This is a genomic window from Streptomyces sp. NPDC008150 (assembly GCF_042956945.1).
Taxonomy (GTDB): Bacteria; Actinomycetota; Actinomycetes; order Streptomycetales; family Streptomycetaceae; genus Streptomyces.
Genome location: NZ_JBIBHJ010000001.1, coordinates 1078504 through 1191674, shown reverse-complemented (window position 1 = coordinate 1191674; position 113171 = coordinate 1078504). Strand labels below are relative to the sequence as shown.

Genomic DNA, 113171 nt, shown 5'->3' with positions numbered 1-113171 from the left:
ACAGGAAGTGGTTCCAGGCGTGCACGAAGGCGAAGGAGCCCACCGCGATCAGGCCGGGCCGCAGCAGCGGCAGCACCACGATCCGGAAGGAGGCCAGCCGTCCGCAGCCGTCGACCCAGGCGGCCTCCTCCAGCGAGTAGGGGACGTTCCGGATGAAGCCGCTGATGAGGATCATCGACAGCGGCAGCTGGAACACCGTCTCGGCGAGGACCACGCTGGCAAGGGAGTTGATCATCCGCAGGTTGGCGAAGATCTGGAACAGCGGCACGAGCAGCAGCGCGCCCGGCACGAACTGCGAGCACAGCAGGGCGAGCAGGAAGCTCCGCTTGAACCGGAAGTCGAAGCGGGCGAGCGCGTAGCCGCCGGCGAGGGCGACGACGGTGGTCAGGACCAGGGTGCAGACGCCGATGAGCACGCTGTTCTGGAAGTAGACGCCGAAGCTGCGTTCGGTCCACACCTTCTCGAAGTGGTCGAAGGTGACGGGCCAGGGCACCAGGGACGTCGATCCGGCCGGGCGCAGGGCGAACAGCAGGATCCAGTAGAACGGGACGAGGGTGAAGACCAGGTACAGGCCGAGCGGCAGGTAGATGTGCCAGCGCGGCACCTCGTCCCAGGCCCGGCGGCGGGCGGGTCGGGCTCCGGGCGGCGCGGGTGTGCGCGGGGCCGGTGCGGGGGCGAGACCGGGGGCGGCCTCCTTGGTGATCACTTGTTCTCGCCTCCGAACTTGCTGATGCGCAGATAGGCGATCGAGCAGAAGAGCAGGATCACGAACGCGACCGTCGTCAGCGCCGAGGCGTAGCCGAAGTTGTGCGCGTCGACGCTGGTGCGGGCGACGTACAGCGGCAGGGTCGTGGTCTCGCCCGCCGGGCCGCCGCCGGTGAGGGTGTAGAGGAGGTCGACGTTGTTGAACTCCCAGACCGCGCGCAGCAGCGTCGACAGGACGATGGCGTCCTTGAGGTGGGGCAGCGTGATGTGCCAGAACTGCTGGAGGCGGCGCGCCCCGTCCATCTCGGCGGCCTCGTACAGGTCCTTGGACACGGACTGGAGGTCGGCGAGGATGAGGATCGCGAAGAAGGGGACGCCGCGCCAGAGGTCGGCGACGATCGCCGCGGGGAAGACGGTCGAGGTGTCCGAGAGCCAGCTCGTGCCGTAGCTGCCGATCCCGAGGTCGGCGAGGTAACGGGTCACGCCCGTCTGGGAGTTGTAGAGCAGCACCCAGATCGCGGACGTCAGGACGCCGGAGACGGCCCAGGGCGAGAAGACCAGCGCCCGGCCGAACCCCCGCCCCACGAACGACTGGTTGACGATGAGGGCGAGCGCCAGGCCGAGCAGCAGTTGCAGCCCGACCTCGACGACGACCCACTTGGCGCTGAAGGTGAGGGTGTCCCAGAACTGCGGGTCGTCGGTGAAGGCGTGCCGGAAGTTGTCGAGGCCCGCGAAGCCGTTGCGCCACGGCTTGGTGGGGTTGAAGTTCTGGAGGCTGTAGTAGAAGACGCTGATCACCGGGTACGCGATGAAGCCCAGCATCAGCAGGGCCGCCGGGGCGATCAGCAGGTACGGCAGCCTGCGCGGCGTCGCGGAGGCACGGCGCCGCCGGGGCGACCCGGGCGGTTTCGCCACGACTGCGGCTTGGGCCATGACTGGATCTCCGTTCTCACCTTGATAGGAAGCGCTTGCTACGTGCACGTGGTGCTGCTCTTCCGGCGGGGCCGGGAGGGTGTCCGGGAGGTGCGGGCGAGCTGGGCGGTGCCGTGCGGTGCGGTGCTGTGCCGTGCGGTGCGGTGCTGTGCCGTGCGGTGCTGTGCCGTGCGGGTGCGCGGGCGCCGTCGGCGGGGCGCCGGGTGCGGGGGCGGGCGTCCGGGTGGGGCGCCGGGGTTATCCCGCGTACGGATCGGGGACTTCGCCCGGCCGGGCCAGGAACGCGAAGTCGCAGCCGGTGTCCGCCTGGGTGATCTGTTCGTCGTAGAGCGCCCCGTAGCCGCGCCCGAAGCGGGCGGAGGGCGGGGTCCAGCCGGCCCGTCGCCGCGCGAGTTCCTCGTCGTCCACGTGCAGGGTGAGCGCACGGCCCGCGACGTCGAGGGTGATCAGGTCGCCGTCGCGCACCAGGGCGAGCGGGCCGCCCACGTACGACTCGGGCGCCACGTGCAGCACGCACGCGCCGTAACTCGTGCCGCTCATACGGGCGTCGGAGATGCGGACCATGTCGCGCACGCCCTGCTTGAGCAGGTGGTCGGGGATGGGCAGCATCCCGTACTCGGGCATCCCCGGCCCGCCGCGGGGCCCGGAGTTGCGCAGGACGAGCACGCTGTCGGCGGTGATGCCGAGGTCCGGGTCGTTCACGGTGCGCTGCATGGTGCGGTAGTCGTCGAACACCACGGCGGGGCCCGTGTGCTGGAGCAGGTGGGGCTCGGCGGCGATGTGCTTGACGACCGCGCCGTCCGGGCACAGGTTGCCGCGCAGCACGGCGACCCCGCCCTCGGCGGCGACGGGGTTGTCGCGCGGGCGGATGACGTCGTCGTCGTGGACCCGCGCGCCCGCGAGCTGCTCCCGGAGGGTGTCGTGGCGGACGGTCGGCCGGTCCAGGTGGAGCAGGTCGGGGATGCGGGACAGGAAGCCGGGCAGTCCGCCCGCGAAGTGGAAGTCCTCCATGAGGTAACGGCGGCCCCCGGGGCGGACGTTGGCGAGGACGGGCACGGTGCGGGCGATCCGGTCGAAGTCGTCCAGGGTGAGCCGCACGCCCGCACGGCCCGCCATCGCGATCAGGTGGATCACCGCGTTGGTCGAGCCGCCGAGGCCGAGCACGGTGGTGACCGCGTCCTCGAAGGCGTCGGCGGTGAGCAGATCGCTCAACTTCCGGTCCTTGTGCACGAGTTCGACGACGGCGAGACCGGCCGCCGCGGCCATCCGCTCGTGCCCGGAGTCGACGGCCGGGATGCTGGAGGCGCCGGGCACGGTGACGCCCAGCGCCTCGGCGGCGGCGGTCAGCGTCGAGGCGGTGCCCATGGTCATGCAGTGGCCGGGCGAGCGGGCCAACCCGCTTTCCAGTTCCGTGAGTTCGCAGTCGCCGATGAGCCCGGCGCGGTGGTCGTCCCAGTACTTCCACATGTCGGTGCCCGAGCCGAGGACCTCGTTGCGCCAGTGCCCCGGGAGCATCGGCCCGGCCGGCACGAACACCGCGGGCAGGTCGACGGAGGCGGCGCCCATCAGCAGCGCGGGCGTGGACTTGTCGCAGCCGCCCATCAGCACGGCCCCGTCGACCGGGTAGGAGCGCAGCAGTTCCTCCGTCTCCATCGCGAGGAGGTTGCGGTAGAGCATGGGGGTGGGCTTCTGGAAGGTCTCGCTGAGCGTGGAGACCGGGAACTCCAGCGGGAAACCGCCCGCCTGCCACACCCCGCGCTTCACGGCCTGGGCGCGGTCGCGCAGGTGGACGTGGCACGGGTTGATGTCCGACCAGGTGTTGAGGATCGCTATGACCGGCTTGCCGAGGTGTTCCTCCGGCAGGTAGCCGAGCTGGCGGGTGCGGGCGCGGTGGCTGAAGGACCGCAGCCCCCCGGCGCCGTACCACTGGTGGCTCCTCAGCTCCTCGGGCCGTTTCACAGCGACCACCCGGCGGCTATCGCGGCGACCTCGGCCCGGCCGCCCGCGGGCAGCGGCCGGCTCGGCGGGCGGACGTCGCGGCGGCACAGCCCGAGCGAGGCGAGGGCCTCCTTGACGACGGTGACGTTGTTGGCGGAGCCGCCCTCGGCGCGCAGTTCCTCGAACCGCCGGATCTGCTCCCACACCTTCATCGCGGCCGGGTAGTCGCCCGCGCGCAGCGCCTCCAGCATGTTCAGGGAGACGGCCGGGGCGACGTTGACGAGCCCCGACGTGAAGCCGGTGGCGCCCGCCGAGAAGTACGCGGGGGCGTACGGTTCCGCGAGGCCGGCCACCCACACGAACCGGTCGAGGCCCGCGTCGCGTGCGAAGGCGGCGAAGCGGACGGCGTCCGGCACGGCGTACTTGACGCCGACGACGTTGGGGCAGGCGTCGGCGAGTTCGGCGAGCCGGGCACCGGGGAGCTGCGCGTTGCGCAGGTAGGGCACGACGCCGAGTTCGGGCACGGCCTCGGCGACCGCCCGGTGGTAGTCGACCCAGCCGCCCTGCGCGACGTACGGGTGGACGGGCTGGTGGACCATCACCATCCGCGCGCCGTGGTCGCGGGCGTGCCGCGCGGAGGCGACGGCGGTGGGCAGGTCGTGTCCGACCCCGACCAGGACGGTGGCCCGGTCCCCCGCCTCGGCGAGGGTGGTCTCGGTGACGAGCCGGCGCTCCTCGGGAGCGAGCGCGTAGAACTCGCCGGTGTTGCCGTTGGGGGTGAGGGTGCGGATGCCCGCGTCGAGCATGCGGTGCAGCAGCGCGCGGTGGGCGGCGCCGTCGATGGTCCCGTCCGCCGTGAACGGGGTCACGGGGATCGCCACCACGTCGGCGAGGGCCGCGCGCTGGGCCTCGAACGTCGGGCTCATGACAGGCCGTCCTCTCCGCCGGCCCCGGTGCCGGGGAAGGCGCGCCGTACGAACGAGGCGATGTGGGCGTGCAGTTCGCGTGCCGCGGCGTCCGCGTCGCCGGCCAGCGCGAGCCGCAGGATCTCCCGGTGCTCGGCGGCCTCGCGCTCCCAGCTGGGGTCGGCGGCCCAGGCGACGGCGGAGACGAGGGCGGCCTGGTCACGGACCTCGTCCAGCATCCGGCCGAGCAGCGGGTTGCCGCAGGGCAGGTACAGGGAGCGGTGGAACTCCCGGTTGGCCAGGGAGCGTTCGGCGGTGTCGGCGGCCTGGTCGGCGCGGGCGAGGGCGTCGCGGGCGGCGTCCAGGGAGGCGCCGAGGCGGACCGCGCGGCGCAGCGCCTCGGGTTCGAGGAGCAGTCGCACGTCGTAGACCTCGCGCGCCATGTCCGCGTCCACGGTGCGCACCGTCACGCCCTTGTACTGGTTCATGACCACCAGGCCGGTGCCGGCCAGCGTCTTGAGCGCCTCGCGGACGGGGGTCTTCGACACCCCGAACTGCGCGGCGAGTTCGGTCTCGACCAGGGCCTGACCGGGCGTCAGGCCACCCGTCAGGATGCGGTGCTTGATGCCCTCCAGCACGTACTGCGTACGGGAGGGAACAGGCATGGGCACAGAGGTCATGAACGCCTCTCGGTGTCGCGTCCGGGAGCTCGCGGATCGGATCTCGCCGCGAAGTCCCAGGGGGGACCCCGCGTTTCGCGTCTCATGTATCGCGTCTCATATATGGCGTACGAAGTACGACGCGTCGAAGGTAGGAGCGTCCCCGTGTTTCGTCAATGCTTCCGGCAGAGGAAGCGGGGATTGCCGTGCGGACGCCCCGCACACGCGGACGACGCCGCCCTCCGCGCGTGGCGGAGGACGGCGTCGTCCGGGTGGGAGCGGGGTCGACCGCGCCCGCGGCGTGTGCCGTTGCAATCGCGCGAAGCCGCCGGGCGGTCGCGGGAGCGGTCGTCAGCCGCGGGTCCAGCCGGGGTCGCGGCCGCTGAGGCCGACCGTGCGGTCGAGCGGGGCGGAGCCCTCCGGCACGGCGACGACCGGGCCGAAGATGCCGCCCCCGCGGGTCGGGTCGGCCGCCGCCATGGCCAGGAACTCCTGCGCGGCGCCGAGCGCGGCGGGGTCGGGCTCGTAGCCCTGGCCGGTGGAGCGGGCCAGGTCCCAGCCGTGCACGACCAGTTCGTCGGCGAGCACCGCGGCGGTGACGGACGCCGGCATGGTGACGCCCCCGGCGCGGGTCTCGCCGGTCCAGGCGGCCGGGTCGCGCCACGCGGCGGCCAGTTCGTCGAGCAGCTTGGGCAGTTCGGCCCGCCAGCCGGGCCCGAGGTCGGGGAGCGCGCTGTCCGGCGGGACGTCCGTGGTGGCGCCCAGGTCCTTGCGCGCGGCGTCCCGGAAGGCGACGGTCAGGCCCAGCACGTGACCCAGCAGGTTGCGTACCGCGTAGTCCGGACACGGGGTCCGCGCCGCGAGGTGTTCGTCCGTCACCCCCTCCGCGAGGCGTGCCACGACCAAGGTCTGCGGGCCGAAGTCCAGCAGGGGCCCGGCGCCCGCCGTCGCGTCCGTCGTTCGAGTCATCGCGTTCTCCTTGGCCGTCCGTCTTGGCAGGCCGGCGTCGGTGACGACCCCGGCAGAGGGTGGACCGGCGGGGGGCGCGAAACTCATCGGCGCGGGGCGCGGAGGGGCGGGGCCGCCCGCTCCCCGGGCCCTCTCAGAGCACGGCCAGTGCCTCCCGTACCGCGGCCAGGTCCGCGTCGGAGGCGAGGCCCGCGTGGTAGAGCCGCAGCTCGGTCGCCCCGAGGTCGCGGGCGCGGGACGCGTCGGCGGCCAGCGTCGCCGGGCTGCCGCCCATGCCGGAGACGACGGTGAGGTTGGCGGCGACCACGTGCGCGGGCGTGGCGGCGCGGGCGAACGGCGCGAGGAGGCCGGGGCCGCCGGCGCAGGGCACGACCACGCCGTCGGCGACGGACAGGATGTGCGCGGGGTCCACGCCCGCGTTGGCACCGCAGTGGTACGGGACCGGGTCGGCGTGCAGCAGGACCTGGAAGCCCTCGGGCGCCGCCGCGCGGACCGCCGCGACGGCGGCCTCCTGGAGGGAGCGCGCGGTGGCGTCGCGCCACGCGCGCGTGGCGGCGGCCGGTTCCGCGCCGAGCAGCTTCTCGACCGCGCCCCAGTCGCCCGCCGGCCCGGTGTCGCCGGGCGCCCCGCCGCGCCACACGGGTTCCAGCGCGGCCCGTACGCGGGCGGCGAGCGCGTCGGCGTCCTGTCCGGCCTCCGCGTAGCCGGTGCGGCAGACCGGGCAGAAGCAGAGCGACATCAGGTACTGCGCCGCGTCCCCGAGCGGGACCCCGCCGGTCTTGTCGTGGGCGTGCAGATGGGCGAGCCCGTACCAGCCCAGGGACTCCAGTTCGGTGCCCGCGGCGCCGGGCCGCACCGCGGCCTCCGCGGCGAGGTCGACGAGGTACGCACGCGTGGCGGGCTGCGCGACGCACGGTGCCCAGGGGTACCGGTCGCCGTAGGCGTTGACCACGCTGGTGCCGGGGTGTTCGGCGCCGAGCCGGGAGTTGTGCGCGAGCACCACCCAGGTGTGCACCTCCAGGCCGGCGGACGCGAGCGCCGCGGACGCCTCGCCGTGGGCGTCGCCGGGTGCCCAGTCGCCCGCCGGGTGGGGGCGCGGGACACGGCCGGCCCACCGGTCGCCGGGCGGGTAGAGCACGGCGGCGTGCTCGGCGGTGACGACGCGGTGGCGCGGGTGGCGCGGGGTGAGGGCCCGCGTCGAGTGGTAGGCGGACGCGAGCGTCACCTGCCGCACGCCGAGGCCGGCGATCCGGGCCGGGGCGTCCGGGTCGCCGTTGACGTCCCAGGGGTAGACGAAGGCGGACGTCCTCACCGGCTCTCCTCGACGAGCGCGAGACCCCGGTCGATCAGCTCGGCGAGCTGCTTGACGTGCTCCCCGGCCGGTTCGGCGAGCGGCGGGCGCACCTCGCCGACGTCGAGCCCGCGCAGCCGCACGCCGGCCTTCACCAGCGAGACCGCGTAGCCGCGGCCCTGGTCGCGCAGTTCGACGAACGGCCGGTAGAACCCGTCCAGGAGCCGCCGGGCGGTGGCGTCGTCGCCGGTGGCGAGCGCGCGGTGGAAGGCGACGGCGATCTCGGGCGCGAAGCAGAACACGGCGGAGGAGTACAGGGAGATGCCGATCGCGCGGTAGGCGAGCTGCGTCTGCTCGGCGGTCGGCAGGCCGTTGAAGTAGAGGAAGTCGCCGGGCGCGTCGGTGCGCACGGCGCTCACGATGCGCTGCATCAGGTCGAGGTCGCCGATGCCGTCCTTGAGGCCGACGACGCCCTCGGTGCGGGCCAGTTCGACGACGGTGCGCGGGGTGAGGACGGCGTTGTCGCGCTGGTAGACGATCACGGGCAGGGCCGTGGCGGCCGCGATCTCCTGGTAGTGCCGCAGCAGCCCCTCCTGCGGGGCGACGACGAGGTAGGGCGGCATGACGAGCAGCCCGTCGGCGCCCGCCCCCTGCGCCAGCCGCGCGTAGCGGACCGCGAGCGCGGTTCCGTAGCCGACGCCGGCGACGACCGGGACACGCCCCGCGGTCTCCTCGACGGCGGCCTGCACGCACGCCTCGAACTCCTCGGGGGCGAGCGCGTGGAACTCGCCGGTGCCGCAGCACACGAAGACGGCGGCGGCGCCCGCGTCGACGCCGCGGCGCACGTGCTCACGGAGGACGCCGGGGTCCACCGAGCCGTTCGGGCCGTACGCGGTGACGGGGAAGAACAGCGGCCCGCCGGGGGCGCGGAGACGGTCGGTGAGGGGGGCAGGCGTCACGGACTCTCCCGGAAGCGAGGGGTGCGCAAGGTGGTGCACACTTCTGACTGACGTCCATATGCATGAACAGTCGTACGCTACGACCCACCCCGGACCGGGGTCAAGGCGACTATCTGCCCCCGCACGGCGGATTCCGGTCCACGTGGACCGGCGGTCACGCCACTTGACGCTGCGCGCGGCCACTCCGTACCGTGTTTACGGATGTGAATTCAGTACACGGATACGGTTGCGGTTACCGCCAGGTCGTCGCACAGGCAGGCAAGGAGACCCGAGGATGCCCGTCCCCCGCACCGTCCTGCTCACCGGCGCCGCCGGCGGACTCGGCACCCTGATGCGGAAGCTGCTCCCCGCCCACGGCCACCGGCTGCGCCTGCTGGACGTGCGCCCGGTCCCGGACGAGCCGGACGCGATCACCGCCGACCTCGCCGACCGCGACGCGCTGCGCGAGGCCGTCCGAGGCGTCGACGCCGTGCTGCACCTGGCGGGGATCTCCCTGGAGGCCCCGTTCGACAAGATCCTGCGGTCCAACATCGAGGGCACCCACAACCTGTACGAGGCCGCCCGCGAGGAGGGCGTGCGCCGGATCGTCTTCGCCTCCTCCAACCACGCGCTCGGGTTCACCCCCAGCCCCGGCGAGGGCGACCCGCTGATCCCGGACGACGCGCCCCTGCGCCCCGACACCTTCTACGGGCTGTCCAAGGCGTTCGGCGAGAACCTGGCGCAGTTCTACTGGGACAAGCACGGCCTGGAGACCGTGTCCGTGCGCATCGGCGCCTGCTTCCCCGAACCCACCGACGTGCGGATGCTGTCCGTGTGGATGAGCCCGGAGGACGGCGCCCGGCTCTTCCACGCCGCGCTCACGGCCGAGGGCGTCGGCCACCGCACGGTCTACGGCTCGTCCGCCAACACCCGTCTGTGGTGGGACCTCTCGGGCGCCCGCTCGCTGGGGTACGAGCCGCAGGACGACTCCGAGAAGTACGCCGCCGCCCTCCTCGCCGAGCAGGGCGCACCGGACCCGGCGAACCCGGCCCACACGCACCTCGGCGGGCGCTTCGTCGTCGACCCGCCCCTCTGGCCCCACTGACCGCCCCCGGCGCACCGCCGCCCCCGCTCCGACCACGCGCAGCCCCCGCGGGCGCGCCCGGCCGCCCCGTACGGGCAGCGATCGGGCGCGCCCGCGGGGGCGTTCGGGCACCGGGGCCGCCCGGTTCCGCCCGCAGGAGTGCCCCCGCGCAGGTCCGCGGCGGGCGGACGGCGGGCCGAACGGGCGCACCCGGGCAGCATCGGGCGCGGGACAGACCTGGTGAGCGCCGCACGCCCGCTGTACAACTTCCCCCGAGGACCCCACCGGGCCCGAACGGGCAGGAAGGACAAGGGTGTTGGCCATGGGCACGCTCTCGGCGGAGGAACGGCAGCGGGAGATCGTACGGGTCGCCCGGCGTTCCGGATCGGTCGACGTGAGCGCGCTCGCCGTCGAACTGGGCGTGGCCAGGGAGACGGTACGGCGCGACCTGCGGGCCCTGGAGGACCACGGGCTCGTGCGCCGCACGCACGGCGGCGCCTACCCGGTGGAGAGCGCGGGCTTCGAGACGACCCTCGCCTTCCGCGCGACCAGCCACGTGCCGGAGAAGCGCCGGGTCGCCGCCGCCGCCGCCGAACTGGTCGGGGACGCGGAGACGGTCTTCGTCGACGAGGGCTTCACCCCGCAGCTCATCGCCGAAGCCCTGCCCGGGAACCGGCAGTTGACCGTGGTGACGGCGTCCCTGCCGGTCGCCGGGGCCCTCGCGCAGACGGACAACGTCACGGTGCTGCTGCTCGGCGGGCGGGTCCGCGCCGGGACGCTGGCGACCGTGGACCACTGGACGACGAGGATGCTGGCCGGCTTCGTCCTCGACCTCGCCTACATCGGCGCCAACGGCATCTCCCGCGAACACGGCCTGACCACGCCCGACCCGGCGGTCGGCGAGGTCAAGGCGCAGGCGGTGCGGGCCGCGCGGCGCACCGTCTTCGCGGGCGTGCACACCAAGTTCGGCGCGGCGAGCTTCTGCCGCTTCGCCGAGATCACCTCCCTGGAGGCGATCGTGACGAGCACGCTGCTGCCCGCCGCGGAGGCCCACCGCTACTCGCTGCTCGGCCCGCAGGTCGTCCGCGTCTGAACGCCCGGCGACAACTCCCCCTTTCCGCACCGCCGTTGAACGCACCACTGCCGTACCTCCCGCACGTTCCGCAACACCCCCGACTCCAGGAGCGATTCATGCGAACCCAGAGCCGACGGAGGCCGCGCGCGCTGCTCGCCGCGGCCGCCGCAGGGACGCTGCTCGCCCCGCTGCTGTCCGGCTGCTGGGCCGGCGCGGGCGGGGCGGGGTCGGGCGGCGACTCCGTCAACGTCCTCATGGTCAACAACCCCCAGATGACCGAGCTGCAGAAGCTGACCGCCGCCCACTTCACCAAGGAGACCGGCATCAGGGTGAACTTCACCGTGCTGCCGGAGAACGACGTACGCGACAAGATCAGCCAGGACTTCGCCAACCAGGCGGGCCAGTACGACGTGGCGACGCTGTCCAACTACGAGATACCGATCTACGCCCGCAACGGCTGGCTGCACGAGATGGACAGCTACGTCGCGAAGGACCCGTCCTACGACGAGCGGGACATCCTCAAGCCGATGCGCCAGTCGCTCACCGCCGACGACGGCAGGCTCTACGGCCAGCCCTTCTACGGCGAGTCGTCCTTCCTGATGTACCGCAAGGACGTGTTCGCGAAGAAGGGCCTGACGATGCCCGCGCACCCGACCTGGGAGCAGGTCGCCGACCTCGCGGCGAAGGCGGACGGCGCCGAGCCCGGCATGAAGGGCATCTGCCTGCGCGGGCTCCCGGGCTGGGGCGAGATGCTGGCTCCGCTGACGACCGTCGTGAACACCTTCGGCGGCACCTGGTTCGACAAGGACTGGAAGGCCCGGCTGGACTCCCCCGCCTTCGAGAGGGCCACCCGGTTCTACGTGGACCTGGTGCGCGAGCACGGCGAGGCGGGCGCCGCCCAGTCCGGGTTCGCCGAGTGCCTCAACGACATGACGCAGGGCAAGGTCGCCATGTGGTACGACGCGACGTCCGCGGCGGGCCTGCTGGAGGCGTCCGACTCGCCGGTCAAGGGCCGACTCGGGTACGCCGCCGCCCCGGTGGAGAGGACGGAGTCCTCCGGCTGGCTCTACACCTGGGCCTGGGGCATCCAGAAGGCGTCCCACAACACGGACAAGGCCTGGAAGTTCGTCTCCTGGGCGTCGAGCAAGGAGTACGAGCAGCTCGTCGGCGACACGAGCGGCTGGTCCGACGTGCCCGCCGGCAAGCGCGCCTCCACGTACGCGAACGCCGACTACCGCCAGGAGGCCGCCGCCTTCCAGGAGATGACGAAGGAGGCCATCGAGAACGCGCGGCCCGACGACCCGGGCGTGCAGCCGCGTCCCGCACCCGGCATCCAGTTCGTCGGCATCCCCGAGTTCACCGATCTCGGCACCAAGGTCTCGCAGGAGATCAGCGCGGCCGTCGCCGGACGCCAGTCCGTCGACGCGGCCCTCAGGAAGGCCCAGCAGCTCGCCGAGCAGATCTCCGAGGAGTACGAGGGACGATGACCGCAGCGACGACAGTTCCCACGGCGACGGCCCCCGCGCGCACCGCGCGGCCCGCCTCCCCCCGCCTGCGCGCCTGGGCCACCCGGGCGCCGCTCCTGCCCGCGCTCGTCTTCATGATCGCGGTGACCCAGCTCCCGTTCGTGGCGACGCTGGTGATCTCGCTCTTCGACTGGAACGCGCTCTACCCGAAGGCACGTCGCTTCACCGGCCTCGACAACTACCGGCAGGTGCTCACCGACGCGGACCTGCGCCACTCGGTGTGGACGACCGTGCTGCTGACGGTGGCGGTGGTCCTGGTCAGCCTCGTCCTCGGGCTGGTCCTGGCCCTCCTGCTGGACCGCAGGTTCCGCGGCCGGGGCGTGGTGCGCACCCTGCTGATCGCCCCGTTCCTGGTGGTCCCGGTGGCCGCCGCGCTGCTGTGGAAGCACGTGCTCTACAACCCCGAGTACGGCCTGCTGAACGGCCTGTTGCACTACGTGGGCGGCCCGCAGCCCGACTGGATCTCCAACACCCCGCTGCTCGCGGTGGAGGCGTCGCTGGTGTGGCAGTGGACGCCGTTCATGATGCTGATCCTGCTGGCCGGGCTCCAGAGCCGCGACCCCCAGCAGATCGAGGCGGCCCGCGTGGACGGTGCCAACGACTGGCAGGTCTTCCGCCACCTGACGCTGCCGCACCTGCGCCGCTACCTCGAACTCGGCGCCCTGCTCGGCTCGATCTACATCGTGCAGAACTTCGACGCCGTCTTCACCATCACGTCCGGCGGCCTCGGCACCGCCAACCTGCCCTACACGGTCTACCAGAGCTTCTACCAGGCCCACGAGAACGGCCTCGCCTCGGCGGCCGGCGTCCTGGTGGTCATCGGCTCGATCGTCATCGCGACCTTCGCCCTGCGCGTCGTGTCGTCGCTGTTCCGCGAGGAGGGGTCGCGCGCATGAGTGACATCGCCGCAGCTGAGAGCGGGCACGGCACGGGACCCGGCGGCGGCCCGCGCCGGGGGCGCGGCCGACGGGGCACGGGACTCGGGCTGGTGGCGTGGCTCGCCGGGATCGTCTTCTTCCTGCCCGTCGCGTGGATGGCGCTGACGTCGCTCCACTCGGAGAGCGACGCCGCGAAGAACCCGCCGTCCTTCGCCGCCTCCCTGACGCTGGACGGCTACCGGGAGTTCTTCGGCTCCGGCGGCGGCGCGAGCCCGTGGCCCGCGCTGGCCAACTCGGCCGTCGCGTCGGTGGCTTCGACGGCGCTGGTGCTGGTGCTCGCGCTGCCGGCCGCGTACGCGCTGTCGATCCGCCGGGTGCGCAAGTGGACGGACGTCCTGTTCTTCTTCCTGTCGACGAAGATGCTCCCGGTGGTGGCGGGCCTGCTGCCCGTCTACCTGTTCGCGAAGAACACCGGGATGCTCGACAACATCTGGCTGCTGGTCATCCTCTACACGTCGATGAACCTGCCGATCGCGGTCTGGATGATGCAGTCCTTCCTGGCCGAGGTCCCGGTCGCGGTGATCGAGGCCGCGCGCGTCGACGGCGCCCGGCTGCCGACCGTGCTGACCCGGGTGGTCGCCCCGATCTCCCTGCCCGGCATCGCCGCGACCGCCCTGATCTGCTTCATCTTCAGCTGGAACGAGCTGCTGTTCGCGCGGGTCCTGACGGGCGTGGTCGCGGAGACCGCCCCCGTCTTCCTCACCGGCTTCATCACCAGCCAGGGCCTGTTCCTGGCGAAGGTGTGCGCCGCGTCGCTCGTGGTCTCCCTGCCGGTGCTCGCCGCGGGGTTCGCCGCCCAGGACAAACTGGTCCAGGGCCTGTCGTTGGGAGCCGTGAAATGAAGGCCGCCGTCATCGAGTCCGTGGGCCGCGCCGTCGTCACCGAGGTCCCCGACCCGACGCCGGGCCCCCGCGAGGTCGTCGTCGAGGTCGCCGCGTGCGGGCTGTGCGGAACCGATCTGCACATCCTCCAGGGCGAGTTCGCGCCCAAGCTGCCCATCGTGCCCGGCCACGAGTTCGCCGGCACGGTCGTCGCGACGGGCAGGGACGTGCGGGAGGTGGCGGCGGGCGACCGGGTCGCGGTCGACCCCTCCCTGTACTGCCACGAGTGCCGCTACTGCCGCACCGGCCACAACAACCTGTGCGAGCGCTGGGCGGCGATCGGGGTCACGACGGCGGGCGGCGCCGCGACGTACGCGGTGGCGCCGGTCGCGAACTGCGTGGTGCTGCCCGACCACGTCCGCACCGAGGACGCGGCACTGGTGGAGCCGCTGTCGTGCGCGGTGCGCGGCTACGACGTGCTGCGCGCCCGGCTCGGCGCCCACGTGCTGATCTACGGCTCCGGGACGATGGGCCTGATGATGCTGGAGCTGGCCAAGCTCACCGGCGCCGCGAGCGTCGACGTCGTCGACCTCAACCCGGCCCGCCTGGAGACGGCCCGCACCCTGGGCGTCACGGGGGCGGCGGCGGGCCCGGACGAGCTGGACCGGCCGCAGGGCTGGGACCTGGTGATCGACGCGACCGGCAACGCGGCGGCCATCCAGGACGGCCTGGACCGGGTCGCGAAGGCCGGCACGTTCCTCCAGTTCGGCGTCGCGGACTACGCGGCCCGGGTCACGATCGACCCGTACCGCATCTACAACCAGGAGATCACCGTCACCGGCTCGATGGCCGTCCTGCACAGCTACGAGCGGGCGGCGGAGCTCTTCGCGAACGGCGTCCTCGACCCGGACGTCTTCATCAGCGACCGGGTGCCGCTGGACCGCTACCCCGAGGCGCTGGAGCAGTTCGCGGCGGGGGTGGGACGCAAGATCGTCGTCGTGCCCTGACCCCGCGGAGCGGGCCGAACGGGCGGGTTCGCGCGGCTCCGCCCGTTCGGCCGCGAGTAAGGGAACGGTAAAACGGCCTCGCTCGTTCTCGGGGCATGACAGCTATGACGCCTGGCTCGAACATCCCGCTCTCCAGCGCCCGGGTGACGGTTGACGTCGCCGCGCCGGTGCGGCTGGACGTATCGGGCCTGCTGCTCACCGCCGACGGCAAGGTGCGCTCCGACGACGACTTCATCTTCTACAACCAGCCCGCCGGGCCGGGCGTGACGTACACCTCGGGCGGCGGCACCGCGCCCGACGCGATCACCGTCGACACCTCCGTGGTCCCGCCGGGCATCGAGAAGATCGTCGTCACCGCGTCGCCGGACGCCGCGGGCCAGACCTTCCAGGGCATCGAGCCGACGGCCACGGTCCGCGACGCGGGCGGCTCCGTCCTCGCCACGTTCACGCCGCCGCAGCTCGGCACCGAGACCGCGCTGGTCGTCGTCGAGGTCTACCTGCGCAACGGCGCGTGGAAGGTCCGCGCGGTCGGCCAGGGCTACGCCGACGGCCTGGCCGGCATCGCCACGGACTTCGGGGTCTCCGTCGAGGAGCCCGCCGCCGCGAGCGCCCCGGCCGCCCAGCGGCCCGCGCAGCCGCCGGCGGCGCCGCCCTCCCCCGCGGCCACCGCCGTTCCGCCGCCGCCCGCCGCGCCGCCGGCCCCGCCCGCGGCGGCCCCCGGCGCCGGCAAGGTGAACCTCGACAAGGGCCGCGTCAGCCTCCGCAAGAACGAGACGGTGTCCCTGGTCAAGGGCGGCCGGCCACTTCTCTCGCAGGTCAAGATGGGCCTCGGCTGGGAGCCCGCGTACCGGGGCGGTGACATCGACCTGGACGCGTCGGTCATGGCCTACGGCCCGCAGCGCAACCACATCGACAGCTGCTACTTCGGCAAGCTGTCGATCCTGAACGGCGCGGTCAAGCACTCCGGCGACAACCTCACGGGCGAGGGCGCGGGCGACGACGAGGTGATCGTGGTCGACCTCGGGCGGCTGCCGCAGGAGGTCACCGGACTGGTCTTCACGGTCAACTCCTTCTCCGGGCAGAAGTTCACCGACGTCGCCAAGGCGTACTGCCGGCTCCTGGACGCCGCGTCCGGCGAGGAGCTGGTCCGCTTCGACCTCACCAACGCCGAGGCCCAGACCGGTGTCCTGATGGCCAAGCTGGTGCGGCAGTTCTCCGGCGAGTGGGACATGACGGCCCTGGGCGACTTCGTGAAGTCCCGCACGGTCAGGGGGATGGTGAAGCCGGGGGCCGGGGCGCTGTAGCGTCCGCGCCCCGCGCCGCTTCCCCGTGGGCGTCCGGCCGTCGGCCGGGCGCCCACAGCCCTTCCGTCAGCAGGGACAGATAGCGGCCGATGTACCGGCCCCCGCCGTCGGCCAGTTCCGACGCGGTCGCGACGCCGTGCGCCAGCCGCAGCACCTCGACCGGTTCGAGGTCGGGGCGCAGCGTGCCCTCCCGCTGCGCCGCCGTGACCAGCCGTTCCGCCGCGCCCTTCACGGACTTCCCGCAGGCGGTGACCACGTACGAACTGCCGTCCGTGACGGCGGAACCGAGCAGCGACTTGAGGCCCCGGACCTGGATCATGCCCTCGCTGAGTTCGCGCAGCCACTCCACCAGGGCCTGGCCGGGCGGCAGTTGGGCGGCGATCTCGTCGGCGCGCGCGGCGATCGCGTCGATGCGGTCGACGTAGGCGGCCTCCAACAGGTCCTGGCGGGTGGGGAAATGACGGTAGAGCGTGCCGGAACCGACCCCGGCGCGCTTGGCGATGTCGTCGAGCGACGCGCCCTCCCCGTGCTCCGCGAAGGCCTCCGCCGCGGCCTTGAGCAGCCGCTCGTAGTTGCGCCGGGCGTCCGCGCGCATGGGCCTGACCTGCGTCATCCAGCAACTCCTTGCGAACCGGGGACTGTCTCCGTATCTTGGCGGGCATTAAACGGAGACGATCCCCGCTTAACTCTCCGGGCGGTCCGTACTGCCCGCATGTTCCACCACCGCGCGCGGGGACGTCCAGACAGGGAGTCTTCCGTGTCCTCACCGTCCGTCCCGCCCTCCCCCGCCGTACGGCCCCCGGCCCCCGGCCGGTTACCCGCGCCGGAGACCGCCTCCCAGGATCCCGCGGTGGCCCGGCAGCGCGCGGTCCTGTTCGTGATCGTCGCCGCCTACCTCATGGTCGGCGTCGACTCCACCGTCGTGAACGTGGCGCTGCCCGACATCCAGCGCGACCTCGGCTTCGGCGCCACCGGCCTGTCCTGGGTGCTCAACTCCTACACCCTCGCCTTCGGCGGTCTGCTGCTGCTCGGCGGCCGGGTGGGCGACATCGTGGGCCGCCGCCGCACGCTCGTGGCCGGGGTCCTGCTGTTCGCCGTCTCGTCCCTGCTGGGCGGACTCGCGGGCGAGGGCGGCCTGCTGCTCGCCGCGCGGGCGTGCCAGGGGGTGGGGGCCGCGCTGGTCACGCCCAACACGCTCGCGCTGCTGACCACCCACTTCCCGGAGGGCCCGCGCCGCCACCACGCGCTGGGGGTCTACTCGTCCATGGCGGGCATCGGGGCCTCGGTGGGCCTGGTGCTCGGCGGCATGCTGACGTCCTGGGCGTCCTGGCGCTGGGCCCTGCTGATCAACGTGCCGATCGGCGCCGGTGTCGCCGCGCTGCTGCCCCGCTTCGTGTCCGAGACCCCGCGCCACGCGGGCCGGTTCGACCTGCCGGGCGCGCTGACCGGGACTGCCGGAACGACCGCGCTGGTGTACGGGTTCCTGCGGGCGGCGCAACAGGGCTGGGGCGACACCCTGACGCTGCTCGGTTTCAGCGCCGCGGCGTCGCTCCTGATCGGCTTCGTCCTCGTCGAGTCCCGGGCCGCCGCCCCGGTCGTGCCGCCGCGCCTGCTCGCCGACCGCGACCGCGCGGGCGGCTACGCCATCGTCCTGCTGCTGCCCGCGGGGATGTTCGGCGCGTTCTACTTCCTGACCCTGTTCACCCAACAGGTCCTGGACTACAGCCCGTTGCGGGCGGGCTTCGCGTTCCTGCCGATGACGCTCGCCATGTTCACCGTGCTGCGGTTCGTGCCCCGGCTGCTGGGACGCCTCGGTCCGCGACCGGTGCTGCTCTGCGGCACGGCCCTGCTGGTGGGCGCCGCCACCTGGCTGTGGCGGCTGCGTGCCGACGACGGGTACGCCGCCGGCCTGCTGGGTCCGCTGCTGCTGATCGGGCTCGGCATGGGGCTGAGCTTCGTGCCGCTGAACGTGACGGTCCTCGCCCGGATCGGCGCACGCGAGGCGGGCTCGGCCTCCGGCCTGCTCCAGACCCTCCAGTGGCTCGGCGGCACCCTCGGGCTCGCCGTCCTGGTCACGGTGTACGGCACGTCCGCCCGGCACGCGACGGGGTCCCCGGAGCAGATCCTGGCCACCGGCGCGGCCCACGCGTTCGGCATCGGCGCACTGGTGTCGCTGGCCGCGCTGCTGGTGGCGGCGCTGGTGCTCACGGGCGGACGGCCGACAGCGGGCGCGGGGCGCGTGACGGGGACGGCGGCGGCCGCGTCGGCGACCGGGTCCGGCCCCGACGCGGGCGGCGGCGCACCGGCGGGTCGTGCGCCCGGCACCGGACCGGCGGACAGCGGACCCGGCTCCGGTGCGGCGGCCGGTCCGGAGCCGGGTCCGTCACCGGCGGCCGCCGGTCCCGACGCCTCCTAGAAGAGCGCGCTGTACGCGTTCAGGGCCGGCTGGCCGCCGAGGTGCGCGTAGAGGACGGTGGAGTCACGGCCGATCTCCCCGCGCCGGACCAGGTCGGCCATCCCCGCCATCGACTTCCCCTCGTACACGGGGTCGGTGACCATGCCCTCGGTACGGGCGGCCAGCCGCATCGCCTCCAGCGTGGCCTCGTCCGGTATCCCGTACGTACCGGCGTGGTAGCGCTCGTCGAGCTCCACGTCCGCCTCCGTCAACTCCCCCTTCACCCCGATGAGTTGCCCGGTACGACGGGCGATGCGGGCGATCTGCGCGCGGGTGCGGGCGGGGGCGGCGGAGGCGTCGACGCCCAGGACCCGGCGGGGCCTGCCGCCCGCCTCCTCGATCGCGCGGAACCCGGCGACCATCCCGGCCTGGGTCGACCCGGTCACCGAGCACACCACCACGGTGTCGAAGAAGACGCCCGCCTCCCGTTCCTGCTCGGCGACCTCGTGGGCCCAGCCGGCGAAGCCGAGACCGCCGAGCGGGTGGTCGGAGGCACCGGCCGGGACGGCGTAGGGCCTGCCCCCGGCGTCCTCGACCTCCTTGAGCGCCTGCTCCCAGCTCTCCTTGAACCCGATCCCGAACCCGGCCCGCACCAGCCGCACGTCGGCACCGGCGAGCCGGCTGATCAGGATGTTGCCGACCCGGTCGTACACCGAGTCCGGCCAATCCACCCAACTCTCCTGCACCAGAACGCACTTGAGCCCGGCGCGGGCGGCGACGGCGGCGACCTGGCGGGTGTGGTTGGACTGCACCCCGCCGATCGACACGAGCGTGTCGCAGCCCTGCGCGAGGGCGTCCGCGACCAGGTACTCCAGCTTGCGGGTCTTGTTGCCGCCGTACGCGACACCGGAGTTGCAGTCCTCCCGCTTGGCCCACAGGGCGGCACCGCCGAGGTGCGCGGTCAGCCGCTCCAGCGGATGCACGGGCGACGGGCCGAACAGCAGGGGGTAGCGCGCGTACCCGGCGATCCCCGGCACCGACGCGATCGAGGCGACCGGGGAGGTGTCCGCCCCGGTCGCGGCGGAGGCGGACACGGAGGCCGGGGCCGAGCCGGGGTCCGGTGACGACGGGGAGGAGGACGGGGACGGGGTCATGGTTGCTCCCGGGGTCGGGGTCGGTCGGGGTCGGCGAGGTCCACGAGGCCGCGCCAGATCTCGGCGGTGACGCGGACCGCCCCGGTCACGTCGCCGTCGGCGCAGGCCGCGATCAGCCGCTCGTGCAGCCCGGCGGAACGGCAGTTGCCGCCCTCGCCGAAACGGCGCCGCTCCAGGCGGCGGATGAGCGGGGTGTAGCGGGCGACGGTCGCGGCGGCGGCGCGGTTGCCCCCGACGCGGACCAGCACGTCGTGCAGGGCGTCGTCGGCCCGCAGCGCGGCGTCCACGTCACCGGCGCCGACCGCCTCGGCGAAGCGTTCGTTCGCGGCGCGCATCCCGTCGAGGTCCGCGGCGGACAGGCGCGGCACGGCGGTGCGCACCGCCAGTTCGTGCATCGCGCCGACCACGGCGGCGGCGTCGCGGACGTCGGCGGCCACGACGGGGGTCACCCGGGTGTAGCTCTGCGGCTTGCTCTCCAGCAGCCCCTCGTCGACGAGCCGGGCGAAGGCGTCGCGGACGGGTGCCCTGGACAGGCCGAGCCGGGCGGCGAGTTCGCCGTCGCGGACCACGGCGCCGGCCTCGATCTCGCCGGAGACGATGGCGTCCCGGATCGCCAGGTAGGCACGGTCGCGCAGCAGGGTCCGGGGCACGGGGCGGAGGGCGTCCATGAACTGAAATGTTAGATGTCAACCAGTCGATGTCAACCGGTCGATGTCAACGGGTGGACGAACCCGTCGCGGGCCGACCGCCGCTCGCCGCACGCCCGACGACGCGAGCGGGCGGGACGCGTCGTCGACACGCCCCGCCCGCACCGCTGTTCGTGTCCCGGCGGTCACACGGCCCAGGGCCAGTCCGCGTCCTGCGCGGCCTCCAGGAGCGGGACCATCCGGAAGGCCGCGTCGGACAGCCCGCCGAAGGTGTGCCGGTTCCCCGAGCCGGACGGACCGTGCCCCGCCGGGTAGCCGGCCAGGTTCCACGTGTAGACCGGGACGCGCGCCGGGACCTGCGCGGTCGGGTCGCCGTTCCGCCCGTCCGCGTACTGCTCGTCCGTGACGATCAGCACCCGGTCGTGGCGCCGGAAGTGGCGGCGGACCGCGGCGGCGGTGTTGGTGCCGCCGAGGTCCCCGAACCGGCCGAGCACCCGCAGCACCGACTCCCCCTTGCGGAACGGAACGGCCTGGCTGTCGGTACCGAACTCGACCAGGTCCGCGGACTCCGCCCGCAGCGCGAGGCCCGCGCCGAAGACCGCCGCCGCGTCGGCCCACGTCAGCTCCGAACGCTCGGACAGCCGGGACCAGAACATCGAACCCGAGCGGTCCACCAGCACGAGCGTGCGGCCGGGCAGCGCGGGCACGTTGCCCAGGGCGTGCCCGAGCGCCCGCTCCAGCGGGTGTCCCCAGCGCAGGGAGGGCGCGTTGCGGTACGCGGCCAGGTAGCGGAAGGGAAGCTGCCGCGAACGGGCCACCTCCGCCGGGTCGCCGATGCGTGCCGCGACCCGCGCGGCGACCTCGTCCGAGACGCCGGCCTCGTCGAAGTTGCGCAGGTTGCGCACCAGCGCCATGGTCCCCATGGACGGGATCACGGCCTCCCACGCCGCCCGGTCCATCGGCCCCTGGAGCCAGCCGGCGAGTGCCTCCCAGGTGATCCCCGCGGCGGCGAGGCGCTCGGCCCCGCCCGGCCCGGTGACGACGGCGCGCCGCTCCCCGACCGGTACCTCCATCAACTCCCGGTGCGCGACGAGCGTCCGGTGCGACGCGGGCGGCACGGCGGTGTCGGGGTTGTGGCGGCGGTCCAGGGCGTGGCGGAACAGCTCGCCCTGCCACGCCTTGTCCGGGTCGGGCGAGGCGTGCACCAGGTTGAGGATGTCGCCGAAGCGGTAACCCCGGCTCGCGGTGTCGTACTTGAGCAGCGCCTTCTCCCCGTACAGCCGGCGCACGGCGTCGGCGACGCCCCGCTTCACGGGCTTGGGCAGCGCGCGGCCGTACGTCGAGGTCCAGTACGCGAGGAGTTCGCCGGGCTCGTCGGGACGGCGCAGCACGGACGCGACGACCTCGCGGTTGGACGGGCCGCCGGTGGCCCCCGCGGCCAGGCGCGCCTTCACGTACTCGGCGGCGCCGACCAGCGAGGCGGTACGGAGGTTGCCCTCGGAGCGCAGCCAGCCGAGCAGACCCGCGGTGAACTCCGGGTCGGAGACGGCCAGTTCACGCACCAGTGCGGCGAACCGGTCGTCGCGGTCGCCGCCGCCCTCGTAGAAGGTCCGCTGCGAGACGAGGTGGGAGACGGCGAGCAGGAACAGCTCGGAGCGCCGGTCGCGGGCACGGCCTCGGCCGCCCTCGTGGGTGCGCAGGACCCGGCCCGTGGACGTCACCCGGGAGACGGGCTGCGCCTTCGCCGTCTTCTTGTTGAATCGCGCCATGGTGAATTCCCCCCGAAATTCGTTTCGGTGGAAGGCGCGAGGAAAGGTGTGGGCCCGAGTTCGAAAGCGGCGGCGGCACATGTCGGATGCTCCTCCGACGGAGCTGCGCCGGCCCTTGGCCGACGACGGGATTCGAACCCGCACATGTCCGATCCGGAAGTATCCGCTGCCTGCGCACCGGGCACACACCTCTGTCCACGCCTCCCGAGATCAGGTCCGGCGGCGGAACGGGATTCCTGGAAAGGGAAGTATCCGCAGCCTGCGCACCGGGAGGTGCGACGAGATATTGGGTGTCCAGAGTTCTGGTCGGCGGAACCACGGTTGGTGCTCTGACCCCTGAGCTACACCGGCACGTCGGTACCGGTGGCGGGACTCGAACCCGCGGCCTCCCCATGATGAGTGGAAGTAGGTCCTGCCTTCGCACCTGGACGTTGTCCACTGTAAGGAGGGGCCGCGGGCCCGGCCAACTGTTTAATTCCGTTGCCCGGCAGGGGGGTTCAGCCGCGCTTCTGCCGCTTCCACGGTCCGGTGATCGCGAGCATGATGCCGGGCTCCTGGATGTTGGCGTAGAGGGTCTTCCCGTCGGGCGAGAAGGTGACGCCGGTGAACTCGCTGTAGGAGGGCGCCTCGGCGGTGCCGATGTTCAGTTCGTTGCGCGCGACGGGATAGGTGCGCCCGCTGTCGGTGGCGCCGAACAGGTGCTGGACGCCGGAGCCGTCCTCGGCGATGACCAGGCCGCCGTAGGGGGAGACCGTGATGTTGTCGGGGCTGTCGAAGGCCCCGTCCACGGACGGGTCGGGGTTGATGCCGATGAGCACCTTGAGGGTCAGGGTGCGGCGGCCCGGGTCGTAGAACCAGACCTGGCCGTCGTGGCGCCCCGGGCTCTCCTCGCGGGCGTACGAGGAGACGATGTAGGTGCCGCCGTCGCCCCACCACATGCCCTCCAGCTTGCGGGCGCGGGTGACCTGGCCGTCGGCGAACTGCTTGCGCACGGAAAGGGACTTGGCGTCCCGGTCGGGCACGTCCACCCAGTCGACGCCGTACACCGTGCCGGTCCTCGTCGCGCGCGAGAGGTCGTCCACGAACCGGCCGCCGGAGTCGAAGCACTTGAACGCCTGGAGCACGCCCGCGTCGTCGGCGAGGGTGCGCAGCTTCCCGCGCCCGTGCCGGAACCCGTGCGGCGGGGTCCACCGGTAGAGCGAGCCGTTGGGGCCCGCCGCGTCCTCGGTCAGGTACAGGTGGCCGCGCCGGGGGTCGACGACGACGGCCTCGTGGGCGTAACGCCCCAGCGCCTTCACGGGTTTGGGGGCGCGGTTGGCGCGCCGGTCGGAGGGGTCGACCTCGAAGACGTAGCCGTGGTCCTTGGTCATGCCGTTGACGCCGGCCTTGTCCTCGGTCTCCTCGCACGTGAGCCAGGTGCCCCAAGGGGTGTGTCCGCCCGCGCAGTTGGTGGCGGTGCCCGCGATGCCGACCCACTCCGCGACGTGCTCGCCGCGCACCTCGACGACGGTGCAGCCGCCGGAGGCCGCCGGGTCGTAGACGAGGCCCTCGGTGAGCGGGACGGGGTGGGGCCAGTTGGCGCGGGGGCCGGCCAGCTCGTGGTTGTTGACGAGCAGGGTCGCGCCGCGGGGCCCGTCGAAGGTGGCCGTGCCGTCGTGGTTGGAGGGGGTGAACTCCCCGGACTCCAGCTTGGTCCGGCCGCTGTACGTGACGATCCGGTAGGAGAAGCCGGCCGGCAGCGCGAGGATGCCGTCGGGGTCGGGGAGCAGCGGCCCGTAGCCGACCCCGCCGTGCGAGTGCGCCGGCCCGTCGTGCCCGTTCCCGTGGCCGTCCTTCGCCCCGTCCTCGCTCTCGGTGGACGCGAGCGCGTTGGGCGCGGTGGCGAGGGCACCTACGGTGCCCGCCAGCGCGACGCCCGCGCCGGTGATCGCGGATTGTCTGGCGAAGTCCCTGCGGGTGAGCGACATGGAGTCTCCTGTGACGGTCGGTGCCGCGGAAGGTGGACGGTCGTCGGTTCGGCGACACCGTCCCGCCCATGCCTGAACGGAACCTGAACACCCGGCGACCGGGGCGCACTCGGTTCCATGAATCCGTATGCGGACCCCCACGAACGATCAAAGAGAACGCCACCCGGACAGCACGGAGGCGGGCGACCGCGGCGTCACGCACCGCGGTCGCCCGCCCCGGGCCCGGTACCGGCCGGTCGGCCCGGCCCCCGGGCTCAACTCCCCTGTTGCGAGCGCGCCTTGAAGGCCGCCTTGCGCGCCTCCTTGGCGATCCTCTTGTCCGGGTGCAGCCTGCCCATCGCCTCCAGGACGTCGGGGGTCGCCGGGTGCTCGACCCGCCACGCGGTGTCGAAGAAACCGCTGTGCTGCCGGGCCAACCCCTCGACCAGGGCCTGGAGTTCGTCGGAGTTGCCCTCGGCGGCGAGCTGCGCGGCGAGGGTGTCGACCGTCAGCCAGAACACCATCTCCTGCGACGGCGGCGGCACGTCGGCCGCGCCGTGCTCGCTGAGCCACACCCGGGCGAGACCGCCGAGTTCGGGGTCGTCCAGCACGGCGCGCAGCGCGGGCTGCGCCTCGTCGCCGACCAGCGACAGGGCCTGCTGGCAGGTCAGCCGGCGCAGCGGGGCACCCGGGTCGTCCCCGCGCGCCGCGGCCAGCAACTCCTCGGCGGCGGGCCGCGGTTCGCGGCGCGACAGCCACAGTTCCGTCTCGGTCAGCGCGGCCTCGGGGCCGAAGAACGACGTCGCGTCGAGCAGGGCCGCGGCGTCGCCGTCCGCGAGGTCGCCGACCACGGGCGCCTCCACGCCGGCCTCCAGCAGCCGGGCCCTGATCCCGTACAGGCCCAGCGGGGTCAGCTTCACCATGCCGTACCGGGTGACGTCGGTGTCGTCGACAGGCGCGGCCGGTTCCTGGTCGGCGTCGGCCATCAGTGCCTCGTCGACGGGCTGGTACTCGACGAGCCCGACCGGCTCCAGCATCCGGAACTGGTCGTCGAGGAGCATCATCGCGTCGGAGACCTGCTCCAGGACGTCGTTGGTGGGCTCCCCCATGTCGTCGGGGACGATCATCGACGCGGCCAGCGCGGGCAGCGGGACGGGGCCGTCGCCGGGGCCGTCCTCGCTGACCGTGAGCAGGTACAGGTTGCCGAGCACACCGTCGAGGAAGGCGGCGTCCTCCTCCGGGTCCCAGTCGAGGTCGGAGAAGTCGATCTCGCCGTTCTCGTCGACCGCGCCCACCAGGTCGTCCAGGTCGGGGGCGCTCGCGTCCGCCAGCGCGGTCTCCAGGGCGGCGAGCCAGACGCCCAGCACCTCCTGCGGGGCACCGCCGGTGAGCACCGAGAGTTCCTCGCCGGCCGCGACGGTGCCCTCCTCCTCGTCGACGATCTCGACCAGGCCGGTGTCCACGGCGGTGCGCCACGCCTCGCTCGCGAACGCGGCGGCGTCCTCGTCGGTGAGCCCGAGCACCTCGGCGGCGGCGGGCAGCTGCTCCTCGACGAGGCTGCCGCCGGGCTCCACCCGGGTGTCCGGGCCGGCCCAGCGGGCGAGACGGGCGGCCCGGGAGAGGGTGGGCGTGGACAGGGCGTCGCGCGCCAGTTCCGCCTCGGGACGCAACCGCACCGGCGGCAGGGGGGGACTGTCTGACATGTGCTGCTTCTCCTAGGCGCCTCGAAGGCCGTACGACCGCGAGCGGCACGGCCACCGGGGCGCCGTACAACTCAACGGCTCAGCCTAGACGGATTTGGACCCATGCCGCCCGGTTCATCTCCCCACCGGCCTCCGCACCCGCCCGAAACCACGACAACTCGCCCGCAGCCGCGTGGGGTTCGGGCCCGGCCCGGTCCCGCGTGCCCGCACACGGCGGAACGGCGCGGGAACCGTCACCGGTTCCCGCGCCGTTCCGTTCGGGTTCGAGCGGGTCCGCGCCGCCCGTGCCGGGTGTGCGCCCCGCCCGGGTGCGACATCGCCCCGGGCCCTCGGGCGCCTCCCCGGAAGCTCAGTCGCGTGCGCGGCGGCCGAGGACGACGGCCGTCACCAGCGCCGCGCCGGCCACCCCGGCGATCAGTACCGGCCGGGGATTGCCGCGGCCCGCCCGGACCGCGTTGCGCACCGGCTCCGGGACGTGCGGGTTGTGCTGGACGGCGTCCCCGGCGCGGGCCGCGCCGTTCTGCACCGTCCGGCCGGCCTGGACGGCCGTGGTGCGCAGTTGCACGGTCATCGCGCCGGCCTTGTCGCGCAGGTCGGCGGCGCGCGTCGTCGCGCGCCCCTTCACGTCGGCCTTCGCCGCGAGCTCCTGCACGGCCTCGCCGACCTCCTCGCCGGTCTCGGCCAGTTGGAGGAGCAGTTCGTCGGGCCCCTTGGCCCCGGTCGTCGCCCTGTCCATGGCATCCGCCTTCCGTGCGGCCCGACTGGCCGCGTCGCCGCTGGTCGCATCCGTCATCGGTGTGCCCGTCCCCCGGTGGGTGGGCGCGGGACCGGTCCGGGCGATCCACCCGGCCCCGGTCGTCGGATACCCCGGGGCGCGGAGATTAAGGGGGCGAACGGACGGCGGGCCTGCGCGCGGGGCGGGTGCCCGGCGGCGCGGGGGGCGGGGTGCGCGGCGGCAGGGGCGGGTGGCCCCGAGCGGCGGGAGCCGCACCCGCCCCGCTCAGCCCGGCGGCTCCGTCGCGTCCGGCCGCTCCGGCGGGCCCAGTCGGGCGAGCCGGCTCTGCAACCAGTCCAGGCGTGCCTGCAACAGGGCCAGTTCCGCGGCGAGTTCGGGCAGGCCGAGGCCCTCGGGGAGTGGCGGTCCGAAGGGCGGCACGGCGTCCGGGCCGCGTACGGCGCCTGCGGCCGGTCCCTGCCCCTGTCCCGCGGCGCTCCGCACCCGCAGTCCCTCCCCCGCCAGCAGGGCGAACGCCGCGGCCGTCAGGGCCGTACGGCCGCCCACGCACCCGGCGCACGCCGGAACCAGCACCCGCCACCCCGGGCGCCCCCAGCCCGCGTCGGCGAGGACGGTCGCGGGAGCGCCGCAGCCGCACGGCGGCAGTGTCGCCGTGCGGACCCGTTGCCGGGCGCTGCGGAAGCCGTGTTCGAAGCGGATGTAGGCGCCGAGGACGCTGACTTCGAGCAGGACGCAGGTGCGGTGCTCGGCGGTGCACAGCAGTGCCTCGGCCGTCGGGCGGTCGTGGACGCAGTGGAAGCCGCAGTCGCACAGCCGGGAGGGCGGCCGGTGGCGGCGGCCGTACACGCAGGACGCCTCGTCGAGCACCCGGTACGGCAGGGCCGCGCCGAGTGACACACCGGTGAACCCGGCCCGGGTGCCGTCGTGCGACAGCACCGGGTGGGCGATCTTGTATCCGGCCGGCGGCTCCGTGGGGCGTTCCTCGGGGAGCCGCAGCCTCATCGGACGGCCGGCACCTCCGCGGGCGCCGGGGCCCGCTCCGCCGTCGCGCCGGCGGGGAGCCGGCCCTCCTCGGCGGCCGGTACGGGCGGCTCCCCGTGCGCCTGCGGCCGTTCCGTCGCGACTCCGGTGGCCAGTGCCCTGCCGAGCTTCATGACGCCTCCCGTGAACTGCGTTCGGCCGTACCGCTGTCGGCGGCCGTCCTCGCCATGGTGGCGCATCCGGGGGCCAGTTGGACACAGGGCCTCGGGCCCCGGTGCCGGGCACCCGATGCGCGGCCCCGCCGTCCGCACGCCCGGCGCACACCGCCCGCCCCACCGCACCTCCGACGCCCCCCGGCGCCACACCCGACGGGAGTCCTCCCGACAGGAGCGCTTACGCATACCCCTCAGCACAATTAACTGGAGCCCCACGGCCACCGTGTCGAGACTTCCCGCATGACGACTCCCGCGACACCGCCCGCCGGCCCGCCCCACGCCCCTCGCGCCGGCACCGGCCCGGCGGCCCGGCTCTCCCGTCCCGTTCCGCCCCTCGGGCGCGCCCTGTGCGCGATGGTCACGCCCTTCACCGCGACGGGGGCGCAGGACCTGGACGGGGCCGCCCTGCTCGCCGGGCGGCTGGTGGCCGAGGGCTGCGACGGCCTGGTGCTGTCCGGCACCACCGGTGAGTCGCCCACCACGACGGACGCCGAGAAGTCGGACCTGGTCCGCGCGGTCCGGGAGGCTGTCGGTGACGGTGTGACGGTGGTCGCGGGCGTCGGCACGTCCAGCACCCGGCACACCGTGGAGCTGGCACGGGAAGCCGAACGCGCGGGCGCGGACGCCCTGTTGGTGGTCGCGCCGTACTACAGCAGGCCCCCGCAGGACGCTGTGGAGGCACACTTCCGCGAGGTCGCGGACGGCACCGGCCTGCCGGTCGTGCTGTACGACATCCCCGCGCGCACCGGCGTCCGCGTCGAGCCGGAGACCCTGCTCCGGCTGGCGGAACACCCGAGGATCGTGGCCGTCAAGGACTGTTCGTACGACTTCCTCGCGGCGCAGAAGGTGATGTCCCGTACGGGGCTCGCCTATTACGCGGGCAGCGACGAGCACGACCTCGCGCTGTACGCGGTGGGCGCGGCGGGCTGGATCAGTACGGTCGCGAACGTCGCCCCGGCCCGGCTCGTCGCCGTACTGGACGCGTTCGACGCCGGGGACACCGTGCGGGCGGCGGCGCTCCAGCAGCGGGCGACGGATCTCGTCGAGGCGATGATGTCGGCGGGGCTGCCCGGCGCGGTCACGGCGAAGGCCCTGCTGAACGCCCTCGGCCTGCCCGGCGGCCCGGTCCGCGCACCGCTGCGCCCCGCGGACCCGACGACGGTGCGGGCGCTCCTCGCGACGTACGAGAAGCTGGTGGCGGGCTCCTGAACGGCCCTGCCGCGGGCCGCGGCCGGCGCGGGCACGCCCGGACCGGGGTGTCCGTCGGCGGCACGAGCGAGCGGCCGGCCCGGCTCCGGCGGTCCCGGCGGTCCCGGTCCGGCGTCCGCCGAGCGGCCCCGCACGCGAGCGGGGCCGGCGCCTCACCGGCGCCGGCCCCGACTCCCGCTGCGGACAGGTCAGTTGTGGCTGTGCAGGACGTCGTTCAGGCCGCCCCACACCGCGTTGTTCGGGCGGGCCTCGACCGCGCCGGTGACCGAGTTGCGGCGGAAGAGGATGTTGGAGGCGCCGGACAGCTCGCGGGCCTTGACGATCTGTCCGTCCGGCATGGTCACCCGGGTGCCGGCGGTGACGTACAGACCGGCCTCGACCACGCACTCGTCGCCCAGCGCGATGCCCACACCGGCCTCGGCGCCGACCAGGCACCGCTCGCCGATGGAGATGATCACGTTGCCGCCGCCGGACAGCGTGCCCATGGTGGACGCGCCGCCGCCGATGTCCGAGCCGTCGCCGACGACGACACCGGCGGAGATGCGGCCCTCGACCATGGAGGTGCCCAGCGTTCCGGCGTTGAAGTTGACGAAGCCCTCGTGCATGACGGTGGTGCCCGCGGACAGGTGCGCGCCGAGGCGGACCCGGTCGGCGTCGGCGATGCGGACGCCCTTGGGCGCCACGTAGTCCGTCATGCGCGGGAACTTGTCGATCGAGGTGACCGACAGGTGCAGGCCCTCCGCGCGGGCGTTGAGGCGCACCGTCTCGATCTCGTCGACGGCGACCGGGCCCAGCGAGGTCCAGGCGACGTTGGCGAGGAGGCCGAACAGGCCGTCCAGGTTCTGGCCGTGCGGCCGGACCAGGCGGTGCGAGAGCAGGTGCAGACGCAGGTAGGCGTCGTGCGCGTCGAGCGGCTTGTCGTCGAGCGAGGAGATGACCGTGCGGACCGCGACCACGTCGACGCCGCGGCGGGCGTCCGCGCCGATCGCCTTGCCGGCGGCCGGGCCGAGGAGCTTCGCGGCGTCGTCGGCGGACAGCCGCTCGGTGCCTGCCGGTCCCGTGCCGTCGGCGCCGGCGTCGACGAGTTCGGGGGCGGGGAACCAGGTGTCGAGGACGGTGCCGTCGGCGGCGATCGTGGCGAGGCCGGCGGCCACCGCGCCGGTGGTGCGGGGAGCAGTCGTGTCGGTCATGGGGGAAACCTAACGTGACCGGCCCTGACGGGGCGAACCGGTCCGCGGGGCGTCTCGGACCCCGGTCACCACCCGCCCCAGCACCTCGCGCGCGTACGCCTCGTCGTAGGGGGTGTCCGTCAGCAGCACCTGGAGGCAGATGCCGTCGAGGAGGGCGACCAGGGCCCGCGCGGTGACCGGGTCGGTGCGGCGGCCCAGCAGGGCGGCGAGGTCGTCGGCCCACTCGGCGGCGACGGGGCGCAGCGCGGGGCGGCGCAGGGCGGCGAGGTACAGCTCGTACTCCATCTCGACGCCGGTCCGGTCGCCGGACAGCCACTCCCCGGCCCAGCCCGCGAGCTCCGCGGCCAGGTCGGCGTCGGGGTCGGTCAGGCCGCCGCGGGCGGCGATCACCTTGCCGAAGCCCTCGTTGGCCTGGCGCAGGGCGGCCACCAGCAGGTCGTCGAGGGTGGCGAAGTGGTAGGTCGTGGAGCCGAGCGGGACGTCCGCCTCGGCGGCGACCGTGCGGTGGCTGAGCCCGGCGAGCCCCTTGGCGGCGACGACGCGGACGGCCGCGTCGATGATCCGCCGGCGCCGGTCGGGGTCGTAGCGGCGGACCATCAGCCGGCACCGCCCAGGTTCAGCACGACGACGCCCGCGATGATCAGGACGACCCCGGCCGCCTTCGCCGCGTCCAGGCTCTCGCCGAGGAAGAGGGAGCCGATCAGCGCCACGGCCGCGGTGCCGATGCCGGCCCAGATCGCGTAGGCGGTGCCGACCTCGACCGTCTTCAGGGTGCGCGCGAGCAGCAGGAAGGCGAGGACGTAGCCGACGGCGGTCACGAGGGACGGCCACAGCCTGCTCAGCCCGTCGCTGTACTTCATCGCGGTGGTCGCGGTCACCTCGGCTGCGATGGCGCCGCCCAGCAGTACGTATCCCATGCGGACGAGCGTACCCATCGATGTGTACGGCCGTACACACGGCACCGCCGGGGGCTCTCGCCCACGTCGCGTCCCAGGGCGGCGACGACCCGCCGCACAGCCGGCACCGGCCGCCCGCCCGTTCCCCGGAGACGCGGCGGACCGCCCGGTGAGCCGTCAGGGCGCGGTCGTCCGCCGTGCCGCGCGGGACCGGTCCGCGAGCGGGCCGGTCTCGCGGACGCGGGCCGCGCGGTCGAGGACGCGCCGCTTCGCGCGGGCCGCGCGGCGCAGGGCCTCCACCTTGCGGTAGCGCAGGAGTTCGGCGGCACCGGGACGCCCGGTGCCGCCGGGCTCGTACCCGTGCCGGATCAGCCGGCGCCCCAGCACGGCGTCGCACAGGGCGATCTGAGCAGGCGTCAGGCGCTGCCGGTAGCTGCCCGCGCGGGAGGAGTCGACCGCGCCGTGGGTGCGCCGGTGCCATGTCTTGCGGGCGGGCACGGCGGTGCCCGCGAGGCGGTGCGGCTCGGTCATCCCGGGGTCGAACTCCTCGCCCAGGAAGGCGCAGACGGCACGCAACGGCTCCTCCGGGTCGGCCACCAGGTCCTCGAAACGGAGCTCGTGCCAGCGGCCGGGGCCCAGCGCGCGGGCATGGTGCCGGGTGACGTCCATGACCTGCGCCCAGGTGGCGACGGCCTCGTGGAAGCCGCGGTGCCACCACGGCATGCCGAGCAGCGAGGCGACGCAGTCGCGGCCGTCGCGCACCAGGTGCACGAACTGGGCGTCCGGGAAGAGCCGCAGGATCTCCTCGACGTGCAGGGCGTAGGCGGGCCGCTTGTCGCCCCAGCGGACCTTGCCGTGGCTCTCGGCGTACGAGCGCAGGGCGATGCCGAGCGCGGAGCCGAGGGTGGGCGGTCCGTCGGTGATCCGGGCGGCCACCGGGCCCGCGTCCAGGCCCAGTTCGTCGAAGCGCGTCTCCTTGCGGCCGGTGATCCAGCGGGCGAGGGCGGCCCTGTTCTCCGGTGCTCCCAGGTCGCCGAAGCGCAGCCGGCTCTCGTAGGCGGGCAGGACGAAGCGGGTCTCCGGGGGAAGCGCGATGCGTGGATGCGCGTGCAGCATGAGCTGCAGCAGCGTCGTGCCGGAACGGGGACAGCCGAGGACGAACAGCGGACGGTCGGAGGCGGGTGCACAGGTATCCACCCCGCCACGCTGCCGCGTCCCGATGAGCGGGGAATGGGATCACTCTGAGAACGCCATGTGAAGCGGAAGGCGCAGGTGAGGGCCGTGTCACACCCCGCGTGCGCCGTTCGCCGCCGGGGCACGCGGAAGCGGTGGCGCCCCGAGGGGCACCACCGCTTTCCGTGCCCCGGCGGGCGGGGCGGGACGTACGTCTCAGACGTTGAAGCCGAGCGCGCGCAGCTGCTCGCGTCCGTCGTCCGTGATCTTGTCCGGGCCCCACGGCGGCATCCAGACCCAGTTGATCCGCAGCTCGTTCACGATGCCGTCGGTGGCCGACTTGGCCTGGTCCTCGATGACGTCCGTCAGCGGGCAGGCCGCGGAGGTCAGGGTCATGTCGATCGTCGCGATGTTCGCGTCGTCGACGTGGATGCCGTAGATGAGGCCGAGGTTGACGACGTCGATGCCCAGCTCGGGGTCGACGACGTCCATCAGCGCCTCGCGGAGTTCCTCCTCGGAGGCGGGCTTCATCTCCACGGTTTCGGTCATGCCGTCTTCCTCTCGGCGTCGGTACCGGCCGCGTCCAGCGCCTGGGCCGTCGCGTCCTTCCACGCCATCCAGCTCAGCAGCGCGCACTTGACCCGCGCCGGGTACTTGGAGACTCCCGCGAACGCGACCGCGTCCTCCAGGATCTCCTCCATCGCGTCGTCGGGCTCGATCCGGCCCTTGGACTGCATCAGCTCCAGGAACGTCTCCTGGACCTTCTGCGCGTCGGCCAGGTCCTTGCCGACGAGGAGGTCGTTCAGGACGGAGGCCGAGGCCTGGCTGATCGAACAGCCCTGCCCCTCGTACGAGACGTCGCTGATCGTCGTCCCGTCGTACTTCACGCGCAGTGTGATCTCGTCGCCGCACGTCGGGTTGACGTGGTGCACCTCGGCGTCGCCATCGCGCAGACCACGCCCGTGCGGGTGCTTGTAGTGGTCCAGGATGACTTCCTGGTACATCGAATCCAGCTTCACCGATCAGCCTCTCAGCCGAAGAAATTCCGTACGTGTTCCAGTCCGTCGGCCAGCGCGTCGACCTCCGCCGGCGTGGAGTACAGATAGAACGACGCCCTGGTGGTCGCAGGAATTCCGTACCGGAGGCAGACCGGGCGGGCGCAGTGGTGCCCGACCCGGACGGCGATGCCCTGCTCGTCGAGGACCTGGCCCACGTCGTGCGGGTGGATGTCGCCGAGCGTGAAGGAGATCGCCGCGCCGCGGTCCTCGGAGGTGGCGGGGCCGATGATGCGCAGGTCGGGGACCTCGCGCAGCTTCTGCACCGCGTACTCGGTGAGGGCGTGCTCGTGGGCGAGGATCTTGTCCATGCCGATCGAGTTCAGGTAGTCGACGGCCGCGCCGAGACCGACCGCCTGCGCGATCGGCGGGGTGCCCGCCTCGAACTTGTGCGGCGCCGGCGCGTACGTCGACGAGTGCATCGACACGGTCTCGATCATCTCGCCGCCGCCGAGGAACGGGGGCAGGTCCTCCAGGAGTTCCTGCCGTCCCCACAGCACGCCGATGCCGGTCGGGCCGCACATCTTGTGACCGGTGAAGGCCACGAAGTCGGCCTGGAGCGCCTGCACGTCGAGCGGCATGTGTGGGGCCGCCTGGGAGGCGTCGATCAGGACCAGGGCCCCGACCTCCTGGGCGCGGCGCACGATGGCCTCGACCGGGTTGACGGTGCCGAGGATGTTGGACACCAGCACGAAGGAGACGATCTTCGTCTTCTCGGTGATGACCTCGTCGATGTTGGAGAGGTCGAGGCGGCCGTCGTCGGTGAGGCCGAACCACTTCAGCTTCGCGCCCGTGCGCTGCGACAGCAGCTGCCACGGGACGATGTTGGAGTGGTGCTCCATCTCCGTGATGACGATCTCGGTCTCGTGGTCCACGCGGTAGGGCTCGTCGGCCCAGCCCAGCATGTTGGCCACGAGGTTGAGCGACTCCGAGGCGTTCTTGGTGAAGATCACCTCGTCGCGGCTCGGGGCGTTGATGAACGAGGCGACCTTGTCCCGCGCGCCCTCGTACAGCGCCGTGGCCTCCTCGGCGAGCACGTGCACACCGCGGTGGACGTTGGCGTTGTGGCGCTCGTAGTACTCGGCGAGCGCGTCGAGCACCTGGCGCGGCTTCTGGCTGGTGGCCGCGTTGTCCAGGTACACGAGCTTGCGCCCGTCGTGGACCAGGCGGTCCAGTACGGGGAAGTCCTTGCGGATCGCCTCGGTGTCGAGGAGGCCCGGCAGCTGCGTCACGCGGATACGCCACCCTTCGTGTAAGCCTCGTACCCTTCCTCTTCCAGCTTGTCGGCGAGCTCGGCGCCGCCGGACTCGGCGATGCGGCCGTTGGAGAAGACGTGGACGAAGTCGGGCTTGATGTAGCGCAGGATGCGCGTGTAGTGCGTGATCAGCAGCGTGCCGACCTCGCCGCCCTCGCGGACGCGGTTGACGCCCTCGGAGACGACGCGCAGGGCGTCGACGTCGAGGCCGGAGTCGGTCTCGTCGAGGATCGCGATCTTCGGCTTGAGCAGTTCGAGCTGGAGGATCTCGTGGCGCTTCTTCTCACCGCCGGAGAAGCCCTCGTTGACGTTGCGCTCGGCGAAGGACGGGTCCATGGAGAGGCGCTCCATGGTCTCCTTGACCTCCTTCACCCAGGTGCGCAGCTTCGGCGCCTCGCCGCGCACGGCGGTGGCGGAGGTGCGCAGGAAGTTGGAGACGGAGACGCCGGGGATCTCGACCGGGTACTGCATGGCGAGGAACAGGCCCGCGCGGGCGCGCTCGTCGACGGTCATCTCCAGGACGTCCTCACCGTCGAGGGTGACGGTGCCGCCGGTGATCGTGTACTTGGGGTGGCCCGCGAGCGAGTAGGCGAGCGTCGACTTGCCGGAGCCGTTGGGGCCCATGATGGCGTGCGTCTCGCCCTGCTTCACGGTGAGGTCGACGCCCTTGAGGATCTCCTTCGTGGCGTTGTCGGCCTCGACGGTGACGTGCAGGTCGTGGATTTCAAGCGTTGCCATGGGTGCCTCAGGACTCCTGGTTGAGGGAGACGAGCACGTCGTCCCCTTCGATCTTTACGGGGTATACGGGGACGGAGCGCGTCGCGGGCAGGCCGGACGGCTTGCCGGTGCGCAGGTCGAAGGCGGAGCCGTGCAGCCAGCACTCGATCTGGCAGTCCTCCACCTCGCCCTCGGAGAGCGAGACGTTCGCGTGGGAGCAGATGTCGTTGATGGCGAACACCTCTCCCCCGGTACGGACGACCGCCACCGGCGTACCGCCGAGTTCCACCCGCTTGGGGGTGTCCTCGGTCAGCTCGCTCGCCGCGCAGGCGCGCACGAAGATCTGGTCGGTCATCCGACGGATGCCTCCAGCTCCTCCTCGATCTTGCCGAGCAGGCGCTGTTCGATGTCCGCGACGCCGATCTGCTGGACCAGCTCGGCGAAGAAGCCGCGCACGACGAGACGGCGGGCGTCCTGCTCGGGGATGCCGCGGGCCATCAGGTAGAACAGCTGCTCGTCGTCGAAGCGGCCGGTCGTCGAGGCGTGCCCGGCGCCGACGATCTCGCCGGTCTCGATCTCCAGGTTCGGCACCGAGTCGACCCGCGCGCCGTCCGTGAGGACGAGGTTGCGGTTCATCTCGTAGGTGTCGGTGCCCTCGGCCTTCGCCTCGATCAGCACGTCGCCGATCCACACGGCGTGCGCGTCGTCGCCCTGGAGGGCGCCCTTGTACACGACGTGGGACTTGCAGTGCGGGGCGTTGTGGTCGACGAAGAGCCGGTGCTCCTGGTGCTGGCCGCGGTCGGTGAAGTAGAGGCCGAGCAGCTCGGCCTCGCCGCCGGGGCCCGCGTAGACGACGCGCGGGTTCAGCCGGACCACGTCGCCGCCGAAGGTGACGACGACGGACTTGAAGCTCGCGTCACGGCCGACGAGGGCGTTGTGCTGGGCCAGGTGCACGGCCTTGTCGTCCCAGTCCTGCACGGAGACGACGGTGAGCTTGGCACCGTCACCGAGGACGTAGTCGACGTTGGCGGCGAGCACGGCGTCGCCGGTGTGGTCGATGACGACCACGGCCTCGGCGAACGCGCCCAGCTCGACGACCGTGTGGCCGTAGGCGGTGCCGCCCTCGCCGTGCACGGCGACGCGGATCGGCTCGGTGAGGACGGTGTCCTTGGCGACGGTCACGACCGAGGCCCTGTCGAAGGCGGAGTACGCCTGCGCCGCGACGCGGTCCACCGGGGTGCCGGCACGGCCCACGCGCGCGTCGTCACGGCCGACGGTCTCGACCGTGACGCCCTCGGGGGCCTCGACGGCGACCTTGACGCCGCCGGTCGCGACGGCGGTGCCGTCGTGCAGGCCGCGCAGCCGCTCCAGCGGGGTGAACCGCCACTCCTCCTCGCGGCCGTGCGGGACCGGGAAGTCCGCGACGTCGTAGGAGGGCGGCGCGCTCATGCGCGTGGCGACGGTCGACTCGCCGGCCACGGCGATCGCGCCGGTGGTGGTGGAGCCCACGGGGATGGTTTGAGCCTCAGCCATGGCTGTCGTCATGCTCGCTTTCTTAACGGAATGGCTTGATGGGGGTGGACGGGGGCGGTCAGCCCACCGCGCCCTCCATCTGCAGCTCGATCAGCCGGTTGAGCTCCAGGGCGTACTCCATGGGGAGTTCCTTGGCGATCGGCTCGACGAAGCCGCGCACGATCATCGCCATGGCCTCGAACTCGGTCATGCCGCGGCTCATCAGGTAGAAGAGCTGGTCGTCGCTGACCTTGGAGACGGTCGCCTCGTGGCCCATCGACACGTCGTCCTCGCGGACGTCCACGTAGGGGTAGGTGTCGGAGCGGGAGATGGTGTCGACGAGCAGCGCGTCGCAGAGCACGTTGGACTTCGAGCCGTGCGCGCCCTCGCCGATCTCGACCAGACCGCGGTAGGAGGTCCGGCCGCCGCCGCGCGCCACCGACTTGGAGACGATGTTCGAGGACGTGTTCGGCGCCATGTGGACCATCTTGGAACCGGCGTCCTGGTGCTGGCCCTCGCCCGCGAACGCGATGGAGAGCGTCTCGCCCTTGGCGTGCTCGCCCATCAGGTAGACGGCGGGGTACTTCATCGTCACCTTGGAGCCGATGTTGCCGTCGATCCACTCCATGGTCGCGCCCTCGTAGGCGACGGCGCGCTTGGTGACCAGGTTGTAGACGTTGTTCGACCAGTTCTGGATGGTCGTGTAACGGCAGCGGGCGCCCTTCTTGACGATGATCTCGACGACCGCGGAGTGCAGCGAGTCCGACTTGTAGATCGGCGCGGTGCAGCCCTCGACGTAGTGGACGTAGGCGTCCTCGTCGACGATGATCAGCGTCCGCTCGAACTGGCCCATGTTCTCCGTGTTGATGCGGAAGTAGGCCTGGAGCGGGATCTCCACGTGCACGCCCTTCGGCACGTAGATGAAGGAACCGCCGGACCACACGGCCGTGTTGAGCGACGCGAACTTGTTGTCGCCGACCGGGATGACGGTGCCGAAGTACTCCTTGAAGAGCTCCGGGTGCTCCTTCAGCGCGGTGTCGGTGTCGAGGAAGATGACGCCCTGCTCCTCCAGGTCCTCGCGGATCTGGTGGTAGACGACCTCGGACTCGTACTGGGCCGCGACACCGGCGACGAGGCGCTGCTTCTCCGCCTCGGGGATGCCGAGCTTGTCGTACGTGTTCTTGATGTCCTCGGGCAGGTCCTCCCAGGACTCCGCCTGCTTCTCCGTGGAGCGCACGAAGTACTTGATGTTGTCGAAGTCGATGCCCGAGAGGTCCGAGCCCCAGTTGGGCATGGGCTTCTTCTCGAACAGCTTCAGGCCCTTGAGGCGGAGCTTGGCCATCCACTCGGGCTCGGACTTCTTGCCCGAGATGTCGAGGACGACCTCTTCGCTCAGGCCACGCTTGGCAGCGGCACCGGCAACGTCGGAGTCGGCCCAGCCGTATTCGTAGTTGCCCAGACCGTCGAGCTCGGGGTGAGCAGTCTCCGTTGTCTCCGTGGGGAGCGTCATGCGGGGTTCCTCCCGGCCGTGCTTGCAGATGTGTTGTGGGTGGTGCGGGGAGCCTCGACGGCCTTGGCCGCCTGCGCGGTGTGCGAGGCCTTGGGGATGAACGTCGTGCAGACGCCGTCTCCGTGCGCGATGGTCGCGAGCCGCTGGACATGGGTTCCCAGAAGTTGCGAGAAGACCTCTGTCTCCGCCTCGCAGAGTTGCGGGAACTCCTCCGCGACGTGGGCCACCGGGCAGTGGTGCTGGCACAGCTGCTCGCCGAGGTGGGGTGCCGGTGCGCTGCGTGCCGCCGCAGCGTACCCGTCCGCGGTGAGCGCCCTAGCGAGGGCCTCGGTACGGTCCTCCGGCGCGGCGGCGTCGACGGCCGAGCGGTAGGCGGCGGCCTGCTCGGCGAACCGGGCGCGGGCGAACGCGACGACGGCCGCGTCCCCGCCGAACCGCTCCTGGATGAAGCGCAGGGCGTCGGCGGCGAGCTTGTCGTAGGACTGGTCGAAGGCGTCCCGGCCGCAGTCCGTCAGGGCGAAGGCCTTGGCGGGCCTGCCGCGGGTGCGGGCCCCGTACACGCGCTGGGCGCGGGCCACGACGACGTCGTCGGCGAGCAGGGTGTCGAGATGCCGGCGGACCGCGGCCTGCGTGAGGCCCAGACGTCCGGCCAGCTCGGCGACGGTCGAGGGACCGTGGTCCAGGATCGACCGCGCGACCCGGTTGCGCGTCGAACGGTCCGAGCGCACACCGGCCGCGAGCTCCTCCTGCGGAGTTCCCATGGGGGCCTCCCGAGCCTCGCCGACGTATTTCACAACGCCATTGTTGCGTAATTACTCAGGGCCTGACAACCCGCACCCCGGCCGGCCCGGGTGCCCTGCGTCACTTAGGTATACCTAAGCTGACCTGCGGAAACGATCTTTGATCGATCAAACCGGTGGCACCGGACGCCCGCCTCCGGGATACTCCCACCCCATGCCCACACCCCCTCCCACCGGCCCTCTTGTGACCCGCGACACCGTCGCGGCGGAGTTGCGCGAGCTCGGCGTCCGACCGGGCGAGTCGCTCCTCGTGCATTCCTCGCTCAGTTCACTCGGCTGGGTCTGCGGCGGTCCCGTGGCCGTCGTCCAGGGCCTGCTGGACGCGGTCGGCCCGGACGGCACGCTCGTCGTCCCGGCCCAGTCGGGCGACCTCTCCGACCCCGCGCTGTGGCAGGCGCCGCCGGTGCCCGAGGAGTGGTGGGAGACGATCCGCGCCACGATGCCGCCGTACGACCCGCGCACCACGCCCAGCCCCGGCATGGGCGCCGTCGCGGACACCGTGCGCACCTGGCCCGGTGCGCTGCGCAGCGCCCACCCGCAGACGTCGTTCGCGGCGCTCGGCCCGCGCGCCGCGGAGTTCACCGGCTCGCACGCCACCGACTGCCGACTCGGCGAGCGCAGCCCGCTGGCCCTGCTGGAGGCTGCGGGCGCCCGGATCCTGCAACTGGGCACCGGCTGGGACACCTGCACCGCCTTCCACCTGGCCGAGTACCGCGTGGACTCCCCCGTGCTCCGGCTGGGACGGCCCGGCCCCGGCGGCTGGGAGACGGCGGACGAGGTGTCGATCTCCTCGGAGGGCTTCGAGGAGCTGGGCAACGACTTCGAGCGCGACCGCCCGGTCCTGCGCGGCACGGTCGGCGCGGCCCGCTCGCGCCTGTTCCCGCTGGCCGACGCGGTCGCCTACGCCGAACGGTGGCTGCCCGTGCACCGCCCCCGTGCGGAGGAGTTCCCGCACCCGCCGGTCTGAGCCGCCCGGCGCGTACCTAGACTCTTGAGCCATGCGAAGCGAGTCCGTGGTCCAGGTGCAGGCCCTGGTGAAGCGGTACGGCACGAAGACCGCGGTGAACGGCCTCGACCTGACGGCCGGACCGGGCGTGACCGCCGTGCTCGGCCCCAACGGGGCGGGCAAGACGACCACGGTCGAGACCTGCGAGGGATACCGGAAGCCCGACTCCGGCACCGTCCGCGTGCTGGGTCTCGACCCCGTGCGGGAGTCGGCGCGGCTGCGGCCGAGGATCGGCGTGATGCTCCAGTCCGGCGGCGTCTACTCCGGCGCCCGCGCCGACGAGATGCTGCGCCACGTGGCCCGCCTGCACGCACACCCGCTCGACGTGGACGCCCTGATCGAACGCCTGGGCCTCGACGGCTGCGGCCGCACCGCCTACCGCCGGCTCTCCGGCGGCCAGCAGCAGCGCCTCGCGCTGGCGATGGCCGTGGTGGGCCGTCCCGAACTGGTCTTCCTCGACGAACCGACCGCCGGCCTCGACCCGCAGGCCCGGCGCGCGACCTGGGACCTGGTCCGCGACCTGCGCGCCGACGGCGTCTCCGTCATCCTGACCACGCATTTCATGGACGAGGCCGAACAGCTCGCGGACGACGTGGCGATCATCGACGCGGGCCGCGTCGTCGCCCAGGGCTCCCCCGAGCAGCTGTGCCGCGGCGGCGCGGAGAACACCCTGCGCTTCGGCGGCCGCCCCGGCCTCGACGTCGGCTCGCTCCTCAAGGCCCTCCCCTCCGACTGCACCGCCGCGGAACTGACCCCGGGCACCTACCGCGTCGTCGGCACCATCGACCCGCAGCTGCTCGCCACGGTGACGTCCTGGTGCGCGCAGCACGGCGTGCTGCCCGACCGCATCTCGGTGGAGCGGCACACCCTGGAGGACGTCTTCCTCGAACTCACCGGCAAGGAGCTGCGCACGTGACCGCCACCGGCACCTACACCCCGGCGCCCGGCGCGGCCCCCCTCCCCCGCATGATCGCGGCGCAGGCGGCGCTGGAGACCCGGATGCTGCTGCGCAACGGCGAGCAGCTCCTGCTGACCGTCGTGATCCCGACGCTGCTGCTCGTCCTCTTCAGCACGGTGGACATCGTCGACACCGGCGCGGGCGACTCCGTCGACTTCCTGACCCCCGGCGTCCTGGCGCTGGCCGTGATGTCCACGGCGTTCACCGGCCAGGCCATCTCCACGGGCTTCGAACGCCGCTACGGCGTCCTCAAGCGCCTGGCCGCCTCCCCGCTGCCGCGCTGGGCCCTGATGACGGCGAAGACGGCGGCCGTGCTGGTCACCGAGATCCTCCAGGTGATCCTGCTGACGGTGATCGCCTACGCGCTGGGCTGGTCCCCGCACGGCAACCCGTTCGCGGTCTTCCTGCTCCTGGTCCTCGGCACGGCGGCGTTCTCCGGCCTCGGCCTGCTCATGGCGGGCACCCTCAAGGCGGAGGCGACGCTGGCGGCGGCCAACCTGGTCTTCCTGCTGCTCCTGGTGGGCGGCGGCGTCGTCGTCCCCCTGACCAAGTTCCCGCCGGCCGCCCGCCACGTCCTGGACGCCCTCCCCATCTCCGCCCTCTCCAACGGCCTGCGCGCGGTCCTCCAGCACGGGGCCGCGATGCCGTGGGGCGACCTGGGCATCCTCGCGGTGTGGGCGGTCGCGGGGCTGGCGGCCGCCGGGTGGCTGTTCCGGTGGGAGTGAGGCGCCCCGCGCGCGAGGGCACCGCGAACGCGTGGCGGGCGCCCGCGTCGCCCCAGCTCAGGACGGTTTCGGCGGACACCGCCGCACCCACGTGAATTCGTGCACAAGCAGCCCCCTACGATGGTGCGCGTGCCAAACGTGACCCGTGCCGACGTCGTATCCGCCGTGCGCAACCCCCTCGCCTTCATCGCCGCCCGCTGGACGCCCCAGCCGCGCACGGTGCGGCGGTCCGCGCTGTCCGCGCTCGTGATGTCGGTGGTCATCGTGGTCACCGGCGGTGCCGTGCGGCTGACCAGTTCCGGGCTCGGCTGCCCGACCTGGCCCAAGTGCACCGGGGACTCGCTGACCACCACGAGCGCCATGGGCGTGCACGGCGTCATCGAGTTCGGCAACCGCATGCTGACGTACGTGCTGTGCGCGGCCATCGGCTGGGCGATCGTCGCCGCCCGTTCGCAGAAGCCGTGGCGGCGGCCGCTGACCCGGCTGGGCTGGGCGCAGTTCTGGGTCGTCATGGGCAACGCGGTCCTCGGCGGCATCGTCGTCCTGGTCGGTCTGAACCCGTACACGGTCGCCGCGCACTTCCTGCTGTCCTCCGCGCTGATCGCGGTCGCGACCGTGATGTGGCAGCGCACCCGCGAGGGCGACGGCGAGCCGCGTCCGCTGGTCGGCAGGGCCATCCAGCAGCTCGTGTGGTTCCTGGTGGCGGCGACCGCGCTGCTCCTCGTCGTCGGCACCGTGGTGACCGGCGCGGGACCGCACGCAGGCGACTCCAGCGAGGTCGCGCGGATGGCCGTCAGCTGGGAGACGGTGGCGAAGATGCACGCCACGCTGGCCTGGATCGTCGTGACGCTGACCTTCGCGCTGTGGTTCGTGCTCAAGGCGGTCGACGCCCCCAGGGGCCCGCTGGACCGGACCCGGGACCTGTTCCTGATCCTGCTCGGCCAGGGCGTCATCGGGTACATCCAGTACTTCACCAACCTCCCCGAGGCCATGGTCGCCCTGCACATGCTCGGCTCGGGGCTCGTGTGGATCGGGGCGCTGCGCGTCCTGCTGTCGCTGCGCGACCGCCCCGACGAAACGGCCGAACTCCCCGGCCAGGCCAACCGGAAGACGCTCGCGCCCCAGCTGTGACGGCGCGGGCCGCCTCACGCACCGCCGCCGGCCGCCCGCCTCAGCCGTAGGCGCGCACCAACCGGTCGATCGCCGGGCCGAGGTACGCGCGCGTGAGTTCCGCGCGCCGTACACGCCAGGAGTCGTCGATCGGGGCGTCGTCCCCGTCGTGCGAGACCGCCGGCCCGCGCGCCCCGTAGCGCCGTGCCCGGACGTCCTCGACCACGGACACCGGGGCGCCCAGCGACGGCAGCAGGTCCAGCGCCTCCCCCTTGGTGATCAGACGTCCCTCGCGCAGGGTGACCACGGCACGGGCGTGCGTCAGCAGGCCGAGGTCGACCCAGATCCCCTGCCGCCAGCGCCGCCGCCTGCGTACCGCGGGCCGCCAGAAGTCCCGTTGGTCGCGCACGACGAACGTTGCCAGCCGTTCGTCGTCGACGTCGGGGAGCAGCGCCCCGGGCGGCATCCCGCGCAGCACCCGCCCGTGCGTGTGCAGTTCACGCCGGGTGACCGGGGTGACCGGGCGGCGCAGGAGGTGGCCGTGCGCCCAGGTCGGATGCCGGTGCTCCGGGTCGTCGAGGGTGCCCGGGACCAGGTAGGAACAGTGCAGCAGACCGGCGGCGAGCGGATCGTCGCGCAGGGCGCGGTGCAGGGCGACCACCGCGCGGGCGACGCCCTTCCCCGTCCCGGACGCCGCGGGCAGCACCGCGACGAGGTCGAGGTCGCTGCGGCCCTCCTGGTAGTCGCCCCCGCCGAGCGAGCCGTGCGCCCAGACCGCGAGGGGGTCAAGCGGCGCGAGGGCGGCGACGAAGCGGTCGAGGAGGGCGGTCGTCCGCGCGGGAGGGCTGCTGCTCGGCATTCGCCCAGTCTGGACGCCTCAGCCCAGGCCGTACACCCGCCGGGCGTTGCCCGAGGCGATCAGGTCGGCCACCCGCTGCGCGTCCGCCGCGCACCAGGCGCCGTCGGCGACCCAGCCGCCCAGCACCCGGGTCAGGGCCTCGCGGAACAGCCGTGCGCCGACGAGGTGCAGCTCGGGCAGGCCGTGCGCCCCGCTGGAGAAGACGATCTTGCCGAACGGCGCCAGTTCCAGGATCTCGGCGAGGACGTGGGCGGCCCCGGCACCCGCGCGGACCACTCCCGCGCCGGCGTCCGCGTAGACGTGCGAGAAGAAGCCCGCGAGATGGGCGGCGTGCCGGTGGTACGGGTAGCCGTGCAGCAGGACGAGGTCGGTGCCGAGGCCCGCGGTCGCGCGGACGAAGTCGGTGAGCAGCAGGGGGTCCGTGCGGTCGACGCGCAGGCCGGGTTCGCCCAGCCCCGCGTGCAGTTGGATGGGGCGGCCCGAGGCGACCGCGATCCACAGCACGTGGCGCAGCAGCACCGGGTCGCTGAGCGTGCCCCCGACCCGGCGCCCGGCCAGCCAGCGGCCCGCGGCACCGCGCACCTCCCCGGGACCCGGCGGTTCCGGCGCGAGGGCGAGGCCGTGCCGCACCCCGGCGACCGAGGTGAACGCGGCGGCGTGCGCGGCGGCCCCGTGCACCGACTCGGCGAGGTTGGCGAGGAAGGACTCCACGGTGCCCGAGGTGTCGGCGACCTGTTCGGCGAGGAGTTCGAGGCGGACGATCTCGTGGGCGGCGGCGTCGCCCGTGCGGGCCAGCTCCGCCGGAGTGCTGAGGTCGCCGGGCAGCCCGGTGTCGACGAGGTACGTCGAGACGCCGCTGCCGCGCAGCAGCCTGCGGCCCGTTTCCAGTACGCCGAGTTCACGACGGCGGGCCAGGTAGCGGGCGGGCGGGCAGTGCGCCTCCAGGTCCAGCAGCGGGGGGCACCAGCGGCGTACGGCGAACCCGGTCTGGGTGTCGAAGAGGGTGGTGCCCGGCGCGGGCGGCCCCTCGGTGCGGGCGAGCTGGGCCTCGAACGTGCCGAGTCCCAGCTCCGTTCTCAGCACGCCGTGGCAGTACTGGTCCACGAGGGACGGCGTCTCGATCATCCGGGCTCCCCGTGACGGGACCGTGCGCGCACCGGGACGCCGGTGCCCCGGGGGTGCGTCGGCGCACCCCGCGCTCCTACGGTCCTAACGGGTGAACGGGGCGTCAGGTGTTGCTGTCACGGTGGGTGACGGAGGGGGAGCCGGCCGTTCCGGAGAACCGTCCCGGCCGCCCGTCGCCACCGGCGCCATCGACCGCCCGCCGTCCGCCCGCCCGTCAGCCGTTGCGGGGCGCCCCGAGCTGGATGCCCGCCATCCGCTTCCACTCGTACGGCCCGGTCCGCACCTTGGCCGCGAACTCCCCGTCGAACGACTCGTGCACGGTGATCCCGGAACGCTCGACGGCCTGCTCGGCGAGCGCGTACGAGGGGGCCACCAGGTCGCCCCAGCCGCCGTCCTCGCCGACCAGCACGATCCGCGCGCCGCGTTCGCCGATGTACGCGACCTGCCCCTCGGCACCGCCGTGCTCGCGCGCGAAGGCGCCGATCTGCTTGGCGAGCCGGGCGACGGTGCGCTCGGTCCTGCGGTCCTGACCTGCCCCGGCGGCCTCGGCGCCCTCGTCAACCTGCTGCGTGTCTGCCATGGCCAGGATGCTACCGACGGGTAAGGGGAACGGCGACGGCCGGGGTGCGTGGTCTTGCCCACGCACCCCGGCCGTTTCGGGAAGCCGCCGAGTCCGGCGTACCGCCGAAGGAGTGCCTACCGGAGGAAGGGGTCCACCGCCACCGCCACGAAGAGCAACGACACGTAGGTGATGGACCAGTGGAAGAGCCGCATCTCCTTGAGCTTGCCGCCCGTGCTCTCCGACTTGGCGCGGTTCTGGAGCGCGTGCGCCTCCCAGAGCCACCAGCCGCCGGCGACCAGCGCGACCGAGGTGTAGAACCAGCCGGTGTAGCCCATCGGGGTCAGCAGCAGCGACACCGCGACCATCACCCAGCTGTAGATCACGATCTGCCGGGCGACCACCTTGTTGGAGGCGATGACCGGGAGCATCGGGACGCCCACGCGGGCGTAGTCCTCCTTGACCTTCATGGAGAGCGGCCAGTAGTGCGGCGGCGTCCAGAAGAACATCACGAGGAAGAGCACGACCGGGGCCCACGACATGGAGTCCGTGACGGACGACCAGCCGATGAGGACCGGCAGGCATCCGGCGATGCCGCCCCACACGATGTTCTGCGAGGTGCGGCGCTTGAGGATCATCGTGTAGACGACCACGTAGAAGAGGAGCGCGCCGAGGGAGAGCCACGCGGACAGCCAGTTGACGGTCAGTCCGAACAGGAGCGTCGAGACGACCGCGAGGGAGATGCCGAAGACCAGGCACTCGCGCGGGGCGACCATCCCGGTGACCAGGGGCCGCTGCGAGGTGCGGTCCATGAGCGCGTCGATGTCGCGGTCGATGTACATGTTCAGGGCGTTGGCGCCGCCCGCGGAGAGGTAGCCGCCGAGGCAGGTCAGCAGGACCAGCCTCAGGTCGGGCACACCCTGCTGCGCCAGGAACATCACCGGAACGGTGGTGATCAGCAGCAGCTCGATGATCCGCGGCTTCGTCAGCGCCACGAACGCCTTGACGCGGGCCCCGAACGGCCGGTCGCCCGGACTCCGGCTCGCTCCGGGCTTCCCGGCGGCCTCAGAGGCAAGGGCGTCCTCCCCCATGGCCTTGAGGGCACGGGTGGTACCCCCGGGACGGGATTCAACGGCCGTCACGCACACCCCTGACAGAGACATCCCAGCGGCTCCCACCGGATGAAGTACCGGTAAAGATCCGCGCGTACCACGCCACTCTAGACGTTGCCCATACCCCGACCTTCGCGGGGGTGGGCTCGTGTTGACCCGTGTGGTCCCACCTGCGCGTCCGGCCCGGGAAAGGGAGTGTCAGACGTGCGTACCGGGGTTCGATTGAGCGGTCAGATGAGCGGCTCCGTATTCAGTTGCCGAATACGGAACGCACTTGTCGGGAGGCGGATCGGGAAGAGTCCCGGCAGTCTGGAATGACTCGAAAAAATGCACGTTCTTACGGGGGTAGGCTCGGCAAAGCCAGGCCGTCTACCCCCGGACGCCGGCAGCCGGTGGACGTCATGTGCACCGGCTCGCGAATTGTGGAGAGGAGCCCTGACTCAGGGTGAGCACCAAGCCGACCATCACAGACCTCGAGTGGACCGAGCTGGACCAGCGTGCCGTGGACACCGCGCGCGTCCTGGCAGCCGACGCCGTACAGAAGGTCGGCAACGGCCATCCCGGAACGGCGATGAGCCTTGCCCCTGCCGCGTACACCCTCTTCCAGAAGGTCATGCGGCACGACCCGGCCGACGCGAACTGGGTCGGCCGCGACCGCTTCGTGCTGTCCGCCGGTCACTCGTCGCTGACCCTCTACACCCAGCTCTACCTGGCCGGTTTCGGCCTGGAGCTGGACGACCTGAAGGCGTTCAGGACGTGGGGCTCGAAGACCCCCGGCCACCCGGAGTACGGGCACACCACGGGCGTCGAGACGACGACCGGTCCGCTCGGCCAGGGTGTCGCCAACGCGGTGGGCATGGCGATGGCCTCCCGCTACGAGCGCGGCCTGTTCGACCCGGAGGCGCCGCAGGGCGAATCCCCGTTCGACCACTACATCTTCGCGATCGCGGGCGACGGCTGCCTCCAGGAGGGCATCTCCGCCGAGGCGTCCTCGATGGCCGGTCACCAGAAGCTCGGCAACCTGATCCTGCTGTGGGACGACAACCACATCTCGATCGAGGGCGACACCGAGACGGCCGTCTCCGAGGACACCGTCAAGCGCTACGAGGCGTACGGCTGGCACGTGCAGCGCGTCGACCCGAAGCCGGACGGCGACCTGGACCCGCACGCCCTCTACAACGCGATCGCCGCGGCGAAGGCGGTCACCGACCGGCCGTCGTTCATCGCGATGCGCTCGATCATCGCGTGGCCCGCCCCGAACGCACAGGGCACCGAGGCCGCGCACGGCTCGGCGCTGGGCGACGACGAGGTGGCCGCCACCAAGCGCGTCCTCGGCTTCGACCCGGAGAAGACCTTCGAGGTCGCCGACGAGGTCCTGGCCCACACCCGTGAGGCGCTGGACCGCGGCCGCGAGGCCAAGGCCGCGTGGGAGAAGACGTACCAGCAGTGGCGCGACGCCAACGCGGACCGGGCGGCCGAGTTCGACCGCATCGCCGCGGGCGAACTGCCCACCGGCTGGGAGGAGAAGATCCCGGTCTTCGAGACGGGCACCTCGCTCGCGACCCGTGCTGCGTCCGGCAAGGTGCTCCAGGCGCTCGGCCCGGTGCTGCCGGAGCTGTGGGGCGGCTCCGCCGACCTCGCCGGCTCCAACAACACCACCATCGACAAGACCAGTTCGTTCCTCCCGGCGGGCAACCCGCTGCCGGAGGCCGACCCGTACGGGCGCACCGTGCACTTCGGCATCCGCGAGCACTCGATGGCCGCCGAGATGAACGGCATCACGCTGCACGGCAACACGCGTGTCTACGGCGGCACCTTCCTGGTGTTCTCCGACTACATGCGCAACTCCGTGCGCCTGTCGTCGCTGATGCACATCCCGGTCACGTACGTCTGGACGCACGACTCGATCGGCCTCGGCGAGGACGGCCCGACGCACCAGCCGGTCGAGCACCTGGCCTCGCTGCGCGCCATCCCCGGCTTCAACCTGGTCCGCCCGGCCGACGCCAACGAGACGGCGATCGCCTGGCGCGAGATCCAGCGCCGCTGGACCAAGGACTTCGCCAAGGGCGCCCCGCACGGCCTCGCGCTGACGCGTCAGGGCGTGCCGGTGTACGAGCCCAACGACGACGCGGCCAAGGGCGGTTACGTCCTGTTCGAGGCCGAGGGCGGCGACGCCGAGGTCGTCCTGATCGCCACCGGTTCCGAGGTGCACGTCGCCGTCGAGGCGCGCGAGCAGCTCCAGGCCGACGGCGTGCCGACGCGCGTGGTCTCCATGCCGTCGGTGGAGTGGTTCGAAGAGCAGGACCAGGGGTACCGGGAGAGCGTTCTGCCGCCGTCCGTGAAGGCGCGCGTCGCGGTGGAGGCCGGTATCGGTCTGACGTGGCACAAGTACGTCGGTGACGCCGGCCGCATCGTCTCCCTGGAGCACTTCGGTGCCTCGGCCGACGCCAAGGTTCTCTTCCGTGAATTCGGTTTCACCGCGGAGAACGTCGCCGCGGTCGCCCGGGAATCGATCGCCGCGGCCCGTAGCTGACGCCCACAAAAACGACACGTAGGAGATGCAATTTCCATGACAGACGCACTGAAGCGCCTCTCCGAGGAGGGCGTGGCGATCTGGCTGGACGACCTGTCGCGCAAGCGGATCACGTCCGGCAACCTCGCCGAGCTGATCGACCAGCAGCACGTCGTGGGCGTCACCACCAACCCGACGATCTTCCAGAAGGCGATCTCGGAGGGCGACGGTTACGACACGCAGCTCACCGACCTCGCGGCCCGCGAGGTCACCGTCGAAGAGGCCATCCGCATGATCACGACGGCGGACGTCCGTGACGCCGCCGACATCCTGCGGCCCGTCTTCGACGCGACGGACGGCCAGGACGGCCGGGTGTCCATCGAGGTGGACCCGCGCCTCGCGCACAACACCCGGGCGACCGCCGCCGAGGCCAGGCAGCTCGCCTGGCTGGTGGACCGTCCGAACACGCTCATCAAGATCCCGGCGACCGAGGCGGGCCTGCCCGCGATCGCCGAGACCATCGGGAACGGCATCAGCGTCAACGTGACGCTGATCTTCTCCCTGGAGCGCTACCGCAAGGTCATGGACGCGTACCTCACCGGCCTGGAGAAGGCCAAGGAGCGCGGCCTCGACCTGTCGAAGATCCACTCGGTGGCGTCGTTCTTCGTGTCCCGCGTGGACACCGAGATCGACAAGCGGCTCAACGCCCTCGGCACCGACGAGGCCAAGGCCCTGCGCGGCAAGGCCGCCGTGGCCAACGCCCGGCTCGCCTACCAGGCGTACGAGGAGGTCTTCTCCTCGGACCGCTGGGCCGCGCTGGAGCGGGAGCACGCCAACAAGCAGCGTCCGCTGTGGGCGTCGACCGGTGTGAAGGACCCGGCCTACCGGGACACGATGTACGTCGTCGACCTGGTCGCGCCGAACACCGTGAACACCATGCCGGAGGCCACGCTGGAGGCCACCGAGGACCACGGCCAGGTGACCGGCAACACGGTCCAGGGCACGTACGAGCAGGCCCGCGCCGACCTCGACGCGATCGAGAAGCTCGGGATCGCCTACGACGACGTGGTCCAGGTTCTGGAGGACGAGGGCGTCGAGAAGTTCGAGGCGTCCTGGAACGACCTGCTCAAGTCGACCGAGGCGGAGCTCAAGCGCCTCGCCCCCTCGGAGGGCTGACACCTTGTCGAGCAGCAACCCGCTGCGTGACCCCGCCGACCGACGGCTCCCGCGTATCGCGGGGCCGTCGGGCCTGGTCATCTTCGGCGTAACCGGCGATTTGTCCCGCAAAAAGCTGATGCCTGCCGTTTACGACCTCGCCAACCGGGGTCTGCTGCCGCCGGGTTTCTCGCTGGTCGGCTTCGCGCGCCGCGAGTGGCAGGACGAGGACTTCGCGCAGGAGGTCCACGACGCCGTCAAGGAGCACTCGCGCACGCCGTTCCGCGAGGAGGTCTGGCAGCAGCTCATCCAGGGGATGCGCTTCGTCCAGGGCACCTTCGACGACGACGCCGCCTTCGACCAGCTCAAGGCCACCATCGAGGACCTCGACAAGGCCCAGGGCACGAGCGGCAACTTCGCCTTCTACCTGTCGGTGCCCCCCAAGTTCTTCCCGAAGGTCGTCCAGCAGCTGAAGAAGCACGGGCTGGCCGACCAGGCGAAGGGCTCCTGGCGGCGGGCCGTCATCGAGAAGCCGTTCGGCCACGACCTCAAGTCGGCCGAGGAACTCAACGCGATCGTGCACGAGGTGTTCGGTTCGGACCAGGTCTTCCGGATCGACCACTACCTCGGCAAGGAGACCGTCCAGAACATCCTGGCGCTCCGCTTCGCGAACACCATGTTCGAGCCGATCTGGAACCGGTCGTTCGTCGACCACGTGCAGATCACGATGGCCGAGGACATCGGCATCGGCGGCCGGGCCGGCTACTACGACGGCATCGGCGCCGCCCGCGACGTCATCCAGAACCACCTGCTCCAGCTCATGGCGCTGACCGCGATGGAGGAGCCCGCCTCCTTCGACGCCGACGCGCTGGCGGCGGAGAAGACCAAGGTGCTGGGCGCCGTCAGGCTCCCAAAGGACCTCGGCACCGGCACGGTCCGCGGGCAGTACGCGGCGGGCTGGCAGGGCGGCGAGAAGGCCGTCGGCTACCTCCAGGAAGACGGCATCGACCCCAAGTCGAAGACCGACACCTACGCCGCGATCAAGGTCGGGATCGACAACCGCCGCTGGGCGGGCGTCCCCTTCTACCTGCGCACCGGCAAGCGGCTCGGCCGCCGCGTCACCGAGATCGCGGTCGTCTTCCAGCGCGCCCCGCACTCCCCCTTCGACCACACGGCGACGGAGGAGCTGGGCCAGAACGCGATCGTCATCCGCGTCCAGCCCGACGAGGGCATCACCGTGCGCTTCGGCTCCAAGGTGCCCGGCACGTCGATGGAGATCCGCGACGTGTCGATGGACTTCGCCTACGGCGAGTCCTTCACCGAGTCCAGCCCCGAGGCGTACGAGCGCCTCATCCTGGACGTCCTCCTCGGGGACTCGAACCTGTTCCCGCGCACCGAGGAGGTCGAGCTGTCCTGGAAGATCCTCGACCCGATCGAGGAGTACTGGGACAAGCACGGCAAGCCCGCGCAGTACCCGTCCGGCACGTGGGGGCCCGTCGAGGCGGACCAGATGCTCGAACGAGACGGACGGAGCTGGCGCCGGCCATGAAGATCGACCTCACGGACACCACGGCCAGCAAGATCAACAAGGCGCTCGTCAAGGGGCGCCGCGAGATCGGCACGCCTGCCGTCGGCATGGTGCTCACCCTCGTCATCGTCACCGACGAGGAGAACGCCTACGACGCCCTCAAGGCGGCCAACGACGCCTCGCGCGAGCACCCCTCGCGCACCCTGGTCGTCATCAAGCGCGTCTCCCGCACCTCCCGCGACCGCACCACCGCGCGGCTCGACGCGGAGGTGCGGCTCGGCGCGGAGGCCGGCACCGGCGAGACGGTCGTGCTGCGCCTCTACGGCGAGGTGCTCAACCACGCCCAGTCGGTGGTGCTGCCGCTGCTGCTGCCCGACGCCCCCGTGGTGGTCTGGTGGCCGGTGAACGCGCCGCTCGACCCCGCCAACGACCCGCTGGGCGCCCTCGCGCAGCGGCGCGTCACCGACACCTACACCGCCGAGCAGCCGGTGCGGGAGCTCAACGCCCGCGCCGACGCGTACACCCCCGGCGACACGGACCTGTCGTGGACCCGCATCACGCCCTGGCGCTCGATGCTGGCTGCCGCGCTGGACCAGGTCGTGTGCGAGGTGCGCGGTGTCGAGGTGGAGGGCGAGGAGTTCAACCCCAGCTGCGAGCTGCTCGCCATGTGGCTCGCGGACCGGCTCGACGTGCCGGTGCTCCGGTCGCTGTCCTCCGGCCCCGGCCTCACCGCCGTCCGCATGGACACCGACCAGGGTCCGATCGCCCTCGACCGCGCGGACGGCACCCTCGCCACGCTGTCGATCCAGGGGCAGCCCGACCGGGCCGTGGCGCTCAAGCGCCGCGACACCGCCGAGCTGATCGCGGAGGAGCTGCGGCGGCTGGACCCGGACGACACGTACGCCTCGGCGCTGCGCTTCGGCGTGGACCGGCTCACGGTCGCCGAGCCCTCGGGAACCGCTCCGGCGGAGGCCGCCAAGGCCGCCGCCCCGGCGCAACCGGCGGCCGCGAAGACGGCGCCCGCGCGCAAGACCGCCGCCAAGAAGGCGCCGGCGAAGGCCCCCGCCAAGACGGCGGCCAAGGCACCGGCGAAGAAGGCGCCCGCACGGAAGGCGAGCACGAAGTGAACACCCCCCAGCTTGTCGTGCACCGCGACAAGGAGCTGATGGCCGAGGCCGCCGCGGCCCGGCTGATCACGAAGATCGTGGACGCGCAGGCGTCCCGCGGCTTCGCGTCGGTCGTCCTCACCGGCGGCCGCAACGGCAACGGCCTGCTGGCCGCCCTCGCCTCGGCACCCGCCCGGGACGCGATCGACTGGGGGCGCCTCGACCTGTGGTGGGGCGACGAACGGTTCCTGCCCGAGGGCGACCCGGAGCGCAACGTCACGCAGGCCCGCGAGGCCCTGCTCGACAGCGTGCCCCTGGACCCGAAGCGCGTGTACGCCATGCCCGCCTCCGACGGGCCGTACGGATCGGACGTGGAGGCCGCCGCGGCGGCCTACGCGGCGGACCTGGCGCGGGCTGCCGGGCCGGAGAACCACGGCTCGGTCCCGACGTTCGACGTGCTGATGCTGGGCGTCGGCCCGGACACGCACGTGGCGTCGCTCTTCCCGGAGCTGCCCGCCGTCCGTGAGACCGAGCGGACGGTGGTCGGGGTGCACGGCGCCCCCAAGCCCCCGCCGACCCGGGTGACGCTCACCCTGCCCGCGATCCGCGCGGCCCGTGAGGTCTGGCTCCTCGCGGCCGGCGAGGACAAGGCCGAGGCGGCGCAGATCGCGCTGTCGGGCGCGGGCGAGATCCAGGCGCCCGCGGCCGGGGCGTACGGGCGTGCCCGGACGCTGTGGCTGCTGGACGCGGCGGCGGCCTCGAAGCTGCCGAGGGGGCTGTACCCGCCGGCCTCGGCCTGACGGGCACACCCCGCCCTGCCCGCTCCACCGGAACCCGTACGGTCACCGACCGTACGGGTTCCGGCATGTGCGGCCCTTGCGGCCCTTGCGGTCTGCCGGGTCAACGCCCGCGCAGGGACCGGTACTTGGCGACGAGGGCCGTGGTGGAGGTGTCCAGGCCGGGCACGTCCGCGCCCTCGGTGAGGGCGGGCTCCACGCGCTTGGCGAGGACCTTGCCGAGTTCGACGCCCCACTGGTCGAAGGAGTCGATGTTCCACACGGCGCCCTGGACGAACACCTTGTGCTCGTAGAGCGCGACGAGCTGGCCGAGGACGGACGGCGTCAGCTCCTTCGCCAGGATCGTCGTCGTCGGGTGGTTGCCGCGGAACGACTTGTGCGGCACCAGCTCGTCCGGCACACCCTCGGCACGCACCTCGTCGGGGGTCTTGCCGAAGGCCAACGCCTGTGTCTGCGCGAAGAAGTTGGCCATCAGCAGGTCGTGCTGCGCCTTGAGCCCGTCGCTCAACTCAGCGACCGGCTCGGCGAATCCGATGAAGTCGGCGGGGATGAGCTTCGTGCCCTGGTGGATCAACTGGTAGTACGCGTGCTGCCCGTTGGTGCCGGGCGTGCCCCAGACCACCGGTCCCGTCTGCCAGTCGACCGGGTTGCCCTCGCGGTCGACCGACTTGCCGTTGGACTCCATGTCCAGCTGCTGGAGATAGGCGGTGAACCGCGACAGGTAGTGCGAGTACGGCAGCACCGCGTGCGACTGGGCACCGTGGAAGTTGCCGTACCAGATGCCCAACAGGCCGAGCAGCAGAGGGACGTTGGTGGCCGGGGGCGCGTTGCGGAAGTGCTCGTCCACGGTGTGGAAGCCGTCGAGCATCTCGCGGAAGCGGTCCGGGCCGATGGCGATCATCAGCGAGAGGCCGATCGCCGAGTCGTACGAGTAGCGCCCGCCGACCCAGTCCCAGAACTCGAACATGTTGTCCGGGTCGATGCCGAACCCGGTGACCTTCTCCTCGTTCGTCGACAGCGCCACGAAGTGCTTGGCGACCGCCTCCTGACCGGACTTCAGCTCACCCAGCAGCCAGTCGCGGGCGGACGTGGCGTTGGTGATCGTCTCGATCGTGGTGAACGTCTTGGACGCCACGATGAACAGCGTCTCCGCCGCGTCCAGGTCACGGGTCGCCTCGTGCAGGTCGGCGCCGTCCACGTTGGACACGAACCGCACGGTCAGCCCGCGGTCGGCGAAGCTGCGCAGCACCTCGTAGGCCATCGCGGGACCCAGGTCGGAGCCGCCGATGCCGATGTTGACGACGTTGCGGATGCGGCGGCCGGTGTGCCCGGTCCACTCGCCGGAACGCACCCGGTTCGCGAAGTCCGCCATCTTGTCCAGGACCGCGTGCACCTTCGGCACCACGTTCTCGCCGTCGACCTCCACCACGGCGTCGCGCGGCGCGCGCAGCGCCGTGTGCAGCACCGCCCGGTCCTCGGTGACGTTGATCCGGTCGCCGCGGAACATGGCGTCCCGCAGCCCGTACACGTCGGTGGCCTCGGCGAGCTCGCGCAGCAGCCGCAGCGTCTCGTCGGTGACCAGGTGCTTGGAGTAGTCGACGTACAGGTCGCCGACCTGGAGGGTGTACCCGTCGCCCCGCGCGGGATCCGCCTCGAACAGGTCGCGCAGGTGCACGTCGCCGAGGTTTCGGTGGTGGTCGGCCAGAGCGGTCCACTCCGGTGTCTGGTCGAGCCTGGTACGGCCGTCTGCGTTCATCTCGGGCTTCCGCCTTCTTCCGTGCCTGCCGATGCTGCTCTGCTGCTCTGCTGCTCTCTGGTGCTGCCCTGCCGCTGCGCGCGCCGGGTGCCGGGTGTCCGCCCCGGCGCCGTCCCAACCTAATTGATCAGTGGGCGACGCGGCCTGTCGTCACGCCGTCGCCCCGGACAACGGGAGGTACGTCCGGGCGGCGCCCCGGTATCAGCGCGAGGACGGACAGGACGAAGAAGGCGGCGGCAAGGAGGGCGGGCGCGTTCCCGCCCCCTGCGGTGGCGGCCGCCCCGCCGAGCAGCGCGCCGAGGGGCGCCCCGGCGACCGAGAGCGTGCGGAAGGCCGAGCCGACCCGGCCGAGCAGCGCGGCGGGGGTGCGTTGCTGCATCAGGGTCGTGGTGTTGACGTTCCACACCGTGCTCATGACGCCGAAGACCGTCAGGGCGGCGACCGCCGCGACGATGCCGCGCACCGAGCCCAGCACCAGCAGCGCCGCGGTCTGGATCACCCCCGCGACCAGTACGGCACCCGGTCTGCCGACCCTGCGCACCAGGCCCCCGTTCACCCACGCCCCGGCGAGCCCGCCGACCGTGAACCCGGCGGTGACGGCCGCGTACCCGGTGGTGCCCGCGTCCAGCCACCGGGTCACCAGGACCACGAGCGTGGCGACGAGCGCGCCCATGCCGATGTTGCACAGGGCGGTGGCGGCGCACAGTCCGCGCAACGGCCGGTCGTGCCACAGGGTGCGCAGCCCCTCCGCGATCTCGCGCCGCAGGGTGGAGCCGCCGGGTCTCGCGTCCCGTCCGGGCGGGGCCGTGCGCAGGGAGGCGACCAGGGCCGCCGCCAGCAGGAAGGTGCCGGCGTCGGCGGCGAACGGCATGCCCGCGCCCAGGGCGAGCAGCACCGGGACGGCCGGGGCGCCGAGCAGCCCGCTCGCGATCCGCTGCCCGGTGCGCAGCCGGATGTTCGCGCTGCCCAGCGCGGCCGGTCCGACCAGGGCGGGGAGCAGGGCGGTGGCCGCGTTGTCGAAGAGCGTCTGAAGGGCCGTCAGCACGAAGGCCAGCACGATCAGCAGGGCGATCGAGGCGTGCCCGAGGGAGACGGCCAGGGCGAAGGCGGCGACGAGCAGACCGCGTGCGGTGTCCACGGTCCACATCGCCCGCCGCTGGTCCACCCGGTCGGCGACGGCCCCGCCGAGCAGACCGAAGAGCAGCCAGGGGAGGTAACCGCACGCGGTGACCGCGGCGACGAGGAACGGACGGTCCGTCAGGGAGGCGGCCAGCAGGGGCAGTGCGGCACCGCGCAGCGCGTCACCGAGGCTGGAGAGGACGGCGGCGCTCCACAGCCGCCCGAACCCCCCGCGCCACCCCGGCGCGCACCCCCCCGCCACGTCCGCCGTCGCCACGACTCCCCCTTCGGTCCGCCGGTTCGTCAACCGTAGGGGGCAGCACTGACAACGGGCCGTGCCGGACGCGGGCAGGGCACCGGGACACGCATCCGGCCGGTGCCCTCACGGGCGGCCGGCCGGACTCAACTGCTCTGCGCTACAAGGCGATTGCGCCCGTAGCCGCTAGATCTCGCCGCGCAGTTTGGCGAGGGCTTCGGCGAGGATCGCCTCGCCGTCCGCGTCGCTGCGCCGCTCTCGCACGTACGCCAGGTGTGTCTTGTAGGGCTCGGTGCGCGGGGGGTCCGGGGGGTTGTCCCTGTCCTGTCCGGCGGGAAAGCCGCAGCGCGGGCAGTCCCAGGTATCGGGCACCTGCGCGTCGCTGGCGAAGCTGGGCTGCGTCTCATGCCCGTTGGAGCACCAGAAGGAGATGCGCAGACGCGGTGCGGACTCACCGCGCTCGGCCTCGCCCATCGGCCCCGCCCCGACCCGGCTTCCTCGGATCGCGTTGCCACTTGCCACGGTCGTAACTCCCTGCGTGATGGTGCCGCGAAGCGAGTCGGCGTTCCGCTTCGCTGCGAGCGCCTCAGTCTACGTAAGGCCCAACGCGCGTCCAGTGATTGGAGTTACCGCCCCGCACACAGACGCAAGCCCCATGATAGGCCGCGCTTGTGAGCGCGTACCGAACATGGGGCTTCAGGGTCTGATTGTGCGTGAGCCCGGTGCGGGGCACAGGGCGGCGCCGTCCGGAAGACCGGAGAGGTGTCGGTCCCGGGTCAGTTGTTCTTCATGACGATGCTGAGCACGATGACGCAGGCGAACCAGCAGACACCGAGGATCACGGTGATCCGGTCGAGGTTGCGCTCGGCCACCGAGGACCCACCGACGGAGGACTGCACGCCACCACCGAACATGTCGGAGAGGCCGCCGCCCTTCCCCTTGTGCATCAGCACCAGCAGCATCAGCAGCAGGCTGAAGACGATCAGGGCGATCGAGAACCCCAAAACCACGGCTGGACCAACTTCCTCGGATTCGGATGAACGACGGGGGCGGGTGGCCGCGCGGCACAGCCGCACAGGGTGAACGCCACCAGCCCACGCAAGGGTACGACGGATCGCCGCTGCCGCCTACTCGCGGCCTGCCTGTTCGTGCGCGAAGGGTGCACGGCCGGTGCCGGGACGGACCGTCACGCCGGGCCCCGCGGCCCCCGCGCGTCCTGTCCCCGGCACCGGCCGTGACCGGTTGCTCACTGGTCGCGGAACCGCACGATCTTGACGAACTCCTCGGCGTCCAGCGAGGCACCGCCGACGAGGGCGCCGTCGATGTCGGCCTTGCCCATGATCTCGGCGACGTTGCCGGACTTCACGGAACCGCCGTACTGGATGCGGACCTTGTCGGCCAGCTCCTGCGAGTACAGCTCGGCGACCTTGGCGCGGATCGCCGCGCAGACCTCCTGGGCGTCGTCGGCACCGCACACCTTGCCGGTGCCGATGGCCCACACCGGCTCGTACGCGATCACGACGGTCTCGGCCTGCTCGGCCGGCACGTCCTTGAGCCCGCCCTCGACCTGGGTCAGGGTGTGCGTGACGTGGTTGCCCGCCTCGCGGACGTCCAGTTCCTCGCCGACGCACAGGATCGGGGTCAGGCCGTGCTTGTAGGCGGCCTTGACCTTGCTGTTGACGATCTCGTCCGTCTCGGCGTGGTACTGGCGGCGCTCGGAGTGGCCGACGGCCACGTACGTGCACTTGAGCTTCGCCAGCATCGGGCCGGAGATCTCGCCGGTGTAGGCGCCGGAGTCCTGCGCCGAGATGTCCTGGGCGCCGTACTTGATCTTGAGCTTGTCGCCGTCCACCAGGGTCTGCACCGAACGCAGGTCGGTGAAGGGCGGCAGGACGGCGACCTCGACGGCGTCGTAGTCCTTGTCGGCGAGCGCGAAGGCGAGCTTCTGGACGTGGGCGATGGCCTCGAGGTGGTTGAGGTTCATCTTCCAGTTGCCCGCCATCAGCGGCGTGCGGTTGCTCATCGGGTTTCAGTCCTCCAGTGCGGCGAGACCGGGGAGCGTCTTGCCCTCGAGGTATTCGAGGGAGGCGCCGCCACCGGTCGAGATGTGGCCGAATGCCGACTCGTCGAAGCCCAGGGTGCGGACGGCGGCGGCCGAGTCGCCACCGCCGACCACGGTGAAGCCCGGGGAGTCGAGAAGGCCCTGGGCGACCGCGCGGGTGCCCTCGGCGTAGTCGGGGTGTTCGAAGACGCCCATCGGACCGTTCCAGAAGATGGTGGCCGCGTCGGCGAGCTTCGAGGCGTAGAGCGTGTTGGTCTCCGGGCCGATGTCCAGGCCCATCTGGCCAGCCGGCATCGCGTCGGCGGCGACGGTGGAGGGGTTGGCCGGAGCCTTGGACTTCAGGTCCGGGAACTCGGGCGCGACCAGCGCGTCGACCGGCAGCACCAGTTCCACACCGGTCTTCTCGGCGCGCTCGATGTACTCCTTGACGGCGTCGAGCTGGTCCTCCTGCAGCATGGAGCTGCCGATCTCGTAGCCCTTGGCCTTGAGGAAGGTGAACGCCATGCCGCCGCCGATGAGCAGGCGGTCGGCCTTGCCGAGCAGTTCGTCGATGACGGCGAGCTTGTCGGAGACCTTCGCCCCGCCGAGCACGACCACGTACGGGCGCTTCACCTCGGCGGTGAGCTTCTTGAGGACGCCCACCTCGGTGGCGATGAGGTAACCGGCGTAGTGCGGCAGGCGGGCCGGCAGGTCGTACACGGAGGCGTGCTTGCGGTGCACCGCACCGAAGCCGTCGCCGACGTACACGTCCGCGAGGGCGGCGAGCCGGTCGGCGAACTCGCCGCGCTCGGTGTCGTCCTTCGCGGTCTCACCGGCGTTGAACCGCAGGTTCTCGACGACCGCGACCTGGCCGGGCTGGAGGCCGTTCACGGCGTCGTGGGCGGCGGGGCCCACGGTGTCCTGCGCGAACGCCACGGGCGCGCCGAGGAGTTCGGCGAGCCGCTCGGCGGCGGGCAGCAGGGAGAAGGCGGGGTCCGGGGCGCCCTTGGGGCGGCCCAGGTGGGAGGCGACGACGACCTTGGCGCCCGCCTCGGCCAGCGCCTTAACGGTGGGCAGCACGGCGCGGATGCGGCCGTCGTCGGTGATGAGGCCGTCGGCCAGCGGGACGTTGAGGTCGGCGCGGACGAAGACCCGCTTGCCGTCGACGCCCTGGGAGAGAAGTTCGTCGATCGTCTTCATGAAGGACTCCTGATGAGGGCTGGGGAAGCTCTGGTGACCCGGAGGGCTGCGCACGTCCGGGAGGCTCGGCCCGCACGGGGCCGCCGCACGGACCGGTCCGGCCGGAGGGCACCGGACGGACCGGGAGGCGGCGGACGGTCTCCGGCCGGCCGGGATCTCGTCCCCGCCTCCGGGAGTCCGTCCGGCCGGTACGGGCTGCGTACCGGCCGGGGCGCGGACCTCGCGACACAGGGCTCGGGCGGCGCGGCGTCGCGCTGCCCGAGCCCTGCTCTCACATCGAGGTGCCTGCTCCGGTGATCAGAGCTGGTTGCCGACGAAGACCGTGAGGTCGACGAGGCGGTTGGAGTAGCCCCACTCGTTGTCGTACCAGCCGAGAATCTTCACCGTGTTGCCCTCCTGGACCATGGTCAGGGAGGAGTCGAAGGTGCAGGACGACGGGTCGCCGACGATGTCCGAGGAGACGATCGGGTCCTCGGTGTAGGTCAGGAAGCCCTTGAGGTCGCCGTCGTCGGAGGCCTTCTTGAACGCGGCGTTGACCTCGTCCTTGGTGACCTCGCGCTGGAGGGTCACGACGAGGTCGGTGGCCGAGCCGGTCGGGACCGGGACGCGCATCGCGATGCCGTCCAGCTTGCCCTTGAGCTGCGGGAGGACCAACGCGGTGGCCTTGGCGGCACCCGTGGTGGTCGGGATGATGTTCTCGGCGGCGGCACGGGCGCGACGCAGGTCCGAGTGCGGGAAGTCCAGGATCCGCTGGTCGTTCGTGTACGCGTGGACCGTCGTCATCAGGCCCTTGACGATGCCGAAGTTCTCGTCGAGAACCTTGGCCATCGGCGCCACACAGTTGGTGGTGCAGGAGGCGTTGGAGATGACGTGGTGGTTCGCGGCGTCGTACTTGTCCTGGTTGACGCCCATCACGATCGTGATGTCCTCTTCCTTGGCCGGAGCCGAGATGAGGACCTTCTTGGCGCCGCCGGCGATGTGCTTCGCGGCGTCGGCCTTCTTCGTGAAGATGCCCGTCGACTCGATGACGATGTCGACGCCCAGGTCGCCCCACGGAATGTCGGCGGGGTTGCGCTCGGACAGCACCTTGATGGTGTGGCCGTCCACGGTGATCGTGTCGGCGGTGTGCGACACCTCGGCCTTGAGGCGGCCCAGGATGGTGTCGTACTTCAGAAGGTGGGCGGTGGTCGCGGTGTCACCCAGGTCGTTGACAGCCACGATCTCGATGTCAGCACCCTGCTCCAGCAGCGCGCGGAAGTAGTTACGACCGATGCGGCCAAAGCCGTTGATGCCTACGCGGATCGTCACGAACCGATCTCCTCGTTGGTACGCCGGCTTTTGACCGGCGAGCTGTATGGGATGTCCCCGACCGCCTACGACCCTACCTCCCTGAGGCGCCGGGGGTGACATCGAGAGGGCCCCCGGCGGACACGGCCCTCCGTACTCACCGGTAGGGCGGGGACCGGGGCACCTGCCGAGCATCCGGGTGCCCGTCCCGGTGATCGCCGGAGGGGAACCGCGAGCGCTCCCGGTGCCGGGAATCCCGCCACCGGAATTCATCCGTTCGGCCGATCTGCGTGCCCTCGGAGGAGGCCGATGCGGACGGCGGTGGTCGGCGGTCGAGCGTGTCCGCCGTCGAGGGCGGCGGCCGGCCGGGCACTCCCCCGGGGCGCGGCCCGGCACGGCAGGTCCGGCGGCGACGGCCGGGGCGGCCTCGCGCGCCGCACGGCCGAGGCGGTCACCCGCTTCGGGTGACCGCCTCAACACTGCGTTCCGGCACCGGAGTTGGCGCCGGCGAGCAGGCGGGTGGGCAGGCGCGGTGTCAGCCGACCAGGTTGTCGGCCAGGTCCTCGCTGAGGTTGGCCTCCGTGCCGGGGATGCCGAGGTCGGAGGCCCGCTTGTCCGCCATGGCGAGCAGCCTGCGGATACGGCCCGCGACGGCGTCCTTGGTCAGCGGCGGGTCGGCGAGCGCGCCCAGCTCCTCCAGGGATGCCTGCTTGTGCTCCATGCGCAGCCGGCCCGCGGCCGCGAGGTGCTCGGGAACCTCGTCCGCGAGGATCTCCAGGGCCCGCGCCACCCGCGCCCCGGCGGCCACCGCCGCGCGGGCCGAGCGGCGCAGGTTGGCGTCGTCGAAGTTGGCGAGCCGGTTGGCCGTGGCACGGACCTCGCGCCGCATCCGGCGCTCCTCCCAGGCCAGCACCGACTCGTGCGCGCCGAGCCGCGTGAGCAGGGCGCCGATGGCGTCACCGTCGCGGACGACGACCCGGTCCACCCCGCGCACCTCGCGCGCCTTCGCCGCGATCGACAGCCGGCGCGCGGCGCCGACCAGCGCGAGCGCGGCCTCGGGTCCCGGGCACGTCACCTCCAGGGAGGAGGAGCGGCCGGGCTCCGTGAGCGAACCGTGCGCCAGGAAGGCACCGCGCCAGGCGGCCTCCGCGTCGCAGGTGGCCCCCGAGACCACCTGCGGGGGCAGGCCGCGGATGGGACGGCCGCGGCCGTCCACCAGGCCCGTCTGCCGGGCGAGCTGGTCGCCGCCCGCCACGACCCGCACGACGTAGCGCGAGCCGCGCCGCAGGCCGCCGGGTGCCATCACGATCAGTTCGGAACTGTGGCCGAAGATCTCCAGGATGTCCCGCTTGAGCCGGCGCGCCGCCATCGCGGTGTCCAGCTCCGCCTCGATCACGATCCGGCCGCTGACCAGGTGGAGGCCGCCGGCGAACCGCAGAATGGCGGAGACCTCCGCCTTCCTGCAGCAGGTCCGGGTGACGGGAAGCCGGGAGATCTCGTCCTTCACCGCTGCCGTCATCGCCATGGGCCGATCCTTCCATGCATCCGAAAAATACGGTCGTACGCGGCGGCCAACAGCTCCGGGTCGTGCCTAGGAGAACCGTCGGTCCGGGCCACCGCCGCCAGCTCGACCGCGGCACCGAGCCGCTTGGCGGCCTCGGCGAGTGAGGGGCGATCGGGCACGGCTGCCTCGTCGGCCAGCACCACGTCCAGGGCGAGTTTAGGGGCGTGTCGTGCCAAAACCTCCAAATGACGCTGCGGGGAGAAGCCATCGGTTTCTCCGGGCTGCGGGGCGAGGTTCAGCGGCAGGACCCGGCGGGCCTTCGTGGTGACGAGGGCGTCCAGCAGTTCCGGCACCAGCAGGTGCGGGATCACCGACGAGAACCAGGAGCCGGGCCCGAGGACGACCCAGTCCGCGTCGAGGACCGCCGCGACCGCCTCGGGAACGGCCGGCGGGTCGTGCGGCACGAGGTGCACGGACTGCACCTCGCCGGGGGTGAGCGCGACGGTGGCCTGTCCGCGGACGGTGTCGACGTCGTCCGGGTGGTCGGGGTCGTGGCCCTTGACCAGCGCCTGGAGTTCGAGCGGGACGGCGGACATCGGCAGCACCCGGCCGTGCGCGCCCAGCAGGTTGCCCACCAGGTCGAGGGCCTGGACGTGGTCGCCGAGCTGTTCCCACAGCGCGACGATCAGCAGGTTGCCGACCGCGTGGTCGTGCAGGTCGCCCTTGGAGTGGAAGCGGTGCTGGATGACCCGGGCCCAGGTCTGGCCCCAGTCGTCGTCCCCGCACAGCGCGGCCAGCGCCTTGCGCAGGTCCCCGGGCGGCAGGACCCCCAGCTCGTCGCGCAGGCGGCCGCTGGAGCCGCCGTCGTCGGCCACGGTGACCACCGCGGTGAGGTCGCCGGTGATCCGGCGCAGCGCCGCGAGCGACGCCGACAGGCCCATGCCGCCGCCGAGGGCGACCACCTTGGGCTGGGTGCCGCGCCGACGGCGCCTGGCACCGCCGCGGACCTCGGCGAGCCGGGCCGCTCCGTCCGGCGGCACCCTGCGCAGCCCGCCGAGCCGCAACGTACGTCCGGTCATTCGCGTCCCATGTCCCGGTGGACGAGCACCGTCTCCACGCCCTCCGCCGCGAGGCGGGCGGCGAGCTTCTCCGACATGGCGACCGACCGGTGCTTGCCGCCCGTGCAGCCGATCGCGATGGTGACGTACCGCTTGCCCTCGCGGCGGTACCCGGCGGCCACGAGCCGCAGCAGTTCGGCGTACCGGTCGAGGAACTCCTTGGCGCCGGGCTGGTTGAAGACGTACGCCGCGACCTCCTCGTTGAGCCCGGTGAAGGGGCGCAGCTCCGGGACCCAGTGCGGGTTGGGGAGGAAGCGCATGTCCGCGACCAGGTCGGCGTCCACCGGGAGGCCGTACTTGAAGCCGAAGGACATGACGGTGGCCCGCAGTTCGGGCTCCTCGTCGCCGGCGAACTGGGCGTCCATCTTCGCCCGCAGCTCGTGGACGTTCAGGCTGGAGGTGTCGATCACCAGGTCGGCGTCGCCGCGCAGTTCGCGCAGCAGTTCCCGCTCGGCGGCGATGCCGTCGACGATGCGGCCGTCGCCCTGGAGGGGATGCGGGCGGCGCACCGACTCGAACCGGCGCACCAGGGCGTCGTCGGAGGACTCCAGGAAGACGATGCGCCGGGTGACGTCCCGGGTGTCGAGGTCGGCGAGGGATTCGCGCAGGTTGTCGAAGAAGCGCCTGCCGCGCACGTCGACGACGACCGCGATCCGCGCCACGTTGCCCTGGGAGCGGGCGCCGAGCTCCACCATGGTGGGGATCAGCGCGGGCGGGAGGTTGTCGACGACGAACCAGCCGAGGTCCTCCAGACACTTGGCCGCCGTGGACCGGCCGGCCCCGGACATGCCGGAGATGATGACCAGCTCCGGGGTGGCCGCGACCGCGTCCTGGCCCCCGGGCGTCGTGACGTCCGTACTCACCTGTTCTCCGCTTTCCCGGACCGCTTGCCGTCCCGTCCGATCCTCGCCCGTCTCCTGGTGGTCCGGCGCTGCCTGCGCCGGATCCGCGTCTTCTCGCCGTTCCTGCTGAGTCATCTCTCCTGCCCCCGTAGTTCGTCCGGGGCGCTCGCGGACACGGGCTCCCCGGGGGAACCCGCCGTCTCGTCGGGTTCCTCGTCCTCCATGATCTCTCCGGTCGCCGTGTTGACGGCGGGTGCGGCCGGAGCCGCGTTGGCGAAGGCGACCGCCACCGCCTCGGCCGTCTTGCGGCCTATGCCGGGAACCTCGCAGATCTGGTCAATTGTCGCGGAACGCAGCCTCTTCACCGAACCGAAGTGTTTGATCAACGCCTGCTTGCGGGTCTCACCGAGTCCGGGCACGTCGTCCAGCGGGCTCGATCTCACCCGTTTGGCCCTCTTGGCGCGCTGGTACGTGATCGCGAAGCGGTGCGCCTCGTCCCGGACCCGCTGCAACAGATACAGGCCCTCGCTCGTGCGGGGCAGGACCACCGGGTCCTCCTCGTCCGGCAGCCACACCTCTTCCAGCCGCTTGGCGAGGCCGCACACCGCGATGTCGTCGATCCCGAGCTCGTCCAGCGCCCGCTTCGCCGCGGCGACCTGGGGGCGGCCGCCGTCGACCACGACGAGCTGCGGCGGGTACGCGAACCGCTTGGGCCTGCCGTCCTCCTCCGTCAGCGGGTCCTCGTCGTCCGCCCACTCCCCCGTGCGCTCCTTGTCCGCGAGGTAGCGGCGGAAGCGGCGGGTGATCACCTCGTGCATGGACCGGACGTCGTCCTGGCCGGCGAAGCCCTTGATCTGGAAGCGGCGGTACTCGCCCTTGCGCTGGAGCCCGTCCTCGAAGACGACCATGGAGGCCACGACGTCCTCGCCCTGGAGGTGGGAGATGTCGTAGCACTCGATGCGCAGCGGCGCGCTGTCCAGGTCGAGGGCCTCGGCGATCTCCTCCAGCGCGCGCGAGCGGGTCGTGAGGTCGGAGGCGCGCTTGGTCTTGTGCAGGACCAGGGACTGCTGCGCGTTGCGCTCCACCGTCTCCATCAGGGCCTTCTTGTCGCCGCGCTGCGGGATGCGCAGCGAGACGTTCGCACCGCGGCGCTCCGTCAGCCACTCCTGGACCGGCTCCACCGGGTCGGGCAGCGCCGGGACGAGCACCTCCTTGGGGACGGAGTCGCCCTTCTCCTCGCCGTAGAGCTGCTGGAGGGCGTGCTCCACGAGAGCGCCGGTGGTGATCTCCTCGACCTTGTCGGTCACCCAGCCGCGCTGGCCGCGCACCCGCCCGCCGCGGACGTGGAAGATCTGCACGGCCGCCTCCAGCTCGTCCTCGGCGACCGCGATCAGGTCGGCGTCCGTCGCGTCGGCGAGCACGACGGCGCTCTTCTCCATGGCCTTCCTGAGCGCCCCGATGTCGTCGCGCAGCCGGGCCGCCCGCTCGTACTCCATGTCCTCGGCCGCCTCGGCCATCCGCTGCTCCAGGCGCCGGATGTAGGTGCCGGTGCGGCCGGCCATGAAGTCGCAGAACTCCTCGGCCAGAGCGCGGTGTTCGTCCGGCGTGACCCGCTCGACGCAGGGCGCAGAGCACTTGTCGATGTAGCCGAGCAGACACGGCCGTCCGGTGCGGGCCGCGTTCTTGAACACACCGGCCGAGCAGGTCCGGACCGGGAAGACGCGCAGCAGCAGGTCGACGGTGTCCCGGATCGCCCAGGCGTGCCCGTAGGGGCCGAAGTACCGGACGCCCTTGCGCTTGTGGCCGCGCATCACCTGCACCCGCGGGAACTCCTCGTTCATCGTCACCGCGAGGTACGGATAGCTCTTGTCGTCGCGGTACTTGACGTTGAACCGGGGGTCGAACTCCTTGATCCAGGAGTACTCCAGCTGGAGCGCCTCGACCTCCGTGGACACCACCGTCCACTCGACGGAGGCGGCCGTCGTGACCATGGTGCGGGTACGGGGGTGCAGGCCGGACAGGTCCTGGAAGTAGTTCGCCAGCCGCTGGCGCAGGCTCTTCGCCTTGCCTACGTAGATCACCCGGCGGTGCTCGTCGCGGAACCTGTAGACCCCGGGCGAGTCCGGGATCTCTCCCGGCTTGGGGCGGTAGCTGGAGGGGTCGGCCATGACTCACACCCTACTGGCGCCGACCGACAGGACGACGGGCCTGTGGACAACGCCGACGAGGTCCGGAGGGGTGCCGTCCGACCGGGTGTGCCACCGGCTGTCCCACCGGGCGGACGGGTTCCCGCGAGGGCGCGACCCGCCGGGTGCGCACCCGGCCGTGCGCGGTCCGCGCAAAGTGTTGTCGGGACACGGCCGACACGCTTCAATGCGGAGAACCCGGCGCCCTGAACAAGAACGCGGGCCCGGACGTACGACTGTGCGAAGACGCGGATCCCGGCCGGACGCCCACGCGGGCACCGCCGCCGCGCGCTCCGTCGGTCCGGCCGGGATCCGCCCGGCCGCCGCGCGCATTCACAGGGAGGACGCCGCATGGCGCACGCCACCGAGCCTGCGGACACCCTCGCCGCGGAACTGGACGCCGCCCTGCGCTTCGGGCCCTTCCACGTCGCACTGCGCGCCGCCATCGCCGCCCGGGGTCTGCCGCTGCAACGCGTCCAGCACCATCTGTCGCGTCACGGGGTCAAGGTCGGTGTCACCAGCCTCAGTTACTGGCAGCAGGGGGCGCGGCGCCCGCAGCGCCCGGAGTCCCTGCGGGCCGTCCGGGCGCTGGAGGACATCCTGCGGCTGCCGGAGGAGTCGCTGCTGCGTCTTCTCGTGGACGGGGACACGGAGACGGTCGGCGGACCGGACGTTCCGGCGGTGGCACCGGTGTGCGAGTACCACCCGCCGGCGGAACCCCTGGCGGGCCCCGGATCACGGCCCCCGGTCGACGACTTTCCCGAGGACGTGCCGGCAGGGCCGGGGGCACCCTCCGACAGTGGGTTGCACGTGCTCGGCCTGCACGAACGGATCCGGATCGGTGCCCGCCGCGAACTCGCCCATTACGAGGCGCAGTTGATAGTGCGGGCCCGCGCGGACGGCGTCGACCGCTTCGTGGCGGCGCACCGCGGGGACGCCGGATGCGCCCCGCACCGTATGACGGCGCACGCCCTGGAGAACTGCCGTACGGGCAGGGTGCGTTGGCACCAGGGAACGGGACTCTTCGTGGCCGAGCTGCTCTTCGACACCACCCTTCGGGCGGGCGACACCTTCCTGTTCCGCTACGGCGTCGAGGACGGCACGGCCGGTGAGTCGCGGCAGTACGTGCGCGACGTCGACTTCGCGGACGGCCAGTACTCGTTGCAGGTGCGGTTCGACGCGGGGAACCTGCCGGCCCGCTGCCACCGGGTCGCGCAGCGCGCCGCCTCCGCGCGCGGGGACGGCGAGGAGCTGGTGCTCAGCGGGCGGCATCACGCGGTGCACGTGGTGGAGCCCCGGGTGCGGACGGGGCGCCTGGGCATCGGATGGGACTGGGAGTGACGCGGCCGCCACCGGGCCGCCCTGCCCCGGGGGCCGCGGGTCAGGCGCCGGGACCCGCGACGATCTTGCCGTTCTTGCTCTCCACCTGGAGCGGGTGCAGCGGTTCGGTCGCCGGCGAGCGCACGACCTTGCCCGTCGTCGCGTCGAACTCGCTGCCGTGGCAGGGGCAGACGAGGGTCGTGCCCCGGAGCGTGTTGATCGCGCACTGCGCGTGCGTGCAGATGCTGCTGAACGCCTTGAGGGTCCCGTCCTCGGCGCGGCTGACCACCACGTTCTGATCCTCGTAGAGCTTCGCCGCACCCTTGGCCACCTCGTTGTCGGCGCCGAGCGTCACCGGTGCCGTGGGGGTGGCGGAGGGCGAGGCGTCGCCGCCCCCGGAGGAGCAGGCGGCGAGGCCGAGCCCGGCGACGGGGGTGACGGCGGCTCCGCGCAGGAGGGTACGGCGGCTCGGGGCGGGACGGCCGGACATCTGGATCTCCACTTGGTCGGGTAGGTGCGGTCCGACCGTCGACGGGCCGGCCGGCCGGCTCCCTGGAGACGGCCCAAGCCCGACGATACCGGGGCGGACCCGGCGTTCCGGAAGGGGGCTCGCCCGGCGCCCGCACGCCGTCGCGCCCTCCGCCACCGGGCCGGTCCGGGGCGCGCGGGCGCTTCCGTACCCTGGGCGCACGGCGCGGGCGGCCGCCGTGCGGTGCCGCGAGGGGAGCGCCCCGGCGAAACCGCGCACGCACCCGCACGCCCGCGCCGGCCGTCCCGTTGAGAGAGGAACCGTCTCGTGATCGTCGTCGCCGGTGAGGCCCTGATCGACCTGGTCCCCCAAGGCAGGGGCGCCCTCGGACCCCTGAAGCCCGCCCTGGGCGGCGGCCCGTACAACACGGCCGTGGCCCTCGGCCGCCTGGGCTCACCCACCGCCTTCTGTTCCCGGACCTCGGACGACGCCTTCGGCGAGGCCCTCCTCGACGGACTGCGCGACGCGGGTGTGGACGTGTCCTGTGTGCAGCGCGGCGGAGAGCCGACCACCCTCGCCGTGGCGACGGTCGACGCGGGCGGTTCGGCCTCGTACTCCTTCTACGTGGAGGGCACCGCCGACCGCCTCTTCGCCATGCCCGCGCGGCTTCCCGGGGCGACCCGCGCGGTGTCCTTCGGCACCTGCTCGCTGGTGCTGGAGCCGGGGGCGAGCGCCTACGAGGAACTGCTGCGCACCTGCGCGGACCGCGGTGTCTTCACCGCGCTCGACCCCAATGTCCGGGCGGGTCTCGTCCCGGACGCCGATGCCTACCGGGCGAGGTTCGCGAGCTGGCTCCCCTCCGTCCGCCTGCTGAAGCTGTCCGAGGAGGACGCGGAGTGGCTGGGCGGCTCTCCGCGCGAGTGGCTGGCGGCGGGTCCCTCCGCCGTGGTGGTCACGCGGGGCGGGGACGGGCTGACCGCCTTCACCGCGGACGGCGCCGAGTACTCCGTGCCCGGCGAGCGGGTGTCCGTGGTGGACACCATCGGCGCGGGCGACACGGTCAACGCGGCGCTGCTGCACGGCCTTTCGGCTCGCGGGGCACTGTCCGCGGAGGGCGTCGCGGGCCTGGACGCCGACGGCTGGACGCAGTTGCTGGGGTTCGCCGCGCGCGCTGCGGCGATCACCTGTTCGCGGGCGGGCGCCGAACCGCCGTACGCGGCCGAACTGGTCGGCCTTTAAAGGGACTTCGTCGGGAGGCGGGGACGCCCGGCCGCGCCCCCGTCGTGCTCGAATTCCTCTGTGTTCTTGTCAAGGTGCCCGGGGCGCGACCGGAAACCGGTCGGCCGCCGGACCGCGGAATCGGTGCGGCTGGACAGAGAACGACCGGTGCCCCACGGTCGGTTCCCGTGGAGCACCGGTCATTTCCCGATTGTTCGTGATACGTCCCGCCGGTGGGGCTTCGGCCGAAAAATCGGATCCGGTCCGCCCCGGCACGAGCCGGGACGGACCGGACGACGGCGGCAGCCGCCCGCTCAGGCCTTGCGGGCCCGCGTCGTCTTCTTGGCGGCAGCGGGCGACGCCTTCTTGGCGCCCGCCTTCGTCGCCGCGGACGTCGACTTCGCCGGCGTGGTCTTCGCCGTCGTGGTCTTCGCCGCACCGGTCTTGGCCGTCGTCGTCCTGCGCGCCGTGGCCCCGGCAGCGACCGCCTTCTTCGCGGCCGCCTTGCGCGGAGCCTTCACCGGGGCGGCGTCGCTGATCCGCTCCGCGTCGAGGACCTCCCGCAGGAACTTGCCGGTGTGGCTGGCCGGCACTCCGGCCACTTCCTCGGGCGTGCCCTCCGCGACGACGAGACCACCGCCCGCGCCCCCTTCGGGACCCATGTCGACAACCCAGTCGGCGGTCTTGATCACGTCGAGGTTGTGCTCGATGACGACGACCGTGTTGCCCTTGTCCACCAGCCCGGAGAGCACCGTCAGCAACTTGCTGATGTCCTCGAAGTGCAGACCGGTGGTCGGCTCGTCCAGGACGTAGACGGTGCGGCCGGTCGAGCGCCGCTGGAGTTCGCTGGCGAGCTTGACGCGCTGCGCCTCGCCGCCGGACAGCGTGGTGGCCGACTGCCCGAGGCGGACGTAGCCGAGACCGACGTCGTTGAGCGTGCGCAGGTGGCGGGAGATCGCGGGAACGGCCTCGAAGAAGTCCATGGCCTCCTCGATCGGCATGTTCAGCACGTCGGCGATGGACTTGCCCTTGTAGTGGACCTCCAGGGTCTCCCGGTTGTACCGGGCACCGTGGCAGACCTCGCACGGGACGTAGACGTCCGGGAGGAAGTTCATCTCGATCTTGATCGTGCCGTCGCCGGCGCAGTTCTCGCAGCGGCCGCCCTTGACGTTGAAGGAGAAGCGGCCCGGCAGGTAGCCGCGGACCTTCGCCTCCATCGTCTCCGCGAACAGCTTGCGCACGTGGTCGAAGACACCGGTGTACGTCGCCGGGTTCGACCGCGGGGTGCGGCCGATGGGCGACTGGTCCACGTGCACGACCTTGTCGACCAGGTCGTCGCCCGCCACGCGCGTGTGCCGCCCGGGGACGCTCCTCGCGCCGTTCAGCTCACGGGCGAGGTGGGTGTAGAGGATGTCGTTGACCAGGGTCGACTTTCCGGAACCCGACACGCCCGTGACCGCGGTGAACACGCCCAGCGGGAACGACACGTCGATGTTCTGGAGGTTGTTCTCACGCGCGCCGTGCACGGTGAGCTGCCGGCCCGGGTCGAGCGGGCGCCTGACGTCGGGCACCGGGATGGCCTTGCGGCCGGAGAGGTACGCCCCGGTCTGCGACTCCTTGTTGGCGAGCAGCTCCTTGAGGGAGCCGCTGTGCACGACCTTGCCGCCGTGCTCACCGGCTCCGGGGCCGATGTCGACGATCCAGTCGGCGACCTTGATCGTGTCCTCGTCGTGCTCGACGACGATGAGCGTGTTGCCCATGTCGCGCAGCCTGACCAGGGTCTCGATGAGCCGGTGGTTGTCGCGCTGGTGCAGGCCGATGGACGGCTCGTCGAGGACGTAGAGGACGCCGACGAGGCCGGAGCCGATCTGCGTGGCCAGCCGGATGCGCTGGGCCTCGCCGCCGGACAGGGTGCCGGCCGCGCGGTTCAGCGAGAGGTAGTCGAGGCCCACGTCGACCAGGAAGCGGAGCCGTTCGTTGACCTCCTTGAGGACGCGTTCGGCGATCTTCTTGTCGCGGGCGCTCAGCCGCAGCCTACCCAGGAACTCCGCGCAGTCGCTGATGGACATGGCGGCGACCTCGGCGATCGACTTCTCCATGACCGTGACCGCGAGGACGATCGGCTTGAGGCGCGTGCCCTCGCAGACCGGGCAGGGGACCTCGCGCATGTAGCCCTCGAAGCGCTCCCTGCTGGTGTCGCTCTCCGCCTCGCTGTGCCGCCGCTTCACGAACGGCACCGCGCCCTCGAACGCGGTCGTGTACACGCGCTCGCGGCCGTACCGGTTGCGGTAGCGGACCTCGATCTGCGTGCGGTGCCCGTACAGCAGAGCCTTCTTGGCGCGCTGCGGGAGGCCCGCGAAGGGGATGTCCGTGCGGAAGCCGAGGGCGTCCGCGAGGGCGCCGACGAGCCGGCCGAAGTAGTCCTTGGAGTGACCGTGCGACCAGGGGTGGATGGCGCCCTCGTCGAGGGACTTGTCCGGGTCGGGGACGATCAGCTCGGCGTCGACCTCCATGCGCGTACCGATGCCGCTGCACTCGGGACAGGCTCCGAAGGGCGAGTTGAACGAGAAGGAGCGCGGCTCCAGCTCCTCGAAGGACAGGTCGTCGTAGGCGCAGTACAGGTGCTCGGAGTACATGCGCTCGCGCTCGGGGTCGTCCTCCGGGAGGTCGACGAAGTCGAGCACGACCATGCCGCCGGACAGGCCGAGGGCCGTCTCGACGGAGTCGGTGAGGCGGCGCTTCGCGGAGTCCTTCACCGTGAGGCGGTCGATGACCACCTCGATGGTGTGCTTCTCCTGCTTCTTCAGCGTGGGCGGTTCCGAGAGCTGGATCGTCTCGCCGTCCACGCGCGCGCGGCTGTAGCCCTTGGTCTGGAGGTCGGAGAAGAGGTCGACGAACTCCCCCTTGCGCTCGCGCACCAGCGGCGACAGCACCTGGAAGCGGCTGCCCTCGGGCAGTTCCAGGACCTTGTCGACGATGGCCTGCGGCGACTGGCGGGAGATGGGCCGGCCGCATTCGGGGCAGTGCGGCTTGCCGATGCGCGCGAACAGCAGGCGCAGGTAGTCGTAGACCTCGGTGATGGTGCCGACCGTGGAGCGCGGGTTGCGCGACGTGGACTTCTGGTCGATGGAGACCGCGGGGGAAAGTCCCTCGATGAAGTCGACGTCCGGCTTGTCCATCTGGCCGAGGAACTGCCGCGCGTACGACGACAGCGACTCGACGTAGCGCCGCTGGCCCTCGGCGAAGATCGTGTCGAAGGCCAGGGAGGACTTGCCCGACCCCGACAGGCCCGTGAAGACGATGAGCGAGTCACGCGGCAGGTCGAGCGAGACATTTCTGAGGTTGTGCTCGCGCGCGCCACGGACGATGAGACGGTCGGCCACGCCGGTCCGCACCTTTCTTGAGAGAAGTGACAGGGCTGGGCCCCGTCTTTCCCAGACTAGGGGGAGCCACTGACAACGCCGGTCGGATTCCGGTCGGCATAACAATCCCCGGCCCTCCAGCATGCCCGACGCTATCCCCGACCATATAGCACGTGTATTCGAATTTGGGACGCGCTCCGGCGTCTTCACCCGAAGGTGTGGCGGGGCCTACTGTCGAGGGCATGACCGATCACGCACGTGACCTGGAGTCTGTACGTGAAGCGACCGGGCGGCTGCTCGCCGCAGCCGCCGCTCTGGACAACGCCGCGGTGACGCAACCGTCACGGCTGCCCGGCTGGAGCCGTGGTCACGTCCTGGCGCACCTCTCCCGGAACGCGGACGCGTTCGTCAACGTCCTCGACGGCCGTCCCATGTACGTCTCGGACGCCGATCGGGACGCCGACATCGCGCGGGACGCCGCTCGCCCCCTCCCCGAGCACCTCGCCGACCTGCGGGCGAGCACGGCCCGCATGGAGCGCGCGGCCGTCCTGACGACCGACTGGACGCGGACGGTGGAACTGCGCAACGGGGTCACCGACACCGCGGCACGGCTCCCGTTCCGCCGGTGGGCCGAGGTCGAGCTGCACCACGTGGACCTCGACACGGGCTACGAGCTCGAACACCTGCCGGAGGAGTTCACGGAACGGGAGATCGGGTTCCTCGCCGCCCGCTTCGCCGGGCGGACCGACGTCCCCGCGACCCGGCTGACGGACACCACGCGCGCGTGGACGACGGGCGAGGAGGCGGCGGACCCCGCGATCGTCGTGACCGGCGCCCGCGCCGGTCTGCTCGGCTGGCTCGCCGGACGCCGGGCCGGGGACGGGCTCTCGGTGACCGGCGGCGAACTGCCCGCGCTCCCGCCGCTGTAGACACCGACGGCCCCCGCGCCCGGCGGCGCACCGCCACGGGCGGACGGCTCCCCCGCGCGTACCGGCGCTCCCCCGGCCGCCGCCCCGCGCCCGGCCCGGCCGGGTGCCGCCGGGCCGCTATAGGGTGACCGCCATGACGTACAGCGGAGCGGTGAAGGTCGGCGGCCCCGCCGACGTGCACGAACTGCAGAACCTGATGATCACCAAGCTCGCGGTCGGCCCCATGGACAACAACGCCTATCTGCTGCGCTGCCGCGCCACGGACGAGCAGTTGCTGATCGACGCCGCCGCCGAGGCGGAGACCCTGCTGGGCACGATCGGCGACGACGGCATCGCCTCGGTCGTCACCACGCACCGGCACGGCGACCACTGGCAGGCGCTCGCCGCGGTCGTGGCGGCGACGGGCGCGCGTACGTACGCGGGCCGCGACGACGCGGAGGGCATCCCGGTGCCCACGGACGTCCTGCTCTCCGACGGCGACGTCGTGCGCGTGGGGCAGGTCGAGCTGACCGCGCGCCACCTGGTGGGGCACACGCCGGGCTCGGTCGCCCTCGTCTACGACGACCCGCACGGACACCCGCACGTCTTCACCGGGGACTGCCTGTTCCCCGGCGGGGTGGGCAACACCCGCAAGGATCCCGCCGCGTTCGCCAGCCTGATCCGTGACGTCGAGACCAAGATCTTCGACGCGCTCCCGGACGAGACCTGGGTCTACCCCGGTCACGGCAACGACACCACCCTGGGCGCCGAGCGACCGCACCTGCCGGAGTGGCACGCGCGCGGGTGGTGACCGGCGGACGGTCGCGGGGCCGGAACCGGCTGTTCGCACAGGGCGGTTGGGGCGGCCCCGCGCAAGCCCGGCGGCGGGCGTTCACGAGATCGCAACACGCGTTCCCACCATGCGGGACGAACCCTGTTGTGACCTCGACAAACCGGGGACGGCCTGCCACTCTCCCGCCATGCACCCCGCTCCGTACGCGCGCCATGCCGCCGTCGCCGCCCTCGCCGCCCTTCTGTTCACCGCAGCCGTCGGCTGTGCGCCGCAGCCCGAGGAGAAGGCCTCCGCGCCCGCGTCGGGCACGACGGCGAGCACCTGCGCCGGGAGCGGGCTCGACACCAAGTCCTCCGGCAAGCTGACGGTCGCGACGGACGAGCCCGCCTACGAGCCGTGGTTCAAGGACGGCAAGCCGGCCAACGGCGAGGGCTTCGAGTCGGCAGTGGCCTACGCGGTCGCCAAGAAGCTCGGTTACGCCCGAAGCGCCGTGGTGTGGCAGAGCGTCCCCTTCAACAAGGCGTTCGCGCCCGGTGTGAAGACGTTCGACTTCGACATCAACCAGGTGTCCATCAGCGCCGAGCGCAAGAAGGCCGTGGACTTCTCCTCGGGCTACTACGACGTGCGCCAGGCGGTCGTCGCGCTCAAGGGCTCCGCCGCGGCGAAGGCCACCGGCCTCGCCGATCTGCGGAACGTGAAGCTGGGCGCCCAGGTGGGCACCACCAGCCTCGACTACATCGACGACGTGGTGAAGCCGAAGCGGGACGCCGCCGTCTACGCCAAGAGCGACCAGGTCAAGTCGGCGCTGGAGAACGGTCAGGTGGACGCCGTGGTCCTGGACCTGCCCACCGCGTTCTACGTGACCTCCGCCGAGGTGACCGACGCGAAGATCGTCGGCCAGTTCGAGAACCAGGGCGGTACGCCGGAGCAGTTCGGCCTGGTGCTCGACAAGGGCAGCCCGCTCACGTCGTGCGTCTCGAAGGCCGTGGACGCCCTGCGCGCGGACGGCACCCTGGCGAAGATCGAGCAGCAGTGGCTGTCGGACGCCGTCGACGCGCCCGTGCTCAAGTGACGCTCCTGAAGCCGGAGTCCGGCCCTCCCGACGACGGCGACGCCCCGGGCGGCGCCCGCGCGGACACCGACGACCCGTACGTGCCGTCGCGGCGGCGGCTCGAACGCGAGCGTCACCGCCGGACGCGCGCCCGGGCTGCGGCCGTCGTCGCGACGCTGTCGACAGCGGTCACCGCGGCGGTCCTGTACGTCGTGGTGACCGGCGCGCCCGGCTGGCCGCGCACCAGGGAGACGTTCTTCAACGGCCGGTACGCGCGCGAGGCGCTGCCCAGGGTGCTCGACGGGCTGTGGCTCAACGTCCGGCTGCTGCTGGTCTGCGGAGCGGCCGTCCTGGTCCTCGGCATGCTGATCGCGATCGCCCGGACCCTGCGCGGGCCGGTGTTCTTCCCGGTGCGCGTACTGGCCGCCGCGTACACGGACTTCTTCCGCGGGCTGCCGCTGATCATCACCCTGATGATCGTGGTCTTCGGGGTCCCGGCGCTGCGCCTCCAGGGCGTCACCGTCGACCCCGTGCTGCTGGGCGGTACGGCGCTCACGCTGACGTACTCGGCGTACGTCGCGGAGGTGTTCCGCGCCGGCATCGAGTCCGTGCACCCCTCGCAGCGCGCCGCCGCCCGCTCGCTGGGGCTCACGAACCGTCAGACGCTGCGCCACGTCGTGCTCCCGCAGGCCGTGCGCCGTCAGGTGCCGGCGCTGCTGAACGACCTGGTGTCGCTCCAGAAGGACACCGGGCTCGTGTCGATCGGCGGTGCCGTGGACGCGGTGCGCGCGGCCGACATCATCGTGGGGCGCAGCCTCAACTACACGCCGTACATCGTGGCCGGCCTGGTCTTCGTGGCGCTGACCATCCCGATGACCCGCCTCACCGACTGGGTGACGGCCCGCATGGACCGCAGGCGCACGCAGGGAGGAACGGCATGAGCGAGGACGTCGGCGAGGGCACCGCGGTGCTGCGGGTGGAGTCCGTCCGCAAGTCGTTCGGCGACTCGCTCGTCCTGCGCGACGTGGACCTCGACGTCACCTCGCACACGGTGACCGCGCTGATCGGCGCCTCCGGCTCCGGCAAGTCGACGCTGCTCAGGTGCGCCGGCCTGCTGGAGGAGATCGACGACGGGGCGGTGTGGCTGGACGGCGAGGAGATCACCGCCCCGCGTGTCGACCAGGACGCGGTGCGGCGCCGCATCGGTGTGGTGTTCCAGGCCTACAACCTCTTCCCGCACATGACGGTGCTGGAGAACATCACCCTCGCCCCGCGCCGTGTCCACGGCGTGCGGCGCGCGGAGGCCGAGGAGCGGGCCCGGGAACTGCTGGACCGCCTCGGCCTCGGCGCGCGGGCCGGTGAGTACCCGGACCGGCTCAGCGGCGGTCAGCAGCAGCGCGTCGCCATCGTCCGCGCCCTGGCCGTACGTCCGCGCCTGCTGCTGCTCGACGAGATCACGGCCGCCCTGGACCCCGAACTGGTGGGCGAGGTACTGGCCGTGGTCCGTGGCCTCAAGGAGGACGGCATGACCATGGTGCTGGCCACGCACGAGATGGCCTTCGCGCGCGAGGTGGCCGACCAGGTCTGCTTCCTCGACGGCGGCGTGGTCCTGGAACGCGGCACTCCGCAGGAGGTGTTCGGCGACCCGCGCGAGGAGCGAACCCGGCGCTTCCTGCGGCGGATCGTGGAGGCCGGCCGGCTCTAGGCCGGGGCGGGCACGGGCTCAGGTGGCGGCCGCGGCGGGGCCGGCGAGCTCTGCCACCCGCTCCACCGCGAAGACGTAGCCCCGCACACCGCAGCCCGCGATGACGCCGTCCGCACGCAGCGAGACGTAGGAGTGGTGCCGGAACGACTCGCGCCTGTGGATGTTGGAGATGTGGACCTCCAGCACCGGAAGTCCCTCGCAGGCGTTGAGCGCGTCCAGGATCGCGACCGAAGTGTGCGAGTACGCGCCCGGGTTGATGACGATGCCCACGTGGTGCAGACGGGCCTCGTGGATCCAGTCGATCAACTCGCCCTCGTGGTTGGACTGCCGGAGGTCGACCGTGCCGCCGTGCGCGGCGGCCGCCTTGGCGCACATCTCCTCGATGTCGGCGAGCGTCTCCCGGCCGTAGATCTCCGGCTGCCGCTGCCCCAGGAGGTTCAGGTTGGGGCCGTTGAGGATCATGATCGGGGCGCTGGCGAGGGTGCGGGGCACGGTTCCTCCGGTCCGTTCGCGGTGTGCGGCCCGGACGGGACCGCTGCTCGGACCCGGTTTATCACGGTGCGCGCGCACGCGTGCCTGCCCTACCGTCGACGCATGCAGACACCCGTGTATCCGCCCAAGCCCGCGGCCGGGGACCAGGTCGCCGTGATCTCACCGTCGGCGGGCCTGCCGGGTCTCCTCCCGCTGCCCTTCGAACTCGGCCTGGAGCGGCTGCGCACCCTCTACGGCCTCAGGCCGGTGGAGTACCCGGCGACGCGGAAGATGGGCTCCACGCCCCAGGAGCGCGCCGACGACATCCACGCGGCCTTCGCCGACCCCGCCGTCAGGGCCGTCCTCGCGTCGATAGGCGGCGACGACCAGATCACCGTACTGCCGTTCCTGGACCGCGAGTTGATACGGGCCAACCCGAAGCCGTTCTTCGGGTACAGCGACAACACCAACCTGCTCGCCTTCCTGCGCACCACCGGCATCGTCGGCTACCACGGCGCCTCCGTGATGGTCGAGCTGGGCCGTCCGGGCGCCATGCATCCGCAGACCGAGGCCTCGCTGCGGGCCGCGCTGTTCACCACGGGCCCGTACGAACTGGCCCCCGCCACCGACTGGAACGACGTCTCCCGCGACTGGGCGGACCCCGCCACCTTCGACTCCGAGCCCGCCACCCGGCCCGGCACCGGCTGGACGTGGCACAACGCCGACCGGGTCGCCGAGGGGCCGAGCTGGGGCGGCAACCTGGAGATCCTCGGCTGGCTGCTGATGGCGGACCGCGAGATCGCGCGCGACCTCTCCGAGTACGACGGCAACGTGCTCTTCCTGGAGACGTCCGAGGAACTGCCCAGCGCCGACGAGGTGTTCCGCGTCCTGCGCAACATGGGCGAGCGCGGACTGCTCCGGCGCTTCGGCGCGCTGCTGATGGCCCGAGCGAAGACCTGGTCGTTCCAGTCCCCCAACACGCCGGAGCAGGGCGCCCGTTACGCCGCCGAGCAGCGTGCCGCGGTGCTGCGCGCACTGCGGACGTACGCCCCGGACATGCCGGCCGTCTTCGACGTGGACCTCGGACACACCGACCCGCAGGTGGTGATCCCCTACGGCGGCACGGTGCGCGTGGACGGACCCGCCCGGCGCATCACCGTCACGTACTGACACCGGCGCGCCCCCCGCGCCCGTAACCGATGGTGACCGTGCGTGGTTGACGCGGCATGCGCGACGTACACACCGTGAGGGCGCCCTCCATGCTGCGGCTGGCCGCCGCCTCACTCGCCGGGACCGCGATCGAGTTCTACGACTTCTTCGTGTACGGCACGGCCGCGGCCCTCGTCCTCGGGCCGCTGTTCTTCCCCACGTTCTCGCCGCTCGCGGGGACGCTGGCCGCCTTCGCGACGTTCGGGGTCGGGTTCGTCGCACGACCGCTGGGCGCGGTGCTGTTCGGGCACGTCGGGGACCGCCGGGGGCGTCGTCCCGTGCTCGTCGCCTCCCTGCTCCTGACGGGCGGCGCGACCGTCGCGGTCGGCTGCGTCCCGACGTACGGCGCGATCGGCGCCGCCGCTCCCGTGCTGCTCGTCGCCCTGCGTTTCCTCCAGGGGCTCGGGCTCGGCGGCGAGTGGGGCGGGGCGGTGCTGCTGACCGCCGAGCACGCGCCGCCCGGACGGCGCGGCCTCTGGTCGAGCTTTCCGCAGATCGGACCCTCGTTCGGATTCCTGCTCGCGAACGGCGTGATGGTCGCCCTGTCCGCGACGCTCTCCGACGCGCAGTTCGCGTCGTGGGGCTGGCGGGTGCCGTTCTGGGCGTCCGGGGTGCTCGCCGTCGCCGGGCTGTGGCTGCGCTCGTCGCTGGTGGAGAGTCCCGGTTTCCTCGCGATCGACACGCACGCGCGCGTACCGTTCGTCGAGGTCGTGCGCGACCACTGGCGGCTGGTACTGCTCACGGCCGGCGCGCTGTCGCTGGGATACGCGATCTTCTACACGGTGACCACGTGGTCCCTCTCCTACGGCACCGAGCGGCTCGGCGTGGACCGGACCGTGATGCTGGTCTGCGTCATGGCCGCCATGGTGGTGAAGGGCTCGCTCACCCCCGTCTTCGCGTCGCTCAGTGACCGGCTGGGGCGGCGCCCGCTGTGCCTGGCGGGCAGCGCGCTCGCGGTCGTGTGGATGTTCCCCCTGGTGGCGCTGCTGTCGACGGGTGAGCCGCTGCTGATGTTCGCGGGTTTCCTGGGGGCGTTGATCGCGTTCATCACGATGTTCGCCGTGATCGCGGCCTATCTGCCGGAACTCTTCGACCCCCGGGTGCGCTGCACGGGCGCCGCGGTGGGCTACAACCTGGGCGGGGTCCTCGGCGGGGCGCTCACACCGATGATCGCGACCGCGCTCTCCGAGCACTCGGGGCGGGCGCCCTGGGGCGTGGGCGCCTATCTGACCGTCGTCGCGCTGGTCGCCCTGGGCTGCTTCGCCCTGCTGCCCGAGACCCGCCCGGTGCGGGTGGTGGCGGAACCGGCCGCGGGCTGACGCGCGGGGCGGGGGCCTGCCCCGGTCCGGCGTGCCGCCCGCGGTCCGGGAGCCGGCGCGGATCGGTCGGACGGGCGGCGGGGCGGGTCGGGGCTCAGGGGTTGATCGCCAGTTCCAGGTAGGCCGCGAAGATGACCAGGTGGACGCCACCCTGGAGCGGGGTCGCTCGTCCGGGGACGACCGTCAGCGAACTCACCACGAGCGTCAGCGCGAGCAGCAGCATGTGGGTCGCGTTGAGGCCGAGGACCAGTGGTCCGGAGAGCCAGATCGAGGCGAGGGCGACCGCCGGGATGGTCAGGCCGATGCTCGCCATCGCCGAGCCGAGCGCCAGGTTGAGGCTCGTCTGCACCCGGTCGCGCCGGGCCGAGCGCAGTGCGGCGATGGTCTCGGGCAGCAGCACGAGCAGGGCGATGATCACACCGACCACGGCGTGGTGGAGGCCGGCGGCCTCGACTCCGGACTCGATGGTGGGCGACACCCCCTTGGCGAGGCCCACCACCCCGACCAGCGCGAGGCCCAGCAGCCCGACGCTGATCCACGCGGTACGCGCGGTGGGGGCGTCGGCGTGGGAGTCGGCGGTGATCACCTCGCCCTGCCGGGTGACGGGCAGGAAGTAGTCGCGGTGCCGGACGGTCTGGGTCGCCACGAACAGCCCGTAGAGGATCAGCGACGACAGCGCGGCGAAGGTGAGCTGGACCCCGGAGAACTGCGCGCCCGGCGAACTCGTGGTGAACGTCGGCAGGACCAGGCTGAGGGTGGCCAGGGTCGCCACGGTGGCGAGTGCGGCGCCGGTGCCCTCGGGGTTGAAGACGGCGGTGCCGTGCCGCAGTGACGCCACGAGCAGGGAGATGCCGACCACGCCGTTGCAGGTGATCATCACCGCCGCGAAGACGGTGTCCCGGGCGAGCGTCGAACTCTTGTCACCGCCGTCGGCCATCAAGGTGACGATCAGCGCGACCTCGATCACCGTGACGGCGATGGCCAGGACCAGGGAGCCGAACGGTTCGCCGACCCGGTGGGCGACCACCTCCGCGTGGTGGACGGCCGCCAGCACCGATCCCGCGAGGATCACGGTGACCAGGGCGACGACGGCACCGGGCAGGTCGCGCCCCCAGGTGAGGATCAGCAGGACCACCGCGAGTGCCGGTACGAGGACCGTCCACTGCGTCATGAGCGTCCTGAGCCGAGTCGTCATGCAGTGATCGTCACAGACCCCCCTTTCCTTCGCATTCCGGTGATCCGGCCGGGGACGGGTGCTCCCGCCCAGGTTGCCGAACCTTGGCGTGGCGGTGCATGTCGTGCCATCCGTCGGCGTGCCGGGCGGCCTGCCGGCGGAGGCCCTCCCCCTCGAATCCGGCCTTGGCGGCCACGCGGCACGACGCGGGGTTCGCGGTGGAGTGTTCGAGTTCGAGCCGTTGGAATCCCGCCTCGTCCAGCGCCCAGCGGGCGGCCGCCCGTACCGCTCGGGCGGCGACTCCCGCTCCCCGGGCGGACGGCATCGTCCAGTAGGCGACCTCGGCTCCGCCGTCGAAGAAGTCCCAGGCCTTCAACGCGAGCCGGCCCAGTACCGTCTTCCCGTCGTCCGCGGTCACCGCCCAGTGGCCCGCCGTCTCGCTCTGCCAGGTCCGCCGCCAGAGCGTGATCCACTCGCGGGCCTCCGCCACCGAGTCGGCCCTGCGCACGTGCCAGCGCTGGATGTGCGGGTCCGCGTACGCCTCCACCACGCTCGCGGCGTCCGCTTCCCGCCAGGGGCGCAGCATCCCGCCGCCGTCCATGGGCAGGACCGGCTGCCCGAGGGCGGCGAGGGTTCCGGCGGTGATCGTGGGGGCGGCCAGGAGGGGCATGACGGCATCCTCCCGGAACCGGTGCCCGCACGGCCGTCCGGGCGGGAATACGGCCGGAGTTCGCCCCCGCCCGCCGGCCCTCCCGCGACCCGGCGGGCGGACCGGCGGCCGGTCGTCAGGGGAACCCTCAGGTGTCCGCGTGGTCCTTGCGGGCCTCCGCGTCGGGTTCCTCGGAGCCCTCGGCCGCGCCCTGCTTTCTGGTGGCCATCAGGCTCGTGACCGTCGTGACGGCAAGGACCGCGCAGATGACGCCCAGGGAGACCGGGATGCTGATCTCGGGCACGTGCACCCCGGACTCGTGCAGGGCGTGCAGGACGAGCTTGACGCCGATGAAGCCGAGGATCACCGACAGGCCGTAGCTGAGGTGAACCAGCTTCTTGAGCAGACCGCCGATCAGGAAGTAGAGCTGCCGCAGACCCATCAGCGCGAACGCGTTGGCGGTGAACACGATGTACGGGTCCTGCGTCAGACCGAAGATCGCGGGGATCGAGTCGAGCGCGAAGAGCACGTCGGTCGTGCCGATGGCCAGCATCACGACGAGCATCGGCGTCATGACGCGCTTGCCGTTCTCCCGGATCCACAGCTTGGTCCCGTGGTACCGGTCGGCCACGCCGAAGCGGCGTTCGACCGCCTTGAGCAGCTTGTTCTCCTCGAACTCCTCGTCCTCGTCACCGGAGCGGGCGTCCTGGATGAGCTTCCAGGCCGTCCAGATCAGGAAGGCGCCGAAGATGTAGAAGATCCACGAGAAGCTGGCGATGATCGCGGCGCCGGCGGCGATGAAGACCGTCCGCAGGACCAGCGCTATGAGTACACCGACGAGCAGGACCCGTTGCTGGTACTTCGACGGCACCGAGAACTTCGCCATGATCAGCACGAAGACGAAGAGGTTGTCCACGCTGAGCGACTTCTCGGTGATGAAGCCGGCGTAGAACTCGCCCGCCGGTCGGCCTCCCGAGAACACCAGCAGGCCGAGACCGAACAGGGCGGCCAGCGCGACCCAGACGACGGTCCAGACCCCGGCCTCCTTCACGGACACGTCATGGGGTTTTCGGCCGATCAGGAAGTCGACCGCGATGAGGGCGGCAAGGCCCACGATGGTGAGGACCCAAAGGGTCACGGAAACATCCACTGCGCCTCCGGCAGTACGTCACGGCAAATGTCAGCGTCGTCGCTGCCGGAGGTCTCTTCCACCCGGGGACCCGCGCGCGGTGCGCGAACGGAGCCTCGCGGGCCGACGCCCCGGGATCCCGGTGGATCCGTATTGACGGGTGCGCCGCAGCTGTCAGGGAGTACTCCCCTCCGTGTGAAAAACGGTACCCCAATCACCAAGGAAAGGTAAAGGGAAAAGTAAAAGAAGATCCAAATTCGCTGGTCGGAGACCTTTACCAATGCTTGGTGAGGGTCGGAGAGCCTTCTTGCGCCCTCAGCGGTTCCACGAGCGGCGGGCCTCGGCGACCCGGCCGAGGACCTGCCGGAGCACCGGACTCCCGGCGGGCGGCGGGGCCGGCTCGTACGTCCAGGCGTGGCCGACCCAGGGGTCGGCCAGATGGTCCTCCGGTACCGGGGTCAGACGCAGCAGCGACCGCCACAGCGGGTCGAGCAGCGGGCCGTACGCGGAGGCGTCCTCACGGTCCGCGACCAGCATCAGGTGGACGCCGACGGCGGGCCCCTCGTCGGCCAGGTAGCGCAGCTGCGTGACCGACCGGTCGTCGAAACCGTGCGGGAAGTCGTTGACGATCAGCAGGTGTTCGGCCGTGTCCAGGTCGGGCGGCAGTGCCTCCGACGCGCCGCCGCGCACCGCCATCTGCACCAGGTCGACCCGCTGTGTCAGCCGGGTCAGGATCTCCGACACGCCGGTGGCGCCCCTGCCGGGCGGTGCCGCGAGGACCGCCGAGTCGGTCAGGGGTTCGAGGGGGCGGGCCGCCGAGCCCGCCGGGTCGAGGACGTAGACGCTGAACTCGCCCGGTGGGTAGACGGCGAGCAGCCGGGCCGCGTGCGAGACCGCCGTCTCCATCGCGAGCCTGCGCACGTCGCCGCCCGCGGCGAGCTCCCCCTCGATGGAGCCGGGCCGCCCGCTGTCGATCCACAGGCCGCGCTCCAGCGGAAGCCTGAGCAGCATGGGGATGCGCAGCGGACCCGCCTCGGGCAGGTTGAGGTCGCCGAGGCGCACGGCCATCGGGATCTCCATGGGCACGCGGTAGGTCTGCCACACGGCGCTGTGCCAGGCCGCGTAGGGCGCGGGCAGGGCGTCCTCGACGACCCGCGACTCGGCGGTCAGCTGGGCGAGATCGCGCTCGAAGGCGGCTCGGGCCTGTCCCGCGAGATCGGCGTACCGCGCGTGGGCAGCCGCGCGGGCCGCGTCGCCCTGCCCGCCGATCCTGTTGCGCGGGTCGGACAGGACGTCGTCGAGATCCTTCTCCCGGCGCGAGTCCGCGAAGTCGACGGCGCTCCGGTACGCCGCCGCGCTGCGGGCCAGGTCCTCGAACATGCCCCAGACCTGGTTGTAGAGGCGCTCGTCCATGGACCAGCCGGTCGCGTCGCCCGCCACGGGCTCCGGCGGCCGTCCCGCCCCGTCGTCCGCCGCAGGGGCAGGCGCAGGCGCGGCCGGGGAGGTCCGACGGCCGGGGTGGCTGTAGTCGACGGGGCCGCCCGGGGACGGCGCCGAACCGGCGGCCGGGGCCGGGTCGCCGTCCGCGCGGGCGCCGCCCGCTCCGGCGGCGGGCACACCCTGCGAGGCAGGGCTCCCGTAGGGGCCCGAGGCGTCGGACCCGGCGTGTGCCGAGGTGGTCCGCTGTTCCGGCACGGCGTGCTCGGGGGCGGAGGCGACCCGTGCGGGCCCCTGCTGGTCGCGCTGGTCGTCGTGTCCCGGCGTCGGCGAGGCGGCGCTGCGCTCGCGGTCGCCCTCGGCGGTCCGCGGCGGGGGCGACGAGACCGACCGGGCCAGCGAGCCGGCGACGGCTTCCTGGACGGCGGTGGCCAGCGGGCGGGCCGCCGCCAGACCGTGGTCGGTGAACAGCTCGGCGAGGCCTCCGGCGTATCCCTGGCCGACGGCCCGCACCTTCCACGCGCCCTGCCGACGGTAGAGCTCCAGGGCCGTCACGGCCGTCTCGGCGTCGAGACCGATGAGGGTGAAGCTGACCAGTTCGGCGCCGTCGAGACCGGTGACCGCGACGAACGGCGCGGCGGCCCCGCCGAACGTCACGGGCCCGGGGCCGGCCTCCGGCAGCGCGAGCAGCACCGTGACGCGGTGCACGTTCTCCGGTACGGCGCCCAGGTCGACGGCCAGCCGGTGGTCGGCGGCGGCCTGGCGGGACACCTCGACACCGGGCAGGACGTGGGCACCGGGGTGGGCGACCCACTCGGCGCCGTGCACCGTGCCGCGTTCGTCGCCCAGGGTCGCGGCCGCCACGACCGGCGTACCCGCCGAGACGCGGATCTCCAGGCGCGCCCGGGAGAGCGGATGGTTCTGCCCCCGCACCAGCTCGGCCGTCATCGCGATTCCCCCCGTGTCGCACTGTGCGGTGTCTGTGCCGGTTGTCCCGTGCCGACGCATCGCGGGTCCCGGTCGCTCCGCGCGGGCCGCGGCCCGTTCCTTCCGCTCCGGGCGCCCCGGAGCGGAAGGGTTCGCGTGCGCCGCTGCCCGCGGCGGGCGCGGACTACAGGAGCGGCAGGACCGCCGGCATCAGGTCCTGGAAGGTTCGGCCGTTCGCCGGCGAGCCGAGCGCGGTCATCGCCCAGCCCGTGCCCGAGCGGTGCACCTTCGCCATGATCTGCGCGGTGTAGGCACCACCGCCGGCCAGGGTGTAGCGGGCCAGTTCCTGCCCGTTGGTCTCGTCGACCAGTCGGCAGAAGGCGTTGGTCACTTCCGCGAACGTCTGGCCGGTGAAGGAGTTCACCGTGAAGACGATCTGGTTGATGTGCACCGGAACGCGCTGGAGGTCGACGATGATCGACTCGTCGTCGCCGCCCTGGCCCGCGCCGCCGACCACGTTGTCGCCGGTGTGGCGCACCGAGCCGTCGTCGCTCACCAGGTGCTGGAAGAAGACGACGTCGACAGGCTGCTTGTCGGCGAACAGGACGGCGGAGGCGTCCAGGTCGATCTCACGGGTGCGGGATCCGAACAGGCCGCGCCGCGGGGCCGCCTGCCAGCCGAGGCCCATGCGGACCGCGCTCAGGCTGCCTCCGTCGTTCTTCTGCAGACTGATGGCCTGACCCTTGGTCATATTGACCGTCACGGCTGAATCCCCTCTCGGACTGTCCCCTGTTTCCGCGGAGCGACGCGGATGCCCGAACCCTACGCAGAGCGACTGACAGTGCCGAACCCCGGACCGGGCATTGTGTCGGTCTTGCAACACAGCGCGTCCGGGCAGGCCGCGAGGGGAGCGCGGCTCCCCCCGCCCGCCCGTACGCCGGGGCGGGCGCGGCCCGTCAGGACAGCCCCGCCTCCCTCATCTGACGCAGTTCCTTCTTCATCTCCGCGACCTCGTCCCGCAGCCGGGCGGCGACCTCGAAGTGGAGCTCCGCGGCGGCGGCCCTCATGCGCTGCGTCATCTCCTCGATCTGGCCTGCCAGTTCGGCGGCGGGCTTATCGGTGGGCACCGTCTTCTCGGACTTCTTGCCCCCCGCCTTCGCGGCCTTGCCGCCGAGTGCCGGTACGGGCGCCTTGGCCGCCTTGCCCTCCTTGCCCTGCCGGTAGCCGGTGCCGAGCAACTGCTCGGTGTCGACCTCCTCGCGGGCGATCTGGGCGACGATGTCGTTGATCTTCTTCCGCAGCGGCTGCGGGTCGATGCCGTTCGCCTTGTTGTACGCGATCTGCTTCTCGCGGCGCCGGTTCGTCTCGTCGATCGCCTTCGCCATCGCCGGGGTGATCTTGTCGGCGTACATGTGCACCTGACCGGAGACGTTGCGCGCCGCGCGGCCGATCGTCTGGATCAGCGAGGTGCCCGACCGCAGGAAGCCCTCCTTGTCGGCGTCGAGGATCGCCACCAGGGAGACCTCGGGCAGGTCGAGTCCCTCGCGCAGGAGGTTGATGCCGACCAGGACGTCGTACTCGCCGGCGCGCAGTTCCCGGAGGAGCTCGATGCGGCGCAGGGTGTCGACGTCACTGTGCAGGTACCGCACCTGGATGCCCAGTTCCAGGAAGTAGTCGGTGAGGTCCTCGGCCATCTTCTTGGTGAGGGTGGTGACCAGGACGCGTTCGTTCTTCTCGGTGCGCTCGCGGATCTCGTGCACCAGGTCGTCGATCTGGCCCTCGGTCGACTTGACCACGACCTCGGGGTCGATCAGGCCGGTGGGACGGATGATCTGCTCGACGGGCTTGTCGGCGCGGGACAGCTCGTAGTTGCCGGGGGTGGCCGACAGGTACACGGTCTGCCCGATGCGTTCCTGGAACTCCTCCCACTTCAGCGGGCGGTTGTCCAGCGCGGAGGGCAGCCGGAAGCCGTGGTCGACGAGGGTGCGCTTGCGGGAGGCGTCGCCCTCGTACATGGCGCCGATCTGCGGCACGGTGACGTGCGACTCGTCGATCACCAGGAGGAAGTCGTCGGGGAAGTAGTCGAGCAGGGTGTTGGCCGGGGAGCCGGGCTTGCGGCCGTCGAAGTGCATCGAGTAGTTCTCGACGCCGGAGCAGCTGCCGATCTGGCGGAGCATCTCCAGGTCGTACGTGGTGCGCATCCGCAGGCGCTGGGCCTCCAGGAGCTTGCCCTGCTTCTCCAGCTCGGTCAGCCGCTCCCCCAGCTCCTGCTCGATGTCGCGGACGGCGCGCTCCATGCGCTCCGGACCGGCGACGTAGTGCGAGGCCGGGAAGATGTACAGCTGCTGGTCGTCGCTGATGATCTCGCCGGTGAGCGGGTGCAGGGTGGAGAGTGCCTCGATCTCGTCGCCGAACATCTCGATGCGGACGGCGAGTTCCTCGTAGACCGGGAAGATCTCGATCGTGTCGCCGCGCACCCGGAACGTGCCGCGGCTGAAGGCGAGGTCGTTGCGCGTGTACTGGATGTCGACGAAGCGGCGCAGCAGGTCGTCGCGGTCGATCTCGTCGCCCACGCGCAGCGGGACCATGCGGTCGACGTACTCCTGCGGGGTGCCGAGGCCGTAGATGCAGGAGACGGAGGCGACCACCACGACGTCGCGCCGGGTGAGCAGCGAGTTCGTCGCGGAGTGGCGCAGCCGCTCGACCTCCTCGTTGATCGAGGAGTCCTTCTCGATGTAGGTGTCCGACTGCGGGACGTACGCCTCGGGCTGGTAGTAGTCGTAGTACGAGACGAAGTACTCGACGGCGTTGTTCGGCAGGAGCTCGCGGAACTCGTTGGCCAGCTGGGCGGCAAGCGTCTTGTTCGGCGCCATCACGAGGGTGGGGCGCTGGAGTTTCTCGATCATCCAGGCGGTGGTGGCGGACTTGCCTGTACCGGTCGCGCCGAGCAGGACGACGTCCTTCTCGCCGCCCTCGACTCGGCGTGCGAGTTCGGCGATGGCAGCGGGCTGGTCACCGCTGGGCTGGTAGGGGCTGACGACCTCGAAGGGCGCCACCGTGCGTTCGATGTGAGAGACGGGCCGCATGTCTCAAAGGTACGGCCACCCACTGACAACCTGCTCGGATCAGCGGTTCTGCGGGGCGCGGGAGCGTCCGCGGCCCGGTTGCCTGCGCGGGCGCGGGGCCGGTACGGGGTGGTGGGCGGTGGCCGCCCGGTACCCGGCGGAGGCGTGCGCGGGGATGCCGGGCCGGTGCTCGGCGGGGCGGTGCTCCGGCCTGCCCATGACCATGGTGGGGTCGAACATCACGACGACTCCGGCCAGCAGCAGGAAGGCCAGCGGGCCGATCAGCATGGGGGCGAGCAGCGACGCGGCGGACTCACCCGCGCTGACGGGGCCGGTACCGTGCAGGTGGACGCTGAGTGCCGCCATGCCGGTGTAGTGCATGCCCGTGACGGCGAGCCCCATGACGAGGCTGGCGCCCACGCTCCACAGCGGCCCCCTGACCTGTCCGGCCGCCCACAGCGCGCTGGTCGCCGCGACGACGGCTATGACGACGGAGGCGGCGACCGTGAGGGTGTTGTACTCCAGCTTGCCGTTGAGGCGCATGCCGGCCATGCCCAGGTAGTGCATCGACGCGACCCCGAGGCCGGTGATGGTCCCGCCGGTGAACAGGGCGGTACCGGTGGCGCCGCGGTAGCCGACGATGAAGATGCCCACGCCGACCATCAGGACGGCGACACCGAGGCTCGCGTACATGGTGAGCCGGTCGTAGCGCAGGGGCGCGTCGTGGACCGAGAAGCCCATCATCGCGATGAAGTGCATGGTCCAGATCCCGGAGCCGATCGCGCCGGCCCCGAGGGCGAGCCAGCCGGGGCGCCACGAGCCGGCGACCAGCATGGAGCGGCTCGTGCAGCGCAGGCCGAGGGCGCCTCCGAGGCAGGCCATGACATAGGCCACCACCGGGGTGACGAGTCCGTAGCTGAAGCCGTCGACCGTGCCCTGCATGTGCGGCTGCCCTCCCCGCGCTTGTCGCGCCCTGTGTCCCGTGCGGTGCACCCCCGTCCCGGCCGCTCGGGCAGCCTGGGTGACGCAGAGAGTATGACCCTCACCTGTGTGATCGAACGATTCTCCGGCAAACCAACACGACCTTGACCCAATGTGCACCGCCGACGAGCACGACCGGACAACTCCGTTCATTCCCGGCCCACCTCTCGCACGGCCCGCGGCACTCTCCGCTGTCACACTTGACCCGTACGTAACTGCCGGACGCAAGGAGCTCACATGCACGCGCGCGCAGTCGCCGCCGCTGCCACCACCCTCGTGGGAGCGGCGGCCCTCCTGGGGGCCGCCGGTTCCCCCCAGGCGTCCGAGTACGCCGGCCGGCCGGTGGTCGTCGCCCATCGGGGCGGCTCGTCACTGGGCCCCGAGAACACCCTCGCCGCGGTGGACCGGGCGGCGGAGCTCGGCTTCTCGTGGGTGGAGAACGACGTCCAGCGCACCCGCGACGGCGAACTCGTCGTCGTGCACGACGACACCCTCGCGCGCACCACCGACGTCGAACAGGTCTTCCCCGACCGGGCGCCGTGGAAGGTCGGGGACTTCACCGCCGCGGAGATCGCCCGCCTGGACGCGGGCAGCTGGTTCGGCGCGGCGTACGCGGGCACGCGCGTACCGACGCTGGACCAGTACGCGGACCGGGTCGAGGAGAACCACCAGAACCTGCTGCTGGAGATCAAGAACCCGGAGCTGTACCCGGGCATCGAGCAGCAGATCCTCAAGACCCTCGGCGACCGCGGCTGGCTCGACGCCGATCACCTCGCGGACCGGCTGATCGTGCAGAGCTTCAGCGCGGACAGCCTGTGCGCCGTCCACGACCTGGAACCGTCCGTCACCACCGGGTACCTCGGCACACCGGCCGCGTCCGACCTTCCCCGGTACGCGCGTTGCGCCGATCTGATCAACCCCGACCACGAGCACCTGACCGCCTCCTACGTGTCCGCGGTGCACGCGGTGGACGGGGCCCACGGGCAGCCGCTGCGCGTGTTCGCGTGGACGGTCGACGACGCCGCGCGTGCGCGCACCCTCGCGGGGTTCGGCGTCGACGGGATCATCACCGACCGGCCCGACGTGGTGCGCGACGCGCTGACCGGGTCCTGAGCGCGACGGCCCGGGCCGGGCCCCACCGGCGTGCGCGCCCGCCGAACGGCGTTGTCGGTGGGGGCCTCTACGGTTTCCCCATGGACAACCACGGGCAGCGGCAGGACCACCGGGACGGGCAGCAGGTCGTGTGGACCGTGCTGGACACCGCGATAGGCCCCCTGCTGCTGGCCGCCACCCCCGCGGGTCTGGTGAACGTCGTGTTCCACGCCACGGCGGAGGTCCGTGACCGGGCGCTCGCGCGGCTCGCGTCCCGGCTGGGGACGGAACCCGTCGAGGCGCCGGGCTCGCCCCTGCTGGCCGAGACCGCCCGGCAGCTGGAGGCCTACTTCACCGGCGGGCGGCGGGACTTCGAGCTGCCGCTCGACTGGTCCCTGATCTCCGGATTCAACCGGCAGGTGCTGGGCGAACTGGCGGCGGGCGTGCCCTTCGGCCATGTCGTCGGGTACGGCGACCTCGCCGGCCGGGTCGGACAGCCGGGTGCCGCGCAGGCGGTGGGAGTGGCGATGGGCGCCAATCCGCTGCCGGTCGTGGTGCCGTGCCACCGGGTCGTCGAGAGCGACGGCGGGATCGGCGGCTTCGGCGGCGGCCTGGAGACCAAGCGGCAGCTGCTGGCGCTGGAGGGCGTGCTCCCGGAACCGCTGTTCTGAGCCGCCGCGTCCCGCCGCGCCTCCGGCGCGACCGCCGCCCTACCCCCGGCGGGTATGCGCGCGTGTACCCGACCGCCCGTCGTCGCCCCCTCCCTGTGCCCGCTGTGACCGCTGTCGTCCGCCCGTGCTCCCGGGGCGTTTCCGCACGCGCGCGGGGGCTGGCCGGGTCGCGGAGGCGGTAGCAGACTCCGCCCTGCGCACAGCCACAGGCCTCCGAAGTACGGAGCCGAAGGGACGGCGATCACGCATGAGCGCAAACAAGGCAGTCGCGTACCTCAAGCCCGGCGCGGTGGATGTCAGGACCATCGACTATCCGACGCTCGAACTCCAGGACGGACCGGGCGTCGCTACGGAGAACGTCGGCCGCACGTGCCGGCACGGTGTGATCCTCAAGGTGCTCGCCAGCAACATCTGCGGAAGCGACCAGCACATGGTGCGCGGCAGGACCACCGCGCCCGAGGGACTGGTCCTCGGCCACGAGATCACCGGCGAGGTGGTCGAACGCGGCCCGGACGTCGAGTTCGTGTCCGTCGGGGACATCGTCTCCGTACCGTTCAACATCGCCTGCGGGCGGTGCCGCAACTGCAAGGAGCGCCAGACCGGCATCTGCCTGAACGTGAACCCGGCCCGCCCCGGCGCCGCCTACGGCTACGTCGACATGGGCGGCTGGGCCGGCGGGCAGGCCGAGTACGCGATGGTCCCCTACGCGGACTTCAACCTGCTGCGGTTCCCGGACCGCGACCAGGCGCGAGAGAAGCTGCTCGACCTGACGATGCTGTCCGACATCTTCCCGACGGGATTCCACGGCGCGGTCACCGCCGGGGTCGGGGTCGGCTCGACCGTCTACGTCGCGGGGGCCGGACCGGTCGGGCTCGCCACGGCCGCGTCGGCGCAGCTCCTCGGCGCCGCGGTCGTCGTCGTCGGCGACCTCAACCCCGAACGGCTCGCCCAGGCAAGGAGCTTCGGCTGCGAGACCGTCGACGTCTCCCGCGGCTCCGTGGAGGAGCAGATCGCGCAGATCCTCGGCGTGCCCGAGGTGGACTCGGCCGTCGACGCGGTCGGTTTCGAGGCGCGCGCCCACGGCCCGGACGCGGAGGAGGCGCCGGCGACCGTGCTCAACTCGCTGATGGGCATCACACGCGCGGGCGGCGCGCTGGGCGTCCCGGGGCTGTACGTCACCGACGATCCCGGCGGCGTCGACGAGGACGCGAAGAGCGGGACGCTGAAGGTGCGGCTCGGGCTCGGCTGGGCCAGGAGCCACCGGTTCACGACCGGCCAGTGCCCGGTGATGAAGTACCACCGGCAGCTGATGACGTCGATCCTGCACGAGCGCGTGCACATCGCGCGCGCGGTCAACGCCACCGTGATCGGGCTGGAGGACGCGCCGCGCGGCTACGCCGAGTTCGACCAGGGCGCCGCCCGCAAGTACGTACTCGACCCGCACGGCGCGCTCCGGGGCGTCCGGCCGGTCTGACCGTGCGCACGGGTCACCACCGGGCGCCTCCACTGCCCAACACGCGCCGCCGCGTTGGGGTTTGACCGAGGACCGCACCCGCCAGAGATGAGGGAGGACCGACAGACGGGAGGCACGCGCGTGCTGGTGGTGTCCGAAGAGGTCGGGGAGGCGCTGGCCGCACGACGGCCGGTGGTCGCCCTGGAGTCCACGATCATCGCGCACGGGCTGCCGCGCCCGCGCAACTTCCAGGTGGCGGTGGAGCTGGAGGAAGCGGTACGCGCGGAGGGCGCGGTCCCCGCGACCGTCGCCGTCCTCGACGGCCGGCCCCATGTCGGTCTGGGCAAGGAGCAGTCGGAGCGGATCGCGAACGAGGACGGGATCCGCAAGCTGGGCCACCGCGACCTGCCGCTCGCGGTGGCGTCCGGCGCGAGCGGCGCGACCACGGTCTCCGCGACGGCGCTGCTCGCGTCGCTCGCCGGTGTCCGCGTGTTCGCGACGGGCGGTCTGGGCGGGGTGCACCGCGAATGGACGGTGAGCCAGGACGAGTCCGCCGACCTGGCGCTGCTGGCCTCGACACGGATCACCGTGGTGTGCGCGGGGGTCAAGTCGATCCTCGACGTCCCCGCCACGCTCCAGCGTCTGGAGACCCTGGGCGTCGCGGTCGCCGGATACGGCACGGACCGGTTCCCCGGCTTCTACCTGGCCGACTCGGGCCACCCCGTGGACTGGACGCTGGACACCCCCGAGCAGGTCGCCGACGTCATGCGGGCCCAGGACGCGCTGCGCCTGCCGCCCTCGGCGCTCGTCGTCGCCCGGCCGGTGCCCGAGGACGAGCAGCTCGACCCGGAACTGCACGCGCGCGTGCTCGGCGAGGCGCTGCGCGCGTGCGAGGCGGCGGGCGTCAGCGGCCAGGCGGTGACGCCGTTCCTGCTCGACCACCTGGTGCGGCACACCGACGGCGCGTCGCTGCGGGCGAACCTGGCGGCGGTGCGCGGCAACGTCCGCCTGGCGGGACGTGTCGCCGCCGCCTGGACCGGGGGATGATCCCGGCCCCGGCCGGCCGCGGGGCGCTGCTGGTGGTCGGGGACGTGATCACGGACGTCGTCGCCCGGCACCGGGGACCGCTCGCCGCGGGCACCGACACAGCGGCAGAGATACACCGCCTGCCGGGCGGAGCGGGCGCGAACGTGGCCTGCTGGGCCGCCTGTTGGGGCTGCCGGGACGTCCGGCTGCTCGGACGGGTGGGACGGGACGCCGCGGCCTGGCACGAGGGGCACCTGGCCGCGTCGGGGGTGCGCCCCCTGCTCGTCGTCGACCCGGCGACGCCGACCGGGACCGTGGTCTCCCTCGTCGACACGGGGGACGGCGCGGAACGGACCTTCCTCACGGACAGCGGAGCGTCGCTGCGGCTCGGACCGGCGGACTGGTCCGACACGCTGCTCGACGGGGTCGCGTGGCTGCACCTGTCGGGCTACCTGCTGTTCTCCGCGTCGGCGAGGGCGTTGTTCGCGGCGGCGGTCGGTGCCGCACGCGCGCGTGGTGTGCCGGTGAGCCTCGACCCGGCGTCGGCGGGCTTCCTGGAGCACCTGGGTGCCGCCCGCTTCGAGGCGCTGACGGACGGGGTCGGGGTACTGCTGCCGAGCGGCACCGAGGCCCGTCTGCTCGCGGGAGTGCCCGAACCGGCCGAGGCGGCGGCCCTGTTGAGCCGGCGGGTGCCGTTGGTCGTGGTCAAGCGAGGTCCGGAGGGGGCGCTGCTCGCACGGTCCGGTGCGGTGTACGCGCGCGTACCCGCCGTGCCCGTCGCGCCCCGCGACACCACCGGCGCCGGTGACGCGTTCACCGGCGCCTTCCTGGCGGCCCTGCTGGGGGGCGCCGACGCCGAGGAGGCAGCCGCGCAGGGGTGCGCGGCGGGTGCGCGCGCGGTGACAACGGTCGGGGCCAGGCCGCCCGGGACAACGGACTGACTGCGGACGTCCGGCATCCGTTCCCCGCGCCCCGGTCGCGCGGCGCCCGCTACCCCTGCGCCTTGCGTCCCCACGCGGAGAACAGCGGGGCCGTGGCCAGGTCCATGCCGCCCCGCTCGACGTTCGCCAGATGCTGGTCGATCTCCTCGTCCGTGGCGAGCCCGGCCGCGACCAGGTCGCCGCGGACCTGTCGCACGGTGGCGGCCTCCAGGGCCGTGCACGCGGGCGAGGCCACGGGGAAGTACGCGTCCGCCTCCACCTGCCGCAGGCCCGCCTCGCGAAGCAGTCGCGGGAGGGTCCTGCCGTAGGCCAGGTCGGCCCCGCGCCCGGCGAGCAGACTGCGGAAACCCTGTCGCAGCCGGTTCGCCAACCGCTCCTCGGGACCGTGCTCGTCGGGGCAGATCAGCGGCTGGAGGGCGGGGTCCGCGTCCTCGACCAGCAGCCGGCCACCGGGGCGCAGCGCCGCCGTCATGGACTGCAACGCCTTCTCGCGGTCGGGCACGTGGACCAGGACGAGCCGGGCGTGCACGAGGTCGAATCCCTCTCCCGGCGGTTCCTCGGCGGCGACGTCGTGGACGCGCACCTCGACGTGCGGGCGGGCCGACGGGGCGGCCCACGAGGTGTCGATGTCGGTGGCGAGCACCTTGCCGGTCGGGCCGACCTTCCTGGCCAGCCAGGACACCACGGACGTCCCGCCGGCCCCGACCTCCCAGCACCGCCAGCCCGGACCGACCCCGATCGCTTCGAGGTGCCGGAACGTCGTGGGGTCGAAGAGCGTGGCGAAGGCGCCAAAACGCTCCCCCGCCTCGGGACGCCGGTTGTCGAGGAGGTAACCGTCGGTCTGCTTCATGTCCCGATCATCCCAGCCGGGCCCCGCGCCGGGAACGGCCGACGCTCCGGCGGAGCGGACGGACCCACCGCGGTCCGCGGCGGTCTTCCCGCACGTCCGGGGGATCTCTGCGCCCACGACCGTGTGACGCCCGGAACACCGGCGGAGGTGTACGGTCCCGCCGGGCAGGGCAGGCGCGCATGCGGTTCCGGACCGGCCGGAACAGGTTGTCCACAGCCGGGAACAAAGCGGAATTCCCCGTTCCCACAGGCCCGTTCAGCGTGTGTTCCGGCCTGGCAGACTGACAGGCCACGGCGCGGAAATCCGCCGCCCGGAGATGCAGCGAGGAGGGGTCCAGATGTCCATGGCGGGAAATCTGCGGAAGGTCACGGGCCTTGGCAGGGTGGGTGGTCTTCGCAAGGTCGCGCGGCTGGCCCGGCGGCGGCCGCGGGTGGACCTGAGCCACCCCGCGAGGTCCCCGCTCGGGTCGTCGGTGGTCAACTGCGTCACCTACCGGGACGGGGTCAGGGTCCCCCACCCGGACGGGGACCTGGTGGACGCCGTGCGGCGGGTGCGCAAGACCGGGGACGGCTTCGTGTGGCTCGGTCTGCACGAGCCGACGGACCAGGAGTTCGCGGGCATCGCCGAGCTGTTCGACCTGCACCCGCTGGCGGTGGAGGACGCGGTCGAGGCACACCAGCGCCCGAAGCTGGAGCGCTACGACGACGTGCTGTTCGCGGTCTTCAAGACCGTCTGCTACGTCGAGCACGAGCAACTGACGGCCACCAGCGAGGTGGTGGACACCGGCGAGCTCATGGTGTTCGTCGGCGAGGACTTCGTGATCACGGTGCGGCACGGCCGGCACGGTTCGCTGGGCCCGCTGCGCGAGGAGCTGGAGTCCGACCCGAAGCAGCTCGCCAAGGGCCCCGCCGCGGTACTGCACGCGGTCGCGGACCATGTGGTGGACGATTACTTGAGCGTCACGGACTCGATGCAGAACGACATCGACCAGGTGGAGACGGACGTGTTCGCGCAGAACGGCGCGCGCGTGGACCCCGGCCGGATCTACCAGCTCAAGCGTGAACTGCTCGAACTGAAGCGGGCCGTGGTCCCGCTCGGCCGGCCCATCGACAACCTCGCGACGCGGCCCATTCGCGTGATCGAGCCGGAGATACAGGCCTACTTCCGGGACGTCTCGGACCATCTGCTGCGGGTCATCGACCAGATCGCGTCCTTCGACGAACTGCTCAACTCGATTCTCCAGGCGCATCTGGCGCAGGTGTCCGTCGCACAGAACGAGGACATGCGGAAGATCACCGCCTGGGCCGCGGTGATCGCGGTGCCGACCATGGTGTGCGGGGTCTACGGCATGAACTTCGAGCACATGCCCGAGCTCCACTGGCGGTACGGATACGGGCTCGTGCTCGGCGTGATAGCCGTCGCCTGTCTCGCGCTGTACCGCGGATTCCGCCGCAACGGCTGGCTCTGACCGCCGGCGTCGGACGCACGGTTCCGACGGGTCGGCGCGGGACGCACGGCCGCCGCCCGCGGGAGGGCGCCCGGGACGCGGAGCTGGGCACCCCGGCGGCGCACCTGGACACCGCCACACCGGGACGCGACGGCCCGGCTGCCCCGCCCCCCTCTCCCCGGTCAGCCGCGCCATGCGGGGTGCCGAGGGTCGTCGGCCCGGACCAGGACGTCGGCGGTGCCGGAGGGGTCCGCCTCGTCCTCGTAGCGCTCGAAGGCGGGCAGGGTCCAGTGCTCGTCCTCGGGTGTGCGGCGGCGCAGGGCGGCGGCGGACAGCAGGACGTGGACGGTGAGGTCGAACGGGAACCAGTGGTGGAGGAGGAGGGAGCCGTGCATCAACAGGACCGCACCGGGCGGGAGTTGGACGTAGTCGCTGCGAGTGGCGCGGTCGGTGACGGGGTCCCGGAGGTCGGGCAGGATCCGCCCGTCGCCGTCGGGGTCGAGCGGGCCGAAGACCTCGCGCCACAGGGCCCCGGTGTCGAGGCGGCCGTCGTAATAGGCCTCGGCGTCCCGGTGGCCGTGCTCCAGGCGGAGGGACGCGGAGCGCAGGAAGCCGTCGGCGCCGACCACCAGTGAGGGGCGGCCGCGTTCGCGCAGGGCCTCGTGGATCCGGTCGGCGAGGTCCGCCGGACGGGCGGCGGGGGCTCCGTCGAGGGCGACGCGCGGCCAGGCACCGCCGTCCTTCGGTTCGAGGTCGAGCAGGCGGTCCGCGAGGGCGTCGACGAGCCGGTCCCAGGTGATCGCTTCGAGTCGCACGGAGCAATGATGCTCCGGCTCGGGCGCGCGAGGGGGACGGGGGGCGTCCCGGCGGTCGATGTCGCCAGCCGCGCGGCGGCTCCTCCCGCGACGCCGCCCACCGTGCCCGCAGCCTCGGCGGGGAGGCTCGGCGAGGTCTGCGCGCCCGGCCGCCCGGACGTATCGTTGCTGGAAGAGAGCCCACCCGACGACGCAAGACCTGTGCGCAGGTGTACGCAAGGAAGACGGCCATGGCCGATCCCAAGGGTTTCCTCACCACCCCCCGCGAGGAGTGGCCCCGCCGGCCCGTGGAGGAGCGCGCGCGGGACTGGGACGAGGTGTACGTCCCCGGGGCGCTCCTGCCGATCATCGAGAAGCAGGCCGATCGCTGCATGGACTGCGGCATCCCGTTCTGCCACGAGGCGTGTCCGCTGGGAAACCTGATTCCCGAGTGGAACGACCTGGTCTCGCGCGACGACTGGCGCCGGGCGAGCGACCGGCTGCACGCGACCAACAACTTCCCCGAGTTCACCGGCAGGCTGTGCCCGGCGCCCTGCGAGGCGGGGTGTGTGCTCGCCATCAACCAGCCCGCGGTCACGATCAAGAACGTCGAGTGCGCCGTGGCCGACCGGGCGTGGGAGGACGGTCTGACGCCGCCGAGAGTGCCGGACCGGCTGTCGGGGCGGAGCGTGGCGGTGATCGGCTCGGGGCCGACCGGGCTGGCGGCGGCACAGCAGTTGACGCGGGCCGGACACACCGTGGTGGTCTACGAGAGGGACGACAGGCTCGGGGGCCTGATGCGGTACGGGATCCCCTCGTTCAAGATGGAGAAGCACCACCTGGAGCGGCGGATCGGTCAGATGCGCGCGGAGGGAACGAAGTTCCGCACCTCCGTCGTCGTGGGTCAGGACGTCGGGGCGGCGGAGCTGCGGGCCCGGCACGACGCGGTGGTGATCGCCACGGGTGCCACGGCGTGGCGCGAACTGGACCTGCCGGGGCGGGAGTTGACCGGCATCCATCAGGCCATGGAGTACCTGCCGCTGGCCAACCGGGTGGGCGAGGGCGATCTGGAGAGGTCACCGTTGTCCGCGGCCGGGCAGCACGTCGTGATCGTCGGTGGCGGCGACACCGGCGCGGACTGCCTGGGCACGGCCGTGCGGGAGGGCGCGGCGTCCGTCACGCAGCTCGACATCTACGCCCGGCCAGGGGCGGAGCGTGACGAGGACACCGAGCCCTGGCCGACGTATCCGAAGGTCTACCGGCTGTCCGCCGCCCACGAGGAGGCGCGGGACCTGCGGACCGCGCCGAGCGCGCAGGCGGACGCGCGGCTGTTCGCGGCGTCGACGCTGCGGTTCGACGGTGACGACCAGGGACACGTGCGTTCGCTGCACGTGGTCGAGGTGGACGCCGGGCGCCGGACACTCGACGAGAGTGGCCGCGACCTCCCGGCCGACCTGGTGCTGCTCGCGCTCGGTTTCTCGGGGCCGGACCGGCACGACGGCCTCGTCGACCAGTTCGGCCTCGGCCTGGAGCCGAGGGGCACGCTGGCGCGCGGCCCGGACTTCGGGACCAACGTGCCGGGGGTGTTCGTCGCCGGGGACGCGGCGCGCGGGCAGTCACTGATCGTGTGGGCGATCGCGGAGGGCCGCGCGGTCGCGGCGTCGGTGGACAGCTACCTGACGGGCATCCCGTCCCGGCTGCCCGCGCCGATCGGCCCGTACGACCGCCCGATGATCGCGTGACGGAACCGGAACCGGAACCGAAAGCCGAATTCGCGGCCGCGGCCGCGGCCGCGAACGAACCGCACGGAACGGGCGGACAAGCGGACCCTGCGCCGGGCGGGGCGGGGCTGCCCGGCGGCGCCAACAGGGGCGCCCGGGCAGGGAGTTCACGGACCGGGGGGTGGGGCGGGGGGGGTCCGGGAAGGTACGGCGCCCAGGCGACGACGCCCCGGCGACGGCGGCGGGCGCGGGGGTCAGGAGAGCAGGAAGTCGGCGTCTCCCGCCTTGGCGCCCTGGATGAAGGCCGTCATCTCGGCGGTGGTGTAGATCAGCGCCGGCCCGTCGGGATCGGTGGACTGACGTACCGCGATGCGGCCGTCGGCGAGCTTCATCGCTTCGAGGCAGTTGCCGCCGTTGCCGCCGCTCCACGGCTTGTGCCAGCCCTCGCTGCCCAGTTCCCGCGCGGGCATCCCGTTGTAGATGCTCTCGGTGCGGACGGCCCGCGACCGCTGCTGGGACGTGATGCGATCCATTCACAGCTCCTTGCGGAGATCCCGGAGGATCTCCTTCGTGCGTTGTGCAGTGGCGGCCTGCGCCGCCATGCGGTCCATGACCTCCAGGTGGGTCGCCACCTCGGCGCGCGCGTCGAGGTAGACCGCGCCGGTCAGGTACTCGCTGTAGACCATGTCCGGCAGTTCGGGCACGGCGAATCGGAAGAGCACGAACGGCCCGTACGTGCCCGGGTGCGGCCCCGAGGCGAAGGGGGCGATCTGGAGCGTCACGTTGAGCAGCTCCGCGGCTTCGAGGAGCTTGTCGACCTGGCCCCGCATCACCTCGGGCGGACCGACCGGACGCCGCAGCGCCGTCTCGTCCATGACGATCCACAGGCGGGGCGCGTCCTCGCGGATGAGCAGTTCCTGGCGCTGCATGCGGAGCGCGACGTGCCGTTCGATGTCGTCGGGCTCGGTCTGGCCGACCGCTCCGGACTTCAGGACTCCGCGCGCGTAGTCCTCGGTCTGGAGGAGTCCGGGCACGAAGTGCGGCTCGTAGCTGCGGATCAGGGCTGCCGCGCCCTCCAGGCTGACGTACATCGAGAACCAGCCCGGCAGGATGTCGTGGAACCGCTGCCACCAGCCGGGCTTGTTCGCCTCCTCCGCGAGCTGGACGAACCCCTCGGCCTCCGCGTCGGAGACTCCGTAGGCCTTCAGCAGGAGCTGAAGGTACGGGATCTTGAGGCTGACCTCGGCCGTCTCCATGCGGCGGACGGTGGCGGGCGCGACGCGCAGGATGCGGGCGGCCTCGTCCCGGCCGAGACCGGCGCCCAGGCGCAGGTCCAGCAGGCGTCGGCCGAGAACGACCTGACCGACCGTCGGCGCGGACCTCGGTTCGCTCACCCTCCACCTCCACGAAGATCTGGTGGCCGGCGACGCGAATCGAAGAGATTTTCGAAGATCGGGGCGGACCTTAGGTGATCTCCCCCGACGCCGCGCGGACATGCTGTTCCGAGCAGTGTGCCACGGCGATTCACCCCGTCATACAGCACTCTGCATTTTTCAGAGTGACGCTTGCCAAGTGTTCGCGGCGGGGCGATAGTGGCAAGCGTGATTCCGTCCGCGCCTTTAGGAACAGACGCCGCCGAAGGCCTTCCCGGCCTCGACGGTCTCGGCGCCTCCGTGGGAGTTGGCCCTCAACGGGCCGCTGCCGAGCGCCGGTTCCGCTTCGAGCTGGCCGCACATCCCGGTTCTCCCGCCCAGGCGAGACGCCTGACGAGAGCCTGGCTGGCGAGTTGGTCGGTGTGCGAGGACACCTGCGACACCGCGACCCTGGTCGTGTCCGAGCTGGTCACCAACGCCATCGTGCACACCGCGAGCAGTCGCGTCCTGTGCGAACTGCACGACGGTGACGACTTGGTGCGCATAGCCGTTCGCGACGAGGGATGCGCGCCGGGCGAGCCCCGGCCGTCGCCGCAGCGCCCCGACGAGGAGCACGGGAGGGGGTTGCTTCTCGTCGGGGCCCTGAGCCGCACCTGGGGCACCATGGAGCACGGCACCGGGCTGCTGGTGTGGGCGGAGTTGACGCGCGGCACCGACACCGCCGGCTCTCCCGCCCCGGACGCTCCCGTGCCGGACTCCGTCGCCCCGGGCGCCGCCGAACCGCGCGACGACCTCGGCTGGGGAGCCCGTCCGAAGCCCGGGACACCGGACGAGCCGGACGAGGGTTCGCGCCCCGGCACGCCCGACGACGACCCGCGCACCGGGTCGCAGGGCCGCACCGCGGCACCCGACGCCGCCCCGCACGCGCAGACGCAGACGCGGGCACCGCACGCCGGGGAACAGCCCCCGGCCCGCGCACCGATGACGAACCCACAGACACCGGCACGGATACCGGCGCAGGCACGGACGCAGAAGCCGCCGCCGACGCAGGCACCCGCATCCGCACCGACACCGACACCGACACCGACGGACGCCCTGCCGCAGACGCAGGCCGAGCCGCACCAGCACCAGCACCAGCACCAGCACCACGGAAAGACACCTGACGCAGCGCGCCGCGAGGAGACGCACGCGGAGGCGCACCACGGAACGGGGGCCGCATGGGCGTGAGTTACACACCGGGCTCGAACCGGACGCTGCTGAGCATGGACACGATGGTCCGGCTCGGACGCGCCGTACGCACGGTGGACGTCCGCAGACTGGCGGTGCCGGAGGGCATGACCGCGCCGCTCGGCTGCGACGCGGTGTCGGCACCCGCCCGCCTCGGCCCCCTCGTACTGCCGCGCCTGCCCCGGGTGGGCTGCGTGTTCGCGGACGAGACGACCTGGTGGTGGATGGTGCCCTCCGACTCGGACTACGCGCTGGACTGGCCGGCGCCCGTCCGGTACGCGACGGGGGCCGTCGTCGAGGACTCGCCGGCCGTTCCCGGGCTCATCCACAAACCGGACGGCACGGTTCCGTACACGCCGCCGATCCCGCTCTACCTGACGCTGTGCCGCCTCACGGGCACGTCCCCGTCCTGGTCCCGCCCGATCAGCGCCTGACCCGGCCCGCGCCCGCCCGGCACACACGGCCACCCGCCCGGCACCCCACCGCCCCCACCGCCCCCACCGCGCGCCCCCGGCCGTACGCCGCCCGCGCCGCCCCGCTCCCCTGTTCCCCGCCCCCCGGTTCCCCCACGGCGTGTGCGCCCGCGTGCCCCGCCCGCCCGGCCGTGCGCCCTGCCCCGGGCCGGCGGCGCGCGGGGATAGTGGCCCTCGGCCACGATCGGGGGAGGTTGGCGGTGGACAAGAACGACGCCGGCGGCACGGAAGCACCGGAGGTGTCCGAGTCGGAACGGCTGCTGTTCGGCGGCCCGTTGCGCTACGACAGGGGGTGGAACAGCCACTCCGAGGCCTTCATGGAACTGAGTTTCCGGGCGATGGTGACGAGGCTGCCGTCGCTGCTGGCCTCCAGTCTGCGGCTCGCCCTGCAGGCCGACCGCCGGGCGGCCCGCGTCGTCATGGCCGCCGAGGTGTTCCGGGGCCTGACGCAGGCCGTGGGCCTGCTCGCCGTGAACAGCGTGCTGGGCCGGCTGGTCGGGGTGGGCACCATCGAGGAGCGGCTGCGCGGCGCCGTCCCGGTGCTGGCCGTCATGGCCGCCGTGCTGCTGGTGGGCGCGCTGCTGCGGGCGGCGTCGACGTGGGCGACCGGGCTGCTGGAGCCCAAGGTGGAGCGGGTGGCGACCGAGCTCTACCTGGAGCGGGCGGCGGCGGTCGAGCTGTCCGCGATCGAGGACCACGCCTTCCACAAGCTGCTGGACACGGCGCAGTACGGCGCGTCCTCGGCCCGCCGCATGATCGCGTACTCGGCGCGGGTGGTGAACGCGGTGATCTCGCTGATCGCCGCCGCGGGCGTGCTGACGGTGCTCCACCCGGCGCTGCTGCCGTTGCTCGTGACGATGACCCTGCCGAGCGCGTGGAGCGCGCTGACGAACGCGCGGCGCCGTTACGAGTCGTTCCACACCTGGGTGCAGCACGCGCGGGCCGGCCACCTCATCAGCGGTCTGCTCACCGAGCCGGCCGCCGCCCCGGAGATCCGGCTGCACGGGGTGGGGCCGTTCCTGCTGCGGCACTTCCGGTCGATGTCGGAGACGGCGGAGGCGGAGCAGGCCCGGCTGTCGCGGCTGGCGGCGCGTACGGGGCTGGTGGCGGCGGGGTGGACGGGGCTCGCGACGGTGGCGACGTACGCGACGCTCGGCGGGCTGCTGGTGACGGGCGCGATGGCGCTCTCGGTGGCGGGCACGGCGGTGATCGCCATCCGCACCGGCTCGTCGAGCCTCGACACCCTCGTCCTGGAGGTGAACCAGCTCCACGAGGAGGCACTGTTCGTGGGGGACCTCCAGCGGCTGCACGCGGAGGCCGCCGAGCGCGCGATCCCGGAGGGCGGCGAGCTGCTGCCGGAGGACCCGCGGGAGATCACATTCGAGAACGTGTCGTTCAGCTATCCCGGGGAGTCGACGCACCCCGCGCTCGACGACGTCACCCTGACACTGCCGCTGGGCCGCATCGTGGCGCTGGTCGGCGAGAACGGTTCGGGCAAGACCACCCTGGTCAAGCTGCTGGCCGGCCTCTACACACCGGACCGGGGCCGCATCCTGTGGGACGGCGTGGACGCGGCCGGCGCGGACCGGCGGCACCTCGCCGAGCGGATCGCGATGGTGGCGCAGGACTTCAAGCGGTGGCCGTTCACGGCGCGGGTGAACGTGGCGGTCGGCCGCTCGTCGGCGCCGCTGAGCGACGAGCGGGTGGAGGCGTCGGTGGCGGAGGCGGGCGCGCAGGAGGTGGTCGCGGACCTGCCGCACGGCCTGGACACCCTGCTGGCCCGCGACTTCAGCGGCGGCCACGAGCTGTCCGGCGGCCAGTGGCAGCGGCTCGGCATCGCCAGGGCCGCCTACCGGCGCGGGCGCATCCTCATCGTGGACGAGCCGACGGCCGCGCTGGACGCCCGTGCCGAACTGGAGGTCTTCGAGAAGATCCGGGCGCTGGCCGGCAGCGGCCAGACGGTCGTGCTGATCACCCACCGGCTGGCGTCGGTCCGGCACGCGGATCTCGTGCACGTCCTCGACAAGGGCCGTCTCGCGGAGTCCGGCACCCCTGACGAACTCCTCGCGACGGGCGGCATCTACGCGGAGCTGTACTCCTTGCAGGCGGACCAGTTCACGTCGGACGTGGCGCCGAGGGCGGCGCCCAAGGTGGCGGCCCGGCAGGCGGGCTGAGGACGGACGGCGCGCGCCGGGCGCCCGGGGCGGCGTGGCAACCCGCCCACCGCGCCGCCCTGTTGGCGGGCCACCCGGGTCGGGACGCCAGGGTCGGGGCCGCCAGGGTCGGGGCCGCCCGGGTCGGGGCCGCCCGGGTCGGGCCGCTCGGTCAGGCCGCCGCGTCGCCGGCGAGTTCACCGCCGCGCACGATCACCAGGAACGCGTCCGTCGCGAGATCCATGACGACCTCCGCGGGCATGCCCTCCTGGCGTCGCGCCTGTGCGAACTCCTCCGCGGGCCAAGAGCCCCGTGGGCCTCCGGCGGGAAAGCGTTCGAGCACCTTTCGCCCGTTCACCCGGCACCTCCATGTAGCGCTGTACTCCTAGAGTTAAACGCCAACGATGGGGTGAACGGCTCGCGAAGTGACGGTACTGAGACGTAGTCGACACGACTTCACCGTCACGTGTGAACCGGGGCGCGGGATTCCCGAACCTTTGGCCACCTTCCGTGTCAGTACTCGTACTCGTCGTGATATCTGAGTGCCTCACGGCCCGCGGGCGTCCCGAGGGACCCCGCCCGTCCCGGTGGTTCCTCCCACTCCTCCTGCCTGCCGAGGGCGGTCAGGTCCAGCAGCGAGCCGACCGGGCCGAGCCCGTCGAGGCCCCGGCCGCGGGTCGTGTAGGTGTGGAAGACCCGCTCCCGGTCGCGCAGGAAACAGCTGACCCCGGACCGCTCGACGGCCTCGCCGGGCTCCCCGGACGCCTCGCCCTCCGCCGCCCGCCGGGTTACCCCGCCCGCCTCCGCCCCGGTCCCCGCCACGGTCGCCCCGAAGTCGTGGTTGAAGTCGCCGCCGTACGACGAGTACCAGGGCAGCGACCAGCCCATCCGGGCCTTGAAGGGAAGGATCCTGGTGTACGGGGCGCGGGAGACGACGACGAACGACGTGTCGCGGGCGTGCAGGTGGGACAGGTGCCCGACCTGGTCGAGGAAGGCGGAGCAGCAGCGGCAGCCCGCCTCCCAGCCGGGGGCGAACGCGAAGTGGTGGACGACGAGTTGGTGCCGTCCGTCGAACAGGTCCAGGAGGGTGGCCTTGCCGTCGCCGCCCTCGAAGAGGTACTCCTCCTCGACCTCCACCATGGGCAGGCGGCGGCGCCGGGCGTTCAGCGCGTCCCGGGCCCGGGTGGCCGCCTTCTCCTCGACGAGCAACTCCTCGCGCGCGGCCAGCCATTGTTCGCGCGAGACGATCTCCGGCAGCGACATGGGCCCCCTCCTGTGCAACGGTCCGTCGGATGGGGTGACCGTCGCCGGGGGCGGAACTCATCGGCGCGCGGCGGGTTTTCTCGGCGGGTTCCGCCGCGGATGCTCCGGCAGGGCTATCCGGCGACCGGCAGCCGCACGTCCCGCATGCCCACCCGCTCACGGCTGCGGGCGAGTTCGTCGAGGAGCACGGTGAGGCCCTCGGTGTGCCGGGAGGTGAGCCGGCCGCTGTCGTCGAGGTGCACCGCACACGCCGTGGTGGTGTCCACGAGCCGTTCGAGCGTGGCGGCGATCTCGTCGCTGCCCGCGGAGTGACGTGCCAGGGAGGGGAGTTCGGCGGCGGCGAGGTCGATGGTCGCGCGCGCCTCGGCCAGCGCCCGGTAGGCCTCGCGGCGCAGGACCCAGCGGGCGGCCCGGTCCTCGGAGCCGCTGAGGACGTGCGTCAGGTAGTCCTGGGCCGCCCCGCCGGCCGTGACGAGCCGCGAGCGTACGCCGCCCGCGCGCTGCCCCGGCATCGGCAGATGGCCCACGACGAGGACGATCGCGCAGGCCAGCAGCGTGTCGCCGATCCTGCTCCAGGACGCCTGCGGGTCGCCGCCGACCATGACGAGGGAGAGCACGAGGACGGTGACGACGGCGGTCTGCGCGGCGAAGTGCCGGGTGGCGACCGGGATGAGGGCGCCGCTGACCGCGACCAGGACGATCAGGCCCGCGGGCCGCGGCAGCACCGCGGCGAGTGCGGCGAACAGCATGGCGCCGAGGACGGTGCCCGCGGCCCGGCACACCACGCGCGAGGCGAGCGGTCCGAGGTCCGGCTTGACCAGGAAGACGGCGGTGGCGGGCAGCCAGTACCAGTGCGCGTGGCCGTCGTACCAGCCCGCGCCGTGCAGAGCCTGGGCGACCGCCGCGCTGGCCCCGAAGCAGAGCGCGACGCGCAGCCCGTACTCCCGGCCGCCCGCGCCGAGGACGGTGCGGACGAGGGAGGCGGGGGTGCGCCTGCGGGTGTGCAGGTCGTCGGCGCCGTCGGGCCGGTCGAAGGCCTCGGCGGCGTGCAGCAGGGCGTTGTCGAGCGCGCGCAGCGCCGGTGCCGAGCGGCTGGGGGCGGGCAGCGGCCCGGTGTGGGTGCCCTCGCGGACGGCCGCGGCGAGGCGGCGCGGGCCGAGGGACGCGCGGGCGGAGACGGCGTCGCCGGACCACGCGAGCGCGGTGGCGGCCTCGGCGAGCGGGAGGGCGGCGGCGTACTGGGCGTGCAGGCGGCGCTCGGCCGAGGAACTCGCCCGGCGGCGCAGCCCGAGCCCGCCGAGGGCGTCCTGCGCCTGGTCGAGAGCGGCGGTGAGGGCGGCGCGGCGGGCCGTGGCGGTGGGGCCGCCGGTCGCGTCGAGCAGGTCGGCGACCGCGTCGTACACGGCGGCGACGGCGCGGCGCTCGGCGTCGAAGCGGAGCGCCCCCGCGGTGGTGCGCGGCGAGGGCAGGACGAGCCGCAGGGAGAGCAGCCAGGCGGCACCGGCGAGGAAGGCGAGGGCGCGCTGCCAGCCGCTCTCGGGCAGGGGCATACCGGCGCCGATGGCGGAGGCCACGAGGAGCTGGGTGCCGGCGCCCGAGGCGACCGGACCGATCGCGCTGACGGCCCCGGCGAGCAGCCCCGTGACGGTGAACAGGAGGGTGAGCACCACCGGGGAGGTGCCCTGGCCGGCGTACGTGCCGATGAGCAGCCCCGCCGTCCCCGCGAGCGCGGGCACCCCGAGCCGCCGTACCGAGGCGCGCCGGGTGCCGGGCCGGTCGTTGACCCCGGCGAGCATCGCGCCGAGGGCGGCGGCGACGCCCACCGAGAGGTGACCGGCGAGGGCGGCGACGAGCAGCAGCGGACCGGCGGCGAGGGCGCCGCGCAGAACGGCGCTCCAGGGGACCGGGCCGCGCTGCGCGCGCAGGGCGTGGGCGAACCAGGGCGGAAGGGTCAGTGTGGCGCGTCGGCGGCTCACGGGCCTCCTGTCGGTGCGAGGGCGGGTGGATGCCTTCGGACGACAGCGGCCGGGCTTGGTGCTCTGAGACGCGGGGCGCGAGCTCGTGCTCCGGGCTCAGGCTCTGTCAAGAGTAAAGGGTCGGCGGCGACAGAAGCGAACGGTGATATTTCCGCGGGATGACGTTTCACGAGGCGGCGGCCGCCCGGGGCCGGAACCGGGTGCGCGCCGTGCCGGGGTGCGGCGCTCCGGGCGGCGGGGCCGCGGAGAAATTGGGATGCGGGAACGGGCCAAGAGGCCGATGATCGATCGCGGCCGTCCGCACCGTGCCCCCGTGTCCGGCCCGCTCCGTCCGGACCCGGCCGCCCTGCCCGTTCCCCCTCGCCCTCCCCGTTCCGCCCCACCCACTCCTCTCGCCGAACATTCTGGAGGCTTCATGATCAGGCGCGTGGACGCTCCGGGTCTCTTCCCGCCGCCCCGCTACTCCCACGCGTCGATCGTGCGCGCTGGCACCTCCCTGGCCTTCCTCGGGGGGTCCGTCCCCCTCGACGGCGACGGGCGGCTCGTGGGCCCCGGCGACCCCGTGCGCCAGGCCGAGCAGGTGCTGGCGAACCTCGACGCCCAGTTGCGGTCGGCGGGGACGGACATGGCGAACGTGGTGTCGACGGACGTGTACGTCGTGACCGCCGACCCGGCGGTGCTGACGGCCGTGTGGACCGTCGTCGAGGCGTCGGGCCTCGCCGTCGGCCCGCACTCCTCGACCCTGATCGGCGTCAACTGCCTCGGCTACCAGGGCCAGTTGGTGGAGATCACGGCAACCGCCGCCGTTCCCGGTGTCACACTGCGCCGGGCGGTCGCCGCCGACGCGGACGCCGCGGCCGAGGTGTGGCTGCGGTCCTTCGACGCCGCGCTGCCCACGGTCGTGCGCCCCCGCACCGACGACGACGTACGGCGGCACTTCCACGACGTCGTCGTGCCCCTGCGCGAGACCTGGGTGGCCGAGGCGGACGGCGGGGAAGGCGTGGTGGGGGTCATGGTGCTCAAGGAGCGGGAGCTCTCGCAGCTGTACCTCTCCCCGGCCCACCGGGGCCGGGGCATCGGGGACCGCTTCGTCGCCCTCGCGAAGGAACGCAGCCCGGAGGGGCTGACCCTGTGGACGTTCCAGGTCAACGAACCGGCCCACCGCTTCTACGAGCGCCACGGCTTCGTCGCCGTGGAACGCACCGACGGCCGCGGCAACGAGGAGCGCGAGCCGGACGTGCGGTACGAGTGGCGCCCCTGACCCCCGGCGCCCCGCCGGCCGTGGGTCACCCGCGCGCGTTGCGGGCCAGCTCCAGTGCGTACGAGGGCCACCACCGGCCCGCCGCCGGACCGCCCCGGCACGTTCCGTCGGACTCCCCGGGGCGCTTGATCCACAGGTAGGCGTCGAGGAGGGCGTTGCCCGTGCCGGTCGTCGGCGGTGTGCCCAGGGCCCGCCCCGGCGGGTTGCACCAGGAGTCCGCCCCCTCGGCCGGGCCGTTGCCGTTGCGGCTGGTGTCGATGACGTAGTGGGTACCGCCGAGGTCCTTTGAAAGCCAGTCGCCGTATGCCGAACTGGCTTGGTTCGTCTGGAAGTTGGAGGTGTTGAGGGCCACTCCGTCGGCGTCGGCCACGCCGGAGGCGCGCAGCGCGTCGACCAGCCGCCATGCCTCGGGAATCCAGCCGGAGTTGCCCGCGTCCAGGTAGACCCGGGTGTGCGGCAGCCGGCCCAAGTGCTGCACGGCATGGGCGAGAAGGGCATATCGCTCGCTCGCCACAACCCGGGTGCAGCCCGCGACCACCTGGGCGACGGCGTCCGGCTCGACGATCACGTACGCCGCCCGGTCACCGACCGCCGCGGCGAACTCGTCGACCCACGCGCGGTATTCGGCCGCGTCCGCGGCGCCGCCGGTGGAGTACTGGCCGCAGTCGCGGTTCGGGACGTAGTACGCCACGAGCACGGCGGTCCGGCCGGCCCGCGCGGCGGCGGTGGTGCCGGCCCGGACGGCCGGTCCCGGGTGCGGGCCGTCGAGCCACTGCGCCTGCGGCCGCAGGGCGATGCGGTCGACGAGCGCGGCGTCGGCGTCGCGCCCCTCGCGGCGCCACTCGGCGGCCTGCCGGGCGGCCGGGGAGTCGGGGTCGGTCCACAGGGGTGCGTCACCGGACGGCGTGCCGGTGGTGTCCCCGGGCGCGGCGGCGAGCCGGTGACCGGCCGCCGCGAGGGTGCCGCCGGCCCGGGGCGCGGCGGCTCCCGCTCCCCGGGCCGGTGCTGTCCCGCACAGGGCCGCCAGCAGTGCGGCGGCGAGGAGGGTGCGGCGCAGGGGCAGGGGGGTGCGGGCCGACGGCCTGAACACAGGGGACTCCGTTCCGGCCGCGCGGACACGCCACTGCGGGGCGGGTGGCCGGGCGGCGACTGGCTGGTGCGGCTGGGGTGTTGTGCCGGACGGCCGCCTGGCGGGGGCTGTCCGCCCGTGCCGCGCTGGGCGGTTCGTCCTCCCGCAGTCTGCTGGACCGGCTCGCGCGCGCCCGCGCGTCCGGGCCGGGTCGCCGCAGGATCACCCCATCGAGAACGGACCGGGAGCGGACCGATCACATTCCGGACCACGTCAGCGCCGCCGCCGCGCACCGACCACGGCCCACCGCCCGCCGCCTGCCGCCCCAAACCGGCCGCGGCCCAAAGCCCGTTCAGCGCCCCGGCGTTGGGGGCCGCTCCCCCGGTCCGCGCCAGACCCTGCGCTTCGGCAGCGGTCTCGCCCAGCTTCCCGCGCGGCTCGTGGTCAGCCCCAACGACACCAGGGACTCGGCGAGTTTGACGGCCGCGGTCACCCCGTCGACGACCGGGAGGCCGACCTTCTCGCCCACCTCCCGTTGCAGTCCGGTCATTCCGGCGCAGCCGAGCACCAGCACCTCGGCGCCGGCCTGCCGGGCCCGTTCGGCCGCCGTCACGAAGGCGGCGCGGGTGCGGCCGGTGTCGGCGAGGTCGAGCACCCCGAGCCCGGTGCCGACGACGGCCGCGCAGTTGCGGCCCACGCCGGCCGTCTCCAGGCTGTCCTCGATCTGGCCGCAGGAGCGTTCCAGGGTGGTGACGACGCCGTACCGCCGGCCCAGCAGACAGGCGAGGTGGGCGGCTGCCTCGGTGATGTCGACGACCGGCACGTCCACGAGTTCGCGGGCGCCCTCCCTGCCGTGCTCGCCGAACCCGGCCATGACCACCGCGTCGTACGGCTCGCGGTAGGTGCGCAGGGTGTCGAGGACGGCGGTGGCCGAGAGGTAGCTGTCGAGCCAGCCCTCCGCGGACTCGGGGCCCCAGGCGGGCGTCAGCCCGGTCACGGTGGTGCCCGGACCCGCCGCGGTCCGGGCACCTCGTACGATCTCCGCGGTCATCTCCTGCGTGGTGTTGCAGTTGGTGACGACGATGCGCACGCTCCTCAGACCTCCACGGGCGCGGGCGCCGGGGTCGCGGCGGTCCGCTCGGCGCGGCACAGGAGTGCGTACAGGACGGCGGACAGGGCCGTGCCGATGAACCAGGAGTAGGCGGCGACGTCGCTGAACGTCTTCACCAGGGCGAGCACGGCCGCCACCGCCGCGGAGGGCAGGAACGCCCACAGCGCCCTGGGGTTGACGCCCTTGCGGTAGTGGTAGCGGGAGCCGGGCCGCGCGTCGAAGAGCTGGTCGACGTCGACCCGGCCGCGCTTGACCCAGTAGTAGTCGACCATGATGACGCCGAACAGGGGTCCCAGGAAGGCGCCGAGGCCGCCGAGGAAGTAGTTGACGACGTCCGGGTTGGAGAAGAGGTTCCAGGGGGTGACGACCAGCGCTGCCACCGTGCTGATCATGCCGCCGACCCGGAAGGTGATCTTCTGCGGCCAGACGTTGGCGAGGTCGTAGGCGGGGGAGACGAAGTTGGCGACGATGTTGACGCCCATCGTGGCGACGGCGAACGTGAAGGCGCCGACCACCAGGACCCAGGTGTTGCCGATCTCGGCGACGAGGTAGGCGGGGTCGGTGATCTCCTTGCCGAACGCCTCGTAGGCGCCGGCCGTGACGATCACGGAGACGATCACGAACGCGGTGGAGTTGACGGGCAGCCCCCAGAAGTTGCCCCGCCGCACCGTGCGGTGGTCGGGGGCGAAGCGGGAGAAGTCGCAGAAGTTGAGCATCAGCGTGCCGTAGGTGGCGAGGATCAGCCCGATCGCGCCGAACCACTGCTGCCACTGATGGCCCACGGAGACCGGGTGCGGGGTGGACGTCAGCGGGATGCTCCAGTGCGCCCGGTCGAGGATCCACACCGCGAGGGCGATCATCACGAGCCAGATCGCCGGGCCGCAGAAGTCCTGGAACTTCCGTACGGACTCCATGCCCCGGCTGATGATCAGCGCCTGCACGATCCACAGCGCGACGAAGGACAGCCAGCCGAGCCCGTCCAGGCCGAGGAAGGAGTTGTGCGTCCACGAGTCGAGGCCCGGCCACGCGGCGAGCAGCATCACGTCGACGGCGACGGAGGCCAGGTAGGTCTGGATGCCGTACCACATGATGGCGATCACGGCCCTGATCAGGGCGGGGATGTTGGCGCCCCAGACGCCGAAGGCGATGCGGCTGACGACCGGGAACGGGACGCCGGTCCGCTGGCCGATGCGGCCCATCATGTTCATCCCGGCGTAGATGATCACGAAGCCGACGAGCAGGGACGTGAAGATCTGCCAGACGTTC

Annotated in this window: 101 protein-coding genes and 1 pseudogene (2 of these 102 only partly in view); 38 read left to right on the top strand and 64 right to left on the bottom strand. The window is 72.6% G+C overall.

The features are described 5' to 3' along the window. From ACFZA0_RS05185 to ACFZA0_RS05150, 8 genes are all read right to left on the bottom strand, one after another. Window positions 1-706, bottom strand: partial view of an ABC transporter permease subunit gene (locus ACFZA0_RS05185; RefSeq protein ID WP_391011436.1) — the 5' portion only. The gene continues 197 nt to the left of window position 1, outside the view; 706 of the gene's 903 nt are visible here — the first part of the coding sequence; its start codon is at window positions 704-706; its stop codon lies beyond the left edge, outside the window. Beyond that, complete coding sequence (locus tag ACFZA0_RS05180; protein ID WP_391011434.1) at window positions 703-1638, bottom strand: ABC transporter permease subunit; 936 nt, start codon at window positions 1636-1638, stop codon at window positions 703-705. Before ACFZA0_RS05180 ends, ACFZA0_RS05185 begins: the two co-directional genes overlap by 4 nt. 237 nt (window positions 1639-1875) lie before the next feature. Then, window positions 1876-3597 carry an L-arabinonate dehydratase gene (araD, locus tag ACFZA0_RS05175; protein ID WP_391011431.1) on the bottom strand — a complete coding sequence of 574 codons (1722 nt, stop codon included), beginning with the start codon at window positions 3595-3597 and terminating at the stop codon, window positions 1876-1878. Next, on the bottom strand, window positions 3594-4502 hold the full coding sequence (locus ACFZA0_RS05170; RefSeq protein ID WP_391011428.1) for a dihydrodipicolinate synthase family protein: 909 nt from the start codon (window positions 4500-4502) through the stop codon (window positions 3594-3596). Before ACFZA0_RS05170 ends, araD begins: the two co-directional genes overlap by 4 nt. After that, window positions 4499-5161, bottom strand: a complete 663-nt coding sequence (locus tag ACFZA0_RS05165) for an FCD domain-containing protein (RefSeq protein WP_391011425.1) — start codon at window positions 5159-5161, stop codon at window positions 4499-4501. The genes ACFZA0_RS05170 and ACFZA0_RS05165 overlap by 4 nt, the downstream gene beginning before the upstream one ends. 330 nt (window positions 5162-5491) lie before the next feature. After that, window positions 5492-6109, bottom strand: coding sequence for a TIGR03086 family metal-binding protein (locus tag ACFZA0_RS05160; protein WP_391011422.1), 618 nt, complete (start codon window positions 6107-6109; stop codon window positions 5492-5494). A 133-nt stretch (window positions 6110-6242) separates the two neighbouring features. Then, complete coding sequence (locus ACFZA0_RS05155; protein ID WP_391011419.1) at window positions 6243-7421, bottom strand: hypothetical protein; 1179 nt, start codon at window positions 7419-7421, stop codon at window positions 6243-6245. Continuing rightward, window positions 7418-8359 carry a 5-dehydro-4-deoxyglucarate dehydratase gene (locus ACFZA0_RS05150; protein ID WP_391011416.1) on the bottom strand — a complete coding sequence of 314 codons (942 nt, stop codon included), beginning with the start codon at window positions 8357-8359 and terminating at the stop codon, window positions 7418-7420. Before ACFZA0_RS05150 ends, ACFZA0_RS05155 begins: the two co-directional genes overlap by 4 nt. A 274-nt stretch (window positions 8360-8633) precedes the next feature. Between ACFZA0_RS05150 and ACFZA0_RS05145 the strand changes: the two genes are divergently transcribed. From ACFZA0_RS05145 to ACFZA0_RS05115, 7 genes are all read left to right on the top strand, one after another. Continuing rightward, on the top strand, window positions 8634-9443 hold the full coding sequence (locus tag ACFZA0_RS05145; RefSeq protein WP_391011413.1) for an NAD-dependent epimerase/dehydratase family protein: 810 nt from the start codon (window positions 8634-8636) through the stop codon (window positions 9441-9443). A gap of 301 nt (window positions 9444-9744) precedes the next feature. Next, window positions 9745-10515 carry a DeoR family transcriptional regulator gene (locus ACFZA0_RS05140; RefSeq protein ID WP_391011410.1) on the top strand — a complete coding sequence of 257 codons (771 nt, stop codon included), beginning with the start codon at window positions 9745-9747 and terminating at the stop codon, window positions 10513-10515. 98 nt (window positions 10516-10613) lie between these two features. Beyond that, window positions 10614-11984 carry an extracellular solute-binding protein gene (locus ACFZA0_RS05135; RefSeq protein WP_391011408.1) on the top strand — a complete coding sequence of 457 codons (1371 nt, stop codon included), beginning with the start codon at window positions 10614-10616 and terminating at the stop codon, window positions 11982-11984. Further along, entirely contained in the window at window positions 11981-12919 is a 939-nt protein-coding gene (locus tag ACFZA0_RS05130; RefSeq protein WP_391011405.1) for an ABC transporter permease subunit, read from the top strand. Before ACFZA0_RS05135 ends, ACFZA0_RS05130 begins: the two co-directional genes overlap by 4 nt. Next, window positions 12916-13803, top strand: a complete 888-nt coding sequence (locus tag ACFZA0_RS05125; protein WP_391011402.1) for an ABC transporter permease subunit — start codon at window positions 12916-12918, stop codon at window positions 13801-13803. Before ACFZA0_RS05130 ends, ACFZA0_RS05125 begins: the two co-directional genes overlap by 4 nt. Continuing rightward, the gene (locus ACFZA0_RS05120) at window positions 13800-14789 is read left to right on the top strand and encodes an alcohol dehydrogenase catalytic domain-containing protein (protein WP_391011399.1); all 990 of its coding nucleotides are present in this window, start codon (window positions 13800-13802) and stop codon (window positions 14787-14789) included. The genes ACFZA0_RS05125 and ACFZA0_RS05120 overlap by 4 nt, the downstream gene beginning before the upstream one ends. A gap of 104 nt (window positions 14790-14893) precedes the next feature. Next, window positions 14894-16093, top strand: a complete 1200-nt coding sequence (locus tag ACFZA0_RS05115; protein ID WP_391011396.1) for a TerD family protein — start codon at window positions 14894-14896, stop codon at window positions 16091-16093. Here ACFZA0_RS05115 and ACFZA0_RS05110 read toward each other — a convergent pair. Further along, complete coding sequence (locus tag ACFZA0_RS05110) at window positions 16056-16706, bottom strand: TetR family transcriptional regulator (protein ID WP_391011393.1); 651 nt, start codon at window positions 16704-16706, stop codon at window positions 16056-16058. The genes ACFZA0_RS05115 and ACFZA0_RS05110 overlap by 38 nt on opposite strands. A gap of 144 nt (window positions 16707-16850) precedes the next feature. Here ACFZA0_RS05110 and ACFZA0_RS05105 point away from each other — a divergent pair, with 144 nt between their 5' ends. Then, a complete protein-coding gene (locus tag ACFZA0_RS05105) occupies window positions 16851-18509 on the top strand; it encodes an MFS transporter (RefSeq protein WP_391011390.1) in 1659 nt (552 codons plus the stop codon). Here ACFZA0_RS05105 and ACFZA0_RS05100 read toward each other — a convergent pair. From ACFZA0_RS05100 to ACFZA0_RS05065, 8 genes are all read right to left on the bottom strand, one after another. Beyond that, complete coding sequence (locus ACFZA0_RS05100) at window positions 18506-19642, bottom strand: 1-aminocyclopropane-1-carboxylate deaminase (protein ID WP_391011387.1); 1137 nt, start codon at window positions 19640-19642, stop codon at window positions 18506-18508. The genes ACFZA0_RS05105 and ACFZA0_RS05100 overlap by 4 nt on opposite strands. Then, window positions 19639-20310, bottom strand: coding sequence for an FCD domain-containing protein (locus ACFZA0_RS05095; protein WP_391011383.1), 672 nt, complete (start codon window positions 20308-20310; stop codon window positions 19639-19641). The genes ACFZA0_RS05100 and ACFZA0_RS05095 overlap by 4 nt, the downstream gene beginning before the upstream one ends. A gap of 164 nt (window positions 20311-20474) precedes the next feature. Beyond that, entirely contained in the window at window positions 20475-22058 is a 1584-nt protein-coding gene (locus ACFZA0_RS05090) for a TROVE domain-containing protein (protein ID WP_391011380.1), read from the bottom strand. 497 nt (window positions 22059-22555) lie between these two features. After that, window positions 22556-24025 carry an alkaline phosphatase PhoX gene (locus ACFZA0_RS05085; RefSeq protein WP_391011377.1) on the bottom strand — a complete coding sequence of 490 codons (1470 nt, stop codon included), beginning with the start codon at window positions 24023-24025 and terminating at the stop codon, window positions 22556-22558. Between the two features lie 254 nt (window positions 24026-24279). Next, window positions 24280-25707 carry a hypothetical protein gene (locus tag ACFZA0_RS05080; RefSeq protein WP_391011374.1) on the bottom strand — a complete coding sequence of 476 codons (1428 nt, stop codon included), beginning with the start codon at window positions 25705-25707 and terminating at the stop codon, window positions 24280-24282. 349 nt (window positions 25708-26056) lie between these two features. Next, window positions 26057-26443: a DUF3618 domain-containing protein gene (locus ACFZA0_RS05075; protein WP_391011371.1), complete on the bottom strand. Its 387-nt coding sequence runs from the start codon at window positions 26441-26443 to the stop codon at window positions 26057-26059. Window positions 26444-26707: 264 nt separating this feature from the next. Then, window positions 26708-27445 (bottom strand): hypothetical protein, encoded by a 738-nt coding sequence (locus ACFZA0_RS05070; protein ID WP_391011368.1) that lies wholly within the window; start codon window positions 27443-27445, stop codon window positions 26708-26710. Further along, window positions 27442-27597, bottom strand: coding sequence for a hypothetical protein (locus ACFZA0_RS05065; protein ID WP_391011365.1), 156 nt, complete (start codon window positions 27595-27597; stop codon window positions 27442-27444). Before ACFZA0_RS05065 ends, ACFZA0_RS05070 begins: the two co-directional genes overlap by 4 nt. A gap of 282 nt (window positions 27598-27879) precedes the next feature. On the opposite strand from ACFZA0_RS05065, the gene dapA reads away from it, so the two are divergent. Then, the gene (gene dapA, locus ACFZA0_RS05060) at window positions 27880-28848 is read left to right on the top strand and encodes a 4-hydroxy-tetrahydrodipicolinate synthase (RefSeq protein WP_391011362.1); all 969 of its coding nucleotides are present in this window, start codon (window positions 27880-27882) and stop codon (window positions 28846-28848) included. 188 nt (window positions 28849-29036) lie between these two features. On the opposite strand, the gene dapD is transcribed toward dapA, so the two are convergent. The 12 genes from dapD to ACFZA0_RS05000 form a co-directional block, all read right to left on the bottom strand. Next, window positions 29037-30038, bottom strand: a complete 1002-nt coding sequence (gene dapD, locus ACFZA0_RS05055; protein WP_391011359.1) for a 2,3,4,5-tetrahydropyridine-2,6-dicarboxylate N-succinyltransferase — start codon at window positions 30036-30038, stop codon at window positions 29037-29039. Between the two features lie 9 nt (window positions 30039-30047). Further along, window positions 30048-30635, bottom strand: a complete 588-nt coding sequence (locus tag ACFZA0_RS05050; protein WP_391011357.1) for a TetR family transcriptional regulator — start codon at window positions 30633-30635, stop codon at window positions 30048-30050. After that, window positions 30635-30955 carry an SMR family transporter gene (locus ACFZA0_RS05045; RefSeq protein ID WP_391011354.1) on the bottom strand — a complete coding sequence of 107 codons (321 nt, stop codon included), beginning with the start codon at window positions 30953-30955 and terminating at the stop codon, window positions 30635-30637. Before ACFZA0_RS05045 ends, ACFZA0_RS05050 begins: the two co-directional genes overlap by 1 nt. Window positions 30956-31111: 156 nt before the next feature. Beyond that, entirely contained in the window at window positions 31112-32131 is a 1020-nt protein-coding gene (locus ACFZA0_RS05040) for a sulfotransferase (RefSeq protein WP_391011352.1), read from the bottom strand. A gap of 192 nt (window positions 32132-32323) precedes the next feature. Then, on the bottom strand, window positions 32324-32656 hold the full coding sequence (locus ACFZA0_RS05035; RefSeq protein ID WP_391011349.1) for an iron-sulfur cluster assembly protein: 333 nt from the start codon (window positions 32654-32656) through the stop codon (window positions 32324-32326). After that, window positions 32653-33126 carry a Fe-S cluster assembly sulfur transfer protein SufU gene (gene sufU, locus ACFZA0_RS05030; protein WP_391011346.1) on the bottom strand — a complete coding sequence of 158 codons (474 nt, stop codon included), beginning with the start codon at window positions 33124-33126 and terminating at the stop codon, window positions 32653-32655. Before sufU ends, ACFZA0_RS05035 begins: the two co-directional genes overlap by 4 nt. A gap of 11 nt (window positions 33127-33137) precedes the next feature. Next, on the bottom strand, window positions 33138-34394 hold the full coding sequence (locus ACFZA0_RS05025; RefSeq protein WP_391011343.1) for a SufS family cysteine desulfurase: 1257 nt from the start codon (window positions 34392-34394) through the stop codon (window positions 33138-33140). Continuing rightward, window positions 34391-35155, bottom strand: a complete 765-nt coding sequence (gene sufC, locus ACFZA0_RS05020) for a Fe-S cluster assembly ATPase SufC (RefSeq protein ID WP_391011340.1) — start codon at window positions 35153-35155, stop codon at window positions 34391-34393. Before sufC ends, ACFZA0_RS05025 begins: the two co-directional genes overlap by 4 nt. A gap of 7 nt (window positions 35156-35162) precedes the next feature. Further along, complete coding sequence (locus tag ACFZA0_RS05015) at window positions 35163-35489, bottom strand: Rieske 2Fe-2S domain-containing protein (protein WP_391011337.1); 327 nt, start codon at window positions 35487-35489, stop codon at window positions 35163-35165. Further along, window positions 35486-36667 (bottom strand): Fe-S cluster assembly protein SufD, encoded by a 1182-nt coding sequence (sufD, locus tag ACFZA0_RS05010; protein ID WP_391011334.1) that lies wholly within the window; start codon window positions 36665-36667, stop codon window positions 35486-35488. The genes ACFZA0_RS05015 and sufD overlap by 4 nt, the downstream gene beginning before the upstream one ends. A 58-nt stretch (window positions 36668-36725) precedes the next feature. Then, window positions 36726-38156, bottom strand: a complete 1431-nt coding sequence (gene sufB / locus ACFZA0_RS05005; RefSeq protein ID WP_391011332.1) for a Fe-S cluster assembly protein SufB — start codon at window positions 38154-38156, stop codon at window positions 36726-36728. After that, window positions 38153-38950 (bottom strand): ArsR family transcriptional regulator, encoded by a 798-nt coding sequence (locus tag ACFZA0_RS05000; protein ID WP_391011329.1) that lies wholly within the window; start codon window positions 38948-38950, stop codon window positions 38153-38155. The genes sufB and ACFZA0_RS05000 overlap by 4 nt, the downstream gene beginning before the upstream one ends. Window positions 38951-39110: 160 nt before the next feature. On the opposite strand from ACFZA0_RS05000, the gene ACFZA0_RS04995 reads away from it, so the two are divergent. The 4 genes from ACFZA0_RS04995 (at window position 39111) to ACFZA0_RS04980 (ending at window position 42776) form a co-directional block, all read left to right on the top strand. Beyond that, window positions 39111-39923 (top strand): AAC(3) family N-acetyltransferase, encoded by an 813-nt coding sequence (locus ACFZA0_RS04995; protein WP_391011326.1) that lies wholly within the window; start codon window positions 39111-39113, stop codon window positions 39921-39923. 31 nt (window positions 39924-39954) lie between these two features. After that, window positions 39955-40878, top strand: a complete 924-nt coding sequence (locus tag ACFZA0_RS04990) for an ATP-binding cassette domain-containing protein (protein ID WP_391011323.1) — start codon at window positions 39955-39957, stop codon at window positions 40876-40878. Next, window positions 40875-41645, top strand: coding sequence for an ABC transporter permease (locus ACFZA0_RS04985; RefSeq protein ID WP_391011320.1), 771 nt, complete (start codon window positions 40875-40877; stop codon window positions 41643-41645). The genes ACFZA0_RS04990 and ACFZA0_RS04985 overlap by 4 nt, the downstream gene beginning before the upstream one ends. A gap of 120 nt (window positions 41646-41765) precedes the next feature. Next, window positions 41766-42776 carry a COX15/CtaA family protein gene (locus ACFZA0_RS04980; protein WP_391011317.1) on the top strand — a complete coding sequence of 337 codons (1011 nt, stop codon included), beginning with the start codon at window positions 41766-41768 and terminating at the stop codon, window positions 42774-42776. A gap of 40 nt (window positions 42777-42816) precedes the next feature. On the opposite strand, the gene ACFZA0_RS04975 is transcribed toward ACFZA0_RS04980, so the two are convergent. From ACFZA0_RS04975 to ACFZA0_RS04960, 4 genes are all read right to left on the bottom strand, one after another. Continuing rightward, window positions 42817-43614, bottom strand: coding sequence for a nucleotidyltransferase (locus ACFZA0_RS04975; protein ID WP_391011315.1), 798 nt, complete (start codon window positions 43612-43614; stop codon window positions 42817-42819). A gap of 18 nt (window positions 43615-43632) precedes the next feature. Continuing rightward, window positions 43633-44739 (bottom strand): amidohydrolase family protein, encoded by a 1107-nt coding sequence (locus ACFZA0_RS04970; protein WP_391011312.1) that lies wholly within the window; start codon window positions 44737-44739, stop codon window positions 43633-43635. Window positions 44740-44953: 214 nt separating this feature from the next. Further along, window positions 44954-45319, bottom strand: coding sequence for a hypothetical protein (locus tag ACFZA0_RS04965; protein WP_391011309.1), 366 nt, complete (start codon window positions 45317-45319; stop codon window positions 44954-44956). 116 nt (window positions 45320-45435) lie between these two features. Continuing rightward, complete coding sequence (locus tag ACFZA0_RS04960; RefSeq protein WP_391011845.1) at window positions 45436-46446, bottom strand: heme o synthase; 1011 nt, start codon at window positions 46444-46446, stop codon at window positions 45436-45438. 409 nt (window positions 46447-46855) lie between these two features. Here ACFZA0_RS04960 and tkt point away from each other — a divergent pair, with 409 nt between their 5' ends. Genes tkt through pgl form a run of 5 tightly spaced genes read left to right on the top strand, consistent with a single transcriptional unit; the run spans window position 46856 to window position 53511 of the window. Then, window positions 46856-48943 carry a transketolase gene (gene tkt, locus ACFZA0_RS04955; RefSeq protein WP_391011306.1) on the top strand — a complete coding sequence of 696 codons (2088 nt, stop codon included), beginning with the start codon at window positions 46856-46858 and terminating at the stop codon, window positions 48941-48943. Between the two features lie 36 nt (window positions 48944-48979). Beyond that, window positions 48980-50098, top strand: coding sequence for a transaldolase (tal, locus tag ACFZA0_RS04950; protein ID WP_391011303.1), 1119 nt, complete (start codon window positions 48980-48982; stop codon window positions 50096-50098). Window positions 50099-50102: 4 nt separating this feature from the next. Continuing rightward, window positions 50103-51626, top strand: coding sequence for a glucose-6-phosphate dehydrogenase (zwf, locus tag ACFZA0_RS04945; protein WP_391011300.1), 1524 nt, complete (start codon window positions 50103-50105; stop codon window positions 51624-51626). After that, window positions 51623-52732 (top strand): glucose-6-phosphate dehydrogenase assembly protein OpcA, encoded by a 1110-nt coding sequence (gene opcA / locus ACFZA0_RS04940; RefSeq protein ID WP_391011297.1) that lies wholly within the window; start codon window positions 51623-51625, stop codon window positions 52730-52732. The genes zwf and opcA overlap by 4 nt, the downstream gene beginning before the upstream one ends. Then, a complete protein-coding gene (pgl, locus tag ACFZA0_RS04935; RefSeq protein ID WP_391011294.1) occupies window positions 52729-53511 on the top strand; it encodes a 6-phosphogluconolactonase in 783 nt (260 codons plus the stop codon). The genes opcA and pgl overlap by 4 nt, the downstream gene beginning before the upstream one ends. Before the next feature lie 100 nt (window positions 53512-53611). On the opposite strand, the gene pgi is transcribed toward pgl, so the two are convergent. The 11 genes from pgi to uvrC all read right to left on the bottom strand — a co-directional run bounded on the left by pgi (window position 53612) and on the right by uvrC (window position 66799). After that, window positions 53612-55264: a glucose-6-phosphate isomerase gene (gene pgi / locus ACFZA0_RS04930; protein ID WP_391011291.1), complete on the bottom strand. Its 1653-nt coding sequence runs from the start codon at window positions 55262-55264 to the stop codon at window positions 53612-53614. Between the two features lie 127 nt (window positions 55265-55391). Further along, window positions 55392-56660, bottom strand: a complete 1269-nt coding sequence (locus ACFZA0_RS04925) for an MFS transporter (protein ID WP_391011288.1) — start codon at window positions 56658-56660, stop codon at window positions 55392-55394. A 165-nt stretch (window positions 56661-56825) separates the two neighbouring features. Next, window positions 56826-57161, bottom strand: coding sequence for an RNA polymerase-binding protein RbpA (locus ACFZA0_RS04920; protein WP_003957010.1), 336 nt, complete (start codon window positions 57159-57161; stop codon window positions 56826-56828). A gap of 254 nt (window positions 57162-57415) precedes the next feature. Then, window positions 57416-57649: a preprotein translocase subunit SecG gene (gene secG / locus ACFZA0_RS04915; protein ID WP_391011285.1), complete on the bottom strand. Its 234-nt coding sequence runs from the start codon at window positions 57647-57649 to the stop codon at window positions 57416-57418. A gap of 236 nt (window positions 57650-57885) precedes the next feature. Next, window positions 57886-58662, bottom strand: a complete 777-nt coding sequence (gene tpiA, locus ACFZA0_RS04910; RefSeq protein WP_391011282.1) for a triose-phosphate isomerase — start codon at window positions 58660-58662, stop codon at window positions 57886-57888. 6 nt (window positions 58663-58668) lie between these two features. Then, window positions 58669-59880: a phosphoglycerate kinase gene (locus ACFZA0_RS04905; RefSeq protein ID WP_391011279.1), complete on the bottom strand. Its 1212-nt coding sequence runs from the start codon at window positions 59878-59880 to the stop codon at window positions 58669-58671. A 297-nt stretch (window positions 59881-60177) separates the two neighbouring features. Then, the gene (gene gap / locus ACFZA0_RS04900; RefSeq protein ID WP_391011276.1) at window positions 60178-61188 is read right to left on the bottom strand and encodes a type I glyceraldehyde-3-phosphate dehydrogenase; all 1011 of its coding nucleotides are present in this window, start codon (window positions 61186-61188) and stop codon (window positions 60178-60180) included. A gap of 514 nt (window positions 61189-61702) precedes the next feature. Beyond that, complete coding sequence (gene whiA / locus ACFZA0_RS04895; RefSeq protein ID WP_391011273.1) at window positions 61703-62692, bottom strand: DNA-binding protein WhiA; 990 nt, start codon at window positions 62690-62692, stop codon at window positions 61703-61705. Beyond that, complete coding sequence (gene yvcK / locus ACFZA0_RS04890) at window positions 62683-63750, bottom strand: uridine diphosphate-N-acetylglucosamine-binding protein YvcK (protein ID WP_391011270.1); 1068 nt, start codon at window positions 63748-63750, stop codon at window positions 62683-62685. Before yvcK ends, whiA begins: the two co-directional genes overlap by 10 nt. Further along, window positions 63747-64766, bottom strand: a complete 1020-nt coding sequence (gene rapZ / locus ACFZA0_RS04885; RefSeq protein ID WP_391011267.1) for an RNase adapter RapZ — start codon at window positions 64764-64766, stop codon at window positions 63747-63749. The genes yvcK and rapZ overlap by 4 nt, the downstream gene beginning before the upstream one ends. After that, a complete protein-coding gene (gene uvrC, locus ACFZA0_RS04880) occupies window positions 64763-66799 on the bottom strand; it encodes an excinuclease ABC subunit UvrC (protein ID WP_391011264.1) in 2037 nt (678 codons plus the stop codon). The genes rapZ and uvrC overlap by 4 nt, the downstream gene beginning before the upstream one ends. A 369-nt stretch (window positions 66800-67168) precedes the next feature. On the opposite strand from uvrC, the gene ACFZA0_RS04875 reads away from it, so the two are divergent. Further along, a complete protein-coding gene (locus ACFZA0_RS04875) occupies window positions 67169-68158 on the top strand; it encodes a hypothetical protein (protein WP_391011261.1) in 990 nt (329 codons plus the stop codon). 40 nt (window positions 68159-68198) lie between these two features. On the opposite strand, the gene ACFZA0_RS04870 is transcribed toward ACFZA0_RS04875, so the two are convergent. Further along, a complete protein-coding gene (locus ACFZA0_RS04870; protein ID WP_391011258.1) occupies window positions 68199-68627 on the bottom strand; it encodes a Rieske 2Fe-2S domain-containing protein in 429 nt (142 codons plus the stop codon). A 306-nt stretch (window positions 68628-68933) separates the two neighbouring features. Here ACFZA0_RS04870 and ACFZA0_RS04865 point away from each other — a divergent pair, with 306 nt between their 5' ends. After that, complete coding sequence (locus ACFZA0_RS04865) at window positions 68934-69845, top strand: PfkB family carbohydrate kinase (RefSeq protein WP_391011255.1); 912 nt, start codon at window positions 68934-68936, stop codon at window positions 69843-69845. Window positions 69846-70138: 293 nt separating this feature from the next. Here ACFZA0_RS04865 and uvrA read toward each other — a convergent pair whose 3' ends face one another. Further along, entirely contained in the window at window positions 70139-73207 is a 3069-nt protein-coding gene (uvrA, locus tag ACFZA0_RS04860) for an excinuclease ABC subunit UvrA (protein WP_391011252.1), read from the bottom strand. A 221-nt stretch (window positions 73208-73428) separates the two neighbouring features. On the opposite strand from uvrA, the gene ACFZA0_RS04855 reads away from it, so the two are divergent. The 5 genes from ACFZA0_RS04855 (at window position 73429) to ACFZA0_RS04835 (ending at window position 77643) form a co-directional block, all read left to right on the top strand. After that, window positions 73429-74115 carry a maleylpyruvate isomerase family mycothiol-dependent enzyme gene (locus ACFZA0_RS04855; RefSeq protein ID WP_391011249.1) on the top strand — a complete coding sequence of 229 codons (687 nt, stop codon included), beginning with the start codon at window positions 73429-73431 and terminating at the stop codon, window positions 74113-74115. Window positions 74116-74248: 133 nt separating this feature from the next. Beyond that, window positions 74249-74905 (top strand): MBL fold metallo-hydrolase, encoded by a 657-nt coding sequence (locus tag ACFZA0_RS04850; RefSeq protein WP_391011246.1) that lies wholly within the window; start codon window positions 74249-74251, stop codon window positions 74903-74905. Between the two features lie 169 nt (window positions 74906-75074). Next, on the top strand, window positions 75075-75959 hold the full coding sequence (locus ACFZA0_RS04845) for a transporter substrate-binding domain-containing protein (protein ID WP_391011243.1): 885 nt from the start codon (window positions 75075-75077) through the stop codon (window positions 75957-75959). After that, window positions 75956-76879, top strand: coding sequence for an ABC transporter permease subunit (locus ACFZA0_RS04840; RefSeq protein WP_391011240.1), 924 nt, complete (start codon window positions 75956-75958; stop codon window positions 76877-76879). Before ACFZA0_RS04845 ends, ACFZA0_RS04840 begins: the two co-directional genes overlap by 4 nt. Further along, a complete protein-coding gene (locus tag ACFZA0_RS04835) occupies window positions 76876-77643 on the top strand; it encodes an ATP-binding cassette domain-containing protein (protein ID WP_391011237.1) in 768 nt (255 codons plus the stop codon). The genes ACFZA0_RS04840 and ACFZA0_RS04835 overlap by 4 nt, the downstream gene beginning before the upstream one ends. 18 nt (window positions 77644-77661) lie before the next feature. Here the strand turns inward: ACFZA0_RS04835 and aroQ are convergent, their stop codons facing one another. Continuing rightward, window positions 77662-78135, bottom strand: coding sequence for a type II 3-dehydroquinate dehydratase (gene aroQ / locus ACFZA0_RS04830; RefSeq protein ID WP_391011234.1), 474 nt, complete (start codon window positions 78133-78135; stop codon window positions 77662-77664). Window positions 78136-78237: 102 nt separating this feature from the next. On the opposite strand from aroQ, the gene ACFZA0_RS04825 reads away from it, so the two are divergent. After that, entirely contained in the window at window positions 78238-79284 is a 1047-nt protein-coding gene (locus tag ACFZA0_RS04825) for an LD-carboxypeptidase (RefSeq protein WP_391011231.1), read from the top strand. 56 nt (window positions 79285-79340) lie between these two features. Next, window positions 79341-80642, top strand: coding sequence for an MFS transporter (locus ACFZA0_RS04820; RefSeq protein WP_391011228.1), 1302 nt, complete (start codon window positions 79341-79343; stop codon window positions 80640-80642). A gap of 94 nt (window positions 80643-80736) precedes the next feature. On the opposite strand, the gene ACFZA0_RS04815 is transcribed toward ACFZA0_RS04820, so the two are convergent. The 7 genes from ACFZA0_RS04815 to ACFZA0_RS04785 all read right to left on the bottom strand — a co-directional run bounded on the left by ACFZA0_RS04815 (window position 80737) and on the right by ACFZA0_RS04785 (window position 89965). Next, window positions 80737-81837 carry a calcium:proton antiporter gene (locus ACFZA0_RS04815; RefSeq protein ID WP_391011225.1) on the bottom strand — a complete coding sequence of 367 codons (1101 nt, stop codon included), beginning with the start codon at window positions 81835-81837 and terminating at the stop codon, window positions 80737-80739. 10 nt (window positions 81838-81847) lie between these two features. Then, on the bottom strand, window positions 81848-82486 hold the full coding sequence (locus ACFZA0_RS04810) for a GNAT family N-acetyltransferase (RefSeq protein WP_391011222.1): 639 nt from the start codon (window positions 82484-82486) through the stop codon (window positions 81848-81850). Between the two features lie 127 nt (window positions 82487-82613). After that, on the bottom strand, window positions 82614-83615 hold the full coding sequence (locus ACFZA0_RS04805; RefSeq protein WP_391011219.1) for a TerC/Alx family metal homeostasis membrane protein: 1002 nt from the start codon (window positions 83613-83615) through the stop codon (window positions 82614-82616). A 294-nt stretch (window positions 83616-83909) separates the two neighbouring features. Beyond that, window positions 83910-85979 carry a TerD family protein gene (locus ACFZA0_RS04800; protein ID WP_391011217.1) on the bottom strand — a complete coding sequence of 690 codons (2070 nt, stop codon included), beginning with the start codon at window positions 85977-85979 and terminating at the stop codon, window positions 83910-83912. Between the two features lie 163 nt (window positions 85980-86142). After that, window positions 86143-86721: a TerD family protein gene (locus ACFZA0_RS04795; protein ID WP_391011214.1), complete on the bottom strand. Its 579-nt coding sequence runs from the start codon at window positions 86719-86721 to the stop codon at window positions 86143-86145. 193 nt (window positions 86722-86914) lie between these two features. Continuing rightward, complete coding sequence (gene uvrB, locus ACFZA0_RS04790; protein WP_391011211.1) at window positions 86915-89044, bottom strand: excinuclease ABC subunit UvrB; 2130 nt, start codon at window positions 89042-89044, stop codon at window positions 86915-86917. A 39-nt stretch (window positions 89045-89083) separates the two neighbouring features. Then, a complete protein-coding gene (locus ACFZA0_RS04785) occupies window positions 89084-89965 on the bottom strand; it encodes an MHYT domain-containing protein (protein ID WP_391011209.1) in 882 nt (293 codons plus the stop codon). A 276-nt stretch (window positions 89966-90241) separates the two neighbouring features. Between ACFZA0_RS04785 and ACFZA0_RS04780 the strand changes: the two genes are divergently transcribed. The 5 genes from ACFZA0_RS04780 to ACFZA0_RS04760 all read left to right on the top strand — a co-directional run bounded on the left by ACFZA0_RS04780 (window position 90242) and on the right by ACFZA0_RS04760 (window position 95187). Continuing rightward, entirely contained in the window at window positions 90242-91117 is an 876-nt protein-coding gene (locus ACFZA0_RS04780; RefSeq protein ID WP_391011206.1) for a glycerophosphodiester phosphodiesterase family protein, read from the top strand. 80 nt (window positions 91118-91197) lie between these two features. Then, window positions 91198-91767, top strand: coding sequence for a methylated-DNA--[protein]-cysteine S-methyltransferase (locus tag ACFZA0_RS04775; RefSeq protein ID WP_391011203.1), 570 nt, complete (start codon window positions 91198-91200; stop codon window positions 91765-91767). A 247-nt stretch (window positions 91768-92014) separates the two neighbouring features. Then, the gene (fdhA, locus tag ACFZA0_RS04770; protein WP_391011200.1) at window positions 92015-93241 is read left to right on the top strand and encodes a formaldehyde dehydrogenase, glutathione-independent; all 1227 of its coding nucleotides are present in this window, start codon (window positions 92015-92017) and stop codon (window positions 93239-93241) included. Between the two features lie 87 nt (window positions 93242-93328). After that, entirely contained in the window at window positions 93329-94267 is a 939-nt protein-coding gene (locus tag ACFZA0_RS04765; protein WP_391011197.1) for a pseudouridine-5'-phosphate glycosidase, read from the top strand. After that, window positions 94264-95187 carry a PfkB family carbohydrate kinase gene (locus ACFZA0_RS04760; protein WP_391011195.1) on the top strand — a complete coding sequence of 308 codons (924 nt, stop codon included), beginning with the start codon at window positions 94264-94266 and terminating at the stop codon, window positions 95185-95187. The genes ACFZA0_RS04765 and ACFZA0_RS04760 overlap by 4 nt, the downstream gene beginning before the upstream one ends. A 49-nt stretch (window positions 95188-95236) precedes the next feature. Here the strand turns inward: ACFZA0_RS04760 and ACFZA0_RS04755 are convergent, their stop codons facing one another. Next, entirely contained in the window at window positions 95237-96037 is an 801-nt protein-coding gene (locus ACFZA0_RS04755) for a methyltransferase domain-containing protein (RefSeq protein ID WP_391011192.1), read from the bottom strand. Window positions 96038-96374: 337 nt separating this feature from the next. Here ACFZA0_RS04755 and corA point away from each other — a divergent pair, with 337 nt between their 5' ends. Next, complete coding sequence (corA, locus tag ACFZA0_RS04750; protein ID WP_391011189.1) at window positions 96375-97505, top strand: magnesium/cobalt transporter CorA; 1131 nt, start codon at window positions 96375-96377, stop codon at window positions 97503-97505. 161 nt (window positions 97506-97666) lie between these two features. Here corA and ACFZA0_RS04745 read toward each other — a convergent pair whose 3' ends face one another. Then, the gene (locus ACFZA0_RS04745; protein WP_391011186.1) at window positions 97667-98299 is read right to left on the bottom strand and encodes a uridine kinase; all 633 of its coding nucleotides are present in this window, start codon (window positions 98297-98299) and stop codon (window positions 97667-97669) included. A 230-nt stretch (window positions 98300-98529) separates the two neighbouring features. Here ACFZA0_RS04745 and ACFZA0_RS04740 point away from each other — a divergent pair, with 230 nt between their 5' ends. After that, on the top strand, window positions 98530-100020 hold the full coding sequence (locus tag ACFZA0_RS04740) for a glutamate synthase small subunit (protein ID WP_391011183.1): 1491 nt from the start codon (window positions 98530-98532) through the stop codon (window positions 100018-100020). 233 nt (window positions 100021-100253) lie between these two features. Here ACFZA0_RS04740 and ACFZA0_RS04735 read toward each other — a convergent pair whose 3' ends face one another. Both ACFZA0_RS04735 and ACFZA0_RS04730 read right to left on the bottom strand, forming a co-directional pair. Further along, window positions 100254-100532 carry a DUF397 domain-containing protein gene (locus tag ACFZA0_RS04735; protein WP_391011180.1) on the bottom strand — a complete coding sequence of 93 codons (279 nt, stop codon included), beginning with the start codon at window positions 100530-100532 and terminating at the stop codon, window positions 100254-100256. After that, a complete protein-coding gene (locus ACFZA0_RS04730) occupies window positions 100533-101393 on the bottom strand; it encodes a Scr1 family TA system antitoxin-like transcriptional regulator (protein ID WP_391011177.1) in 861 nt (286 codons plus the stop codon). It lies immediately after the preceding gene. 171 nt (window positions 101394-101564) lie between these two features. Here ACFZA0_RS04730 and ACFZA0_RS04725 point away from each other — a divergent pair. The 3 genes and pseudogenes from ACFZA0_RS04725 to ACFZA0_RS04715 all read left to right on the top strand — a co-directional run. Then, window positions 101565-102278: pseudogene (locus ACFZA0_RS04725) on the top strand (ATP-binding protein); the annotation flags it as partial. 311 nt (window positions 102279-102589) lie between these two features. After that, window positions 102590-103033, top strand: coding sequence for a hypothetical protein (locus ACFZA0_RS04720; RefSeq protein ID WP_391011174.1), 444 nt, complete (start codon window positions 102590-102592; stop codon window positions 103031-103033). A 356-nt stretch (window positions 103034-103389) separates the two neighbouring features. Then, entirely contained in the window at window positions 103390-105246 is a 1857-nt protein-coding gene (locus tag ACFZA0_RS04715; RefSeq protein WP_391011842.1) for an ATP-binding cassette domain-containing protein, read from the top strand. 151 nt (window positions 105247-105397) lie between these two features. Here ACFZA0_RS04715 and ACFZA0_RS04710 read toward each other — a convergent pair whose 3' ends face one another. The 3 genes from ACFZA0_RS04710 to ACFZA0_RS04700 form a co-directional block, all read right to left on the bottom strand. After that, a complete protein-coding gene (locus ACFZA0_RS04710; RefSeq protein WP_391011172.1) occupies window positions 105398-105583 on the bottom strand; it encodes a hypothetical protein in 186 nt (61 codons plus the stop codon). 155 nt (window positions 105584-105738) lie between these two features. Continuing rightward, on the bottom strand, window positions 105739-106488 hold the full coding sequence (locus tag ACFZA0_RS04705) for a DUF899 family protein (RefSeq protein ID WP_391011169.1): 750 nt from the start codon (window positions 106486-106488) through the stop codon (window positions 105739-105741). Window positions 106489-106601: 113 nt separating this feature from the next. Beyond that, a complete protein-coding gene (locus ACFZA0_RS04700) occupies window positions 106602-108464 on the bottom strand; it encodes an FUSC family protein (protein ID WP_391011166.1) in 1863 nt (620 codons plus the stop codon). Between the two features lie 256 nt (window positions 108465-108720). Here ACFZA0_RS04700 and ACFZA0_RS04695 point away from each other — a divergent pair, with 256 nt between their 5' ends. Next, window positions 108721-109725, top strand: coding sequence for a GNAT family N-acetyltransferase (locus tag ACFZA0_RS04695; protein ID WP_391011163.1), 1005 nt, complete (start codon window positions 108721-108723; stop codon window positions 109723-109725). Between the two features lie 25 nt (window positions 109726-109750). Here the strand turns inward: ACFZA0_RS04695 and ACFZA0_RS04690 are convergent, their stop codons facing one another. The 3 genes from ACFZA0_RS04690 to ACFZA0_RS04680 form a co-directional block, all read right to left on the bottom strand. Beyond that, window positions 109751-110815, bottom strand: a complete 1065-nt coding sequence (locus ACFZA0_RS04690) for a glycoside hydrolase family 6 protein (protein WP_391011160.1) — start codon at window positions 110813-110815, stop codon at window positions 109751-109753. 331 nt (window positions 110816-111146) lie between these two features. Next, window positions 111147-111884: an aspartate/glutamate racemase family protein gene (locus ACFZA0_RS04685; RefSeq protein WP_391011157.1), complete on the bottom strand. Its 738-nt coding sequence runs from the start codon at window positions 111882-111884 to the stop codon at window positions 111147-111149. Window positions 111885-111889: 5 nt separating this feature from the next. After that, window positions 111890-113171, bottom strand: partial view of a cytosine permease gene (locus ACFZA0_RS04680; protein WP_391011154.1) — the 3' portion only. 191 nt of this gene lie beyond the right edge of the window; the window shows 1282 of its 1473 coding nt (coding positions 192-1473); its start codon lies beyond the right edge, outside the window — the gene reads right to left on this strand; its stop codon occupies window positions 111890-111892.

Bases quoted from the DNA above. Each gene is read 5' to 3' on its own strand.
- ACFZA0_RS05145 (WP_391011413.1), top strand. From the start codon at position 8,634: ATGCCCGTCCCCCGCACCGTCCTGCTCACCGGCGCCGCCGGCGGACTC.
- whiA (WP_391011273.1), bottom strand. From the start codon at position 62,692: ATGGCGATGACGGCAGCGGTGAAGGACGAGATCTCCCGGCTTCCCGTC.
- ACFZA0_RS05095 (WP_391011383.1), bottom strand. From the start codon at position 20,310: ATGGACGCCCTCCGCCCCGTGCCCCGGACCCTGCTGCGCGACCGTGCC.
- ACFZA0_RS04735 (WP_391011180.1), bottom strand. From the start codon at position 100,532: ATGGATCGCATCACGTCCCAGCAGCGGTCGCGGGCCGTCCGCACCGAG.
- ACFZA0_RS04835 (WP_391011237.1), top strand. From the start codon at position 76,876: ATGAGCGAGGACGTCGGCGAGGGCACCGCGGTGCTGCGGGTGGAGTCC.
- ACFZA0_RS04695 (WP_391011163.1), top strand. From the start codon at position 108,721: ATGCGGGAACGGGCCAAGAGGCCGATGATCGATCGCGGCCGTCCGCAC.
- opcA (WP_391011297.1), top strand. From the start codon at position 51,623: ATGAAGATCGACCTCACGGACACCACGGCCAGCAAGATCAACAAGGCG.
- dapA (WP_391011362.1), top strand. From the start codon at position 27,880: ATGACGACTCCCGCGACACCGCCCGCCGGCCCGCCCCACGCCCCTCGC.
- ACFZA0_RS04800 (WP_391011217.1), bottom strand. From the start codon at position 85,979: ATGACGGCCGAGCTGGTGCGGGGGCAGAACCATCCGCTCTCCCGGGCG.
- rapZ (WP_391011267.1), bottom strand. From the start codon at position 64,766: ATGACTCAGCAGGAACGGCGAGAAGACGCGGATCCGGCGCAGGCAGCG.
- dapD (WP_391011359.1), bottom strand. From the start codon at position 30,038: ATGACCGACACGACTGCTCCCCGCACCACCGGCGCGGTGGCCGCCGGC.
- ACFZA0_RS04785 (WP_391011209.1), bottom strand. From the start codon at position 89,965: ATGCAGGGCACGGTCGACGGCTTCAGCTACGGACTCGTCACCCCGGTG.
- ACFZA0_RS05085 (WP_391011377.1), bottom strand. From the start codon at position 24,025: ATGTCGCTCACCCGCAGGGACTTCGCCAGACAATCCGCGATCACCGGC.
- yvcK (WP_391011270.1), bottom strand. From the start codon at position 63,750: ATGACCGGACGTACGTTGCGGCTCGGCGGGCTGCGCAGGGTGCCGCCG.
- ACFZA0_RS04975 (WP_391011315.1), bottom strand. From the start codon at position 43,614: ATGCCGAGCAGCAGCCCTCCCGCGCGGACGACCGCCCTCCTCGACCGC.
- pgi (WP_391011291.1), bottom strand. From the start codon at position 55,264: ATGAACGCAGACGGCCGTACCAGGCTCGACCAGACACCGGAGTGGACC.
- ACFZA0_RS05045 (WP_391011354.1), bottom strand. From the start codon at position 30,955: ATGGGATACGTACTGCTGGGCGGCGCCATCGCAGCCGAGGTGACCGCG.
- ACFZA0_RS05120 (WP_391011399.1), top strand. From the start codon at position 13,800: ATGAAGGCCGCCGTCATCGAGTCCGTGGGCCGCGCCGTCGTCACCGAG.
- ACFZA0_RS04990 (WP_391011323.1), top strand. From the start codon at position 39,955: ATGCGAAGCGAGTCCGTGGTCCAGGTGCAGGCCCTGGTGAAGCGGTAC.
- ACFZA0_RS04870 (WP_391011258.1), bottom strand. From the start codon at position 68,627: ATGTCCGGCCGTCCCGCCCCGAGCCGCCGTACCCTCCTGCGCGGAGCC.
- ACFZA0_RS04780 (WP_391011206.1), top strand. From the start codon at position 90,242: ATGCACGCGCGCGCAGTCGCCGCCGCTGCCACCACCCTCGTGGGAGCG.
- ACFZA0_RS04760 (WP_391011195.1), top strand. From the start codon at position 94,264: ATGATCCCGGCCCCGGCCGGCCGCGGGGCGCTGCTGGTGGTCGGGGAC.
- ACFZA0_RS05065 (WP_391011365.1), bottom strand. From the start codon at position 27,597: ATGAAGCTCGGCAGGGCACTGGCCACCGGAGTCGCGACGGAACGGCCG.
- ACFZA0_RS05100 (WP_391011387.1), bottom strand. From the start codon at position 19,642: ATGACCCCGTCCCCGTCCTCCTCCCCGTCGTCACCGGACCCCGGCTCG.
- ACFZA0_RS05075 (WP_391011371.1), bottom strand. From the start codon at position 26,443: ATGGACAGGGCGACGACCGGGGCCAAGGGGCCCGACGAACTGCTCCTC.
- ACFZA0_RS04845 (WP_391011243.1), top strand. From the start codon at position 75,075: ATGCACCCCGCTCCGTACGCGCGCCATGCCGCCGTCGCCGCCCTCGCC.
- ACFZA0_RS05015 (WP_391011337.1), bottom strand. From the start codon at position 35,489: ATGACCGACCAGATCTTCGTGCGCGCCTGCGCGGCGAGCGAGCTGACC.
- corA (WP_391011189.1), top strand. From the start codon at position 96,375: ATGTCCATGGCGGGAAATCTGCGGAAGGTCACGGGCCTTGGCAGGGTG.
- ACFZA0_RS04850 (WP_391011246.1), top strand. From the start codon at position 74,249: ATGACGTACAGCGGAGCGGTGAAGGTCGGCGGCCCCGCCGACGTGCAC.
- ACFZA0_RS04765 (WP_391011197.1), top strand. From the start codon at position 93,329: ATGAGGGAGGACCGACAGACGGGAGGCACGCGCGTGCTGGTGGTGTCC.
- ACFZA0_RS04995 (WP_391011326.1), top strand. From the start codon at position 39,111: ATGCCCACACCCCCTCCCACCGGCCCTCTTGTGACCCGCGACACCGTC.
- ACFZA0_RS05160 (WP_391011422.1), bottom strand. From the start codon at position 6,109: ATGACTCGAACGACGGACGCGACGGCGGGCGCCGGGCCCCTGCTGGAC.
- sufD (WP_391011334.1), bottom strand. From the start codon at position 36,667: ATGGCTGAGGCTCAAACCATCCCCGTGGGCTCCACCACCACCGGCGCG.
- ACFZA0_RS05170 (WP_391011428.1), bottom strand. From the start codon at position 4,502: ATGAGCCCGACGTTCGAGGCCCAGCGCGCGGCCCTCGCCGACGTGGTG.
- ACFZA0_RS05090 (WP_391011380.1), bottom strand. From the start codon at position 22,058: ATGGCGCGATTCAACAAGAAGACGGCGAAGGCGCAGCCCGTCTCCCGG.
- ACFZA0_RS04970 (WP_391011312.1), bottom strand. From the start codon at position 44,739: ATGATCGAGACGCCGTCCCTCGTGGACCAGTACTGCCACGGCGTGCTG.
- ACFZA0_RS04905 (WP_391011279.1), bottom strand. From the start codon at position 59,880: ATGAAGACGATCGACGAACTTCTCTCCCAGGGCGTCGACGGCAAGCGG.
- uvrB (WP_391011211.1), bottom strand. From the start codon at position 89,044: ATGCGGCCCGTCTCTCACATCGAACGCACGGTGGCGCCCTTCGAGGTC.
- ACFZA0_RS05180 (WP_391011434.1), bottom strand. From the start codon at position 1,638: ATGGCCCAAGCCGCAGTCGTGGCGAAACCGCCCGGGTCGCCCCGGCGG.
- tpiA (WP_391011282.1), bottom strand. From the start codon at position 58,662: ATGAGCAACCGCACGCCGCTGATGGCGGGCAACTGGAAGATGAACCTC.
- ACFZA0_RS04980 (WP_391011317.1), top strand. From the start codon at position 41,766: ATGGTGCGCGTGCCAAACGTGACCCGTGCCGACGTCGTATCCGCCGTG.
- ACFZA0_RS05165 (WP_391011425.1), bottom strand. From the start codon at position 5,161: ATGACCTCTGTGCCCATGCCTGTTCCCTCCCGTACGCAGTACGTGCTG.
- ACFZA0_RS04965 (WP_391011309.1), bottom strand. From the start codon at position 45,319: ATGGCAGACACGCAGCAGGTTGACGAGGGCGCCGAGGCCGCCGGGGCA.
- ACFZA0_RS04755 (WP_391011192.1), bottom strand. From the start codon at position 96,037: ATGAAGCAGACCGACGGTTACCTCCTCGACAACCGGCGTCCCGAGGCG.
- ACFZA0_RS04720 (WP_391011174.1), top strand. From the start codon at position 102,590: ATGGGCGTGAGTTACACACCGGGCTCGAACCGGACGCTGCTGAGCATG.
- ACFZA0_RS05035 (WP_391011349.1), bottom strand. From the start codon at position 32,656: ATGACCGAAACCGTGGAGATGAAGCCCGCCTCCGAGGAGGAACTCCGC.
- ACFZA0_RS04740 (WP_391011183.1), top strand. From the start codon at position 98,530: ATGGCCGATCCCAAGGGTTTCCTCACCACCCCCCGCGAGGAGTGGCCC.
- uvrC (WP_391011264.1), bottom strand. From the start codon at position 66,799: ATGGCCGACCCCTCCAGCTACCGCCCCAAGCCGGGAGAGATCCCGGAC.
- fdhA (WP_391011200.1), top strand. From the start codon at position 92,015: ATGAGCGCAAACAAGGCAGTCGCGTACCTCAAGCCCGGCGCGGTGGAT.
- ACFZA0_RS04775 (WP_391011203.1), top strand. From the start codon at position 91,198: ATGGACAACCACGGGCAGCGGCAGGACCACCGGGACGGGCAGCAGGTC.
- ACFZA0_RS04825 (WP_391011231.1), top strand. From the start codon at position 78,238: ATGCAGACACCCGTGTATCCGCCCAAGCCCGCGGCCGGGGACCAGGTC.
- tal (WP_391011303.1), top strand. From the start codon at position 48,980: ATGACAGACGCACTGAAGCGCCTCTCCGAGGAGGGCGTGGCGATCTGG.
- ACFZA0_RS04715 (WP_391011842.1), top strand. From the start codon at position 103,390: ATGGAACTGAGTTTCCGGGCGATGGTGACGAGGCTGCCGTCGCTGCTG.
- ACFZA0_RS04875 (WP_391011261.1), top strand. From the start codon at position 67,169: ATGGCGCACGCCACCGAGCCTGCGGACACCCTCGCCGCGGAACTGGAC.
- ACFZA0_RS05140 (WP_391011410.1), top strand. From the start codon at position 9,745: ATGGGCACGCTCTCGGCGGAGGAACGGCAGCGGGAGATCGTACGGGTC.
- ACFZA0_RS04705 (WP_391011169.1), bottom strand. From the start codon at position 106,488: ATGTCGCTGCCGGAGATCGTCTCGCGCGAACAATGGCTGGCCGCGCGC.
- ACFZA0_RS05110 (WP_391011393.1), bottom strand. From the start codon at position 16,706: ATGACGCAGGTCAGGCCCATGCGCGCGGACGCCCGGCGCAACTACGAG.
- ACFZA0_RS05130 (WP_391011405.1), top strand. From the start codon at position 11,981: ATGACCGCAGCGACGACAGTTCCCACGGCGACGGCCCCCGCGCGCACC.
- ACFZA0_RS05135 (WP_391011408.1), top strand. From the start codon at position 10,614: ATGCGAACCCAGAGCCGACGGAGGCCGCGCGCGCTGCTCGCCGCGGCC.
- sufC (WP_391011340.1), bottom strand. From the start codon at position 35,155: ATGGCAACGCTTGAAATCCACGACCTGCACGTCACCGTCGAGGCCGAC.
- ACFZA0_RS05050 (WP_391011357.1), bottom strand. From the start codon at position 30,635: ATGGTCCGCCGCTACGACCCCGACCGGCGCCGGCGGATCATCGACGCG.
- ACFZA0_RS04855 (WP_391011249.1), top strand. From the start codon at position 73,429: ATGACCGATCACGCACGTGACCTGGAGTCTGTACGTGAAGCGACCGGG.
- ACFZA0_RS04810 (WP_391011222.1), bottom strand. From the start codon at position 82,486: ATGCCCCTCCTGGCCGCCCCCACGATCACCGCCGGAACCCTCGCCGCC.
- ACFZA0_RS04820 (WP_391011228.1), top strand. From the start codon at position 79,341: ATGCGCGACGTACACACCGTGAGGGCGCCCTCCATGCTGCGGCTGGCC.
- ACFZA0_RS05125 (WP_391011402.1), top strand. From the start codon at position 12,916: ATGAGTGACATCGCCGCAGCTGAGAGCGGGCACGGCACGGGACCCGGC.
- ACFZA0_RS05115 (WP_391011396.1), top strand. From the start codon at position 14,894: ATGACGCCTGGCTCGAACATCCCGCTCTCCAGCGCCCGGGTGACGGTT.
- ACFZA0_RS05080 (WP_391011374.1), bottom strand. From the start codon at position 25,707: ATGTCAGACAGTCCCCCCCTGCCGCCGGTGCGGTTGCGTCCCGAGGCG.
- ACFZA0_RS05070 (WP_391011368.1), bottom strand. From the start codon at position 27,445: ATGAGGCTGCGGCTCCCCGAGGAACGCCCCACGGAGCCGCCGGCCGGA.
- sufB (WP_391011332.1), bottom strand. From the start codon at position 38,156: ATGACGCTCCCCACGGAGACAACGGAGACTGCTCACCCCGAGCTCGAC.
- ACFZA0_RS04815 (WP_391011225.1), bottom strand. From the start codon at position 81,837: ATGACGACTCGGCTCAGGACGCTCATGACGCAGTGGACGGTCCTCGTA.